Origin of the sequence: Pleionea mediterranea (assembly GCF_003148745.1) — a bacterium.
GTDB lineage: Bacteria > Pseudomonadota > Gammaproteobacteria > Enterobacterales > Kangiellaceae > Pleionea > Pleionea mediterranea.
On record NZ_QGGU01000001.1, the window covers coordinates 408,443 to 503,300 of the forward strand.

Consider the following 94,858-nt stretch of genomic DNA (forward strand, 5'->3'; position numbering starts at 1 on the left):
GAGCAGCGCGCTTCATGGAGTGAAGTAAAACGTAAAGCGAAAGAAGGCGATCAGGTTGTTATCGACTTTAGTGGCACCATTGACGGCGAAGAGTTTTCTGGCGGTAAGGCCGAAAATCATGAGCTGGAAATTGGCTCAGGCGCGATGATCCCTGGCTTTGAAGATCAGTTAGTTGATACAAAAGCCGGTGACGAAAAAGATGTAACCGTTACTTTCCCTGAAGACTACCATGCGAAAGAGTTAGCGGGTAAAGAAGCTGTGTTTAAAACCACGGTTCATAAGGTCAACAAGAAAGAGTTACCAAAAGTTGGTGAGTTGGCAGAAGCACTGGGTGTGGAAGACGGTAATATCAACAAGATGAAAGAAGACGTTAAAGCGAATATGCAACGTGAACTTAAAAATGCATTAACGTCGAAAGTGAAAGAACAAGTGATGAATGCGTTAATTGAAGCCCACGAAGTGGATGTGCCAAAGTCGGCCATCGATGGTGAAATTGATGCTATGCGTAAACAAATGATCTCACAATACGGTGGCAACGAAGACATGGCAGCGAATCTGCCTGCGTCCATGTTCGAAGAGCAAGCCACACGTCGTGTAAAACTGGGGTTAATCATTGGTTCTGTGATCAAATCTAAAGAACTTAAAGCTGACGATGAAGACATTAATAATCAGCTTGAAGAAATGGCTTCTGTATATGAGCAGCCAGAAGAAGTGATTAACTGGTACAAAGAAGACAAATCCCGTCTGTCTCAAATTGAACAGCTGGTTCTTGAGCAAAAAGTGGTCGATAGCGTACTTGCTGATGCTAAAGTCGTCGACAAAGAGACCACATTCAAAGAGATTATGAACCAGCAAGGTCAATAATAACGAACAATGTTAACTATTAACCCTTCACTGTAAGTGGTTAATATTTAACTAAAAAAATACAAGCCCGGAGCCAATGCTGCTATAGTTGAGGTATCCGGGCTTTTTATTTGGGTAATTTTATTAAGACAACTAAATTATTCATTATGGGTTGATTAATTGAACACTGCCCCGATAACAAGTAATTGCTGTCCTGCGCGAAATCAATAGGAGAAAACATGCTGGACCCTAAGAATCTAGAAACTGCGGCTGCATTAGTGCCAATGGTGGTTGAACAAACCGCTAAAGGTGAGCGCTCTTACGATATTTACTCTCGTTTGTTAAAAGAACGAGTTATATTTCTGGTTGGCCCGGTAGAAGATCATATGGCGAACCTTGTGGTTGCACAGATGTTATTTTTGGAGTCAGAAAATCCAGAAAAAGATATTTTTCTATACATTAACTCTCCGGGCGGCTCTGTTACTGCAGGGATGTCAATCTACGACACCATGCAGTTTATCAAACCAGACGTAAGTACTTTATGTATTGGCCAAGCCTGTAGCATGGGTGCTTTCCTTCTGGCTGGTGGAGCCAAAGAGAAGCGATTTGCACTGCCAAATTCACGTATTATGATCCACCAGCCATTGGGTGGATTTCAGGGACAAGCTTCTGATATTGAGATTCATGCCAAAGAAATTTTACAAATGCGTGCTAAATTAAATGAAATTCTGGCGCACCACACAGGTCGTGAGTTGTCGGATATAGAGAAAGACACCGATCGTGATAACTTTATGAGTGCCAGTGTTGCTGAAGAGTACGGCATTATTGATAAAGTCATTACTAGCCGGCAGTAATTGACGGCTTTATATATTTCATTTAGCTATAAGGGATATTGCATAAAGGTATCCGTTGAGTGAAATTATGACAAAACGGCAAAAACAGCTAACATATAGGTATATCGGATTAAAGTAGCCGTGGGCTACGTGTTTTTAACCGAATTTGAGGATAGTTCATGAGTGATAAAAAAGGCACGGGTGGCAAAGACGATAGTGGCAAATTGCTCTATTGTTCTTTCTGCGGAAAAAGTCAGCACGAAGTTCGTAAGCTGATCGCTGGGCCTTCAGTGTTTATTTGTGATGAGTGTGTTGAACTATGCAACGATATTATTCGCGAAGAAGTGGAAGATATTGTTCAAGAGTCTGAAGGCATTAAATTGCCTGCTCCTCAGGAAATCAATGAAACACTTGATGAGTATGTCATTGGCCAGGCTCAAGCGAAGAAAGTTCTGTCAGTTGCGGTTTACAATCATTACAAGCGTTTAAATTCATCCACTAGTGGTAAAGGGGATGACGTTGAACTCGGTAAAAGTAATATCTTATTGGTCGGGCCAACGGGTAGTGGTAAAACTTTGTTGGCAGAGACTTTGGCAAGGCTTCTAAACGTACCTTTTACCATCGCTGATGCAACCACCTTAACGGAAGCCGGCTATGTCGGTGAGGACGTTGAAAACATTATTCAGAAGTTACTACAGCGTTGTGACTATGACGTTGAAAAGGCACAGCAAGGTATTGTTTATATTGATGAGATTGACAAAATCTCACGAAAAGCCGACAACCCTTCGATTACTCGTGATGTATCGGGCGAAGGTGTACAGCAGGCGCTTCTTAAATTGATTGAAGGAACCGTTGCATCTGTGCCTCCTCAAGGCGGCAGAAAGCACCCTCAGCAGGAGTTTTTGCAGGTCGATACCCGAAATATCCTGTTTATCTGTGGCGGTGCTTTTGCTGGCCTCGATAAAGTCATTCGCGATCGTTCGGAGAAAAGCGGTATCGGTTTTGGTGCTGAAGTTAGAGCCAAAGACGACAGTAAAAACGTTGGTGAGGTTTTGAGAGACGTTGAGCCGGATGATTTGGTGAAATACGGTTTGATTCCTGAGTTTGTCGGTCGTCTTCCAATTGTTGCGACGCTCGAAGAGCTGGATGAAGAAGCTCTGGTTCGAATTTTAAAAGAACCTAAGAATGCATTGACCAAGCAGTACAGCAAGTTATTTGAAATGGAAGATGTCGTTCTTGAGTTTCGTGAAGACGCACTTAAAGCGGTTGCACGGAAAGGTATGGAGCGCCGTACAGGAGCTCGTGGCTTACGTTCCATTATGGAAAAAGTATTGCTTGATACCATGTACAAGTTGCCGTCCATGGACAGTGTTTCCAAGGTGGCTATTGATCAGGCAGTGGTTGACGGTGAGTCGGAGCCATTACTCATTTTTGAAAATGAGTCTGGCAACAAAGCGGCATCGTCCGATAAATAATACTTGAGAGCCTGTTTATCTTACGTTTAGTACCTTCGTTGGAGAATGATGTTTTATCCAGCTTCAATAGATTGACTTTTCGAAGGTGCATTAATGAACATGAGGAATAGTGAAGTTATTCTACTCATTTGCTCTTAATATAATCACAACAAAGGCCAGGTTTCTGGCCTTTGTTGTTTCTGAATAGCGCTGCTGGCAGGTTTATTCTGTCATTCAATTGAATCTCAGCAGCTTACCCCCATATAAGTACTAAATTAAGCAAAGAGACAACGGTTGTTATGTCCGATACCCAAGATAAATCTGAACAGACAGTAAATCCGCAAGGCACAATACCTGTGTTACCACTTCGCGACGTTGTGGTTTTCCCACATATGGTGATTCCTTTATTTGTAGGTCGTAGTAAATCCATTCAGGCGCTTGAACAGGCTAATGAAGGTAATAAACAAATTTTGCTTCTGGCTCAAAAAGATGCCACCACGGATTCGCCTGAACAGGAAGATATTTTCACCAGCGGCAGTGTCGCCAAAATACTGCAAATGCTGCGTCTTCCTGATGGCAATGTGAAGGTGTTGGTGGAAGGTTTATATCGCGCTCAAGTAACACAGTTTGAAGAGCTTGACGATGTATTAAGCGCTACTGTCAGTCGACTTGACGACGTTACGCCAGAGGCTGCAGAAGCCGAGGCCTTAATGCGTTCAGCAACCGAGTTATTTGAGAGTTATATTAAGCTGAATAAAAAAATACCGCCTGAAATTTTATCCGCCTTGTCGGGTATTTCTGATATTGCCCGTCTAACCGATACGATTGCTTCACACTTGACGTTAAAAGTGGAAGAAAAGCAAAAAGTCCTGGAAATTGACGATGTTAAGCAGCGGCTAGAACACCTGATGGGCTTGATGGAAGGTGAAATCGATGTTTTGCATGTTGAAAAACGCATTCGGGGCCGTGTTAAAAAACAGATGGAACGCAGTCAGCGTGAGTATTATCTCAATGAACAGATGAAGGCGATCCAGAAAGAGCTGGGAGACGGCGAAGATTCTGGAAAAGAACTTGCTGAGCTCGAAGAGAAAATCCAGCAGGCGGGAATGCCTGAGGAAGCCAAAGAAAAAGCGGAAACCGAGCTGAGAAAATTGAAGATGATGTCGCCCATGTCAGCGGAGGCAACCGTAGTTCGTGGCTATATTGACTGGATGATCAGTATCCCTTGGAGTGAGCGAGGCGACATTAAAAAAGATCTGGCTGGTGCCGAAAAGGTGTTGGACGATGATCATTATGGATTAAAAGAAGTTAAAGAACGCATCCTTGAGTATCTTGCTGTGCAACAGCGTGTCGACAAAATTAAAGGCCCAGTACTATGTCTTGTAGGGCCTCCTGGTGTAGGTAAAACCAGTTTGGGGCGTTCAATCGCTAAAGCTACCGGACGGGAATATGTTCGCGTTTCTTTAGGGGGGGTGCGTGACGAGGCTGAAATAAGAGGCCATCGCAGAACCTATATCGGATCTATGCCCGGTAAAATAATCCAGAAAATGAGTAAGGTCGGGGTTAAAAACCCACTGTTTCTGCTTGATGAAATCGATAAGATGGCCTCTGACATGCGCGGCGATCCTTCTTCAGCATTACTCGAAGTGCTTGATCCTGAGCAGAATAATACGTTCAACGACCATTATCTCGAAGTCGATTATGACTTATCAGAAGTCATGTTTATCTGTACGGCAAACTCCATGAATATTCCGGAGCCACTGCTTGATCGTATGGAAGTGATCCGTATTCCGGGTTATACCGAAGATGAAAAGTTGGCAATTGCAGAAAAGTATTTATTACCAAAGCAAATTGAAAATGCCGGGTTAAAAAAATCTGAGTTGTCGATCCAGAAGAAAGCGATTCGAAAAATGATTCAACACTACACTCGCGAAGCAGGTGTCCGTTCGCTTGAACGAGAAATTGCAAAGGTCTGTCGTAAAGTGGTTAAAAACTTGACCCTGACACCACGGGATAAAAAGTTGATTGTTTCGGAAAAAAATGTCGAAAAGTATCTGGGCGTTGAAAAGTTTGATTATGGTCGTGCATCCGATGAGCATCGGGTTGGCCAGGTGACAGGGTTGGCCTGGACATCCGTAGGCGGAGATTTGCTAACCATTGAAGCCGTGGCAACAACGGGTAAAGGTAAAACATTGTTCACCGGACAGCTTGGCGATGTGATGCAGGAGTCCATCAAAGCTGCCATGACGGTGGTGAGAAGCCGGGCAAGCCGGTTGGGGATCGCTAAAGACTTTTACGAAAAGCTGGATATACATGTTCATGTGCCAGAAGGTGCTACTCCAAAAGATGGTCCTAGTGCCGGTATTGGCATGTGTACGGCTCTGGTTTCAAGCCTGACGGGCATACCCGTATTGTCAGAAGTCGCCATGACAGGCGAAATAACGTTACGGGGTGAGGTGCTGCGCATCGGGGGCTTGAAAGAGAAGCTTCTAGCAGCGCACCGAGGGGGGATCCACAAAGTGCTTATTCCTAAAGATAACACTCGGGATCTGGAAGAAATACCAAAGAATATCATTGGTGATCTGGAGATCATTCCGGTTCAGTGGATCGATGAAGTGCTAGAAGTAGCATTTGCTGAATCACCTGTGGCCATAGACGATGAATCTGTGGCAGCCGAAACGGTTATATCGAAAGATGAGGATTTATCAGCCAATATAAATCCTGCTCACTGATACCCATTAACTGATTGAAAAATAGACGCTCTTGAATCGTTAAATAAGATGCGTCTATTGGTTTTATTTTTTCTTTAAGTCGTCAAAAATACACTTTTTGCTATATTCAAAAAAATGAAGTGGACTATCACATTTAACGAGTAAAAACCGTTATTTGGTTAAACAAACATCTAATATGTCGAAAAAGTAAGCGCTAGGCCGCATAAATACTGGGTTCATACCATAAGTTGCTTGACAGCTAATTTGTCCAGTTGGTATAAAGTTCGCTCGCATACCTGTCTGCAGGGTAAAAAGTGAATAATGCGGCTGCAGGCGTTCAACCACACAACAATTACAAGGGGAAGTTGAGTGAATAAATCAGAATTGATCGATGCAATTGCATCTGGTGCCGATATTTCAAAAGCAGCAGCAGGACGAGCGTTAGATGCAACTCTTGATGCCGTTACAGAATCACTGCGTAAAGGCGATCAGGTAGCATTAGTTGGCTTCGGTACTTTCAGCGTAAAACAGCGTGCTGCACGTACTGGCCTTAATCCTCAAACAAAAGAAAAGATTCAAATTCCAGCGGCAACTGTTCCTGCATTTAAAGCTGGTAAAGCTCTAAAAGACGCGGTAAACTAGCGCGCCTTTGATGGGCGCTTAGCTCAGTTGGGAGAGCATCGCCCTTACAAGGCGAGGGTCACTGGTTCGAGCCCAGTAGCGCCCACCACGTTTTTTCGGTGGGAAATCTTAATTAGTTACTAATTAAGAAACTGAATAAGGAGCGGTAGTTCAGCTGGTTAGAATACCGGCCTGTCACGCCGGGGGTCGCGGGTTCGAGTCCCGTCCGCTCCGCCAGTAAACGAACGCGCCAATTAGGCGCGTTTTTTTTATCAGAATAATTAACTTAAAGAATCACTCAGGTATCTCGTTATGATGGAGAGTATTCGCACGGGCGTTCAGAAGCCCTGGATCAAATTTTTACTTGCGATAGTCGTTATTTCATTTGTCTTCGCAGGCTATTTCACATCTTCAGGATTAGGCAGCGATCCAAACGCTGTGGCCACGGTGAATGATGATGATATCACTGCAAACGATTTAAACGCTGCTGTACAAGCCGAAGCGGCGCGTTATGGTGAGCAGTTCAATGCCATGTTTCCGACCGACGAACGTCGTCGTGAGTTTCGACTGAGCGTATTGGATAAATTGATTAATAGTGAGCTGGTTGCCCAAGAAGTCAAAGAGCTGGGATTGAGAGCATCCGACTCACAGGTGGTTTCTCAGGTACAAGATATTCCAGCGTTTCAAGTGGATGGAAAGTTTTCTACAGCAATGTTGGATCAGTTACTGGTTCGACGCGGCTGGTCACGAGAAGAGTTTCGACAAATGGTTGGCGATGACATTGCGCAATCCCAGTTCATCCAAATTTTTTCCGATACAGAATTAGCAATGCCCTACGAAGTAGAACAACGCATTGCTTTGCAACAACAGGAACGGACTGTAAAAGCCTTTACTATCAAGTCTGAGCAATTCCTGGATACTGTTAGCATCTCTGATGAAGAAATTGAGCAGTATTATCAATCCAATCTTGATTCCTATAAAGTTGCTGAGACACTGACAGTGGATTATATCGAGTTGACCATGGATGATCTCGCTGCTGATATCGACGTTTCAGAAGATGAAATCAAACAGTTTTATGACAGCAACCAAGATTTATACCGTGCAGAAGAAGAACGCCGGGTCGCTCATATACTGGTTAATACAGAAGATAAAAGCGAAGACGAAGCGAAAGCCAAAATTGATGCCATCGCTGCTCGCATCGCCAGTGGTGAAGATTTTGCTGAAGTCGCGAAAGCCGAGTCCGAAGATTTTTCTGCCGAGCAAGGTGGTGATCTGGGGTTTGCCGGACGAGGTGTTATGGACGCCGAGTTTGAAAAAGCCATGTTCGAACTTGAGTCTGTTGGCGATGTATCTGACGTTGTTGAGTCAGAGTTTGGCTTTCATGTCATAAAACTACTCGATATAAAAGACGGTGATGTTCGACCATTAGCAGAAGTAAAAAGTGAAATCGAAACACGCCTTAAAAATGATAAAGCGGAAGAAACGTTTTACATTAAAAAAGATAAAATGGCACAACTGGCCTTTGATCGCTACGACTCACTGACTGCTGCAGCGGCTGAAACAGAGTTAGAAATCAAAACCAGTGAACCTTTCTCACCTCAAGGTGGTCAAGGTATTTTTGCTAATGCAGAACTGATTAAAGAAGCTTACAGTCAAGATGTACTGGTTGATGGAAAGAACTCATCTGCGATAGAAGTTTCAGAAGATCATGCGGTTGTTTTAAGAGCCAACCAACACATTCCTGCAAGAACCAAATCACTGGAAGAAGTTAAATCTCAAGTGACGACTGCGTTAAAGCGTAAGAAGGCGAGAGAAGCGGCAGCTGAAATTGGTCAGTCATTGGTTGCGAAACTGAATGACGGTGAACCTGTTGATGCAAAGTTGGCGGACATGGGCATTGAATGGAAAGAGGCCTCGAATATTCGACGCAATTCTTCAGAGCTGGGTTTTGATATTACCCGTATTGCATTCAAAGCACCTAAGCCAACAAATGGTGTTGCAAAAGCTATGGGCAGTGAGCTAATGAGCGGTGACTTTGCCGTGGTTCAAGTGACCAAGGTAAATACTCCTGATATAAGTAAGCTTTCTGATGCAGAGCAAAAGCAGGCAGTTTCGCGAATTCAACGTAGTATGGGGGACTCAGGCTATTCTGCACTAGTCAAAGCGACTCGAAAAGATGCGGATGTGGTTAAGTTCGAAGAACGCGTTCAGTAATTATTATTTCGTTTTGTCAACAAAGCCGGGTTTTCCCGGCTTTGTTGTTTCTGGGAAGCCGATGTAAATATTATCCGCTCTAAGTTGTTAACAACTTAGCAGACCTCTTGATAAGTACTTTTCAATTTTTTGAGGGCGGGTTAACATGCGGCTTATTTCGCCTAAGGCATAAGAGGTTGATGAAAGTATGGTTATTAAACCAAAAATTCGTGGGTTTATTTGTACTAATGCACACCCCGTCGGTTGTGAAGCATCCGTGCAGGAACAAATTGAATTTGTGAAGAAAAAGGGGCCCATAGACGGCCCTAAAAATGTATTGGTTATTGGATGTTCAACCGGCTACGGATTAGCCTCTAGAATAACCGCTGCATTTGGTTCTGGTGCCAAAACACTAGGTGTCTGTTTTGAAAAAGAACCCAGCGAAAAGAAAACAGCGACCGCTGGCTGGTACAATACAGCTGCCTTCCATAAAGCCGCAAAGGCCAATGACCTATACAGTAAAACCATTAATGGCGACGCTTTTTCTCACGAGTGCAAACAACAAGTAATCGATTTAATTAAATCGGACTTGGGCAGTGTCGATTTAGTGATATACAGTCTGGCTTCACCACGACGTGTCGATCCCGATGATGGCACTGTTTATAATTCATCGCTTAAACCCATTGGAAATACTTACACCACCAAAACCTTTGATACATCGAAAAAACTTGTCCACGATGTCACTCTGGAACCTGCTAACCAGGATGATATAGACAATACAATCAAGGTTATGGGTGGCGAAGATTGGGAGCTTTGGATGAAGGCGCTTAATGAAGCTGGTGTACTTGCTGAGAATTGTCGTACTACCGCTTATACTTATATTGGTAAAGAGTTAACATGGCCCATTTACGGTCATGCAACCATTGGTAAAGCAAAAGAAGATCTCGATCGCGCCGCTTCTGCGTTAAATCATTCCTACAGTGATTTAAATTTAAAAGCCTATGTTTCTTCACTAAAAGCAGTTGTGACTCAGGCCAGTTCGGCGATTCCTGTCATGCCGTTGTATATTTCATTAATGTATCAGGTTATGAAAGATGAAGGCTGCCATGAAGGCGTTATTGAACAAATTTATGGATTGTTTAATGATTTGTTATTGGCGGACAATCCTCCGGTTGATGAAGCGAAACGGTTAAGAATGGACACCGTTGAAACCAACGATGAAATTCAGTCAAAAATCAAACAGAAATGGGAACTGGTTACCACCGAGAACTTTGATGAGCTGGGTGATTATGCCGGTTATCATCTGGATTTCTTAAGGTTGTTTGGCTTTGGAATCGACAATGTTGATTATGATGCCGATGTTGATCCTATGGTGGGCTGGTCTTAATTCATAAAACAGATCAGTTTATTTTTTATTAAGTTGCTGACTTATTTGATATAACTCAGTAATTACTACAAAGCCAATAGGTGAGTTTATAATGCTTGCTTATTGGCTTTTTGATTTATCCACATTAAAATTCGCTGCGTAACTCCATCAAACCTAATTATTATTCAAAAAAATCTAAGTAACCAATACTTTAAAAACCGTCATTTTAAGATATTTAATTATCTGACAGCTGGTTGATGTTAGTCCTGTAATGGCCAGTGACAAGTGACTCTTTGACCTGAAATATTTCGAGTTTTAGGCATTTGATCAAGGCACTTTTGCTCAGCGTAAGGGCAGCGTGAAGCAAAAGGGCAGCCATTACTTTTTTTTGCCAGCTTTTTAAATTCAGGTGAGTTAACTTTGTTTAAATACTCTACCGTATGGCGGTAGGTAGGTGTACTTGATAGCAGTCGTCGTGTGTAGGGATGCATCGATTGATCAAATATTTGATCAACTTCTCCATATTCCATCAATTGCCCTCGATACATAACAAAAACCTGATCGCTGATATGCTCGACTACGCCAAGATCATGGGAGATAAATACATAGGATAACTGTAACTCTTCCTGTAAGTTCATCAACAAGTTTAATATCTGAGCCTGTACTGAAACATCCAGTGCGCTGAGAGGCTCATCTGCGACGATAACTTCGGGTTCCAGAATAAGCGCTCTGGCAATGGCGATCCTTTGTTGTTGCCCACCCGAGAACATATGAGGAAAGCGGCTGGCATGTTCAGAGCGCAGGCCAACTCGCTGCAGAGCATTATGAACCGCTTCCTTTCGTTGACGGCTATTCATTGAGGTATTTATTTTTAATGGTTCTTCTAAAGTTGAGCCTATTCTTGAGTGAGGATTTAACGAGCTATAAGGGTTTTGAAACACCATTCTGACTTTCTTGAATTTCTTTTTTCGCTCCGATGCCGAGAGCTGGTATACATCTTCTCCGTCAATCAGCACTTTACCGCTGGTGGGCTGATCGCTGCCAACCAGTTGACGGGCTAACGATGACTTACCTGATCCGGATTCGCCCACAATCGCTAATGTTTGACCCGGATTGAGTTGAAAGCTGATGTTATTCAGAGCGTAAGTTACATGATTTCGATATCGCCAGCCGCTCTCACGATATGTTTTGGTCAGGTTTTCAACTGCCAGCACAGGTTCAGTCATTTCGCTCACCTTCTACTTGGGTGCTTGACGGAATAGGGAAGTGACATCGAACCAGACCATGTTGTTTAATCATATCAAGACGCGGCGTTTTAACACACTCTTTGGCTGCACGAGGGCATCTGGGCCCAAGCCGGCAGCCGACAGGCAAATGATCAATCGCTGGAATCCGACCTTTCAATGAATACAATCGTTGTCCCATATGATGGCGTTCACCGATATGAGGAATGCTGTCGAGTAGCGCTTTGGTGTAGGGGTGCCTTGGGCTGGACAATATATTATCGGTACTGGCATTTTCCATGATTTGACCAGAGTACATCACACAGACGCGCTGAGTGGATTCGGATAACAGTGCAAAATCATGGGTGATCAGCATTAGCCCCATATCCCGGGTTCGATTTAGCTCTAACAGAAGCTCAATTATTTGCGATTGTATGGTGACATCCAGGGCTGTGGTTGGCTCGTCTGCGATCAATAAGTCAGGCTCTGCTGCGATGGCCATAGCGATCATAACGCGTTGGTTCATTCCGCCAGACAGTTGATGCGGATACTGCTTTAACCTGAGTTCTGGCTCAGTAATACCAACAGCTTCCAGCAGCTCCAGTGCTCGTTGACGTTGCTTTTTACGTCGACGAATGCCATGCAGTTCGATGGTTTCGATCAACTGGGTACCAATATTAAAGCAGGGATTTAAACTGGTTTGCGGTTCCTGAAAAATAATGCTGGCGTTTTGAGCAATGTATTTTCGGCGTTGATCAAGATTCAGTTTCATCAAATCCTGACCGTTTAAGCTCAGGTAGTCCGCGGTTAATTTTGCATTGGGAGAGAGCAGACCCATTATGGCTAAGGCGAGCATACTTTTGCCGGAACCTGATTCGCCCACAACACCTAACACTTCACCTTGATTCATACGCAATGAAATCTTATCTAGTACCCGCACATTACCCTTATGTGTCGGAAATTCCACGCTTAAATTTTCAATATGAAGTAACTTCATCCTCGACTCTCCATGGGATCGAGTGCGTCTCTCAAACCATCACCAACAAGATTAATGCTTAATACTGTGATTAAAATCGCAAGACCGGGGATGGTAACCGTCCAGGGCGCTAACTGTATAAAATCTCTTGATTGGGAAAGAATGGTACCCCATTCAGGATTTGGCGGTTGTGCGCCTAACCCAAGAAAACCGAGAGCTGCGATATCAACGATTGCCGTTGAAAATGCAAGACTCACCTGAACAATTAAGGGTGGCAGTATGTTTGGCAAAATTGAATGGGTAAACAGTCGAGCGCCGTTGGCACCGTCCAGTTTGGCCGCAATCACATAATCTTTGTTCATTTCTTCTTTAATAGTGGCTCGAACAATGCGGACAAAGTGTGGAATAAGGACAATGGCTACTGCGTAGATAGCGTTGGGCAGTCCGGGGCCAATGATTGCAATAATTACAATGGCTAATAACAGTGATGGCACCGCTAAAATAATATCCATAATGCGCATAATGGCAAATTCGATGATGCCTTTGCTCAATCCTGCTATTGCGCCCAGCAAAATACCAAACAGTGCGGCTATCAGCACAACGGCAGCCGATAAACCCAATGACAGGCGTGAGCCGTAAACGATTCGTGAAAATAAATCGCGACCTAAGTCATCGGTACCCAATAAGAACTCATTGATGCCTTTTTCTGTCCAGGCTGGTGGGTAGCGTAAAAACTGAGAGAACTGTTCGGTTGGATCATGCGGTGCCAGTAAAGGGCTGAACAGAGCGAACATAAGAATGACCAATAAAAACATCAATCCCAGCATGGCGCCTTTGTGGCGGCGGTAGCGTTGCCAAAACTGTTGCCAGCGTCCCGGAATAGGTGTGTCTTTGTATATCTTCACTTCGCTCATTTCGGTCTCCTCATACGAGGGTTTATTACCGCATAAAGCAGATCAACGGAGGCGTTAATGAATATGACAAAAAATGCAATGAGCAGAACGCCGCCCTGAATGCTGGGAAAGTCTCTGCGAAATATAGCTTCTACCATCCATTTACCGACCCCTGGCCAGGCAAAAATCGTCTCGGTTAAAATAGCTCCGGTCAGCAAAACACTCGACTGAAGGCCAATAACCGTCACCAGAGGGATCATGGCGTTTCGAAGACCATGCACCCATATTATTTTCCAGCGGCTAACGCCTTTTGATTGAGCCGTCAGAATATAGTCGGCATTCAGCACTTCAATCATTGATGATCGTGTCATTCTGGCAATGGCAGCAAGAGGTACCGTGGCTAAAACAAGTGAAGGTAATATTAAGTGACGTAGGGCATCAAAAAATGCCGCAAATTCATATTTAGAGTATGCCAATAATGAATCGACCAACATTAAACCTGTGACAGGTTCTATATCGAAAACATAACTGATACGGCCGGCAACCGGGGTAAGCCCCAAGTTTAATGAAAATAATAATATCAGTAACATACCCCACCAGAACACAGGCATGGAATAGCCAACCAGAGAGCTGCTAATAACAAGATTATCGACCCAGGTGTTTTTCTTTACTGCAGCCAGCACACCGGCTAAAACACCAAATATTAGAGCGATTAAAGTGGCTATCAGACTCAGTTCAAAGGTTGCTGGGAAAAAAGTAAAAAACTCGCTCAATACCGGTTTATTTGTAATATTCGAGCGACCCAGATCACCATGGAGAATATTGTCGACATATATTAGATATTGTTGGAATAAAGATTGATCCAGCCCCATAGCATGGACCGCTGCCAAATATTCTTCACTACCTGGTGTCAGATTTCCGTAATTGATGATAACCGGATCGCCAGGTATCAATTGCGTTAAAGCAAAAAAGATCAGAGTGATGCCAAGAAAGCTTAATGCGAGGGTTGTGAGCTGGCGGAAAATGATACGGATCATAATGGTTTATCGTCCGCCACTTGTGGTTCCAGCGAAACACCGCTAAAAAATATGCCACCAGATAACGACATTTCCAAGTTTTTTACCCGTTGATTGACGATAAGGTTTTGTCGGGTATGGGCAATGGTTAACCAGGGGGCTTCTTCTTTAAAAATTTCCTGTGCTCTTTTGTAAAGTTTTGCCCGCTGTGATTTTTTTGAAATGGTTTTGGCGTCCTGAATGATGGCATCGAATTCTTCGTGACACCAAAAAGCCGAGTTTTGCCCGGGAATGGTTGCTTCGCAGCTGAGTAATGAACCAAAAAAGTTATCTGGGTCACCATTATCAGCGATCCAGCCTTGTAGTGATGTATCGTGCTCGCCCGATTTGACTCGTTGTAAAAATGTGCCGACTTCGTAAGTAACAATTTGTGCCGTCACACCAATGTCTTTGAGATCTTGCTGGATCAGTTCTGCAGTTTTTATGGTATTGGGGTTATAAGCACGTTGTTCGGGGAATGTGTATATATCGATGCTGAAGCCATCGGGTAAACCTGCTTTGTAAAGCAGGTTTCGGGCAAGTTGCGGATTGTAGTCGTAGCCTTGAATATTGTCATTATAAGACCACATGTCAGGCGGTATTGGATTTTTTGCGATTTCCGCTGAGCCATAATAAACCGCTTCTAAAATAGCTTTTCGATTAACTGCATAATTTAAAGCCTGACGTACCAGTTTATTATCAAGTGGTGGTTTGCGGGTATTAAATGACCAGTAGGCAATGTTAAGACCTCTTTGACTGATAACATCCGTTGCTTGAGTTTGTTCAAGTGCTTTTAAGTGTATTGGGAGAGGGTTGCTCATTACATCGCATTCTTCTGCGGTAACTCTGGCAAACCTCAGAGAAGGATCCGGTGTAATTGCAAAAACCAAATGCTCTATTGTTTCTTTTCCGCGCCAATAATCGGGGTGGGCACGATAACGGATATAAGCGTCAGCCTGATAGCGCACAAACTGAAATGGGCCGGTACCAATTGGATGATGGATAATGTTATTTTTTTGATCCAAATCGGTAAGTGCTTTTGCATATTCAGCCGACATGATGGATGTAAACTCCATTGCCAAGACGGATAAAAATGGACTGTATGGTCGAGTTAATACGAACTGAATGGTGTGATCATCCACTTTACGAATGTCTTTTATCAGAGTGTTTAAGCTTTGGAAGTTAAAATAGGCGAAATCCCGGTTGCCGACACGGTGATAAGGGTGGCTGGTATTTTTTTGGCGGTTAAAACTGAATAAAACATCATCTGCATTAAACGAGCGTGTGGGTGTAAAGAACTCATTACTATGAAAGGACACATTTTTTCTTAAATAAAAAGTGTAAACCGTTGAGTCAGCATTCACTTTCCAACGCTTTGCGAGTGATGGCGTGATCTCCACTGTACCAGGCTTAAAAGCGACCAGGCGATTGTAGATTTGACGGGCAGAGGCGTCGAAGGCCGTACCGATTGTCACTGTATGAGGATCAAAGCTGTCAGGACTTCCTTCAGAACAGTAAACCAGGGTTGAGTTATAGGCATCCAAATCAATCGCAGCTTTTTCACAACCAGTGAGTAACAGAAGGGCTATGGACAGAGTGAGTCCAAACAGAGTTTGACAAGAGTCTCTGAGATTTAATAAAGCGAAAAGAGTAAAGTTTTTTTGCATTACACGTGCTTAGTTTTTAACCGTCGAGCAATTTATATTTTTTTAAGTAGCCACGGAGTTGATGATACGTTAATCCTAGCAGTTCTGCAGTTTTCTTTTGGTTAAACTGCGCCTGCTCAAGCGCCGTATTAATTAAGTTGATTTCAGTTTGTTGCATTTGCTCTTTCAAATCTAACGGAAATTGGACATGAGAAGTGTTTTCAATGTTATCGGTTTGACTGACACTTGATGTACTGGAAGGTATTATTTCATTATTAGCTATAGGCCGAAAAGGCGAATGAAACGGGTCCAGAACTAATGAATCCACGGGCGCATCGTCTGTCTGTAAGTAGATGCTTCGTTCAATAACATTTTTCAGTTCGCGGATATTACCAGGCCATTGATACTCTTCAATCTGTTGTTCAGCTTGCTGACTAAATCCTCTGAATACTGGAATCCCAAGCTCAAGCGTCATTTTCATGGCAAAGTGATGAGCCAGTAACATCAAATCTTCTTTACGATGTCTAAGTGGTGGAAGAGTAATCACATCAAAAGCGAGTCGATCGAGCAAATCATGTCGAAATTTGCCTTGTTCTGCCAGTGTCGGCAAATCTTCGTTGGTTGCAGCCACAAGTCGCACATCAACCTGTATGGTTGAGCTGCCTCCAACACGTTCAAACTCACCATATTCTATAACGCGTAACAACTTTTCCTGCACCAGCGGTGATGATGTGGCTAACTCGTCTAAAAATAATGTGCCCTGATCCGCCAGCTCAAATCGTCCTGCATGGCGTCCTTTGGCGCCTGTAAAAGAGCCTGCTTCGTGACCAAACAGCTCTGACTCCAGCAAGTTTTCATTGATAGCTGCACAATTTAGCTTAACAAAGGGTTTATCCCAACGTGGTGAGAGGTAGTGGAGTCTTGAGGCGATCAACTCTTTGCCGGTACCTCGTTCACCAACCACCAGCAATGGTCTATTCAGAGTTGCCGCTTGCGACACTTTTTCGAGACATTCCAAAAAACTGGATGATTCGCCAATCAGGTTGTCGGTATCTTTTGTATTCATAGATAATTGAACGTCTTGGTTAAATTTACGAAATTTTAGTTAATTTAACGCTATATCTATGCGTAATACCAGCGATAATTAGAAAAAACTTTATTAAACATAGACTTATCTAGAAGTAATTTCTGGCACGCTTATTGTTAGATTATTACTAAGTATTTGAGCTAAACGATTGGTTTAAAGACATAAAGGGAGATTATAATGAACACACTTGGCCTTAAACGACCTGAAAAGCGACGTGTTCGTCGTTCTGCTCGCGGTCGTGTTCAAATCTTTATAGCCGCCTTTGGTTTGATGGTGTTTGGGTTGTCAGCGATTTTAGATGACGAGATAACCCCTGATTATTTAAGCTATTTTTTGAATCCTGTCAAAGTAATGGTTGAACCATTGCCAATTACTCAGCAGGAACAAAACTGGAGAATTCATCGATGAGTATTTTTTCTCGATTTGCCGATATTATTAATTCGAACATCAATGTACTTTTGGATAAAGCTGAAAACCCTGAAAAGTTAATCAGAATGATCATCCAGGAAATGGAGGATACTCTGGTTGAAGTGCGTACAGTTTCTGCAAAAACATTGGCGGATAAAAAAGAGCTGCAAAGAAAACTAAACTGGCTGACTTCGGAAGTTAATGACTGGCAAGAGAAAGCGAAGCTGGCTGTTGAAAAAGGTCGTGAAGATTTGGCTAAAGCTGCACTTGGTGAAAAACACAAGTTGGAAGCAGACAGCCAAGATTTGCAAAACCAGATTGTTCTGCTGGATGAGTCTATAGGCAAGCTGACCAAAGAAGTTTGCCAGCTACAGGATAAGTTGACTGATGCGAGAGCCCGTCAGCAGACCATATCAATGCGATTTTCAACACAATCTTCTAGGGTCAAAATAAATCGTAAACTCTATGACTCTGAATCTGCAAGTGTGGTGCAGAAGTTCGAACAGTTTGAGCGTAAGCTGGATGAACTGGAAGCTGAGGCTGACAGTTATCAGTCTTCAAAAGACCTGAAAGCTCAATTTCAAGATTTGGAAGTTTCTGATCGCGTCAACAGTGAGCTAGAGGCATTAAAGAGCAAAGCTAAGCAATAATACAAGCAGCACTAAAAATTTCTTAAGTTACAGGAGGATAAAATGGACGATGTGTTTTTATTTGTACTGGGAATCATAGTTGCTGTTTGTGTTGTGCCTTACTGGCTTAAATTACACTACGGCGATAAAAACAATGCTAATAAGAAGAATAAGAAAAATAATTCAAATCAGGATATTGAGGAATTAAATGAATTGTCTGATTTGGCAGACTCTCTGAATAAAAGAGTACTTAATTTGGAGTCTATTCTGGATAATGAGTCTCCGGACTGGAGAAAAAAGTATGAGTAATACTTTATTTAAGAAACCTCTATACCGTATTCCTGAAAAAGGCAAAGTTTTTGGCGTTTGTGCTGGCATTGCTGAAGCCGGTGAGTGGGACACCTGGCTTGTTCGGGCTATTGTATTAGTTAGTGCATTTTTGACGGGTTTTACCTTGGTTGGTATGGGATATTTAATCGCTTTTTTCGTATTGGATCCTAAGCCCTCTGCTGCACGCAGAATGAAAGAGTCCGGTTCTCGTTTCTCCGATCGCGTCAAAGAAGCCAAAGAAACCATATCTAATATAAAAAGCAAGCCGAAACAAAACAAAAGTGCAAGTCAGATTAAAGAACAGTTACTGACTGTAAAAAAGCGCGTCGAAGGAATAGAAGCTTTTGTGACTTCCAAACAATATATTTTGGAAAAAGAATTTCAACAAATGAAAAAAGGCCAGTAATCTCATCTAGAAATTCTGGTCTGACCATAGTTCTAACCCCTTTCTATATCCCCCCTCGTTGATTATATGAGGCGCGGTTAACCGCTTAAATTCGTCGATTGATTCGTTATTGTGCTCATTGACTATGAGGTTAATAGTGTTTATATTCGATTCGATTCGCGAAACTCGTCATGCTCGAGCTTCGCTATTTTCTTTTTAGAATAAAGAAAATAGTCTGAATTTTAGTCAGAAACCGCTGGATTTAAGGTCTTGATTAAAAATTAGACAAAATTGGGGCAGTTTGAGGTTTATAGCAAACTGTAATATCCAGCATAACTTTCATAGCAAACTCAGGAAGTCACATGCTAAATAAAAATATTTCTCGTGTTTTCGCTGTCTGCCTGGCAACTCTTTTGGGTTGTTTTTCAGGGACAACTTTCGCCTTAGGCAAATTAGAGCCCTCAATGAAAATTGAGACTCGTATCGACAAAAAAGCTGAGGCGGCTCAAAAGCAAATTGATCGTCTGTCTGAGCAAACGCTCGATATGAACGCTGAGTATAAGTCTACACTGACTCGAATTGAGCAGTTCAAGGCATATAATAAGCGTTTGGAAATGTCTATCAATGAACAACAAAAAGAGATGGCTTCTTTGCAAGAGCAAATGAACACCATCGATGATACAGAGCGCGGCTTGTTACCTCTAATGGAGGAAATGATCGAGACTCTGGCTCAATTTGTTGAGATGGATGTTCCATTCAAAAAAGAAGATCGTTTAAATACTATTGACCGACTGCGCACCACTATGTTGCGTGCTGACGTCACCACTTCAGAAAAATATCGTCAAATTCTTGGTGCTTATGTTTCAGAGATCAATCAGGGTAACTCTGTTGATGTTTACGAAGGCATGGAAATGATTGGTAATGAAGAGAAGCAAGTGGATTATCTTCAGTTTGGTCGAACAGCTTTAATGTTCGCAACTCGTGGAGAAAACACTCAAGCGGCTATCTGGAGTAAAGAAGCGAGCGACTGGAAATGGCTTGAAGGCGATCAAGTTGACGCTGTTAAAAAAGCGATTAAAGATATCAGTCTGAAAACTAAAAAATTAATTGTTGTACCTGTAGCAACTCCGGAGAAAGGATAATGAAAATGAATAAAGTCATCCTAACTTCATTACTGACTGCGGCATTTTCTTTGACTCAAGCTGCAGAAGTACAAAAAGCTGACTCACTGGATCAACTGCTTAACATTGTTAAAAATGCAGAGCGTGTTGAGTCTCGAGAGACTCAACAGAGAATTCAGCGATTCCGCTCAGAAAAAAATCAACAGCAAAAACTGCTAAATGACGCCAAAGCTGAGTTGGTTCGTGAAGAAGAGCGAAGTGACAGGCTGAAAAAACAGTTTGATACCAATGAAGTTCAACTTGGTGAAATGGCTGAACAACTCAGAATTAAGCTGGGAAATTTAGGTGAAGCTGTTGGTGTTGTTCGTCAGGTGTCTGCAGATGCTGCCGCGACTATTTCTAACTCGATTGTGAGTGCTCAATACCCAGGTCGTGCAGAAGTACTAACGGAGCTTGCTGGAAGAAAAGAAATTCCAACTATTCCTGAGTTGCGTCGTTTGTGGTTAGAACTGCAAACAGAAATGACCGAGCAAGGAAAAGTGGTTACTTTTGAAACTCAGCTGTTAGATAAAACAGGTGCACAAGTTGTTAAACCTGTAACTCGAGTTGGTACCTTTAACTTGATTGGTGACACTGAGTATCTTAACTATAATCGTAGAACTAATAATGTTGAAGAAATCGCCAAACAGCCGAAAAAGCCAACGGGCGTTCTAAGCATTATTGATGATTACACCTCTGCTAGTGGTTTTTCATTGTTTCCAATTGACCCATCACAAGGTGCCATTGTAAATACTGAGAAAAACCGTGAAACATGGCCTGAGCGTGTTGAAAATTACGCCGGTATTGTCGGTTTTGCCATCATTGTTGTTTTAGCGATTGGATTAATCATAGCCCTTGAACGCTTAGGTGTATTAAGTGCGACTGGTGCTAAAATGAAAAAGCAGGCGAAGTCTTCTACTCCTGGGAATAATCCATTAGGGCGTGTTATGTCTGTCTATATGGCAAACAAAGACGACTCTTTTGAAAATCTTGAGCTGAAATTGGATGAAGCTGTGCTTAAAGAGTTGCCTAAGCTTGAAGCTCGAATCTCTATTATTAAGATTTTCGCAGCCGTTTCACCGCTTATGGGGCTTCTTGGTACGGTAACCGGTATGATTGAAACCTTCCAGGGCATTACTTTATACGGTGCAGGTGACACCAGTGTTATGGCAGGCGGTATCTCGTCAGCATTGATCACGACTGTATTAGGTATCGTTGCGGCTATTCCTTTGATTCTATTGCACGCAATTGTTTCTGGTAAGTCTAAAAATCTGGTTCATATGCTTGAAGAGCAATCGGCCGGGTTGGTAGCACAACACACAGAAGGCAAGTAATTATGGGGTTGTTAGACCTTTTTAATGACTTTATAGAAGCAGGTGGCCCAATATTATATTGGGTCGCTATTGTCCTCTTCGTTATGTGGACCATGATTTTTGAACGTGTTTGGTACTTTTCTTTTGTGTTTCCAAAAGAAGCCAGGCTTATGGTTGCAGAGTGGGACAATCGAGCGGATACCACCTCATGGCAAGCACGAAAAGTTCGTGAGGCCTGGATTTCTCAAATGTCTGAGAAGCTCAACGCTGGGGTAGGCTTTATTAAAACCCTGGTTGCAATTTGTCCGATGATAGGTTTGTTAGGAACCGTCACCGGTATGATTACTGTGTTTGAGCTGATGGCATTGTTTGGTACGGGCGATCCACGAGATATGGCATCGGGTATCACACAAGCAACTATTCCAACTATGTCAGGCATGGTTGCTGCGTTATCTGGTCTGTTTATATCGACGCGATTAGAGTTTATGGCGAAAGTAAAGGCCGAGCAATTGGCTGATAAAATGCCGCAGCATTAAGGTTATTGTTATATGGCAAAGCAAGTAGCTAAAAGAAAAGAGGAAGATGCAGAAATCGATATGACACCGATGCTCGACATCGTGTTTATCATGCTGATCTTCTTTATCGTGACCGCTTCATTTGTTAAAGAGGCTGGGGTAAAAGTAAATAACCCCGCAGGGTTAACTGCTACCGCCAGGCCAGATGCAAATGTGTTTATCGCGATAACCAAAGAAGGCGAAGTCCACATCGATAATAAAAATATCGATGTGGACAAGCTTAAAGTTGAAATCCAACGGATTAAACAGGAAACTCCAGAAGGTTCAATCGTCATTCAAGCCGACAGAGACTCCAAAGCAGGTGTTGTTATGAAGGTTCTGGATGCGGCGAAAGGCGCTGGTGTTAAAGCTGTTTCTGTTGCTGCAACGAGGAACTGATCATGCAACGAGTACTGATAGGTCTATTACTAGGTGCTGGCATAACGTTTGGGCTATTCATTTTAATGTCCATTCTCGTATCAAGCGGTGATGGTGACTTTAAAAAGAAAGAGTATCCAGTAGTTGATTATGGTTCAACTGAAGTAGAAGAAGACGTTAAGCGTAAAGAACGCCGTGTTCCTAAGAAGCCGCCGCCACCCAAAGAGCCTCCACCACCTGAGACACAAAAAGTATCCAAGGTGACTAACCCAAATGTTCAGCAAATGAATATTCAAATGTCTAAACTGGATGTGAATGTGGGTAACACAGGCATGTTTATAGGGAATATGTCGGCAATGATGAACCAAGATGGCGAAGCTATTCCAATGGTGATTATTGAGCCTAGATACCCTAGGAAGGCTGCAATGGAGGGAATCGAGGGCTTCGTCCGCTTTAAGTTCACTGTTAAGGCAGATGGTTATGCTAAAGATGTAGAAATCGTTGATGCTAATCCACGCCGTGTATTTGATAAAAATGCTCGACGAGCGATCTATAAGTGGCGTTTTAAGCCCCGGGTTGTCGATGGTAAAGCGGTAGAGCAGCCAAATATGTATTACACGCTAGAGTTCAAACTAGCACAATAACGTAAAAGTTTGATTGGGTCAGATTGATGAAAAAGACTTTTAAAAGCACATTAGTAGCAACATTTACAGTGAGTTTGCTCTCGATAGGCGTTCAGGCGGCTGAAGATAAGAAAAAAGATGAGCCGTCGAAGCCTCCGAAAAAAGAGGTTGATATATCAACCAAATATACTCGCTCTTGTAAATCTTTGGCTGCAACTAAAGAGCCAGAGAAGCGCCCTTTTAAAACCATACCTCAAGGTATTCATAAGCGAATGAATAAAGCTATGGAGTTAATGGCAGCCGAGGATATGAGTGGTGCCTTAGAAATTTTACAAGGCTTGTATGAGCGTAATAAAGACCGCCCTTATGTTAAAGCATTAATCGCATTAAATATGGGTAGTGTTTATATTAACTTAAATCAAAACGCACAAGCTATGCGTTACTTCCAGATTGCTTTGGATGCCAAGGCATTGCAAATTCCTCGTGAGCAGTCTGCTCGTTTAAACTTGGCAAGTTTCCATTATTCAGAAGAAAACTTTGATAAGTCTCTAAGGTTGATTCAAGATTGGTTTAAGTATGAGACCAATCCTAAAAGCACTGGCTACACCCTGCTTGCAGGGATTTATATGCAAAAAGGTAAAATGCGTGAGTCGGTTTGTCCTGCTTATTTAGCCATTCAAACATCTGATGATCATAAGCGGAGTGTATTTACTTTGCTTTTAAGTGCGCACAATGAACTTAAAGACCGTCCTGGGACAATTAAAGTTGCTCGTGCTATGGTTGAAATATGGCCTGAACAAGCTAAAAACTGGCGTATGTTAGGTTCTTTATACGCTGGCGCTGATGACTATACTAAGTCTCTGGCTGTGTTTGAACTGATGCATCGGCAAAATATGTTTGATAAGAAGGAAGATTATACTCAGTTATCTTCTTTATACGCCATGCAAGGAGTACCCTTTGAAGCGGCTGAGCGTCTTAAAGAAGGTATTGAAAAAGGTCTTGTAGAGTCAAATGAATTGAATTGGAAGGCTGTTGCTCAAAATTATCATGCAGCATATGAATTACGTAATGCGATAGCTGCGTATGTCGAAACAGCTAAGCATGTAGAGCATGGGGGGTATGAAGCAAAGCAAGGTCAGTTGTATGCCTTTTTGGATGAATGGAAAAAGGCTGCAGATGCCTACTCTAGAGCTTTAAAACGTGGCAATCTAGATGACCCTGGCCAAGTAATTTATGATAAGGGTATTGCTCAGTATTATCTGATGGAGTTTGATGCTGCAATTGCAACATTAGATGATGCAAAGAAATATAAAAGCGTCAGAAATAAAGCTGCACAATGGGCAGGCTATATTGAAAGACGTAAGCAGACTATTGAAGAACTTGCCCTAAATTAGTTTACTTCCTACTTTCGTTTAAACAATCTTGTTAAACGTGCCTGAGCCCAAGTAGTTGTTTCTGCTTGGGCTTTTTTCATTCTATAGTTAACGTTTTCTAAGCGTATAGGATTGCAATCAGAACTTTAGCTTAATAATTTTGATGTCTCTCTTCTTTTAACTTTATAAAGTGAGCAGTTGTGTTTTAGCTATGACTTAATTGAGAGCTGCTTACAAAACAATTGAAGAGTTACAAATCGATTAAGGGCTTTAAATATTAAGAAGTTGGTTAAATTGTATTGACTTGTGATCTACAGGCAGGAGACAACTGTTTAAAGTAAATAACTCTTAATGCTCGTTTAAACATTACCCTAAAAATTTTTAATTTGTAATGATACGTTTAGCAATTGCCATATTTTGAGCTATTTAAAGTTAAGTAGCCGTTTGCCTGCGAGAATTTAATTATAGTTCGAGAATATTTTAGCTTTGTTATTCGTATCTAAGCGCGTCAATCGGTTTTAAGTTAGCCGCTTTAGCAGCAGGAATAATCCCAAATACAACGCCAACACCTGCGGAAAAGCCAAAGGCAATCAAAATGGCCCATAAGGGGACTGCTGCAGGGGGAAAGTTTGGTATAACCATTGAGGCTAGCACACCCAATCCAAAGCCTAATGCTATTCCAATCAAGCCGCCAAGCAGTGACAAGACAACCGCTTCAATTAAAAATTGCATTAAAATATGGTGTCGCTTGGCGCCGATGGCTTTACAAATACCTATTTCACGGGTTCTTTCGGTTACTGATACCAGCATGATATTCATTATGCCAATACCTCCCACCAGTAGAGATATACTGACAATACCGCCCAACACCATGGTGATCCCATCAATAATACTGGTAAATGAACTTTTCAGTTGTTCTGGTGTTTGTATTTTAAAGTCATCAATCTGTTCATGGGATAAGTTGTGATTGCTTCTGAGTAATCGGCGAATTGTTGACACCACTTGATGGGTATCGGCATTCTTTGATAAAGAAAGCTGTATTGTGATTTGTGGTTTTGTCTGACGGCCAATTAAGCTTTGAATGGTTGAAAAGGGCATGATAACTATGTTGTCTTGATCAATTCCAAAGAGCTCACCTTTACTAACGGTTACACCGACAATTTTAAACCACTCACCGGCAATTTGTATGAACTGGCCCAATGGTTGACTAGGAAGATTTAACTTTTCTATCAGGGAGGGGCCAATCACAACCACTCTGCGGCTTTTTTTATCATCATCAAGGGTTATAAAGCGCCCTTGGTCAATATATAGGGAGTTTACCTGGCGGTAAGACGCGGTAGTGCCTAAGACATTGGAAACTTCCATTTGAGAACCAAATTTGATTTCACGTACTCGACCAAAGCCTTGATAAGTCGGTGTCATGGAGTCGATACCGGTTACATTGTCGCTGATGGTTTGGTAATCATCGAGAGTAATACGGGCAATCTTGCCCTTTAACGCTTCTTTAAATGGGGTGTCTGCGCGAATGGTCAGAGTGTTGGTTCCAAGATTTTCAAACTCGGCGTTGATAGAGTAGCTTAATCCTTGCACTACGGATACCACGGCAATAACGCTAGCAACTCCGATTATGATACCAAGGGTGGTTAAAAAAGAGCGAAAGCCGTGAGCTTTTATCGCCAATAATGCTGAACGAAAACTTTCTGCCAGACTAAATAGCACTGGAATCCCTCAATATATTTCCATCTTTCATTTTTATCTGGCGATTAGAATGCGACGCTATGTCATCCTCATGGGTGACCATTATAATGGTTTGCCCATCTTTGTGGAGCTGATCAAACAGCCTCATAATTTCGACCGATGTTTGACTATCAAGGTTGCCTGTTGGTTCATCTGCGAGCAAGATTGAAGGTTTTGTAACCAGTGCGCGTGCAATGGCAACCCTTTGCCTTTGACCACCAGATAATTCATTAGGCAGGTGATCGCTTCGATCCTCTAACTGAACATTGGCCAGAGCTTCTATTGCCAGATTTTTTCGTTCATTGAATGGTATGCCAAGATAAATCAGCGGCTGCATAACATTTTGCAGCGCTGTGGCACGGGGTAGCAGATTAAAGCTTTGAAATATAAAGCCAATTTCTCTGTTGCGTATATCCGCTAATGCAGACTCATCAAGTGTGGCAACATTTTGATCATTCAGGCGGTAGTGGCCATTTGTTGGGCTATCGAGACAACCAAGAATATTCATCATGGTAGACTTTCCTGAGCCGGAAGCGCCAATAAAGGCAATGTATTCATTATGATGTATGGTTAATGAAACATTATGCACGGCTTTTACCAGCTGGCTTCCCATCTGATAATGTTTCGAAATTTGCTCAAGTTCAATTAACGCCATAAATTAGGGTTACTTAACAACAACTGATTCACCATCAGTCAGGTGGCGTAAGGTCCTATCCGGACCAATAATAACTTGAGCGTTTAAGGTTAATCCATCAATTACCTGCTGAAAGCTATCGTCGGATATTCCGGTAACGATAGGTTTTTTAATCGAAAAACCGTTTTCAACCACAAAAACATGTCGTTCCACCAAATTTTCACTGCGCTTTTCTTCAGTGATGATAGCTTGCAACGGAATAGACTGGACGGGATCCGTAGATTGAGTGAATATTTCTGCCCGGCAGCTCATGCCTGGCTTAAGCGAGATGCCTTGTTGTTTATTGATGTCCAGCTTGACAAGAAAGCTTAGACCTTGGCGACCAGAAGCTGTTTTTGCGGAAGAAGCAATGGATTTGACCACTCCTTCAATTGGGTGATCCGGATAAGCTATTGCTACGACTTTTGCTGGTTGCCCAATTCGTATATCTGCAATATCGGCTTCATCCACAAACACTTCCGTTATAGTACTTTCAGGGTTGGCTATGGTCATTAGCGCAGAGCCTGCAATATTAGTGGTACTTGCGATTGCTGTTTCGCCTTCTTTAATATCAAGCGAGGTTACTTTTCCGTCAATAGGTGATACGACACGAGTTTTATTTAAGCGATCGACAGCTTGAGCCAATTGCGCCTTTGCTTGTAATAGAGATTCTTTGGCGGATTCTACATCAATTTTTGCCAGTTCAAGCTGACTGGAAAAGGCATCGAAGGCATCATCGTCCAGAAGCTTTTGCTGATGCAGTTTTTTCTTTCGTTGCCACTGATTTTCAAGATTGGAAAGCTGAACTAGCTGTCGATCAATGGCAATTTGCTTCATTCGAACAGCCGCTTTACTCTGTTCTACATTGGCTTTGAAGGTTTCATCATCCAGAATCAATAACAACTGGCCTTTGCTTACAAAATCCCCTTCTTTAACCAAAACTTGTTTAACTTTTGCAATGACCTCGCTGGACAGTCGCACCTGATCATCGTGTGCAAGGCGACCCGATGCCAGAACAGAGGTTCGTATCACACGTTCGCTAGGTGTGGTGACTTCAACCTCTTTGCTATTGGCATTCCGGTACTTTAAAAGTACCGGAATGCCAATCACTAACGAGAGTAACAGGAGTAATATAACGGCTTTTTTCATCATTAAATCAATGCTGCTGAGATACCAAAGTAAAGAATGATCGGTAAGAAACCGAAGATGGTCGACGCAGTAATCGAGGCATTGGTCCAGGTTCGGTAGCCAATACCGACTAATATAGCAATCCAGATACCCACAAGATCAAACTGCGTCAAAATGCTGTACCAGGGATGTGTATTGTCCACTTGGAATATCAGCAAATTAAGATTGAAACCACTAATGTCGTGTTGAGCTATTTGTCCATTTGAGCTGATTGAAATAGTAATAATAGCAAGCAGAATAGACAGTAACTTTACAACGCCAGCCCAGGCGACCAAGTTAAAGCACTGACCGAAGGTTAGGTCGTCATTACGAATGTTTGAAATGATAATGTAAAGGACGGCCGTTATGGCATAAACAATAGGAATTCCAATTACAGCGCCTCCAATGCCAAAAGCCATATAGCCAGTGGCGCCCATGCTTGACATTGAACTGATCATGGCTTCTTTTTCTGCCGGACTTGCGGCAGTTGCGGCACTTTGCTCAATAAACCAGCTTAAGTCTACCGATTGAAAATAAAGTGTATTGACAAGTGCTGAGCCAATAATAATTAAAATCAGCGGAAACCATCCGGCCCCTTTATCTTTTATGACTTCGAATGCCTTTGCTGGAGCGGTAAACATATTGGTTGTTACCGTTAGTAACCCCGTATCTTGATTAGTGGTTTGCTCGTCCATTTTTATCCCCTTGAGTTATGATTGTTTTTCGCTTAGTAACCCATTGTTTTAATTTATTACAAAAAGAATGCAACAAGTTTTATGTAAGTTATTAGTGATTGATCTGACTGAGTGTGTAGTTCCCGTGAAAGGAAAAGACCAGGAGTCTGAATAATATGATAGAAGTGCAAAATTTAGCCAAGTCATTTCGGTACGATAAGGTGGCTCTGAAAGAGCGTAAGAAGAAGTCTAGGCAGAATATTGATCCTCGTGAAGATAACCGTCATTTTCATGCTGTACGAGATGTTACCTTCAAATGCGAGCCTGGCAAAGTTCTGGGGCTTTTGGGACCTAATGGTGCGGGTAAAACCACCACATTACGGATGTTATCGACGGCATTGTCACCAACGAAAGGCAGTATCTTTATTGATGGCACCAATGTGATCGACAGTCCTCTCACCATGCGCAAGCAAATTGGCTTTTTATCAGGAAAGACCAGTTTATATCGACGACTTACCGTAAAAGAGAATGTGGCCTATTTTGGGAAGTTACACGGTTTAAGTGGGAAGGCGCTTGAGCAGAAGATTGATAAGGTGTTCGACTTGCTTGATATACACTCTTTTGCCAATAAAAAAGCTGAAGACTTATCAACCGGTATGCAACAACGTGCCAATATTGCTCGTACAGTTATTCACGATCCCAAAGTTCTGGTATTGGATGAGCCTACAACAGGACTTGATGTGATCAGCGCTAAAACCATCGTTGATTTTATTGAGTCTTATCGGGGCAGTAATGTGTCAGTAATTTTTTCAACCCATCATTTGCATGAAGTCGAGTCTGTGTGTGACCAGGTTACTTTAATTGATAAAGGAGTAACACAGTTTAACGGTGATGTTGCTGACTTTAGAGCGATTGGAAATGGTAACGATCTCTATTCTTCGTTTTTGGCATTAGTTGATGAGTCTTCAAGCCAGTCTGAGCAGTCAGATATTAAGCAGCAAGCATTTGTAGGAGCTTGATTATGTGGGAAATTTATAAGAAAGAATTTTTGGAGTTGGTTAGAGATAAGCGAACGCTTATATTCACCGTATTATTGCCAACATTGATCATGCCAGCCATTTTTGGCGGTGTAGCCTTTGTTATGGACAAAATGAATAAAAAGGCGCAACAAGAAGAGTTAACCTTTATTGTTCAAAATCAAGAAGCGATGCCTGCCGTTGTTGAAGCGTTAAAAAAGCAAGAAAATTTTAAGCTGGTTTCAGTTGATAATATCAATGAATTATCATCGGAAGAGATAAAGCAGAATATTAAGGATAAGGCGTTTAAATTTGCTCTTGTGTTACCAGTAGAAGGGCAAGCGTTACTCAAGCAGGGGCAGCAAGCTGAAATAGAGCTTCATTTTAATAATGCATCCTTAACCAATAAAATTTATCAACGGGTTAAATCCGCTATTGATGACTTAAATGAGACACAACAAAAAAGCTTGCTGGCGAAGTTTAATCTTGATGAAGAAACGCTAAAGGGGCTGACAAGACCCATTAGTATCAAGCGAGTGAATACGGCGGATAAGCGTGAAGATACCGGAGAGAAAATTGGCTGGTTATTGCCTTATGCTTTAATGATTTTAATTCTGACGGGCGCTATGTACCCTGCATTAGACATGGGCGTCGGTGAAAAAGAACGAGGAACATTGGAGACTTTATTACTAACACCAGTGAGTCGAACGAAAATTGTGTTTGCAAAATTCTTTGTTATTTTTACTACCGGATTCTTGACGGTGTTTTTAACATTGGCCAGCCTCGTTATCTGGAGTCTGGTTGCGTTGAATGTCTTTGCAGTGGAAGCCATTAAAAAGTTAACCGAGGTGATTGCCTTTACTGATGTATTGCTGGTGTTCACCATGCTTGCCCCAGTAGCCGCCATTTTTGCTTCTTTATTATTATGCGCTTCAATTTACGCTAAAAACTTCAAAGAAGCGCAAAATTACATGTCGCCCATTATGATGTTTTCGATTATTCCTATTGTATTTTCCATATTACCGGGTGTGCAGTTAAACTCAACTTGGGCCTGGGTACCTTTAACCAATGTATCCTTGGCGATCAAAGAAATTGTAAAAGGGACCGTTGATTACGGAATGATGGGCATTATTTTCCTATCAACCACAATATTAGCCGGTGTTTTACTGTATTTCTGTAATCTCTGGTTTAATCGCGAGGCAGTCTTGTTTCGCAGCTAGTTAAAATTATCCATTGTAAGCGCAAGCTGGGAAGCCCCAGCTTGCGCTTTACGTCAGTATATCCTCTGTATTTAACACCACGCATAATTCTAAAACGAAATACTCAATAACCTAGTAAACTTCGGCAATTGCGATGTTTAATGGTTTGTTGTACATTACGTAACATGTTACGCATATCGCAGAAATTTATAGTATGTCCGAACTGACCGATTATGGGCTGCTGACGCTGGGCAGTTATTTGCGCAAGATAAGCGATACTCTTTATAAGAGTGTTGATGAGATCTACACAAAGTCGGGTCTTAAGCTATCGTCAAGGGTTGTCCCTTGCTTATTATTAATTAAAGATAATGGTCAGGTGCCTATTACTTTATTGGCCAGCAAACTTGGGCAAACGCATTCTGCCGTTAGCCAAATGAGTCGCAAGTTGTTAAAAGAGCAACTTATCTTTGATACGCCCGATCCCGATGATGAACGGAAACGTCTGCTCAGTTTAACGCCAAAAGGTTATGAGTATCTTGATGGAATGGATAAGTACTTCAGGGCGATTCAGCAGTCACTTGATCAAATGATTGATGGTGAAGGTGAACAGTTGATTAAATTGTTACAGCAATTTGAAAAATCTCATATTGAGCAGGCTTTTCAATCGAGAGCTTTGCAGTCGATTAGTTTGTTACAAAATACAACTGTAAAGGTGGTCGACTATACCCCGGTGTATCGAAACATATTTAAACAATTAAATATTGAGTGGCTGGAAAAATACTTTTATGTCGAACAGATTGATGAAGATGTGTTATCGGATCCTGACCGGTTTATATTGAAGCCGGGCGGCCATATTTTTATTGCGTTAAAAGATAACAAGCCTGTGGGTACTGCTGCACTCATCGCTGCAGATAAGGATAGTTTGGAGCTATCCAAGATGTCTGTGACCGAAAGTGTGCAAGGGAGTGGTATTGGTCGATTATTATTAGAAAAAACCATCGAGTATTATAAAAAAAGTGGAAAAACAAGGTTGTTTCTGGAGTCAAACAGTAAGTTAAAACCCGCATTAAAACTTTATGAGTCGGCAGGTTTTAAACATATTAAAAAACCTGATGGAGACTCTCATTATCAACGTGCTGATGTTTATATGGAATTTTTTGAGCCAGCGCGTAGATAAATATATTTCATATGTTATGCTTTAATTAACTTTAAATGCTTCACAAGGAATATGTGATGTCTCCTTCTGTGTTGATAGTTGACGATTCAAAATCGGTAAGTTCTGTTTTAAAGCAATACCTTATTGAGCTGGGCTTAGATAATATAAGTGTTTGTGATGATCCTCTTTTAGCATTATCTCAAATTAAAAATGACTTAACGGCTTTTGATGCCGTTTTTATCGACCTTCATATGCCCGGTCTGGATGGTCTTGAAATGATGCACCAGCTCGATAATTTAAATTATCGCGGAGGTGTGATAATTATTTCTGGTCTTGATCAAAAGATTATTGATTTGGCTGAAAATATTATCAAAACAACACAGCTGAAATTATTGGGTACTGCTACAAAACCTTTTTCATTGTCCGTTCTGGCTTTTCTGGTAAAACGTATACGATACATTCGTAATAAAGCCTATCCAAAAGCAGACTTTATAAAACGAAGAGAATTAGTCGACTCTTTGAAAAACAAATACATTGTTCCCTATTATCAACCGAAAATTAATTGCCGCTTTGATACCATGTTAGGCGTTGAATGCCTGGCTCGCATTGATGTTACCGGAAGGGGGCGTATTTCTCCGGATAACTTTATTCCTGTGGCTGAAAAGTTTGGTTTGTACGATGAGTTTTTTGAGTTGTTACTTCACCAAGCATTAAAGGATTATGTTAATTTTTCATTGACTCATAATACCAAGTCTCCTTTATCGATAAATATTTTACCGAACCAGTTAAATTCCGATAAATTACTGTATCAAATTGACAATGCAATTGAGAAAAGTTTATTCCCAATAGAGATGTTGATGCTAGAGATTACAGAGCATCAGGCACTGCATACACAGGCACAGTTAAAAAACTTAAACCGTTTAAGAATTAATGGCATTAAACTTTCACTGGATGACTATGGTGCTGGCTTTACCAATTTAGGGCAAATAAAAAACCTGCCGCTTAATGAAGTTAAGCTTGATGCTAAAATGGTCAATGGCATTGCACTTGATCCATTATTGGAAGTTATTTGCCGCTCAACTCAGGAAGTGACCAGTGCGTTAGGTTTACAGTTTATTGCAGAAGGTGTTGAAAGCGAAAAAGATTTGGCTGTGTTAGAAAAGTTAGGTGTTGATGGATTTCAGGGGTATGGCATTTGCCGCCCTAAACCTATCGATGAATTCGAGCGCTGGTTTCAGGTATGGAACAGAGAATCTGAAAGCAGCCGCTATCGTAATTAATTTATTCAGTTGGCTAGAGCGAAAGATAAGCACACTCTAGTATTCTTAAACAGTTTTTATTTTTACAGTTAAAATTAGAGGCTCACTGGGGCTTCGCCAACCGTTAAGCTTACGGTCATCAACTGCTTTTCTCGATAAAACTTAAACTCAACCGTATCACCAGGCTTCGACTCAGAGGTGATGTTATAAACCTGTTTAAAAGATGAAATTAACTCCCCATTTATGTGAGTTACAAAATCGCCGTATTGCAAACCTGCCTGATCGGCAGGGCCTTCCGGGTTGACTTCTGTGATAGCAAAGCCTTGGCCGTGTTGAATATGATCCGGAGCTAACAGTTTATGGCCTCGTTGATTGACCGGGTTTGCTGAAAATCCCAGCCAGCCTCGACTGACTTTTCCATCATCCATTAAATCTTTCACTATGTCCTGAACCACCGGGAAAGGAATCGTGAAGCTGATACCTGTTTGTGCTGCGCCCTGATTTTTTGCCGCTAGCTGCTGAGTGGTTATGCCAATTAATTCGCCGTGTGCATTCACCAGAGCTCCTCCTGAGTTGCCAGGGTGAATTGCGGCATCAATTTGGTATATGGGTAAATCGGATCGTGTTGAGCGGGTTGCACTGATGATGCCCATGGTAACGGTTTGATCAAACTGTCCGTAGGGGTTACCTATAGCAAATACCACATCACCAGCACGAACTTCTCGCTCGGAGTTACTGAGCGCGGTTGGAAGGTTTTCCAAATCAATATGCAGTAAAGATAAATCGGTCATGGGATCGGAGCCTATGACAGTGGCTATTTTTTGTCGGCCATCAGAAAGTTGTACTTTGATGGATTCCGCTTCGTGGATCACATGATAGTTAGTAACCACATACCCCCGGCTATCTATAATTACACCAGAACCAATGTTGACACCAACATTGACCAGATAGCGATCTTCTACACTGGTGGGGTTTGGGTTTTTAGATAAGGTGCCTTTACTGACGGTTTGAATACTAACCACTGCAGGGGCAGAGCGTGATATGGCGTCAGCAAAACTGGCAGGTGTTTCTGTCTTTACTGGCTCTGATTGAACGGTACTTGCCGGTGACTGTAATAACAGGCGTCCGGCTAACCATTGACGTAAATCAACGCTGGCCTGGGAATTCGACCAGAGCAGTAAATAGAGCAGTGCCAAGGATAGCCCGAGCGCTATATATTTAATCCAGAATTTCAAAATAATCAGTCTTATCAATATCGAATAGGCAGCATGTTACCTTACTCTCATTTAATAACAAATAATGTCAGGAGAAATGAGAGCTAAGGCAACAATTAAGCTGATATGTTTGTGTTTTTATTCTTGCGACTTCGATTTAACGAAGAATTAACAAAAATTGCTCGGCATCTCGTACTACTCTCAGAGGTAAGCTGCGATTAGTAGCCGGGATGATTTTTGAAAGATCGTCAAAGTTGCGGACTCGATATCGTCCAATACCGTTGATTTTATCGCCTGGTCGAAGGCCATAATAAGCGGCACGAGAGCGCTTATCGACCGAGACGACTTCCAGCGCGGCTTGTTCACTGGTAACGCCCGACTTTTGCCCGAGTTCAACACCTTGCAGTAAAGGGTGGAATTGTTGACCCTGCCGCTTGGTGATTTTGGGCTCGGCAAGCACCAGCTGAATGGTCGAGCGTTGATTGTCACGTAGCATTTCCAGTGATATTTCACTGCCTGCTGGCAATAATCCTTCCTGATTAAGCAGGTCGGCTGCAGATTTTAGTTTGCGTCCATTGATTGAGAGCAGTATGTCGGTGGTTTGAATGCCGGCTTTAGCGGCTGTAGAGTCAGGGCTGACTTCGGTTACTACAACCCCATTATTGTGCTGAACACCCAATGCGCGCGCCAATGAAGGTGTCAGCTCCTGTACTGAAATGCCCAGCAGCCCACGGCGTACTTCGCCATAATCGAGCAGGTGCTGCATAATGGTTTTTGCCAGATTAATGGGAATGGCAAAACCAATTCCTATATTGCCTTTTGGGCCTAAAATAGCGGTATTGATGCCAATGAGATGGCCATTCAAATCGACCAGAGCTCCGCCGGAATTACCGGGATTTATCGCGGCATCGGTTTGGATAAAGTCTTCATAACGCTCAATACCCAGTCCGGAGCGGCCTTTGGCGCTGACAATACCCGATGTCACGCTATGTCCCAGACTAAAAGGGTTGCCTATTGCCACCACAAAGTCACCAACTCTTAATTTGTCCGAGTCGCCAAGGGGCACTGCGCTGAGCCCGGTAGCGTTAACTTTTAACACGGCAACATCGGTTTCTTCATCGGAGCCCAGCAGTTCGGCGCTAAACTCCCGACCATCTTCCAGTGTGATCTGAATTTCATCGGCACCGCTAATAACATGGTGGTTGGTTAAGATAAGTCCCCGATCGGCATCGATGATAACGCCAGAACCAAGGCTGTTGGCCTGACGTTGCTTGGGGCCAGGTACCAGGAAGCCAAACACGGGATCGCGCATCAGAGGCGTTTCTATGGTTGCTGTGGTGGCTATATTAACCACTGCAGGATTGGTTTGCTCCAGCATAGGCGCCAGGCTTGGCAAGGGAGTTGAACCCACTTGGCGTGGCAATTGTGCATTCAGGCTTGAAGCAAAGCCAAGTAGAACTATAAGTGATAAAAACCAGAGACGGCGAAACATCAGGCTAATTTCTCCCTTAATCAAGTGTGTAACTGTCATGGATGGGTTGATTACTCAGTCAGACCGAATTTTCTATTTAGGGTTCCTTTGTCTGATTTCAAGCCTTTAATAGCGGTAAAAACGTCGTCAGACTATAACGCTCAAGTTTGATGCTAATGCTGATGGTGTGAAATCGGCTTTATGTGTAACAAGCTAACGAGATGATATCAGGAGTAGGTATTTGTAGTAGGTGGTATAGAGGAGTTGATGGCTGTGCTGCTGAAATAAAACATCCCGCTGAGCGGGATGTTTGAAAATGAGTGTTTATTATTTCTAGCGATTGATGCAGTCTTGAGCCGTATTTTAGACAGATAACAACTGATCAGGTTTTCACATTATCCATGTCCAGACTGTTGTGATTAATGACACCCTTGTCTTTAATCGCGTAGTCCAGAGGAGGGGCTTCTTTGTCATTATCATTGGCCGCTTTCTTGGCTTGCTTTTCGCTCTGCTTCGCTTCATCTTTTGACTGATCCAGATGAATAATATTGTCACTGGTTTCTTCAGTGTCACTCTCTTTTGCCGCAGCCTCATCTTGTTCATTGCGATAATCATGGGCTCGATAAAAGCTCTCATTACTGAAGGTGTCTTCACCGTGAAAATCGCTGTCTGCGTGCATATCGTTAGGCTGATAACCCACATTCATCTGGTTTTTTCTGTGTTCCAGAGAGTGTTTAAATGGCTGAGCATCGGCCAGCACATCAGAACTTTGCGCCATATATTGATATAAGTTTTGGTATTCCTGAGTCACCTTGCCAAAAAGATTGGCGGTTTTCTCAAAATGCGTATTGATTTGCTGGCGATACTTTTGCAACTCGCTGTCTTTATCGATGATAAGTTGTTCCAGTTCATCAATTTTACGTTGCGACGCCGAGCGACCCTTTCCCAGAGTAAATGCAACAACAGCGGTAATGGCCAGCACCAGAATGCCTGCAACCCATTCCATATGTATCTCCTAGTGAAATAGTTAGTTAATTCTATGATAGTTAAAATCTTTATAAATTACGACTGCAAACATTAGAAAAGTTCGTTTTCAAAGCCAAAATATCGTAAATCTGTGATCCTGTGAGGGTAAAGAATCCCCAGCAGGTGATCCACTTCATGTTGCACCACCCGAGCATGGAATCCTTCGGCGGTCACCGAAACATCTTTTCCTTTTGGCGTTTGGCCACTATAGCGAATTTTTTTATACCGGGGCACCAAACCTCGCATCCCCGGAATCGATAAACAACCCTCCCAGCCATCCTCCATTTCATTATCCAAAACTTCTATTTTAGGATTCAGCAGGACCGTTGTTGGCACATCCTCGACATCTGGATAGCGCGGATTTTCCGAAACGCTAAAAATTAGCAGTTGTTTCGATTCGCCAATTTGTGGCGCCGCTAAACCAGCTCCGTCGTTAGCAGCCATTGTGTCAAACATGTCTTCGATCAGGTCGTCCAGTTGTTGTGTATTAAACTCGGTAATGGGGGAAGCTTGCTTTAGCAACAGCGGATTACCCATTCTTAATAACGGACGTACAGCCATAATTAACGTTCCTTATATTATCAACCACAGGGTTATTCTAGTATTGTGCTGAAAAAAGCGATTATCAAGCACAGAGTTATTTGTTTGAGCGATATAAAAGTGAGAAAATACACCAAACTTACGAATCTAAAACCAATCTGGAGCAACTAATGTCTCGTCCGTCTAAAACTGACGCAATGTTTATCGATGGGCCAGCTGGAAAACTGGAAACTCTGGTGGATTATCCTGCGAATGACAGTGCAAAAAAGGCCGTTGCAATTTGCTGTCACCCCCATCCACAACACGGCGGAACCATGACCAATAAGGTGGCTTATACCCTAGCCCGTGCGCAAGTTTCCCTAGGGCTAATTGCGGTTCGTTTTAATTTTCGTGGCAAAGGAAAAAGTGACGGCGAATACGGTCAGGGAAAAGGGGAGATGGATGACCTGCGGGCCGTCATTCGTTGGGTTAGACAAGAGTATCCGGATTATAGCTTATGGTTATCGGGTTTTTCTTTTGGCTCCTGGATTTCAGCAATGGTTGCTCATGAGTATGATGTGGACCAGCTGATCAGTATTGCTCCACCCGTTGAACGCGGCGTATTTGAAAATATGGAACATCCTTATTGTGACTGGTTAGCGGTTATGGGCGACGAAGATGAAGTGGTTAGTTTTGCAGCAACCGAAAACTGGATAGAATCGTTGCACCCAAAACCTGACTGGATTGTCATGGAAGGTGCGGGTCATTTTTTTCACAGCCGATTGGTAGAGCTGCGCGAAATACTTGAGAAAAGCCTGACAGTTAAAGCTAACGCATTAGCAGAAGTTTAAACACATCAATGTTTTAAATGCGATAACGATATTGATTATTACTGATTCAATAAAAACCTGAAAATATGAAAACTACTTAAATGATAATTATTTAAATGATAACACCACTTGAAAAATATCAGCAGGATCTTAAGCGAGAAGACTTTCAAAAAGACTCTGCGCAGCAAGATGCGGTAGAACGTCTGGATGATTTATTCCATCGCTTGATAAAACGACATAAGCAATCAACCTCATTGTTGGCACGCATCACTTCAATATTTAGTGATCGAAAACCCGAGCAAGGACTTTACTTTTGGGGTGGTGTTGGTCGTGGTAAAACCTATCTGGTGGATACGTTTTACGATTGTCTTCCTTTTAAACAAAAAAAACGATTGCACTTTCATCGATTTATGCACGATGTGCATCATCAGTTAAAGCAACATAAAGGTGAGTCAAACCCACTGGATAAAATTGCCGATAAAATGGCAAGTGACTTGCTAATTATTTGTTTTGATGAATTCTTTGTCAGTGATATTACCGATGCCATGATATTGGGTGGTTTATTTGAAGCGCTATTTTCAAGAGGGGTAGCCCTGGTTGCAACATCTAACATCCCACCCGAAAAGTTGTACTGGAATGGTTTGCAACGAGATCGTTTTTTACCGGCAATAAAATTGGTTCAACAACACACCGAAGTGGTTAATGTGGATGGTGGAGTCGACTATCGACTCAGAACGCTCGAACAGGCTGAAATTTATCACTACCCACTGGATCAGGCCGCTATTGATAATTTAAATTTTAGCTTTGACCATTTGGCCACTGAAATTCAGCAAGACAAGCGCAGTATTGAAGTTGAAGGGCGTAATATTGCAACTGTTAAACTAGCCGAAGGAGCTGTCTGGTTTGATTTTGAGGCCATTTGTAATACTCCTCGCAGTCATTCAGATTACATTGAACTGTCGCGCTGTTTTCATACCGTTTTGATAAGCGACTTAAAGCAGATGAACAACGATAACAACGATGCCATGCGACGTTTTATTAGTTTGGTGGATGAGTTCTATGAGCGAAATGTTAAGTTGATTATAGCAGCAGAAGTGGATATGCCGGACATCTATACCGGCACATCGTTAGCCTTCGAGTTTAAACGCACGTTAAGTCGTTTGCAGGAAATGCAGTCCCACGATTATTTGGCGAAACCCCACTTGCCTTAAATACGATCATTGATCTAGATAATTAAACTCGCCTGAAATATCGAGTACAATGTTTCAGGCGAAATATTAATTTTAAGATTATTGACGTACCCAGTTTAATTTAAGCACTTGTTCGTTAGATATCAGTAAAAAAGTCAGTTCCAGATTATCTCCCTCAGTTACGCGATCGGAAACAAATGCAAAACCCTGAAAAATTCCTTCAATAGAGCAATCATTAAGAGCCATGTCTACTGGAAAGACATTATATTCGGGCTCTGTAAATGCAATATTGCCTGTAAGCTGGCAATCAAATAGGCTGTCGCTGGAAAATTCTAGAGCGTCATCTATGGGCTCTACAGTGACCGATGCTCCTGTAGCTAACTCGACCCAGGAGCCATTGATATCAGCTTCAGTTATTTCTCGGTTGCTTATTGCCTGGTAACGTAAACTTAATCGTCCATCATTTTGAGCTGAATCAAAACGACCATTAATGCTTTGTTGATGATTAACCATCAGTTCAAAACCAATGATACTTCCGTCACTGTGCCCCGAAAACTGATAGCCATTGGTTTGGTAGACAGTATTAATGGATACCATCTCATTATTCTGGTTAGCCGATGAATATACGACTGAAGAAAATGTTCCGGATATGGCAAAGCCATTGTCGGAATAGATAATTCCTTCATGATTACCGTTTTCTGACTCTGAATAGAATATGGCATGAACGGACTCAAGTTGTCCTGTGCCAGACTCAAGGGTGCCGGTCCAGATACCGCTGGCAGATATAGGTCCTTCAGAAGTTGTTGTCTGATTTTCGGAACAGGCAGTGAGAGTGAGCGTAACGGCCGTTATTACAATAAAATACGCTGAAATTTTAATCATTTTATTTAAATTATTAAGGATTAGGAAAGGTAAAATTAGCAAAGACTGCGCCAATGTACAAATTGACATAGAGATTCGCTAAAACTACCACCTAATTATCCTATTAAACGCTAGAAGTCACTGGCTTTTTTAACGTTAATAGTTCGGGTTGCAACTGAAAAAATTATCGATTAATAATCGCTTCCGTCAGAGCCTTTTGGAATTCACAGAGCGCTTCCAGTTGTATGGTGTCGTCTTCAAGGTCGATTCCTTGCTGTTGAAAATATGACTTGGTTTCATCCATGGTACAGGCTTGCTCAATTAAATCTTCCAACGGAAGGTTATCGTATTTTTCGCCAACTAATACACTGCTCGCCATCGAGTTGGCGACGTTTTGTGCCGCGCTTTCAATATTTACCTGAGTCATTATTCACCTTTGCTGTATTTACTTATCCCTAAATTTAAGCATAGCGATTTAACTATACGGTGCAATTGAAAGTAGAGGATTGAGATTGCCGATTATCAAAATGATGAATATATCCACAAAGTTTTTAAAATTATCGCAACCACTGGGATATACTTTATATCCGATAAATTAATAAAGGACTGGGTGATGACTGATAATGATGTAGAGCAATATTTAATGAGCAAGCCAGAAGCCTATAAAGGCTACCCATTTGGGCCTGAGGTTGCGGTGTTTAAAGTCAAAAATAAAATGTTTGCAACATTGGCAGAAGAAAATAATGAAGGACGAATGAATCTTAAGTGTGAGCCAACGGAAGCTCTTATGCTGCGGGATATTTTTGAATCGGTGATCCCGGGTTACCATATGAACAAGAAGCACTGGAATACCATAAAGCTGGATGGCTCTGTTCCAGATAATGAAATTAAGCGCATGATCGACAACTCATTTGGTCTGGTAGTTAAATCACTTAAAAAGTCAGAGCGAAAACAGTTGCAGCTGCATTACTCGGAGCAGCAATTGTATGGTCCTTCATAAGAAGCAGGAGTCGATATTTAGGTGGAAATATTTTTTTGAGTGGACTAACCATACAAATTGAAAGAATTATTTAGTAAATCAATATTTTTAGTTAAAAATATTGTGTTTCTGGATGGTGCGTTAGTATTTTAAGGAAATCGAATATTTATAATAAACATAAAAAATATTGATAATTGTTATTCTTGTTTATATTGTCTGTGTGACTGAAAACTAAATTTCAGCTAATTGCTGCTAGTGGTAGCTGATGATAAAAGTATTAATTTCTGGATATCTGTCAGTGGAACTGTTCAACTTGAATCTTTTCGCTACTTGTTAAAGACAAACTTCGCGCTGGAAGAAAGAATACCCGAGCAAGTTAAAAGACTGATGGCAGAATATGATTTTGGTTGGCGCGCACTGATAAGTTCGGTTGATTATAAAACCTTTATTAAAAGCACAGGTTATTTAGCACAAGATCTATTCTTTATAGCGTATGAACATAGGTACACCATCAAAAGAAGAATACACTGGCATGCAGGCTTATTTTAAATCAAAGAAACATAATTTTGGTGAAAATACTGGACAGGAAATCGTTATTCCTGATTTTGTAAAAATGTTGAGCAGCTTCGATATCCTGATTCTGGCTTTATTTGGTGGGCTTGACTCTCAAGTGGACTGGCGAAGTGCTAAATCTCTATATCAATCATCGTTAGGTGAAAATGATCATTTGACTGTCTCGGTATTCCCTAAATGTAACCACTTGATGTTTAAAGCTGAAACCGGTGCCTATTTTGAAGATTTAAAACCTTTCAATTGGAAGCGATGCAAAGGATTTTTTGACAACATCTCGAACTGGTTAAAGCAACAAAAATCCAATGCATCAGACACTTAAATTGAATCGAGTTAAACTATAGATTTGTAAACGTTGTAATAAAAAGTAATCTTAGCCTTTACATATAATACTTGAAACCAAGATATTATTTTACAGTGGCCCAGATTAACGGTTTCTTAGAGTTTTCTTTAGATGATGAGTCTGATTGAGGCTTACGTACACATTTTTTCTTTTTTCCATTTTGTAACATCTCGGCACCAATTGAATATTCTTTGTCTGCGTAATAGCAAAACTTAGTGATATCAATCTCTTTCTTCTTCGAAGATGGTTGCTGACTATTACCTGCAAAAGAACTGGATGTGGATAATATTAACAGGCTTAATAGTATTATTTTCATTGTATGGCTCCTTTGATAATTATGTAGAGATTTTACTTGGGTTGATGATTGATTTTTAATCAGTTTGATTTCTGATCATATAGAATAACTCTATAGGAAATCACTTCGATTAAAAATGAACTTACGATAATCAAAGCTGAAGTATCAATAAGTCTTAATTTATTACACAGTATTGGTTAATAATTTAAAGAAATACGAAAATTTATCCTAAGACAAACAAAAGCGCTTAAGGTTTAAATAACCTTAAGCGCTTTTGTTGCAAGGCATCCTACTGAGTTAGCACGTTAATTGTGTCATTTCTGTAGAAGAATCTTAAATAAACTACCGCATAACTATTAAATTCTCAAGACGCTCAAGGTCATTGAGTACGCGCCATTCACCACCCCCTTGAACCACACGCTGCTGCCAATTACTCAGTCGTTCCTGATAGTCTCTGGGATCTATGTTGTCGGTGCGTAATTTGGTGACATTTAGCGCAACAACATTGATGCCTTTAAGATCAATTGGAAAGTCCCTGATGTGACCTTTTTGCAGATCTTCTTCAAGATCCGAAAAAATAAGCACGTATTTTTCACCTGCCCCGGCTTCATTAACAAACTCTGCTGCCTGTAGCACCGCACCTGTAATATCGGTGTTGGCTGAGCCGCGACTTATGTTGGCCACAAAGTCATCTACTTTATGTTTGAACAGACGTTTCTGATCGTTTGCAGTACTAGGACGAGCATCAAAGTTAGCTTTGGCAATAATATCTTTTTCACTAAAACTGCCGCTGTCTATTCGAGCCATGGCTATTGAGTCACCACTATCGAGTGTTGCCAACAGGTAATTCATTATGGCCTGGGCTTTGTTTAGTTCTTCGGTATAAGTGCCAGAGGTATCTATTAAGAAATAAACAGCTCGGTTATTGGGTTTGGATTTTCCACAACCAGTAATTAACAGTTGCAGACCTATGATAACAATAATCATGGATAATGGTTTCAAAATTCTCATGGTGTCTTCTCCTCATCGACGGGGACCCCTAAAGGAATTTGCCGTCGATGTTTTATTAATTAAGCATCAAAAGGTTATTCAGTCATGCGTTAGGCATTGTCACTTGCGGCTTTGCCTGTACTACTTTTAAGGGCTTTAACTTCTTTGTTCCCGCGGCGGTTTTTGCTATATGAGTTAGTCGACTCATCGTTCTGATTATCATCGGGGGATGATTTTCCTGAATATTTTTTAACGATCAGTTCTGCACTTAACGGCAACATAATGATTAAATCATAAAGGCTTACCAACATTTTGCTGAGATGATTAATAATGCCGCCAGTCATCCGAACAATCACTCGTAACGCTCGAACCATACCTATCGCCAGTGATCCTAATACCGTTCGTAATGAGTGAATAAATGACTCCAGTGGAATGGCAATAAATGCCAGCGCAAAAGGTAAAATAAAGCCCATGGTCATCTGGCCGATGGATGGTATCCAGCGGAATTCAGCATTTGCGTTTGTGGCACCAATGCCCGTTAGTGATTGTTGAAGCGCTTCACGATCGAGCGCCAGTAAGTCACGCATATAAGCCAGTGATGCTTCAATTCCTGCAAGAATAAACAGTATGGTAAAGCTGATGATCATCATACGACGTCGCATTTTGTCATCCATACTGCCAATCATTGGAAATAAATGAGTCACCCTTAAAGATTCAAGCAGAAACAGTCCCATCGCTATTTCAACTAAAATAATCACCAGCGCCGCAATATCGGATGTTTTCATATCGCCTATGTAACTGGTGCCGCCAACCATTTCTGACATGGGCATGGCAATCAGTTGAAAGTTAATTAAACCACCGAGTGCGGCGACAATCAGTACCAGACCAGAGATGAAAAATTGTGTTAGAGCGGATGATCCCAGTGAACTGACCGCTTGATCGGTTTCTTCGCGGATCGCTTTATAGTTTGCCATTTGGCTATCGATGGCTTTAGTGCGCTCATCCAGGCCAGTGATTTTTTCATTTACGCTACCAAGTTTGTTACTCAGCTTACGCCAGTCCGGTTGCATGGATGCGAGTAATCCATGACGTTCTGTGGCGGCTTTTTTATAAGCTTTAAGGGTTTGTTGATGGGAGTCCTCCACGGCTTTTTTAATGTTCATTAAAATTTTATTAACGGTGGAGTCTCCATTGTTGGGCAAGTTGGAAATGGTTTCGACCACTTCACCCCACGCAGGTGGCAAAGGCGTAACATCGGAAGAATTTTGATAATCTTTTTCGATCGTCTCGATGGTTTCGGTAATTTCCCGATGTAAACTGGGGTACTGACTTAAATCCCTTTGCACGAGATCATTCACTCGTGAAAACTCTCGTTCTATGGATTTTTCTGCGGCTCTTGCCCCTTCGTTTAGCAGAATTTCACGGTTTCGTTTCATAAGCTTTTGTTCAAGCTTATGCAGCGTCATACCCCAAACTCGCAAGCTGCTGAATACAGCACGTCCGGTTGAACGGAACAGCTGGTGCGCCTGCTGTCGGCCTAAGTAAAGCACAAAAACAATCAGCATAAACCAGATGCTGACGGATGCGGTCAGATTATCTGACCATAAGTAAAGTAGTTCGTTAGACATAATCCACCTCCGGGTCGAATTAAAATTTCGATAAGTCGTTGCTATAAACAATGTTGATGGGGCGAGTATCTTGAAAGTTGGTGAAAAATCGGTGAGAAAAATCCAATGACAAAACAAAAAACGTTAAATAAGGCCCTGATGCTTCAATTCTGTGAACCGGTTCATATTTTGTTGCCTGTCAGTATCTATGAATCAATGAATACAGCATAAAGGGATTAATTGATCTGCCTGGTTATTGGTGAGTTTATTCAATGTCAGTACTAGAAAGGGCTATAGAAAGGGAGCGTTGATATGAGAGCTTGTTAGTCGAAGCTCTAAAACTGGACGTAATTAACACACAGTGGTATCAATGGTGGATAAACTGTATATGCGTTAATAATAAATCAGCAAATAAGTTTGTCGGTTCAAATGAGTATTTAGCCATGGCGACGTTATTTTGGGTGGAAGATCAATCCCATTGGGTCAATAAATTTAAAGAAGTGCTGCAATCATCAGACTTTGGCGATGGTGCATTGCCAAATAAGGTACTCGTCTACAAATTTGCTGAAGCCGCTTGTCAGGCAGTGCATACTTTAAATGAAGCGCCAGATCTGGCTATTCTGGATGCTAATATGGGTGGCAATGATAATGCCGGATTTCAAGTATCACGTACTTTAAAACAAAAGTGGCCGGATCTACCGATTATCTATTTATCCGAACACAGTGGAACGGCAATTGAACAGCAGGCGTTTGAAGAAAATATCACTCAGGACTTTATTGCCAAACATCAGCAGAATGTCGAGGCGGTACTCTGTTGGCGTATTAAAGCGGTATTGCGGCACCGAGTTATACAGGCTGAAAAAAATGAACAGCCAGCAGATGCCATTCATCGTAAACAGCTCACCATCGACTTGACCAATTGGCACGTTTATTGGCACGGCGAACGGTTAATGAATCCGAATAATCAGCTGCGTCCACTTGCACCAACCCCTCGTAAAATGCTGAAGGAACTGGTTGAGGCATCGCCCAGGCCAGTATCCACGCAACAAATGGCGGAGCGCTTGAGTATGGACAGTTTAAGTTACGCCAGTTATCGGCAGCACATAAAAACCTTGCGTCATTCGTTTGATCAGGCAGCCATGAAACAGCAACAGACCAGCTTTTTAACGCACTGCAAACAAGGAAAAGGCGTTGCGACCTTTGGTGATGAAGAAGCTTATTGCTGGATTGACCCATAAGGTTATTTGAGTGATATAGCCAAAAGATTGATATAAATGACATGCGTAACCAGTATTAAAGAAATATTTATAAGAGCAGTTATTGATGAACGAGCAAACTCTGAATAAACAGGCCAAAAAAATTAAGCAGGGGTTAAACTTTCATTTCCCCTGGATTAGTTTGATCGCATCGGTTGCCCTGGTAGTTTATTACTTTATGCTACTGCAGCCGCAGTTGATAGAACCTTATTACTTAATTCCACAGGTCACCACAACCACTTTTCAATGGTCGGTTTTGGCGGTGTTCTTTTATTTATTAGTGACGGATATTTTATATTTCATTCGTCGGCAAAAAAAATTAAAGCAGGCCATTACCAATCTGCAAGATGAAATTGATGATCTTTGGCAAAGTAAAAAGAAAATTCAGCAAAAAGCCCATGTGTTTTCCAGTCATGCGGATAAATTAAAACTCTTCATCAGTGATAAATTGCTTGAGTATATTGAGTACGATGAAAAGTTTTTACACTTTAAAAGTATTGCAGCCGAAGTTAGGCATAATGGTGTCATCAGTTACGATAAAATAAAAACAGCATTAAAACATGCAATGACGCAATTAGAATCCAGTGATGCATCCGGTCATATCAGCGAACAAAATAATTTCCAGAGCAACAGCAAGAATTCTAATTCTGATGACAGCCAGTTGAACGATGAAGCCACTACTGGTGAATTATCCCAAAGCCAGTCTGTGTTGCAAGAACAGCAAGCAATATCAAAAGAAGTGTATCAGCAGGCATTGGAGGCGATGCAGTATCTTTGGGATTTACTGGACTTATCCACTGCAGACAATATTGCGCTGCATATTGCGAATCATATCATTGCTTGTGAAGAACATTACTATCAGCAAGAATTGAGTAAAAATCGCCCGTCTGACACATTATCCTTAGTGCCTTTTAAACCGTCTTATTTGCCGTTGAATGCAGTATTGAATAGTCTGCAGGGTATTCTTGAACGAGACGATTACGATCAACTACATAGCCGTTTACAAGTTGCTGAAGCGTCAGCCTCGATAATAGAGGTTGATGGTTATCGTTTCGGTTTTTCTGACACTCGGGAGTTGCTTGGCAATCAGAATCACAGTGTTTTGTTGTTGGAGAATTTAATCAAGAATAGCCAGTACTTTCATGGTAAACGCAGCAATAAGCAAGCCACGGATAAAATTGCATTACAGTTAACACAACATGAAGGTTTTGTGGATATTAATGTTTACAATCGAGGGCGACATATTGATGACGATGCGAAAGAGCAGATATTCCAACTGGGTTATTCAACACGTCGGGCAAAAGAGCATCACGGTAAAGGATTGGGTCTGTTCTTTGTTAACGAAATAGTTAAAGGTTACGAAGGTCGGATTGACGTGACGAACATTAGTAATATTAAACAGACTTTAACATTACGTATGTTAACTTCGAATGACGTGGTGATCACCAAGGTGATCCATATAGAAGAGCATGATGGTCATTTGGCCATTATTGAAGATAAGCCACTCGATCAGACTCAGGTTTTATTGCCTTCGGAACGAGCGCAGTTAGGTAATAACAATTCTAAAAGCAGCTTAAACGGCAGTTCAAACAACGATAAGAGTGCTGCTGTGCTTGAATGGGAATACGCTGTTCCAGTGGTCAGTATTGAAATGTCTGAAACGCGTCATGAGACTACGCGTACGTTTGAGCTGGATGCATCCGATAAAAAACAGGTGTTTCTTGATCCCTTTAATCCATTTATGCCGGGCTGGCAGTTAACCACCCGTAAAAAACGCGATGAGTTTAAAGTGATTTTAAGCCCGCTTGATCGCACCGGGGTTTTATTTTCGGTTAAACTACCGGATGTAGAATCTCGTTTAAATGACCATAATCCTTTATTGCAACCCGACTTTGACGCTGATGTGGAAAAACTGGCGGAGCAATTTAAGGAGTTTGAAGAGTATTAACCAGCCGATTACAATAAGTCTATTCAATATTGATGTTTAAAAGGACAAGCCGATGACGAATAATAAAACCGAAACAGCAGGCAAACCCTGGGGTGAACAGGAAAAAAATAACTGGCTGGCGCAACAGACGGTAAAACGTTCCTACGCCGATGATGTTTTAACGGTGATTAATGAATTAAAACACAGCTTTGATATTGAGCAGTACGGTTCTTTAAGTTACGACTCTCAACGTTTTCCGCTATTTGGCGTTCGAACACGCAACTGGGATAAACAATTGCCAACTGTTTTAATTACCGGTGGCGTTCACGGTTATGAGACCAGTGGTGTTCATGGTGCATTGGGCTTTATTAAAACCAAAGCCACACATTACAGCCAGTACTTTAATCTGGTGATCACACCCTGCATCAGTCCTTGGGGCTACGAAACCATTAATCGTTGGAACCCTTATGCTGTGGATCCAAATCGTTCTTTTTGTGACGATAGTCCATCGGAGGAAGCTACATTGGTGATGAGCTATGTGCGGTCATTAGAGGTAGATATACTTGCGCATATTGATCTGCACGAAACCACCGATACCGATAACACAACCTTCAGGCCCGCATTAGCGGCACGCGATGGTGTGGTGAATAAAAACTGGAATATCCCGGATGGCTTTTATACGGTCGGCAATACCAGCAATCCACAACCTGCGTTTCAAAAAGCGATTATCGATTCGGTCAAAAAAGTAACCCATATCGCACCGCCAGACAGCGATGGAAAAATAATTGGTGTTAAGCCGGAGCAGGAGGGCGTCATCAATTACGATATGTTTAAATTAAACTTGTGTGGAGGATTTACGCGCTGTGACTATGCGACGACTACCGAAGTTTATCCTGACTCACCCAAGGTAACCAATGAAGAATGCAACCTTGCGCAAATAGCAGCGGTAACAGGGGGACTTGATTATTTAATTTCGCAAGTTAAGAGCTGATTAAAAATACTTGAAACCAAGATAAATAACAAATAAGCGTTTTTCAATAAAAAGCCTTTCGAGTGTCATTCGAAAGGCTTTTTTCTATTTGATGCAAAAGGCTGGTAACAATAACATTGTATAGAGAACATCTTTTAAAGAACAAGCTTAATGAACCAATGTTAAGCGAATCGCTTTAAAGTTAATGACAAGTTAAAAGATCTGTTACCTACCTTTGCATCATAAAAAGATAGAAGTATTTAATTTATATCGTACTTGCTTTTAATATTATTACGGACTTCTTCGGCGCTAAATACCGAGCCTTTATCGGGGCGAACACCTTTACCCATGGCAATTTGTAAAGAGCGCTCTACTTTATCACTGCCTGTTCCTGTATGAACACCTACCGTGTAATGGGTTGATGGGCGTGTGGTTGTTTCACAGCCAAGCAGCCCACAGCGACGGGTAGTTTCTGTTCCGTGAGTTGCGCCTACATGACTGTCGGGTCGCGATTTTTTTTCAACGGTTGTTTCCCGATTCACCACTTCAAACCAGTCATAACCTTTTAATAAGGTTAATTCGGCTGCCCTTAGTAAGGCGAGATCACTGGCTTTGCTATTATCTTCGCCGCGCATTTTAAAATTAATACGATATTGAGTGTCACTTATGGCGGTTTCTTTGTAACCGTAACCATTGCTTTCAGCAGCCCGATAAACCGGCTGTGACGCACAAGCGGTAAGTAACGATAATAAAACAAGTGTGCTGAATAATATTTTCATAGTGTGTACTCCTGTTTATTGGTGTTCGGTTGACCAATTATTGTTAATTGCCTGTGATTCTTCGGCGGCATTTAAAAATCGGCCTTTTATAAGTTCGTCAATGGTTGTTTCCAAAGCCTTGTCGTTACTAGCAGTATTGTACTGGGTGCCCGACAAAGATTTTTCAACCGTAACGGAAGCGACCAGTTGCCATTGTTGATCCTCACGACAGGCGATATTTTCGGTTGCGTTAGCGTTTTGTTGTCGATAAAACTGACGGCAAAACTGGTTGTTTTTACTGATAAAACTGGCTTGTGGTTGTATGATTTGCCCATCATCCAAAGTTACTTCGGTGCCACTTTGTTGATGCGTTAAAATATTATTAACCTCTGCCCATTGTTGTGATGGGTTATCGCTTGATGTAAACATCGGGCTTGTACCAATTATAACCAGTGTCAGAGCAATGGCTGCGGCAACACCATAGTTTTGCTGAAGACCATTTTTAATCTTTTGGCCAGTGCGTTGCCACCATGGAAATTGAATCACATTGTCATTCGGCTTCTCAGGGGATGAATCATTTTCTGTTGTCGTGTTAGGCTCAGTCGTCAGTAGCTGGGTAATGGCCTCAGGTACAGGCTTGTTATCAATTTCCGAAAATGTTTGTTGCACCAGTGTATCTGCCATGGAAAGCTCTGCTATCCGATTTGCCAGTTCTTCATTGTCATTAATGGCCTGGCGCACACGCTCCATGTCAGACTCCGACAACTCGGCATCAAGAAAAGCTGACAGCAATTCGTCATCTAGGTTTATTGGGGATGCCTGTTGATTCATGCCAGCACTCCTTCATTATTGTGTTTTAACCAATCGGCAATGGATTGTCGGGCTCTTGATAAGCGGCTCATGACGGTTCCTTTAGGAATAGCCAATGCATCGGCGGCTTCCTGATAACTCATCCCTTGAAGTGCAATAAGCGCTAAAATAGAGCGTTGATCGTCGGGCAACTGATCCATCTGTTTAATAATTTGTTCAACGGTCAGTTGATTGTGGATGTCTTTTTCACCATCAACACTTTGTATTTGCTGTAATTCGGGTTGTTGTGTGGCTTGTTGACGAACCTTCTGTGAGCGATATTCATCTATCCATAAATTACGACACACCCGAAACAGCCACTTGGTTAAATCAACATCTTCTGGTCGATTGCGCGTTAATACTCGTTCAATGGTGTTTTGAACCAGATCGTCTGCATCAGCCATTGAGCCTGTCAGCGAGTATGCAAATCGTCGAATCATGGGCAATCGTTCAGCGAGGGCTTGTTGCAACTCATTATAAGCCGAAGAACGGTTGGACTTATTACTCGCACTTGAGCTGACTCCAGAGCTTAGCGGAGCAGTGTCTTCGTTAGTTTGTGTCGTGTTTTCAGGTATCTGATTCATCAACATTTCCTCATTGGTTACTATGGTGACGTTTTACCTTTCAACTTTATTCACAAAAAATTGGAATTTTTTTATTCGCTCAATCGTTACCCTATTAAAGACAAGTGTTGAGCAGCATCTATTGTCGATATATGTTAGATATACACCTTAGCACTTATTAATTTATATTGCTGTGGTATGTCTTTAACAGTGTATTAGATTATCACTGGTCACTGTTCAAATGAGTTGATACTGTGATTGAGTTAGGCGCGTCTGAAAATATTCATTTATACAATGAATTTTTCCAGTGCTCACGAAACCCATTATAATGGATTCAACTTTTAAGGTTTTTTATACCGATGAAAACCATAACTTTATGCCGATTGAATGCCTTACTGGTCAAAATATTGATCCTGTTAATGGCCTCATCAATATCGTTCAATGCCAAAGCGTTATACTTTGAAGCTCTCGCCGTACCTAACTTACCGGTTCAAAAACGCTTACCCATAAAACCTGCCATTAAAAAACCGTTGGATAAGGTGTCCAATAAAATTGAACAGGTGATCAATAAACCTCTACCGTCTATTACCGATGCATTGCCAGAAACAACCCAAGTACTGGATAAATCTGGCAACCCAATATTTAAAGAAGTGACGTTAAAGGATGGTAGTCGAGCTGTTGAGCATCAATGGATAGTCATGTTGAACCAAAATGATGTTTTCCAATTACAGCAGTCGATTGAAAAAAACAAGTGGCCAATTGATATTGTCAGTCAACAAAGATTCAATGCGTTAGCTACTACATTGGTCACTTTTAAAGTATCGAGTGCCATGGATGATCGTCAATCTTTGTCGGTAGTTTTTTCAAAGCAGGCAATGCAAACGTTGGATAGAAATCATGTGTATAGACCACAACAGGCGTCGATTAACACTGAGAGTCAGACTTTGGCTAATCGATCAGTTGTTGATAGACAAAATAAAAATACATCAATACAGGGTAATCGAACTGTATGCGATAAACCGGTCAATATAGGCGTGATTGATACGGCAATAAATTTAAATCACGAGTTATTTAAGGATAAAAATATTCAGCAAAAAATATTTTTATCCAAGGATGCTGTTGAGCCTACCAGTCATGGAACCGCCGTAGTGGGGCGTTTTTATGTTCAACCTGAGTCTCCTGAAACTTCTGCTTTAACCGGATCATTCAGGCAGACTGCTCCATTAGCAAGCCACGCTAATGTTAAACTCGCATCGGTTTTTTACAGTCGGGAAAACGCTACTCAGGGAGCAGCGTTGCAACATTTGTTAGAGGGGATTAATTGGCTTATTAACCAACAGGTTCCTGTTATTAATATGAGTCTTACCGGGCCTGATAACCGACTGTTAAAACTGGTCATTGACGCGGCGATTGCGAAAGGCGTTATCATTGTTGCCGCTGCAGGAAACGAAGGACCAGCAGCAGCGACGGTTTATCCGGCAGGGTATAAAAAGGTTATTGCCGTTACCGCTGTCGATAACGAGCAGAACATTTATCGCTGGGCCAATCAGGGCGAATATATTGACTTTGCAGCTCTTGGTGTATCGGTGTTTACTGCGCGCTCAAACGGCGGCTTTGGGATTGAAACTGGAACATCAATGGCGGCACCGGTCGTCACCGCGGCTATTGCTTGTCATGGTTTTAAAGGTGATTTAACCGTGGACGAACTTATTAATCAATTGGCTCAAAGTGTGCTTGATTTAGGGGATAAAGGGCCTGATCCAGTTTTTGGAATTGGCTTGATTGAGTAAGATAGTAGAGATAGAAAGTAGAGATAGATTGGAAGAAAAAGATTTGAAGGAAAAGATTGGTTGAGAAAGATTGGTTGCTTAATTTAAATCAAGATCAGGGCGGGCTATTTTTCAACATATCGATCATCAGCCGTGACGCTTTTACTTTTTCGATTCCATCCGGAAATACGGCATACAATTCCAGCGGTGGCAGATGATAGTCAGGAAATAATTCAACCAATTGACCGCTGTTAAATGCTTTAGCGGCATCGTAATGCGGCAATACCGCGAGTCCCATTCCAGAAAGGGCAAACTGCAACCGTGCCGCTGCATTATTGGTTCGTAAAGTGCCCGTCATTTTAATTGAGTAATCTTTATCGTCACGAGTCAGTGTTAGTTGATTGCCTAATCGGTGATAGACAATCCATTCATGTTTATCGAGTTCATTTAAAGACTGAGGCCAGCCGCGAAGATTCAGATAATCCGGAGAGGCGCATATGTGTCGGCTTACGGTTGCCAATTTAGTTGAGCGTAACTCACTATCCGCCAAAGGGCCTGAGCGAATGGCCAGGTCGATTCCGTCTTGTACCAGGTTAGAAATGGACTCGGATAAATTAAGTTCCAGCTCCACTTGTGGATAGCGCCGCCGGTACGCTGTTGCCAGTGGTACAACCCATTGCAGGCCCAAGTGCACCGGGCAGGAGATGGATAACCGACCCACGGCATCGGCTTTTAAATTCTCAATCATTTGATGCGCCGACTCGGCTTGCTCAGCGATGACTTTGCACTTGTCGTAATAAAGCTTGCCGGCACTGGTCAGGCTTAAAGCACGGGTACTGCGATTAATCAGTTGTACACCAAGGCGCTTTTCAAGTTGTTTAACCTGATAACTGGTTACTGCACGGCTGATCCCGAGGGTTTTGGCTGCTCTGGTGAAGTTTCCGCTGTCGATAACACGGGCAAAAACCAGCATACCACGCAATTCTGAGGCGATAGAGTCTTTCATTGTCAAAATTATACTGACAATAAGTTCAATTTTCACTGTCTAGTTATTGAATTTTTGTGCAGTTACACTGTTTTCATAAAGACAGACGCAAAAAATGCGTTGTTAGAGGCTTACAAGTGAGCTCACTAATCACATGCTTTATCCATTATTGAACAGGCGCACAGGAGACAGAGCAATGAAGGTACTATTCGTATTAACTTCTCACGATAAACTGGGTGACACCGATCATAAAACCGGCTTCTGGCTGGAGGAATTTGCCGCACCCTACTATTTTTTGAAGGACGCCAAAGTTGACATTACATTGGCTTCACCCAAAGGCGGTCAACCTCCTCTTGATCCCAATAGTGATTCAGAAGACGCTCAAACCGATGCAACTCGTCGATTTAAAGAAGATTCAGAGGCACAACAGCATCTTGCGAAAACACTAAAGTTGTCTGACGTTTCTGCTGACGACTACGATGCGGTATTTTATCCTGGAGGTCATGGCCCTTTGTGGGATTTGGCTAACGATCAGGACTCCATCGCACTGATTAAAAGCTTTATTAAACAAGATAAAATTGTCTCTGCCGTTTGCCACGCGCCCGCGGCGCTGGTTAATGTCAACCTGGATAATAATGATCCACTGGTTAAAGGCAAAAAGGTCACGGGATTTACCAACTCAGAAGAAGCCGCTGTAGAGTTAACTGATGTTGTTCCATTTTTACTTGAAGATAAACTCAGTGAGCTGGGCGCCAATTACACAAAAGGCGACGACTGGAGCGACTATGTGGTTGAAGATGGTTTATTGATAACCGGACAAAACCCGGCAAGTTCAGAGGGTGTGGCTAAGCGACTACTTGAGCGATTAAAGTAGTTAATAAACATTCTCCTTAAAGCCCTGGCTATTAGCCGGGGCTTTTTTTATGCGAGATTTATATGGCATGCTATCTTGACCTGTTTTCTCGGATTCCTTAGTTAAGTAACAGCTTCAAATTCTACAAGAGATTGATATCCTATATGTTATCAAGATGGAGAAAAGAATATCATGAGGGAAACTTCAAGGTGGCGAAAAAGGCGAGTAGGTCGTGTCAGAACACAAAAAAACAGGAAGTAAATTAGTGAAATTGTGCAGTTAAAGAAGGACGTCTCTCGCTTGAAAAAAGGAGAGCGGTCTTCTGAAAAATCGAAGCATAAACGTTGTAAACGTGTTGAATGATTAATACGAGAAACGAATTTAGAGGGACGTGGTACGTGTTACAAACTATTTGGCCTATATTTCGCTAACAGTGGAGAAGTCTGGTAGGTCAGTTGTACATGCAGTAAATACCATCACTAGTTCAGTTGTTATTGCCTTGACTCTAAAAAGTTTTTTTGAGTAAGCAGAGTCGAAATATAATACGAGTGGTAAATAATAATTGGTTAACAAGCCAAGATGCGTAACGCCCAACCGTCCATTGTATTCGTGTTTGGTCGCCACAGCCTGAAGCGCTAACGACTATTAATTCTTATTTACCTGATTTTACTGTCGCTGAAAAACTGCCAACGGATGCGTGGTGGTGATCACCAGCTTAACCCTATCTCCGGGCTCGGCTTTGTTTTCGTGACTGGCGCGAATTTTTACCAAGGTGCCGTCATCCAGTTTTACCGCGTAAAACCGTGCGCAGCCTTCGTAACGTACCCAGTCTATTTCGCCATTGCCTGTGTCATCGAGAATTAAAGACACATCGTCTGGTCGTACTAATAAATCAACGCTTCCGGTTGCATTGTTAACAGGAATACCGGGTGCTGTGCCGAGTGCTGTTTTGACACTGTTATCGGATGGGTTTAATTCTCCTGGTAGAAAACTGGCTTCACCTAGGAAGCGCGCAACAAATCGACTGGCCGGTTCGCAAAAGCAGGTTTCCGGTGTATCGAGTTGTTCTAATTTGCCATTTTTTAAAATACCCACACGGTCGCCAACGGATAGGGCTTCTTCCTGATCGTGGGTTACCCAGATGGCCGGTACGCCAGCGGTTTTTAATGCATCGCGTATTTCCCAACGCAAGCTGTCTTTTAATGCAGCATCAAGATTTGAGAGAGGTTCATCCAACAGAATAAAAGCCGGTTTGTGGGCCAGAGTTCTGGCGAGTGCCACTCGCTGTTTTTGACCGCCCGATAATGTAGAGGGTTTAACCTGTCTGAAAGCGTCTAGTCCTAATAGGGTGATCCAGTGATCGGCCGGTTGTTTGTCGGCAAGACGAAAAGCAACGTTCTGCTCAACGGTTAAATGAGGAAACAGGGCAAAGTCCTGAAACACCATTCCGACGTGGCGCTTTTCTGGCGGAATTTGCTTTTCTGGTGTGGCGCGCCATTGACCCAGATTAATATCGCCACTGGAAATAGGAATCAGTCCTGCTAATGCTTGCAGAATGGTGGTTTTGCCACAACCGGTCGGCCCAACCAGCATCAGTATTTCATCTTTTGCCAGCTCTAAATTTAGATTGCTTACCACATCGGTATCACCGTAGTTTACGGATAAGTTATTTACCTTAAGCATTAACGACTTGAACCTTTTGTTATATCAAAATCAGCCCGACGCTCACCGTGTAACATTAACGCCAGTCCCAGTGCGGACATTAACACCAGCAGTAGTCCGGGTATAGCGGCGCGGCCAAAATAACCGGCTTCGTATACGCGCCATAAATAGGTGGCCAGGGTTTCAAATCCGGTTGGACCCAGCATCAAGGTTGCTGGTAATTCTCGCATCGCCTCCAGAAACACCAGCGCTGCGCCAGCAATCATTCCGCGCATGGTCAGGGGCAGGGTGATTCGGACAAAGGCTTCTCTGGGACTTGCACCCAACACCCTTGCGGCTTTGATTAAGCTGGAGTCGAGACTCTCTGTGGTGGAGCGAATGGTGCCTACGGCTAAGGGTAAAAAGCGCATCACATAAGCTAGTACGAGTAAGGCCAGGGTCTGGTAGATAAAGGGAAGTTTGAGTCCCAGATACACCAGTGCCGTACCCATGACAATGCCGGGCACACCAAAGCCAAGATAGGTAATGCGTTCCATGATGCGACCTGTTTTGCCATTAAGCGCTGCGTGCGCAACCGGCACCGCCAGAATGACGGCAACAAACGCCGCTAAAATGGACGCGTAGGTGGAATTCCAGGCGTAGCTGATATCGAAATTACCGCTGCCTTCACGGATCAGCCAGAAGCCAAAAATAAATAAGGGTAAAATGATCGCCAATAAAATAACCGGTACTGTTGCTAAGAACATGGCCGACACTTGCCAGCGATTTGGCCAAAGCGCAAGAGGGCGGCCGGGGCGTTCCTGGGTGCCGCTAAAGCGTGACTCAAGAAATAACACCAGTCCAACAATGACCAGTAATTGTAATGACAACATGGCCGCCTGACTGAGGCCAAAGGCGTTGTATTCCACGTATATCACACGAGTAAATGTATCGAGTCGCATGATGGCTGGTGTGCCAAAATCCGATAGCGCGTACAGAGCAGCCAATAGACTGCCTGCGGCAATACCATTTTTTACGCGAGGTAACACAACGTGCCAGAAACTGGCGAATAAGGACATGCCCAGAGTTCGAGCGGCATTGATCTGGCTGGCGTCCAAACTGCAAAGGGAGGCACGCGTTGTCAGCAATACAAAAGGGTAGGTGTAGAGCGTCATAATAAGAGTAGCGCCCGCCAGGCCGTTAACCGAAGGTGTGGTAAAACCAATCAAATTGCTTATTTCACCGCCCGGACCAAATGCGGCGTAGAGGGTAAAAGCACCAATGTAGCTGGGCATTGCCAAAGGAGCGGCCAGAACGATCAGCCAAACGCGGCGAAACGGCAGTTGAACATAGGCCGTAAGCAGCGCAAGCGGCACCCCAATGAGGGTCGCACCCAGTGCCGTAAGCACCATAAGCGCTAGTGTGTTGCCAAGAACTTTTAAGTTATAACTATCAAAAAAGGTGTCGGCGCCAGACGCAAGCTCCAGCAATACGCCAACTGGCAGCAGTGCCAGAAGCGCTACCAGAAACGCAATGACATGAGATTTTGACCAGCCGGTCATAGTACGCCGACGTCACGCATTAATTTTAATGTGGGTCTTAGATCCGCCAGTTTGACCAAATCAACATCGGGGGGTGACAAGCTGTCAATTTGTGGCAAACCTTTAGGGGGCAATACGCCATTGACCAGTGGAATTTCGTAGGCTTCGCTGGACAGGTAAGATTGCGCTTCCTGCGTTAACAGGTAACGAATGAAATTAATGGCGGTATCGTTATTGTTTAACGCAACAATACCGGATGCATTGACCAGACAGCCGGCATCATTGTGGGTAAATGCCAAGTCGATGTTGGCGTCGGGCTTACCGGATTTAAGCCGTAATGTGTAATAGTGGTTGGCAAAACCCACATCCACTTCACCGCGCTCAACGGCCATAACAACGCCCAGTTCGCCAGCGTAACTTTTGGTTCGCTGGTTCATTTTTTGTAACCAGGCTGCGGTGGCCTTATCTCCTTCGAGCAGTCGCATGGCGGTAACAAAAGACTGAAATGAGGCGTAGGAAGGAGCCCAGCCTATGGTTAAGTCGCTGTCGGCTAAATCCTTAAGATTATTGGGAATTTGTTGCGCCGTCAGTCGTTGGGTATTAAACGGCAAGGTACGGAGTCGTCCGGTAATGGGCGTCCAGTTTTTGTATTGAAACCCCGCTTTTAATTGATGGGTTAACTCATCGGGAAGTTGGTGCGCTAACCCGGCTTCGGAAACAACCCCGATGGCACCTGAGTCGACAGCCCAAAACACATCGGCGCGGCGAATACCGGCTTTGGCTTCTGCAACGATGGCATTGGCTAAAGCCGCCGTGGGACCACGTCGAACGTTTAAATTCAGCTTTGGATTTCGTTTGCGAATGGCGTTAAGGACATCTTCGTACAAGCCGCCTTCACCGCGGCCTAAATAAAGTGTTAAGTCACCTTCAAGCGCGGGCAGCTTTTCCACGGAAACCGCAGGAATGGTTTTAGCCGCTAACGCGCGGGTGACGCCCATGGGTAGAGCACCCATGGCGCCTAATGTTGCCAAATGCTGAATAAACGATCGTCGTTGCACTTAAAACACGTCCTTTCTATTTTTACTCGCTTGTTGCAACATTGACTTGGCTTTGTCCAGTTTCTGCTTCATGACATCAACAACCTGGCGAACATCGTTTACGCTGGATTTACTCTTTAAAGATTTTGGCAATGTCACATTAAAATCTTTTTCAAGATCTTCCACTAACTCGGCATCTTGTTCAATCAGCACACCTTCAACCCCTTCAAACAGATTCAGGTAAGTATCGTGAACAATGGTGGTTGCTTCGTCGGGTAATTGCTCGGCAAATTTTGCGACAACTTTGTCCAGTTTTTGCTTGATGACATCAAGCGTTTCGCCAGGTGTTTTTGGACTGTCCTGAGTTGTTTTAACTTTAGCCAAAAGCCCCTGTTGCTGGTATTGGGCAGCAAGTTTAACCGCACCAAGGCCTTGCCACAATGCTTGCTCCAACATTTTCTGCTGTTTCCGAACTTCGGCAATTGAGGCTTTGTTTTCTATGCCTTGTTTAACGCCAAATAATCCTTGCCAGATCGACGCATAGACCGGGATGTAACTGGTTTCGATGGCGGCGTGAAAATCAACCGCTTCCCAGTGATCAACAATGGCATCAGGGTTCGCCGCCTTCACACCTTTCTTTTCATAGGTATCAACAATGCCACCGACTTTTGTCAGCAACCAGTTGACCTCTTTGCTGTAGTTGTCGAGATTGCTTTGTAATTGATTGACATGTTCACCGACCTCTCCATTGGCTACAACAGGTCGAGAGGCCGTTATTGACGCCACAGTCAGCAATAAAATAAGCGTTAAGTAACGAGACGATAAAAGTTTCATAATATTGTCATTCCAGTGTGATAACTCAAATATGAATGATACTCATTATCACTAACAAGGTAAAGCAAACTGATAGAAGTTATGTTTCAGATGATGAATAAAAAAGGGAGGTGCGACTTTATCCTTGGCTTCATTAAATGAACGGTTGAAGTTTGCAATTCAAGTTCGTAATTCAAGTTCGTAATTCCAGACATCAGACGCTCAGCTTGAGTATTCCGGTGGCGTGGTTATTGGTATCCGGCGTTACTTTTTTGCTGGGTAAAATGAGTCACAGTTCATCATTTTTAACTTAAAACGCTATTTGCGTATCTCAAAGCGCGACAAAAGCGGGTTTTTTACCTATTAGTTAGTCATAGCTTTGACTGTTGATGTAACGTGTTTTGTTTATTGGAGAGCGGAGAATGGTGAGCGACAATGGTATTGGTTGAGCGAAGGATTGCAGAGCGTTATTCCGTAAATTTAACCGCACGGGTTATGCCTGCAGAGTCTGGTTGTGTTTCTGATAAAAGCGCAACACCAATCGTTGATGACGATGACCTTCACTCAGCTGAAGTCGATGGAAATTTGCATAACAACGAAGATGTCAGTTACAACACGAACTCAAAAAATAGTAATCGCCAGTCCAATCAAAATACACCATCAGATAGGTTAGAGCTCGTCAGCAATACTGTCACTGTATCAAATGTGTCCGTGTCAGGGGTTCAGGTGATGATTGATCCATCGCTGTTACCTGTCTTATTACCCAATGCTGATCGAAAAGATAAAATTGATACGGTACCTCTGGATATAGAGATTGATATTCCAGATAACATGAATTCAATAAAGATTAAATTGGGTGTTGTTTATTTGCAGCGGCAGTCGATGACATCCGTGATACTCGGCTGTCGTTTTGAATGGTTTTACGCCGACAGTGCCAGAAAGCTGGCAGAGTATTTAGCATCTCTGAAATGCAGCGATGATAAAGTTGATAAAACAGTGGCGTTAAAAATAGGATCATTAAAAGATGAACGATAATGGTGGAGTATCTTTGAATAAAGCAGTTAACGACTCGTTTGACTTGAAAAAACGCCTTTAAAGACACAGGCATTCAAAAGACAATAAAGACATAATACTGAACAAATATGAGTTAGAAGATTATTAGAGGGTTATAAGAAAAAAGTGGTCTGCATAACGTAAAAAGGCGACTCAAATGAGTCGCCTTTTTGTTTGAGAGAAACTCTCTCAAAAAATATCTCATAGCTTATAAAGCTACGATGCTTTCCGCTTGAGGACCTTTCTGGCCGTTCGTGATGGAAAACTCAACTTTTTGACCTTCGGCCAAAGTTTTGAAGCCGTCACCAACAATTGCACTGAAGTGTGCGAAAACGTCAGGGCCGTTTTCCTGTTGAATGAAGCCAAAACCTTTAGATTCGTTGAACCACTTAACGGTTCCAGTAATTTTATCAGACATAATGATTCTCTCATTGTTAATAGTAAATTTAATCTTGTTGCCAAGATTGATAACGCTTTGCAAGTGGTACTTTTACTTATTAACAACAGGACGATGGATACTTGTCGATCTTCGAAATGGCGGCAATAAATAAGGTTACTTTAAAGCTTTGGAAATTATAACTCCCAGATTAGGTAAGTCAATAAAAATAATACAAAAACTGACAGCTGTCAGGCCTGCTCAATTAGTCGGCTATTGGGATTACCATAAAGCGCTTCATGAGATTAATCTCGCCACGCTTTCAATTGTTGCCGTGCCGAACGACCAAATGGTGTTTCACCGTAGTAATTTGCCAGATAGTTTAACTCAATAGAGGCACTGCGAATTTTATTGTGTTTTGCTAAGGCTTTACTCCATTCAAATAGCAGTTTGGGCAGTTTGTCATTCTCAGAGAAGGTTTTTTTAGCCTGTTGTACAAGCGGTGTACTGGCTTGAAGTCGGTCATTTCTTAACTGACGGTGCAATAGTCCAAAAAAGGCATCTATATTAAGTTGATCAATTCCAATAGTTTTAGAAACGCTGTCTTCGGCTACCGAGAGAATAAACGCATCCGCAGCGGTATTTCGCAAGTCGAATGCAAATACCTGATTGATCACCTTGTTATAACTATTCAGTTTAGGGTTTACTTTTTCCAGGTTGTATAAACTTTGCAGAGCCTGCAAGTGACCAGGGTTATTCTCAAGAGCTTGATTTAAAGCTGATCGAGCCTCGGTAATTTCCAGCTTACGGATGTGCTCCAGTGCTGTTTGATAATGGTTGGTTGATGATGTCGATTCACTTAGGTTGGAGTTAGCTCTGTCTGCTTGGGACGATTCTAAATTTTGTGAATTAAAGGGTAAGTTTTTAAACAGCAAGCCTAAAAGCCCACCGGCGAGTAAGCCACCAAAGTGTGCCATGTAAGCCGTGTTGCTTTCCAAGTCAGTCAGCTGATAAAAAAACTCTTTACCTAACCAGAACAAAAGAACGATGGCAGCGGGCCATTTATATTGATTGAAATAAATACCAAACCAGGCAAAAAATCGTATTCGTTGAGTTCCAAAGTAGGCGGCATAGGCACCCATTAATCCGGAGATTGCACCAGACGCGCCAACCAGAGCGGAATAGGATTTACCATCGATAAAGTTAAAAGCAATCGCACCTACGACGCCGGAAGTTAGGTAAATAACGAGAAGCTTTGCTTTGCCATAAAGCGCTTCAACGCCTAGACCAAACAGCAATAAAAACACCATGTTTCCCAGCAGATGCATGATGCCGCCGTGTAAAAAGATATGGGTAATTAGCCCAGGCTCCATCAGGTTATCGGGTCTGGCACCAAAGTTAAAATACGTGACTTGTTGCTTTTTTAATGCCAGCTCATTATGCATGGCACGCCATTGCTGGGTTTCGATGGTTGCAGGGGATTGCTGAATTTGTGACTCGATGTAATGGCGAAAATTTTGATCAAACACCATGTAGTAAAGTCGTGCTGGGCCTTGAGTGTCAAAGTCGGAAAGGGATTGATAATCAGACAGTGCCGTGTCGGTTTTTAAATAGTTGTTAAAGTAGTCTATTTCGGAATTAAATAAGCCAGAGCTTTGATAAAACTCAATCGCCGCCTGCTCTTCTTCAACATCATCATGCTGAAATACAAAGTAACTGATGGTGGTGAAAATCATCAGGCACAGGGTTAAATAGGGCAATCGTGCCGGATTAAAAGGAACTTGAGTCGGAAAGATAATCAGCATAAATAACGACAGCGTCGGATCGGTTTATTGTCTGCTGTGTATTGTAGAGATTTACAAAGGGATCACAATCATCAATTGTGATCCCTTTGGGTTTATTAGACAGCTTTTTAGCTGTTTAAACTGCCACTAACGATAGGTTGAAACGCCGTTAGACTGTCGATAATGGTTGAGTTGCCAAGGCCATGAGCCGGGAACAGGCTATCAAACTGACCGACTTCGTCGTGCAGAGCCATGTAGTTTAATATAACGGTTTCTACTAGCAGGTTAACGTTATTGGCTGCAGGGGTGGCGTTGGTTTCCACCGATGCGTCTGAACGCATGTAACCCAGCTGTTGGTGTTGAGCTTGTATTTCTGGTGTGGCACCAATTAACTGTGGTCGGCTACCCGGATTAAAAACCAGGAAGAATGAAGCCGCGGTGGATGAGTTGTCACCGGTCCATTGGCCTTTGCCACGGCCATCTTCAGAATCGTCAATCATGCCATTACTCGCCACAGAGCCGTCGGAGAAAACATACATCATCAATGGTTTTCCTACTCGTGCGGCGTATTCCAGACAGGCGCCCATACAGCGGCCAGCGCGAAGATCTCTGACTTCACCGGTTCGGCGATCGCCCGTGTGGTAATCGTAACCGCCCATGGTAATGGTGCCAGCACCCGCGTAACCATTGATTACCATTTTCATAACCGATGCGGTTTTTTGGAATTCGCGATCACCGTCGAGTTCTTGCTGACTGAAAATACCGGTTGGACCAACAATATCGGTATCGAGGGTTGGATCCAGTGTGGCAGGATTACCAAAGCGATCCGCCAGATCGGCACTTTTAACGTAGCTGCAGGTTACCGAGTCATCAATAGTTTGTTCACGAGACACTTGAGAGTCGACCTGATTCATCTTCATGGTAGAAACCCGTTGGATTGACTCCATGACTTTGACCGCATCTTCTTTGCTCAGAACATTAAGCAGATCACCCACATCCACCAGGCCGGTAACGTCGGTAGGGCGGTCAACTTTAGTGGGCAGAGCCGCAGGTGTGATCAGATTCATTGGCGCCATTGAGTTGCCACCGGACTGAGAACTGCGAGAGCCAATAAGATCCAGTAAGCTACCACCAGCGCCAGCTTTGTAAATACCATACATGGGATTGTGCGGATTATTGCCGGTATCATTTTCGGAACGGGCTGGAATAACTGCGCCATTAATATTGGCCCGGTTACCCACGGATACTTTTTCCAGGATTCCGCGTAAGAAGGCGCTGTCGCTGTGAAATGATAACCCCAGCTCACTGTTGATAAACTCACGGGTTTGCGAATCAGGGTTCACCAAATTAGGCACCATATCACCAGGTAATCCAAGCTTGCTATAACCTTCTGTCGAGAGAAAGTCTTGTTGACCTCCGGGACCGCCAACCAGCACATTTGAACCTGAAATATTGACGCCACCCGCTAAATCAAAACAGATAAAGGGTATTTTTCCGTTGCCTTGAGAACGCAGCCCACACAGGTTGTCCCGTAAGTCGGCAACATCTGGCGATAAGTCGGCGTACAGTGGGTTAGACAGAACACTCAGAACCGAAGTGCCAAGCAAACTGCCGGTGCCTGCCAGCATGCCCTGAGCAATTAAGTCACGCCGTTTGACCGGACGTTTATGGGCCGCATGCAGCAGTGGTGCATCTGGGTGAAGTGTTTTTTGTTTACGAGTCATAGCGATTTCCTCACCTCTTAATTATTGAACCAGCGTAATGGCGCTGCCAGCTGCAGCGGCACAGGTGGCTTTTGCAACTTTTACGGTTCGTCCAGCTTCGCAGGAGCCTGCGCAACTTGTCAGTCGATCAATCAGAGCATTCAACTCTGTTTTAACATCGGCGGTTACTGGCTGAGTTGCCAGGCCTGTTCCCATCACCCGACTTAATAAAGGGTCAATTAAAGCATCACGTCCAGCCGAATCGTAAGCGCTGCCAACGGTGCCGTTAAAGTCAAACGATGGGAATGTTGAACTTCGTAAGCTGGTGTCATCCATCAGTGCCGAGCAATATTCAATCGCCATCTGGGTGATACCCATCTGATGCGAGGATAAGAAGCTTTCGATATCTTCTTTGGTCGGCAACTGCTGTTTAACCGTCAGATACACATTACGAACATTGGCGTTATTCATGCTGACCCCAGTTATTTGAGACAGGGTGGCGTAAATTTCTTCAAAAGTTCTAACGCCAATATCTGGGCTGACAGGATTGGCGTCAGGTGGTGTTGGCAGTGGTAATGGTTCTGCCTCAATTCGAACATTGGTTTGATCCGCCAGTTGCTCAAATGTTAGGAAAAATTCATCGCTGGATGAGCCTTTTTCCAGAGCAATAACGGTACCTAACGTTGACACAGGTTGACCTGAGTCGGCGTTGTAGTTAGCCGAATCGAGTGCCATGTCGATGTTACGGTAGGCTTGTCCGACAGTGGCTTCTTTACCGTTAATACCAATGCTCATGCCAATTAAAGGAATGTTGTTTGGTGTGTAACTGTCATCGAGACTGATGAAGAAAGGCGCATTAAACAGATAACTGTAGCTGTCCCATTGTGCCACCTCAAATACGATGTAAGCGTCATTTACGCCAGGATCAGTGTCATTTGGATCGATAACTTCTGACACGTTAAACAACAGATAAAAACGTTCGCCAACACCGGCTTCAAAATTTTGCGTGATTTGTTCCTGATTTAATGCCCGGTTATGAATGCTTAAAAACTTGATCACTCCTGACCATTTATCGTTGTTGTCTGTTTCGGCACCCAGTACTAATACATAGGTATCGTTCCAGTCGTTTAAGGTTCCGGGCTCTACACCATCAACGTCTCCGGTGTATTCGCCATTGACGTAAATTCGTCGACCATTGACCGGATCGTAAGTAACCACGATATGTTGCAAGGTTGCCTGTAAACGTTCGTCGGCATCGGCTGTAGATAGCGCTGGTTGACCATTTGCATCACTGTTGGTGCTGCGATTAAGAAAATTGTAGTTATACAGCGTCTGCCCAAGGGTAAAGTTACGGGTGTTGCTGCCGCCAGAGTAGGTGACAATTCTGGCGGGACCTTCCTGAGTAACATTGGCCGGAGCAATCCAGCCTTCGATAGTGTACTCATTGGTGGCCTTGATTAGATCGTGCAATTTGCTGCTGTTGGCGGTACTGCCACGTGCGCTGCCGCCGTTAAGGTTAATACCCCAGCCGCCGACCCAGTTAAATTCACCATTGAGTGTCAGTTCAAGTGCAGGCTCAACACCACTGGTATCAAAGGCGGTGCTGCCAGATCCAGCTTTGAACTGCCAGGTAGCAATAGCATCGGCTTCATAACGGCCACCTGAGCTGGCTGGAATGCCATCGAGTAACGTCAGTGCTTTACTGTGAACTGCTTCAGCGTCAAGTTCTTCAACTTGAATGCTGTCACTGAAAGATTGAATAGCGGCTTCCATTTCGTTGCTGTCGCTGGTGCAATCGTCCCAACAATTGTGGAATTCGCTTCTTAAACGAACCACAAAACGTGAGTCGGCAGGTGTGTCCAGATTAATTTTACTTTTTGCCGCACTGTAAGCGGTATTGATATCGCTGCTGGCAAAGAACGGCGAAATAGGGGTAGACGCTGAATCAGCATGGCAGCCAGCGCAGTATTGTTCGAGCAATGGGTAAACCGTTGACTGAAATAAAGCGGGATCATCAGGAAATGTTTTGGTCGCACCGGGATCCGATAAGGTCGGTGGATCGGTCAATACAATTTCGGTAGTGGCACTGGCGGTATCGCCAGCCCAGTTGCTGATGTAGGAGGTCATGGTATCGGCACAAGCCTGATTACTGGATAACCAGCAATTGTGACCGCCACCGACTTTAGCCACCAGTCGTGAATCCACGGGGGAGTTCAAATCGGCGACAGTATTCGCCTCCGCGTACGCCAGATTAACATCGTCCTGACGGGCAAAGGTTGGCGACTGGCCGCCTTCATTATGACAATTACCACATTTATCCAGAACATTGTTCCAGAAGTGGGTTTGAAATCGTTGCACATCATCGGTTGCTGGTGGGGGACCAGAATAATTATTGCCACCCCCGTTATCAGGCAGTTCATTGACGGGGCTATTATTCGGGCCGCCATCGGTACAGCCTTGCAAAAAGGCCAGAGAAATTATAATTGCCGAGCTCAGTTTCAGAGTGTTGGCAAGAGATGATTTGTTTTTTGAGGTCATAAGGTTCTCCAATCGTCTTTTTGCCAACTTAGTTGCCCATGCAGTAAAGTGCGGTTTCGCCAAAAGTTTGTTTCAGGTTATAGCCACTGGCAATAAAATTACTCACCATGGAGTCGACTTGTCCACGATCGGCAGCATCCCCTGGTTTTCTTAAACAGACGGCTTTGAATACTTTTTTCACCTGGCACTGGGCAAATCTTTCTGAGTAGGCCATTTCCTGACCCATTGTTTTGGCACCACTGCCAGAGCCGGGCAAACTTTCGTCCCAACCCAGTATGGCATTTTGGCCTTCTCGCCAGTAGTTATCCCATTGATCATCGGGCGTGACATATCCGTATTTAAAGTTGTTTGCATTAATGTGGTATTTCGCCTGCACCCGAGTGCCGGTTTCCGGATCGATGTCGCCAGCTTGGTTATACACCAGCTGACCATTTTCAGCTTCGGGATCCGTTTCAAAATTGTAATCCCACTCGTAATAGGCGAATGCCTGAGCCATTGGATCCATGCCTGCATGACAGCCAACACAATTGTTTAGAAAAATACGGCTGTCACCACCCGGGCTGCGCGTTACATCCTGACGAATTCTATCCGGTGTGCGAGTAGCGTCTTTAAAAGCTTCCAGGTCATCGCACATATGATTAAGTAGAGTAAAGCGGAACATAGCGCGATTGGTTCCGGCTGAAAAGAAGGCTTTAGCCGCGGCTCTAGTAGTCATTACACCAGCAGTGGCGTCAGAGGGTAAGCCAGTAATTGCAGATTGAGCTCTGCGTACCAGTTGATCTTTCAGGCTAACGTTATTGTCTTCGAGGTATTCGTAATGATCATTATTATTCATTTGGTAAGCGGGCGCGCCAACCGAGCTATCGGCAGTATAAATAACATCGTCAAATAATATGGTTCTGAAATCCGATTCATCACGAATAATTCCAATAACCGTTGCCGTGTAATCATTTAATGGCGCAAAGACCGTTTGTGCTTCGTTGGTCCAGGGCGTAATAAAGTTTTTAAGGGTGACGTTGTAGAAAGCGTCGTTTTCCATGGCAAGATTAGCCGCCGCCATGGGGGTGCCCGAATTTATGGCACTCTCCATACTATTTAATACCGACTCACTTGGGTGAGTGCCGGCCAGTCGATCATGAATGCGTTTCGCCTGCTCGCGAGCACCGGACCAGGCAGAGGTTGAAGCCAGGCTAAATACAATACCGAGCGCTAGCCATGTTTTCGATGCAGAAACAGACTTTAATGTATTTAAGGGTTTATTTGATGCAATCAGGTTATCGGCAGGTTTTAACTGGCGTGCTGGTTGACGAAAGGAATACATAACCGGCCTCTTAAGTGAAATGTGACTAAAATGTTAAATGATGTTAATGATTGTAGTAGCTCCAGTCATGTTATTTCGTGATATTGACCACAGAATTATAAAGAATTGAGTTCATAATGACGTTATTGTTGCCATACTGTCTTAGACAAGCCATGTACTGGCATTTGAATTCGAAAAATTAATTAAAGTGCTTGGTGTTTATAAAAATGAGTGTTTTTAACGACAGTTGGCGTTTAAATGTTATTAAATGAGTTTAAAATGCGCAAAAAGCTTTTATTTTCGCTGCTAAGCAACCTGCGTTGGTTAGGGGCAGCATTTATATGTTCGGCAGGATTGCTGGTCGGTTGCAACAGTGATGATCCTATTGCTGACAGTTCGCAGAGTCCCGATCCCACCGTTTCTGATTTTGCTATCGCCTATATAAAGCGCCCGGTACCAGTAGATGAAGACGGTAATCCCGTCCCTGAAGACATTAATGAACCCGAAGCGTTTAATCCCGGTGCCGTTTTATGGTTAAAAGATCGGGCTTTACCCAGTGCCGCAGAGCAAGATATTTCTAGTCGTGCATTTGCTGACCCGGATGATCCAGATACCACTCCATTATACGATGTGCGAGATTTGTCTATCTCACCCGATGGCACTCGGCTGGTGTTTGCCATGCGTGCGCCCGAGATCCCAAACGCCGATGAGGATGAGCAGCCTACCTGGAATATCTGGCAATACATTTTGGAAATCGATACGCTGCAACGTCTCATTACCTCGGATATCGTTGCCGAAGATGGTCATGATCTGATGCCTTCTTATTTGGCGGATGGCCGTATTGTTTTTACCTCAACTCGTCAGCGCCGTGCAAAAGCCATTTTGCTGGATGAAGGTAAGCCGCAGTTCAGTGGTCAGGAAGAAAGTCTGAATACCCATGCTTTTGTATTGCACGTTATGCAGGATGACGGCACTGATTTAAAACAGATTACCTTTAACCAGAGTCACGACTTTCACCCAACCATGATAGAAGATGGCCGAATTGCTTTTTTACGTTGGGACAACATGGGGGGCTCTAATGCTCATTCATTGTATGCGGTAAACCCCGATGGTCAGAATTTACAGCGACTGTATGGTTATCACAGTCAGAATACCGGTAACAATGGTGTTCGAGCCTTGTTTACAAAACCTTTGGCAATGCCGGATGGCCAGTTATTAGTATTAAGCAAGCCGATGCAGAGTTTAAATTATGGTGGCGATCCTGTGGTGATCGATCACGAAAACTTTATTGAAGAGGATTTGATGCTCGACGGCACGACCGGCGTCGGACAACAATCGATCGCAGCGGATGTTGTGAATACTGATAATACGCCATCGCCAGGTGGCTTATTTCACAGTGGCTCACCCTTATGGGACAGTACCGATAATCGGGTGATCATCAGTTGGTCGCCTTGTATGGTGCGAGAAGTGGACCCAAATACACAGGAAGAGTTGATCTTAAGTTGTACCGACGAGAATTTACAGCGATTTGAAAATGGCGAATTGCTACCCGCCACACCCAGTTACGGTATCTGGCTCTGGAACCGCAGTGAAAATACGTTAAACCCTGTAGTGGTCGCAGAAGAAGGGCTTTGGATGACGGAGCCGGTTGTGTTTCAGCAGCGGTTAAGCAATCTAAATTTTATTCCTGATGGCGTGCCCGGACTGGATCTGGATCAATCACTGGTTACCGATAACGTTGGTGTGCTGCATATCCGCAGTGTGTACGACGTTGACGGTGTGGATACAACATCGTCCGGAATTACTGCCATAGCCGATCCTGCCCATCCGTCTTATGCGGCCCGACCAGCCCGTTTTTTGAAACTGGTTAAAGGCGTTGCCATTCCTGACGATGATGTTTATGACTTTGATAACTCCGCTTTCGGTCGTGGTCGTGGCCAGTTAATGCGAGAAGTTTTGGGGTACGTGCCGATTGAGCCTGATGGCTCGGTAAAGGTAAAAGTGCCAGCAAATGTACCCTTTACCATTAGCATTCTGGATGAAAACGGCGAGCGAATTTCGCCTCGTCATCAAAACTGGATGCAATTACGACTCGGCGAAGAAAGAGAATGTACGGGCTGTCACACCCGCAACAGCGAACTGCCTCACGGCCGTGCTGATGCTGAGCCGCCATCGGTATACCCAGGTTCGCTGGGTAATACAACGTTTCCTAACACCGATCCTAACTTGTTTGCTGAAGACGGTGAGACCATGGCCGAGGCTTATACGCGTATTAATGGTGTGCCAGAGCCGAATCTGGACATTCAATTTTCAGATGTGTGGACCGATCCTGCGGTCACGACCCCTTTACCGGATATTGAATATCTCTACCAAGACTTAAGTACGCCAGCACCTATTTCTAATGCATGCGCCAGTCAATGGCATGCGGGCTGTCGAATTACGGTTCATTATGAAGCGCATATTCAACCCATTTTTGAATTAACGCGGCAGGTGTTTGATAACGATGGCACCACCGTATTGGAAGATAATACTTGTACCAATTGCCACAGTCTGGTTAATCCTGCGGATAATATGGCGCAAGTCCCCGCAGGGCAACTGGAGTTAACCAGCTTGCCATCAGCCGATGAACCCAATCATATGCGCGGTTATCGAGAGCTGTTTTTTGGTGACAATGAAGTTGAGGTGATTGATGGTACGGTGGTTGATCGACAAGCCCCGGTTGTGGTTGAAGGCGATTTTTTATATCAGACGGTCGATGGTACAGGGCAGATTGTATTTTTTCTTGATGATGACGGCATGTTCATTTATGAGCCAGATCCCAATACCGGATTACCCACCGAGTTGTCCGATACTGATGGTAGTGTGATCCAGCAAACGGATGCCAATGGTAACCCACTGGCACAAGACGATGGCAACGGTAACCAGATTCCACTGACCATTGCGATTCCGGTTCCAGAGCCGAATCAGGTTACGCAAACGGTTCCCGTAAATGGTGCACCCATTTTACGTTCAGCAGGCGTTGTACAGAGTCAGCGGTTCTTCGATTTGTTCCGAACCGGATCTCATCAGGGGCGTTTGACCGATGCGGAATTACGATTAATCACAGAATGGCTTGATATTGGTGGGCAATATTTTAATAATCCATTTTTAGCGCCAGAAAATTAATAACAAAAAGGTTTGTTTGATGCGGTTGTTGCGCAATGTTGATTTTAATTTTAATGGATTAGCGTGGTCATTCTGGCTTAAAGCCTGTTTGCGAATGGTTATTCGATTGCAGAGCGTTACTGTTGAAGTACGTAAGTTTGGCCGACAGAGCTATTTGATGTTAAGTCTTGTACCTATCGCTTTTATTGCGAACAATAGTATGGCGCAGGATGAAAACAGTCCTGCAGAAAATCTACAACCACCGGCCGAGCTAAACTCTGAGCAACCAGTTATTCCTGCAGAGGCTCAACGGGTAGTTGTGTCTGAGCCATTTATCAATTTACAAACAGGGCCGGGAAGAGGTTTTCCGGTTTTCTATATTGTTGAGCAAAAACAGTCTTTGTGGATATTGAAGCGAAAGTATAACTGGTTCAATGTAACCAATGAATCCGGTAAAACCGGCTGGGTTCCGCTGGAAGAAATTATTAAAACAAAAAATCCAGATGGCAGCGATGTTCAATTTACTTCCTACACAGAGCGTGACTATGTTAAGCGTGACTGGGAGTTAGGGTTTCGGGCTGGTGATTTTGGTGGGGCAAATGTTCTTGCGCTATCGGGAGCCTGGCAGTTTACTGAAAACCTTGCGGCAGAGCTTGTTGTAGGGCAAGGTTTGGGGGATTTTTCTGAAGTTCGTCAAACCACAATTAATGTTACCAATACACCTTTTCCAGAATGGCAGTTTTCACCTTACTTTGGTATCGGTGGCGGGCTTGTGAAAGTCATCCCCAGTGCCGCACTGGTGCAAGAGGTAGATCGGCAAGATGAAGTCTTATTTGCAACGACCGGATTAAAGACATACATTACCGATCGTTTTTTATTTCGAGTTGAATATCGCAACTATGTGATTTTAACAACCCAAGCAACCAACGAAGATATTGAAGAATGGACAGTCGGATTCAGCGTATTTTTCTAACCCTGTGTTTAACCTCGGTTTTCATTATGTCGCCTGATGCATTTGCTCAAGCGAAAACTGCATTTGATTCTCCTGCGGAGTCTGGGGAGAGTCGTGAGCCTTCAAATAAGCCACAGGATATCTATAACCCTGAGCTGGAGCGGCAAAAAATTGATGAAGCATTAATTGATGATGAAGACTTCGAGTTGGGTTTGTTTTTTGGCACATTAAGTATTGAAGATTTTGGTGCCTCCGAACTCTATGGCTTACGCTTTAATTATTTTATCAATGAAGATTTTTTTGTTCAGGCAAATGCAGGCAGTGCTAAAGCCGGGTTGTCGAGTGCAGAGCAACTTTTTCCAGGTAACGCTGTAATCTCTAACGATAAAGATTATCAATATTATGACGTTAATTTGGGGTGGAATGTTTTACCTGGCGAAGCTTTTTTAGGCGACGATATCGCGGTTAATACTTCATTTTATTTTGTACTGGGTGCAGGAACCACGTCATTTTTGGATAACAAAGAATTTACTTTGGTTTATGGTGCGGGTTATCGCGCTTTAATCAATGACTGGTTGGCTTTTTCAGTGGATACTCGTAATCATCGATTTAATACCGAGTATCCTGCAGGCGAAGTTAAAGCCACTCATAATCTTGAATTTAGTATGTCGTTATCGGTGTTCTTTTAAAAAGAGTTCGTTATTAAATTTAATCTGTAAAAGGTAATGTTTATGAAACTAATGCGTTCGGTATTATTTGTGCTGGCTTTCTCGGTGTGTGGCATTAACGCAAAAGAAATGAATCAACCGGCGCCAGATTTTACTCTAAAGAGCATGTCTGGTGAAAATGTAAAGTTAAGCGAGCTGCAGGGTAATGTGGTCATGATTAACTTTTGGGCAACCTGGTGTGGCCCGTGTCGACAAGAAATGCCTTTACTGGATGAGTTTTATAAAAAATATAAAAAGCTCGGTTTTGTTTTGTTGGGCGTGAATGTTGAAGAAGATTCGTCAAAAGCCGCAGGCTATCTAAAAGAAGTCCCTGTTACTTTTCCAATTCTTTATGATAACACCAATAAAGTCAGTGAGCTGTATGATGTGGATGCTATGCCAACCACTGTATTAGTAGACAGAGGTGGCAATCTTCGATTTGTTCATCGAGGTTACAAGCCGGGTGACGAGCAGCAATATAAAAAACTAATGAAAAAATTAATGCGTGAGTAATTCTGTGCAGCATACTTTTTTTGTACTAAAGCGAACGGTACTTGTTGGGCTTGTGTTTTTATTATCCAGTTGTGCTCTAGAGCCCTGGGTTAAGCCTTATGAGCGGGATAATCTTGCTGATCCTATTATGAAATTGAGCCGAGATGCCATATCACAAAATTACATGCATCATGTTTATCAAGCCAGAGAAGCTGGCCGGGGTGCAGAAGGTGGTTCTGGTGGCGGCTGTGGGTGTAATTAAATGAAGATTATCTTTTGCAAAGCAGTAGTTCTACTATTGATAACTTACTCTTTGACTGGACAGTCCGCTGTATTGCCTGAAGATCGATCCGATGCCATGTACCATAAGTACGAAGGCGGCGGTATGGTTATTGATGGCCCCTCTGTTTTAGTGCGTAAATCGTTTCTGGAAAAGTTTTCTGCGTCAGCGAACTATTATGTTGATAATGTAAGTGCCGCATCAATTGATGTGCTTGCCAACGCGAGCCCTTATATTGAAAAGCGCCAAGAGTATTCATTAGGGCTTGATTATTTAATTAATAAAACCACCGTCAGTACCAGTTATACCAACAGTAAAGAAAATGATTACCTGGCCAACACCGCTTACTTTGGTATTTCACAAGACTTTTTTGGCGATCTGTCGACGCTTTCCATTGGTTATTCTCGTGGTTGGGATTCGGTAATGAAAACCGGTGATCCGGATTTTGAAGAGTTTGCCGATCGACAAAACTATAAACTTGACTGGACGCAGGTAATAACCAAAAACTGGATTGCCAGCCTTGGTCTTGAAACGGTGACCGATCAGGGGTACTTAAATAATCCTTACCGGGTTGTCCGTTATCTCGATCCAACCGAGGGAAGAGGCTTTCGCTATCAGACCGAAGTGTACCCAGAAACTCGCACTAGCACGGCGGTTTCCTTAAGAAGCATGTACTATTTACCCTACCGGGCCTCGATTAAGTTTGAAGCGCGCACCTATTCGGATACCTGGGATATTTCGGCGAGTAATTATGAGTTTGCCTATATACACCCATACGGTGATCACTGGATTATAGAAGGGAAATACCGGCTTTATGATCAAACTCAGGCAGAGTTTTATCGTGATTTAATCGATCCGTTAAATAATGAACAGAATACGGAGTTTGTTGCCCGTGATAAAGAGATGAGCGCTTTTTCAGATTATTCTGTTGGTTTGGGTGTCAGTTATGAGCGTGAGTTTAAGACAACGGGCTTTTTTAAAAAATTCAGTGTTAATTTATTTGTCGACTACTTTCAATTCGATTTTGAAAACTTCCGTAATGTATTAGTGCACGATACCAATCCCGGAGAATACGCTGTTGGCTCTGAGCCCTTATACGCATACGATGCAACGGTAACCCGTTTTTATTTTTCTATTTGGTATTAAATCAAATACACCAATCACTACTTTCTCTATGTGGGAACTGTTTTACAGTTCCTCTCTTTGTCGGTACAAATAAAAAATCTTTGCTAAACTAATGGATAAGTCGTTTATTCAATATTTTGTTGACAATAGAATATGAATACTTTGTGGTAATTATTTTAAAAGGAGGCTCTGAATTGACCATTCAAAACCATCGATTGCATGCGTTTGTTTCTGGCAAAGTGCAAGGGGTTTTTTATCGTGCCAGCACCGAAGAACAAGCCAAGCGGATCGGACTGAATGGCTGGGTACGAAATCTAACCGACGGTCGTGTCGAACTTGTCGCAGTGGGTGATGAAGATAAGCTCAAGCAATTACTCGACTGGTGTTATAAAGGACCTGAAAATGCCAGTGTTAAAGATATTCATGCGGTCTGGGATAACACATCGGAAATTTATGATGATTTTAAACAGCGAGAAACCTGCTGAAAAACTCATCAGCAGGTGTGATAAATAGACCATCAATAACTTTAATCGTTAAACACGCTCTAAATACTTTAAGTGAATTGTTAATATTGACGAGTAATATCAACGTAGAGTGTGAGTCTCTGCCCTGGCTGTAAATATTTCTTTGGATTAATACGGTTCCAGCGCACAACATCGGCCACTTTTACTCGAAACTTTCCTGCAATGCGGGCAATTGAATCACCGCTTCGAACACGATAACGAATTTTACGTGTTTTATTTTTTATGCCACCGGTGCTTGCCGCTTGAGCGGTTTCAGTCCATACCACCAACTTTTGACCGATTCGTAATGGATCGGTGGGCGCCATATTATTCCAGCCAGCGAGTTGACGCATTCCAACTTTGTATTCGCGCGATAACGACCAGAAGGAGTCGCCTTTTTTGACATAAACGTTAACTTTTTGACCGCTGCGCTTTCGATTTTGCTTTGCTGTTAAACGGTTTTTGCTGCTTTTAACGTAGCTGCCAGATTTATATGATGCAGTGGGGATCAGCAATGCTTGACCAGCCCGGATCATATTGCCTCGAATACCGTTGGTTGAGCGTAGCAGCTCAACCGTCGTATTAAACTTTTTCGACAGACTTAATAAACTATCGCCGGATTTTATGACATAGCGTTTAAAGGCAATGCGCTGCTCTTTTGGTGTTTTGCTTAATGCTTCGCTGAACAAAGTGGCGTTTTCCAACGGTACTAATATATCGCTGTGCTTTTTGGGTTCGGTTGCCCAGTGATTAAAGCCCGGGTTTAACGTATAAAAGTCATCCATTTCAATCTGTGCCAATTCGGCAGCAACCACCAGATCAATTTGTGAGTCAACGGTGACTTTGGCGAAATAGGGAGCGTTCTGAATAGGTGTCCAGCTTAACTGAAAGTGCTCAGCCCGTTTTAATAAATCAGCCAGTGCAAGCAATTTAGGTACATAAGCTTCGGTTTCCCGTGGTAAGTCGAGCGACCAGAAATCCGTTGGCTTATTGCGTTTTTTATTTTTTCGTATGGCTCGAGAGACATTACCTTCGCCAGAATTATAGGCAGCTATGGCGTGTAACCAGTCGCCATCGAACCGTCTGTGTAAATACTCAAGATAATCCAGTGCAGCTATGGTGGAATGGTAGACATCACGTCGGCCATCGTACCACCAGTTTTGTTTCAGCCCGAATCGTTTGCCGGTACCGGGAATAAATTGCCACATGCCCGAAGCGCGGCCATGGGAATAAGCGAATGGATCAAAAGCACTTTCAACGATGGGCAGCAGTGCCAGCTCCATGGGCATTTTGCGCTGCTTTAACTGCGAATAGATATGAAATAGGTAAGGACTCGCTCGCTCGGACATTCGCTGAATATAAGAGGGGTGTTTTGCGTACCAGTTTCGCTGTGATTGCAGACGTCGTCGTTCAGGAATAGCCAGGGTAAATTCATCTCGAATCATCCACCAGAGGTTGTCCACTTCGGCAACCTCATCAAGCATTGATTCATTGCTGATCACTTCTGCTTCAAGTTCTGCTGCAAGTTGCTCCGATGCTTCGATGTCGTTGGCTTCCACCTCAGTCACTTGCTGATTGGCCAGTTCACCTTTGTGGGTAGACTCTGTAGCAGTGGGTGCTAATAGTGTATTACAGCCACTCAGGGCAAGGATAAATGTAATTGCTGAAAAATATTTGATCATAGATTGTCGGATGCAGGTCTTTTGATTTGCTGGATAATAAAATTATCGAGCAGGGTTTTGTTATCTAGACTTATCGAAAATCACTACTTGAGTTATTTCGCTGGATAAGTCTGCCAACGATATCGGGTGCTCATGATATTTTTATGAGAGATATCTGTCAATTTTAGGCGAGTTTTAAAAATTGTCTTTCCACTGACGGATGACCGCGAAAACATCCTCAGGAGTAGACAACGGCTGACCACTAAAAGTTTCAGCAGCCGAGGCAACTTCTTTTCGATTTGCTCTAAGGAATGGGTTGGTGGCCAGTTCTTCTTCAATGGTACTGGGAACGGTGGCCTGATTGTCTGCTCTTTTTTGTTTTACCAGTTCCTGGCGACGTTTTAAGTCGGCGTTATGCTTATCAACTTCACGAGCAAAGGCTAAATTGGCCTCGGTGTATTCGTGAGCGCAATAAACGGTTGTGTTAGCTGGCAGTGAGGCTAGCTTCTGCAGAGAGTGCCACATTTGCTCTGGAGTGCCCTCAAACAGTCTGCCACAGCCGCCCGCAAACAGGGTATCGCCACAAAATACACTTTTTTTGTCAATACGGTTTTCGCCAATGCGATCCTTAAGAATATAAGCAATATGATCCAGCGTATGCCCCGGTACTTCTATAATGTCGAAAGAGGCATCAATTTCGCTTAAAGTAATCGAGTCGCCCTGTTTCAGGGTTTGATCGATCCCTTTTATTTTTGCGTTATCAGGGCCGTAGACCTTACATTGATGCTGCTGTTTAAGCTTTTCAACACCACCGGTGTGATCGTAATGGTGGTGAGTGATGAGAATTGAGGCAAGGGACAGGTTATTCTGTGCTAAATAGTGCTCCACAGGCTCTGATTCGCCCGGATCAACCAAAGTGCAACAAGACGCTCGATCATTTCGTAAAGCCCATATATAGTTATCAGAGAAGGCAGCAATTCTGTCGACCTGCATCTTAGTTCCTTATTGTTACTAAAGAGTGTTTCGCGAAAAGGTGAACCAATAATGTATCAGGAACCCGATAGGCATAACAACCTGACCACACCACCTGAACAGTGGTCGTCATTGATCGGTGGTGAAAAGGCTTGCACCCAGTTACGGCGGGTGCTGGCTCAACAATTGCCAGAGTGTTTTGGCTATTACGGGTTAGCATTGGGGCCTTTAGCCAGGACGCTTTCACTCGATGCCAGCCCGGTTCGCTATTGGTATTCACTAGGCAGCTCTTTGCCTTCTGAACCTGACGCAACGAATCAACAGCGCGGTACTATTAAAGGTGGGCTAGATTCTGAAAAGCGTTTTGATCCGCCTAAGGATTTTGACGTGCTGGCCGATTATGATGCTCTACCGATTGCTTCCGACAGTGTGGATGTTATTTTACTGCCGCATCTTCTGGAGTTTATTAAGGAGCCGCATTCGTTATTGCGAGAGATTGAGCGAGTGATTATTCCTGATGGCCACTTGATATTATCGGGCATTAACCCTGTCAGTTGGTATGGTTGTCGTTATCTTGGGGCTAAAATGTCGCGCAAAAAGCGACAGGAAAGGCGGTTGGTGGGGCTAGCCCGATTGAAAGACTGGCTGCTTTTGCTGGGCTTTCAAATAGACATTTACGGTGGCTTACAGCCTGGCGTTGAGCCCGAAGAGCAAAAAATATGGCAGTCCATGACTTCTCACTTTAACAGTCATTACTTTATAATTGCCAAAAAGTGCGTGTCGACAATGACACCCATAAGACCCAGTTGGCACTCCAATCAAAAGCTTGTGCCGGCTCGTTTTGCCGAACCGGGCGTGCAGCGACTGGTTGAACGAGAGTTGAAAAAAGCACAACATTAAATCTACAAATAATTCGCAGTTAAACTAATTCGGAAGACACGTGACTAAAATAGAAATTTTTACCGATGGTGCCTGTAAAGGAAATCCCGGACCAGGCGGTTGGGGGGCTTATTTGCGCAGTGGCAGTTATGAAAAAGAGCTGTTTGGCGGTGAAAACCCCACCACTAATAACCGGATGGAACTTACTGCAGCCATAGAGGCGTTAAAAGCGCTTAAGCGTCCCAGTCATGTTGACCTGACTACGGATTCGCAATATGTGCGTAAAGGCATTACCGAGTGGCTTGAGGGCTGGAAACGCAAAGGGTGGATTAATTCTGCCAAGAAGCCGGTGAAAAATGCGGACCTCTGGAAGCTGCTTGATGAACTGGCGCAAAAACATACCATTGAATGGCACTGGGTTAAAGGACACAGTGGACACCCTGAAAATGAACTGGCTGATCAATTGGCCAATCGCGGTGTTGAACAGGTTGTTTGATTTTTGAACTGTGGCTAGAGCTCAGCGCCTGGGTCATCAAATCCAGTGCGCATATAAACCATGCAAACCTTAAATTAACGAAAGTCGGATATTTATGAGACAAATTGTTCTGGATACAGAAACCACCGGTCTTGAGCCATCACAAGGGCACAAAATCATTGAAATTGGCTGTGTTGAACTGGTGGATAGAAAACTAACCGGTCGACATTATCACCAGTATATTCAGCCGGATCGTGTGATTGATCAAGGGGCAATTGATGTTCACGGGATCACTAATGAGTTTTTACAGGACAAACCCCGGTTTAACGCCATTGTTGATGAGTTTTTAAGTTTTGTTGATGGTGCAGAGCTGGTTATTCACAACGCACCTTTTGATATTGGCTTTCTGGATTGGGAGCTCAAATGTTTGGGGCAGCAAAAAGGCGCAATGAGTGATTATTGTACCGTGCTGGATACCCTGGCATTGGCCCGAAAAATGTTTCCGGGTCAAAAAAATAATCTTGATGCACTTTGTCGTCGTTATGGCATAGACAATTCACACCGAACCTTACATGGCGCATTGCTGGATTCTGAGATTTTGGCCGATGTGTATTTGTTGATGACCGGTGGGCAAACCTCATTAACGCTGTCATCCCATCAGGATTTTTTAAATCAGAGTAAAGAGTCGGCTGGCATTCGGCGTATAAGAAAAAGCTCACCATTAAAAGTTATTAAAGCCAGTGATGATGAGCAAAAGCAACATGAAGAACAACTCGAAGCCATTCGAAAAGCAGCTGGCGGAGAAGCCATATGGGATAAGCTTTCGTAAGGACATTCTGTTTAGTCAGTTTTATTTTTACTGGATGCGAAAAAAAAGCCCTTGTTGAACAAGGGCTTTTTTTATGACTTTAGATTGTGCGAGTCAGAATATCAGGTTTAATGACCACCTGATTTTTTCGCTTTTAACTCACATTTGTCGTTTTCCCAAGTGCCTTGCATTGAGTCACAAAGCGACTTTAAGTCGTGGTGTTTGATCAAGTTAGATTCATACATGGATTTGGTTGAGGATTCCAAATTGGTGTAAACCATAATCAATCCAACAATACTCATGGTAACCATATATGGGAATGCCATAACGACCATGCGGCCGTAAGACAAGCGAATAAGTGGCGCCAGAGCTGAGGTTAATAAGAACAGGAACGCCGCCTGACCGTTAGGAGTTGCAACACTTGGAATATTGGTACCAGTGTTAATGGCAACGGCCAGCATATCAAAGGTTTCGCGGTCAATGGTGCCATTAAGCGCTGCTTTTGCCACTTCATTAATATAAACCGTCGCAACAAACACATTGTCACTGACCATGGACAATACGCCGTTAGCCACATAGAACATGGCAATTTGATCGGTACCTTCCATTTCAAGCACGGCATTGATAATTGGCGTAAATAGCTGGTTGTCGGCAATTACCGCAACTATCGCAAAAAATACCGTTAATAATGCAGTAAAAGGCAGGGCTTCTTCAAAAGCTTTACCGATACTGTGCTCATCAATGATACCGGTGAATGCTGTTGCCAGTACTATAACGGATAAACCAATCAAACCAGGCTGTGTTAAATGCAGTGCTAAAGCAATCACCAACCATACGGCGGTAACACCTTGCATAAATAAAGCGACTTTATCTTTGGTGGTTCGTTGTTCTTCTTCGGCTTTCGCAAAGTCTTCCATAATGGCTCGAACATTTTCGGGCAGTTGTTCGCCATAACCAAACCACTTCAATTTTTCCAACAGAATGGCGGTAGCAAGACCTGTGAACAACACCGGAATGGTAATAGGCGCCATGCGTAAGAAAAACTCGCCAAACTCCCAGTTAGCACGGCCAGCAATCAACAGGTTTTGTGGTTCGCCAACCAGTGTACAAACACCACCCAGTGCTGTACCCACTGCCGCATGCATTAGCAGGCTACGTAAAAATGAGCGGAAACGATCCAGGTCATCACGATGGTACTCGTGGACTTCATGGTCTTCACTGTGATCGTGTTCATGTTCGAACTTTTTACCGGAAGCGACTTTGTGGTAGATGCCATAAAAGCCAACACCCACGGCAATAACCACAGCCGTTACCGTAAGCGCATCGAGAAAGGCGGATAAAACGGCAGCAACAAAACTGAACAACAAAGATAATAAGACTTTAGAGCGTACTTCTAACAGAATCTTTGTGAATAAGAACAGCAGCAGGCTTTTCATAAAGAAGATACCGGCTACCATAAAAATAAGCAGTAACAATACTTCAAGGTTTGACTGAATTTCGTATATTACTGTATCGGCGCTAGTAAGACCTATGAATAATGCCTCAAGTGCCAATAGACCACCGGGTTGCAGTGGGTAGCATTTTAATGCCATGGCAAGAGTAAATATAAACTCAAGAATCAGTGCCCAACCAGCAATGGTTGCGCCAGCTTCACCTGCTCCAAAATAGATGATGGGGTTGAGTATAAGAAAGGCAACAATGGTGATCTTGTACCAATCAGGTGCGTTACCCAAAAAGTTATCAAGAAAAGCGACACGAATCGATTTTGACATTACAGGATCCTGTTATTTGTTTATTTTTCGTTTAAATTCATGCAAGTAGCAGATGTAAAGGGAATTCTAGACTGAAATGTTTGTTTTGCCCAGATCTGCGACCGTAATTAAAGGTTATTTAGTTTATCAATTTTCTTTGAAGAACGCTTGTATAGTCGTCTTGTTGCTTTCAAAATGTGCTCGAAAGGGTTATCCTTCCAGAATGAGGTTAGAACTCAGACCAGTTGGCTGAGCTTTAAAAGGATCGACACTGCTTACCGTCAGTCGTCAGGGCTTCAAACGAAAGTAAAAAATATGACCGATAATCAAAATAAAGTTACCTACCATATGACAACGCCTATCAAGGCGAAAAGTCCGGCTGCGTTTGCCGAGCAGTACATTGTGGAGTCTATCTGGCGTGGCAAGTTTGCTGCGGGCAGTATTCTTCCTGCCGAGCGTGAGCTTTCCGATCTCATTGGGGTTACCCGAACAACACTTCGTGAAGTGTTGCAGCGTCTCGCACGCGATGGCTGGTTAACCATTCAACATGGTAAGCCGACTAAGGTGAATGATATCTGGCAAACGGCCGGATTAAATATACTCGATACCATTGTTCGACTTGATGACGAAGGCTCGTTAACCATTGCAGATCAGTTATTAAATGCCCGCACTAATATGAGCGCCATTTATTTACGTCTTGCGGTTAAAAGTAATCCTGAAAAAGTGATAGAACTACTGAAAGAGCTTGAGCAGGTGAAAGACACCGCAAAAGGCTACATCGATTTTGACTGGGTATTTCACCACAATGCAACCATTGCGGCAGGCAATCCGGTTTATACTTTGATGCTGAACGGATTTAAGACGATTTACTATAGAATTGGCGAGTATTACTTTTCGAATGAAGTGGCCCGTAAGCTGGCTAAAGCGTTTTACAGTGAATTAACAGGCATCATTCAATCTGGCGATATTGAAAAGCTAATTGAACGCTTGTGGCAATACGGTCATGAGTCGGGCACCATCTGGCAGCAGATGCGTGAAAAGCTTCAAACGCTCAGTGAGTTGGATAAAGATGCTTAATAGCGAGTCCAAAATATGACCATGGGGTCTTTTACTTTATAAAATCTTAAAGGTTTGATACTCGTTTCATCAAACCTTTGTTTTTTCCACTTCTTTTTTCGGCGGAACGCTTTCGAGAATATAGGGCTTTCCGGACTCATCGAGAGTTTCCAGGTTAACATCAAACCCCCAAAGTCGATGCAGATGTTTTAGCACTTCGGATTTAGAGTCTGCTAGAGTATCCCTGTTGTGCGGCGTATGACGTAACGTAATGCTTCGATTGCCTCTGACGTCAACATTATAAATCTGAATATTGGGCTCGTTCATACTCAAATTATATTGATTTGAAAGCATTTCTCGAATTGCCCGATAACCCGTTTCGTTGTGGATAGACTCAACCGATAGATGAGCTTCTTTATCATCGTCCAAAATCGAAAATAATTTAAACTCCCGTATCAAACGAGGTGATAAAAATTGCGCGACAAAACTTTCGTCTTTAAAGTTTTTCATGGCAAAGTTCATGGTTTCAAGCCAGTTTGACCCTGCAATATCAGGAAACCATTGTTTGTCTTCATCGGTGGGCGACTGACAGATACGTTTGATATCTTGCATCATGGCATAGCCTAATGCGTAAGGATTAATGCCTGAGAAACCTGGGTGATCAAACTCTGGCTGATACACGACATTGGTATGACTTTGCAAAAACTCCATCATAAAGCCGTCGGTGACCAGTCCTTGATCATAAATATCGTTTATTAATGTGTAATGCCAAAAACAGGCCCAACCTTCATTCATTACCTGAGTTTGTCGTTGTGGATAAAAGTACTGACCAATTTTTCGCACAATGCGGATAATTTCACGCTGCCAGGGTTCTAATAAAGGCGCGTGCTTTTCAATAAAATACAAAATATTTTCTTGCGGCTCGGGTGGAAAGCGACGAGTTTCTTCTTCTCCCGATGGTTTTTTCTTTGGAATAGTGCGCCATAAGTCATTCACTTGCGATTGCAAAAAAGCTTCGCGTTCTTTTTGTCTGCGCTTTTCTTCACGCATGGATATTGGGTAGGGGCGTTTGTAGCGGTCAACCCCATAATTCATTAATGCGTGACAGGAGTCCAATAGCGACTCCACTTCATCAATCCCGTAGCGCTGCTCACATCTGGAAATGTAGTTTTTTGCAAATAGCAGATAATCAATAATGGCTTCGGCATCGGTCCAGGTTTTAAATAAGTAGTTGCCTTTAAAAAATGAATTATGACCAAAGCAGGCATGCGCCATGACTAATGCTTGCATCATCATGGAATTTTCTTCCATTAAATAGGCAATACAGGGATTCGAATTGATCACAATTTCATAAGCAAGGCCCATTCGACCACGTCGGTATTGCTGCTCATTCGATATGAAATGTTTACCGAATGACCAGTGATTGTAACCGATGGGCATACCGACACTCGCATAGGCATCCAGCATTTGCTCTGCAGTAATAAGCTCAACCTGATTGGGATAAGTGTCGAGCTCAAACTTTTCCGCGGTTTTCTCGATAACATCGTAATACTGTTCTATTAAATCGAATGTCCATTCGGATGAGGTTGAAATTGGCTTTTGTCGCTGACTCATGCGGCTTGTTTCCTGAAAAACTCTCGAAACACAGGGTAGATGTCACTTTGTTCGGTAATTTGTTGTATGGCAAAATTATCAAATTCGCTTAATATCCGCTCGTACTGGTGCCATAAGCTTTGGTGTTCTCGCTGAGTAATTTCCACATAAGCAAAGTAACGCACTAACGGTAAAATGCTTTCTCGTAACAGTTTGCCGCAAAGTGGCGAGTCGTCGTTCCAGTTATCGCCATCAGACGCCTGAGCGCAATAAATATTCCACTGATCAACGGGGTATCTTTCTTTGATGATTTTATCCATTAGTTTGAGAGCACTTGAAACGATAGTTCCACCGGTTTCTTGCGAATAGAAGAATTCCTGCTCATCAACTTCTTTTGCCTGGGTGTGGTGTCGAATAAAAACAACATCAACATCTTTGTAGCTGCGTGTTAAAAACAGGTATAACAAAATATAGAAACGTTTTGCCATGTCTTTGGTGGCCTGATCCATGGAGCCAGAAACATCCATCAGACAAAACATGACCGCTTGAGAGGTGGGATCCGGTTTTTTTGCGTAGTTATTGAAACGCAGGTCAAAGGTGTCGATAAAAGGAATTTTTCTTAATTTTTCTTCAAGGACAATAATTTTTTCTTCAACCGCTTTCTTTTCGTTTTCTGTAACCGATGAAGATTGATTCATTGTTTCAAGTGTTTGTTTAAGATCTGCCAGCTCTCGTTTTGGTGTGGCTGACATGGCTATACGGCGAGCCATTGCTGAACGTAATGAACGAACAATACTAATATTGGTGGGAACGCCATCGGTGGTATAACCTGCCCGAACGGTTCTGGTTTTGGTCATTTTTTTTAACTGATTTTTTTTCAGGTTAGGCAGTTCAAGATCATCAAATAAAATATCAAGGTATTCATCTTTTGATATTTCAAAGATGAAATCGTCTTCTCCTTCGCCTTTATCGCTGGCACGCCTGCCGCCCTGGCCTTCGCCGCCAGGAGGAGGGCGTTTTATTTGATCGCCAGGAACAAATTCTTTATTGCCCGGATAGATACGCTCTTTTCGACCGCCAGCTCCCTGACGAAAAGTTGGCTCTTTTATATCTTTTGAAGGGATAGATACCTTCTCGCCTTTATCGAGATCGGTAACGCTGCGCTTACCAATCTGCTCGGCAATAGCGCGCTTTATTTGTTTTTTATAACGCCGTATAAAGCGCTGCCGATTTACCGTGCTCTTATTCTTCGCATTGGGTCGACGATCAATCAGTTGTGCCATAGATTCCTCCCGTTACCGCTTAATTACATTATGAGGATTTTCTTACGCGTAGGTACCACTCGCACAACAGACGGACTTGTTTCTCGGTATATCCTTTTTCAACCATACGGGAGACAAAGTTTTTGTGTTTCTTTTTGTCTTCTTCCGACGCTTTCGCACTGAAAGAAATAACCGGTAGTAAATCTTCAGTATTGGAAAACATTTTCTTTTCGATGACTGAACGAAGTTTTTCGTAACTGGTCCAGGTTGGGTTATTACCCTTATTGTTGGCTCTTGCGCGAAGCACAAAGTTAACCACTTCATTACGGAAGTCTTTAGGGTTGGAAATGCCCGCTGGTTTTTCAATTTTTTCCAGCTCTTCATTCAGTGAAGCTCGATCAAAGTTTTCGCCAGTTTCTGGATCGCGATATTCTTGATCCTGTATCCAAAAATCAGCGTAGGTAACGTAGCGATCAAAAATGTTTTGTCCGTACTCTGAGTAAGATTCTAAATAAGCGGTTTGAATTTCTTTGCCGATAAAGTCGATATAATTAGGCACCAGAAATCCTTTAATGTGTTCAAGGTATTTGTCGTAAACTTCTTGAGGATACTGCTCCCGAGCAATTTGTTGCTCGATTACATATAATAAGTGAACTGGGTTGGCTGCCACTTCCGTTTGATCAAAGTTAAACACGCGAGACAGTATTTTAAATGCAAAACGGGTGGATAATCCGTTCATGCCTTCGTCAACACCCGAGTAATCTCGGTACTCCTGATAGGATTTAGCTTTCGGATCGGTGTCTTTAAGAGTTTCACCATCATACACGCGCATTTTAGAATAAATACTGGAGTTTTCTGGCTCTTTTAGTCTGGACAACACACTGAATTGTGCCAACATTTTTAATGTACTCGGCGCACAGGGTGCTTCGGAAAGAGAGCTGCTTAACAATAACTTGTCATAAATTTTAATTTCTTCTGAAACACGTAAACAGTAGGGTACTTTGACAATATATACCCGATCCAGAAATGCCTCGTTATTTTTATTATTTTTAAAACTTTGCCATTCCGACTCGTTGGAGTGGGCCAAAATGGTGCCTTCGTACGGCAGAGCTGACAATCCTTCTGTACTATTATAATTACCTTCCTGGGTGGCGGTTAAAAGTGGGTGCAGCACTTTTATTGGCGCCTTAAACATTTCGACAAATTCCATAATGCCCTGGTTGGCACGACATAAAGAACCAGAATAACTGTAAGCATCAGGATCATTTTGTGCAAAACCTTCCAGTTTTCGTATATCGACCTTACCGACAAGTGCCGAAATATCCTGATTGTTTTCGTCACCGGGTTCGGTTTTCGCAATGGCGATTTGATTAAGAATTGAAGGTTGCAGTTTTACCACTCGAAATTTGGAAATATCGCCGCCGTATTCATGCAACCGTTTAACTGCCCAGGGCGACATGATTTTATTCAGATAACGCCTTGCAATGCCGTATTCATTTTGTAGAATTTCCCAGTCTTCTTCAGGATCGAACAGTCCCATTGGTGACTCAAAGACTGGCGAATCTTTTAGCGCGTAAATAGGGCACTGCTCCATCAGTCGTTTTAATTTTTCTGCTAAGGATGATTTACCGCCGCCAACTGGGCCCAGTAAATATAAAATTTGTTTTTGCTCTTCTAGTCCTTGAGCGGCGTGTTTGAAGTAGGAAACAATTTGCTCGATGGCGTCTTCCATGCCATAAAACTCTTCAAAAGCGGGGTAGCGGGCAATAACCTTGTTGGAGAAAATACGTGACAGTCTTGGATCTTGTGCTGTATCGATTAATTCGGGTTCGCCAATGGCTTGTAACATTCGCTCGGCGGATGAGCCATAGGTCAGTGGGTCGCTTTTACATAAGTTGAGATATTCTTGTAACGAAAGTTCTTCTTGTTGATGATCGTCGTAACGTTGCTGATATTTATCAAAAATGCTCATCTCACACCTCTATTTATGTTTGTCTGGTTGTTAATTCACCAAACGTCTAGCGTTTCATTTTCAATCTCCTTTGTCCTTACCGACAAACCGGTAATTATTGTTATTAAGCCGTTATTTTTTTAATTTTTTAAGCAATTGCTATGGCTGTTTGCCCAGTTGGATCTAAAATCAATCTTGTTATAGTTAAGCTTAGTTAATAAATGATTTTTTGGTATATAAATCCTTTGAATAAGTTAAAAATTGTCTATTGGTGTTCAAAATTAACTCGATAGAGGATTGATAAATAATAAATGTTGCAGTGCAAAATAAATAATTGCGGCTTTTAGATAATTAACGTCATATTTTTCAAAGAGTTAGCTTAGGTATGTAATAAACTGGTCTGCCCACTTGCGTTGCTTTTCAACTGTGGTTAGCATTGATAGCGGACAATAATTTGAATTTAATATTAATAAAACAAAAACGGTGCATTCGCTGGCTTGGAACATCTGTTACAGAACTCTAATTTCTAAAGTGCAACAGGTGTTTTTATAATCAGGTAGTAAGCCAAAAGTGATAGACCTAACTGGGAGAGTTAAATGAAAAAATTCACGCTTGGAGTGTTAACTCTGGGAAGTTTGGTTCTGGCAGGGTGTAGCAGTGACGAAACGGTTGATCCCGAAGAGTCAATAACTGTTCGTGCGGTCGCAACCTATGTTCCTGCTGAAAGCAACATTCCGGTACCTAATGACTTATTATTCAGTGGCACAGCAGATTTAACACTGAATATTCCAGTTGCTGATCCTCAAGATTTCTCTGACCCCCAAAATGCGATTTCATCGCTGGATGGTTGGTCAACCGTTGCACCATTTTCGTTCAGCTTTCAACATGAAGATGACACTGTAACGCTAGACGCTTCCAGCGTTGCCGCTGGCAGTACTGTTCGCGTTTTTGAAGTATTGGCTGATACCGACTTTAATAATCCTTTATTTGGTGATGCGCCAACCTTTGCGCCATACGATTTAGTGGGTGAAGTACCAGCGACTGAATACGCAGTGTCGGTACAAGGAATGGATGTTGTTGTCATTCCAACCAAACCGCTTAACCCTCGTAGCACATATGTGGTTTTAGCGACAAACGGCATTATGGACAGTAATGGCGTGAATGTTACTAAAGATGCCCAGTATGACTTTGTTAGTTCAGGTGTTGAGTTAACCGGTTCTTTGGCAGCATTGGAACCTGTACGACAGTTGGTTAACACTTATGAAAATCTGGCTGCAGCCGGTGGTGTTAATAAAGATAATATTGTTATCAGCTTTGCTTTCACCACACAATCGGTTGGTCCGGTTGTTCAAGCTGCAAAAGGTCTCTATGTGGACTTTCCTTTCTCTCAAGGGCAATTCCCAGCCACTGATTTCACACCATTAAACATTCCTTCAAATATGGTGAATCCAGCATTGTCGGGTGAAGCATTAATCAGTGTTGGTGAGATTTCACTTAACTATATGTTATCTGCTCCGACTATGGAAAATCCTACGGCGCCACTTAATAGTTTTTGGCGCGGTGCTGAAATGGTACCAGGACCTAATGGTGGTATGGTGCCTAACCCAATGGCTGGTGGTTTTACAACCTATGTCAATAAGTTACCTCAGGTAAACGGCATTGAGACGGTTCCATTGTTGGTTTCCTTACCGTCGAATGTTCAGTGCCCAAAACCTTATCCGGTAATGATTTTCCAGCATGGTATTACTTCGAATAGAACCGCTATGTTAGGCATCGCTGATGCTATGGCAAGTGTTTGTACCGCTATTGTTTCGATGGATTTACCATTGCATGGTGTTAATGCTGATAACGGCGGTATTTTCTTCACTGGGTATGACTCAGGCGATGTGAGAGAGCGTACATTCGGTGTTGATTATGTTGATAATGGCACTTCAGCGCCAGGTCCTGATTCCATGGTTGATAGCTCTGGTGCCCACTTCATCAACTTACCAAATCTGCTGGTGTCTCGAGATAATATTCGTCAGGCTATTTTCGACCTGTTAACACTTGAGAAAGCGATCCCGGCGATGGATGTAGATGGCGATACAATTCCAGATTTCGATTCTCAGTCAGTCTCTTTTATGGGTCACTCTTTAGGTGGGATAGTAGGCTCCAGTTTTGTTGCCTATTCTGATCTGGTGCAAACGTCTGTTTTGGCTAATCCAGGTGGCGGCATTGCCGGATTACTGGATGCTTCGGATACTTTCGGACCAGTTGTTCGAGGTGGCGTAGCGGCAGGTGCTGGTATTCCAACCACTGATCCTGCTTTCCCAGCTCTGTATCAGCAGTTCTTATTTGCGGCGCAAACAGTCATCGACAGTGGTGATCCTATTAATACCACCATGGCTGCTCTTGGTAACGATATTCCGACGTTGATGTTGCGCAATGAAGGCGACAGTGTTGTGCCAAACAACTCACCTACGGCGCCGTTATCGGGTACTGACCCTTTGGCTGCTTATCTGCAACTAGCACCTGTGACGGCAGAAAACCCTGGTGATTTATCGGTGGGTGAGCGTCAAATCTCTCGCATTAACGATGGATTGCATTCGACGGTATTAACACCGGCTGGTCCGGAGGGTGCGACACAGTACCTGAATGTGACTACCGAGATGCAAACCCATATTGTTAGCTTTATTACTTCTGATGGTGCTGCTGTTCAGGTAGCCGATCCGACATTACTTGACTGATCTCCGGTTTAGTTAGGTACAATAGCCCTCGCCATATCGGCGGGGGCTTTTTTTTGAGCGCTTAAATGATGGGTTGCAGTAAACCCGGTTGTGTTGTTTTTGGAGAATAGAATTGGAATTTTTACTTGATTTGGGATTATTTTTGGCGAAAACCGTCACCATTGTCGTCGCTATTGTTGTGGTAATTGGTGTGATCGTTAGCGCTGGATTAAAAAATAAGCATCAGCAACAGTCGGGACAAATACAGGTATCGAGTTTAAGTGATGAGCTGGACGATCTCGAAGACGATGTTCGTCAAGAAACCATGAGTAAAGATGAATATAAGCAGTATCACAAAGCAAAAAAAGAGCAGGACAAAAAACAGCAGAAAGCGCGAAAGAAACAGTTGAAAAAATCAGATGATGAGAGTTCATCTACAGAAAAGTCACGTTTGTTTGTGATTGATTTTGATGGCGATATTCAGGCGTCTTCGGTTGAAAACTTGCGCGAAGAAGTGACGGCCGTATTGAGTGTGGCTAATGAAAAAGATGAGGTGTTGATTCGACTGGAAAGCGCGGGAGGTATGGTTCATTCTTATGGGCTGGCAGCATCGCAGCTTGAGCGTGTGCGTCGCAATGGCCTTAAGCTGCATGTTGCAGTGGATAAAGTAGCCGCCAGCGGCGGTTATATGATGGCCTGTATTGGCGAGCATATTATGGCCGCACCCTTTGCCATTATTGGTTCCATTGGAGTATTGGGACAGTTGCCTAACTTCAGTCGTTTACTGAAACACAACAAAATTGATTATGAGCAACATACCGCCGGTGAATTTAAACGAACCTTAACTATGTTTGGTGAAAATAACGACAAGGCTCGTGAAAAATTTCGCGAAGAGCTGGAACAAACCCATGTGTTGTTTAAAGAGTTTATTCAGCAAAACCGTGCCGATCTTGATATTGATAAAGTGGCTACAGGTGAACATTGGTACGGTACTCAGGCCAAAGCACTTAATTTGGTGGATGAAATTAAAACCAGTGATGACTTTGTGGTTGAGCGTGCTAAACAGGGGGATGTGTTTAAAGTGAAGTATGAAATTAAAAAGCCACTTTCCGAACGTTTACCATTGGCGATCTTTGGCAGTTTACAAAACTCTTTACTGAGCTTTTTACAAAAAGCCGATACTCATAAAATGTTTAAGTAACCCAGTACTATTGACGGCGCTTATTAGCGCCGTTTTTGTTTTAAAGTAAACTAATCTTTCATTATTTGCAGGTAACTTTTGATGGACAAAGATTCGGAATCAACCAGCGCGGTAAAAACAGATAAACAACCTCGGCCATATGGCAGTTGGCCATCGCCCATTTCTGCACAGCAGTTAGCTGCAAAAGGTACCCGGCTGGGTCATGCGCAAAGCTTTGATGGTAAACTTTATTGGTTAGAATCACGACCGGCAGAAAAAGGCCGCGGCGTCATCGTTTGTTGGGATGGCAAGAAAGTGACTGACGTATCGCCTAAGTCGGTTAGCGTAGGTTCCAAAGCTCATGAATATGGCGGCGGCGACTTTCTGGTTTGCGAACTTGGATTGTTATTTTGTAATGCCGATGATCAAGGTGTTTATCTGCTGGATCATCAAGATGAATTAAGTTTGATGACAGAGTTACCGGAAGTGGCAAAGTCACTGCGCTATACGGACTTTAGTATCTGTCCAGACAATCGCTGGATTTATGCCGTACAAGAAAACCATACCCAGGATAAATCAACCGGTAAACCGGTGGTACTGAACGAGTTGGTTGTCATCGATAGCCATTCTAGAGCCGTAAAAGTCGTTGAAACGGGGGCGGATTTTTACAGCTATCCTCGTGTATCGCCAGACGGTAATCGGCTTTGTTGGACCTGTTGGTCTCATCCTCAAATGCCCTGGGATGGCACCGAGCTATGGGTGGCTGATATCGACAAAGATGGAACATTAACGGCTAAACACAAAGTATGTGGTGGGACGGAAGAGTCGATTTATCAACCGGAGTGGAGTCCCGATGGTGTGCTGCACTTTGTCTCGGATCGTTCGGGCTGGTGGAATCTATATTCATTTCGTGATGGCGTAATGAATGCTTTAATGCCAACGGATAATGACTGTGGATTACCGCAGTGGAATTTTGGCAGCCGCAATTATTGTTTTGCAGACAGCCAAAATATTTATTTATCGGTGTTTGAGCAGGGCGAACAACGGCTGGTTCATATTGATGTGAATAGTGGTCATGTTGAGCCACTTGAGCTGCCATTTACCGAATATAGCGGGCAACTGCATTATTCCAATAAGCGTTTATTTGTGGTTGCAGGTGGCCCTGTCATTGCTCAGGGGCTGTTTGCGATTGAGCTTGATACAATAAAGTATGTTTCTATAAAACAGGAACCAGCCATACCCATTGACAGCGATCAGGTTTCCATCGCAAAACCAATTCAATTTACTTCAGCAGCCGGTTACCAGTCTTACGGTTATTTTTATGAGCCATCAAACCCTGATTATTGCGGGCTTAAAAATGAAAAGCCTCCGCTGATTGTTTTATCCCATGGCGGGCCTACCGCCGCTGCCAGCAGTGCATTCAATTTGGCCATTCAGTTCTGGACATCGCGCGGTTTTGCAGTAGTGGATGTGAATTACGGTGGCAGTACCGGATATGGGCGTGCTTATAGAGAATTGCTCAAGGGGCACTGGGGTATAAATGATGTGAATGATTGTTTATACGCGGCCCGGTTTCTGGTTGATGATGGTCTGGTGGATGGCGAGCGTTTGTTGATCCGTGGCGGATCCGCTGGCGGATTCACCACCCTGTGTGCGCTAACCTTTCACGATGATTTTGCGGCGGGCATGTCACGTTACGGCGTTGCCGATCTGGAGGCTTTAGCGTCCGACAGTCATAAATTTGAAGTGCGATATCTGGACAGTCTGGTGGGTGATTACCCGGCGCAAAAAGCCATTTATCAGGAACGCTCACCGATTAATAATACCGATAAGCTTTCCTGTCCCATTTTAATTTTGCAAGGCAGTGAGGATAAAGTCGTGCCTCCGGCACAGTCGCAACAGTTGGCAAAAGCATTAGATGAAAAAGATATTCCTTACGAATACATTGAGTTTGAAGGAGAAGCTCATGGCTTTCGTCAACAGGATAATATCATTCGCGCGTTTGAGTCGGAATTAAGTTTTTATTTGAAAATTCTAAAGATTACTGTGAATTAAGCCTTGCTTCGAATATTTAATGGTCTCCCATTAGAACGAAAGATAAACACGCTCTAGATTTATCAACCAATAAAAAAGGCCTTAAGCATTATGCTTAAGGCCTTTATATTAAGAAGGGAAAGTTAGTTTTTTTAAGTGGCTTGATTGTCGTTAACTTTTTGCTCCAGTTGTTCCTTGTCAAAGTCCTGACCCTCAAAATCTAATCCAGCCTTGGGATCGTTGAACATATCTTCATCAAAGTCCTGCTCCGATTTGCTGACAATGCAAGCAATGGTGGCATCACCGGTGATGTTCACAGCGGTACGCATCATATCCAAAAATCTATCAATGCCGAGTAACATACCAATTGCTTCCGAAGGCAGATTAACCTGATTTAAAACCATGGTCAGCATCACCAGACCAACACTAGGAACGCCTGCGGTGCCAATGGATGCCAGTGTAGCCATTAAAATAACTGTCAGGTACTGCGCCAACGATAAATCAACGCCGTAAAGCTGTGCAATGAATACGGTGCCATCCATATTAATGGTAGCGCCTAGGGGCAGTGAAAACGACGAGGTTGTTTTGCCAACCCCAAGGCGTTTACGGGCAACTTCCATGGTAACCGGTAAGGTGGCGGCACTGGATGATGTGGTGAAAGCGAACAGCAATGCAGGACGCATTTTCTTAATTAGCATCAGTGGATTTAAGCCAGTAAATAACGTCAGTAATGTCGGGTAGGTCAATGATGCGTGAATGACTAACGTGATGGCAACCAGTAC

At 43.0% G+C, this 94,858-nt stretch carries 84 protein-coding genes and 2 tRNA genes (1 of these 86 only partly in view); 47 read left to right on the plus strand and 39 right to left on the minus strand.

All coding sequences use genetic code 11. The annotated features are described in order from the left end of the window. From tig to fabV, 9 genes are all read left to right on the plus strand, one after another. On the plus strand, nucleotides 1-864 hold the 3' portion of the coding sequence (tig, locus tag C8D97_RS01655; protein ID WP_109761594.1) for a trigger factor. 435 nt of this gene lie to the left of the window's left edge; only the last 864 of its 1,299 coding nucleotides appear in the window; its start codon lies beyond the left edge, outside the window; the stop codon is at nucleotides 862-864. Between the two features lie 218 nt (nucleotides 865-1,082). Further along, nucleotides 1,083-1,697 carry an ATP-dependent Clp endopeptidase proteolytic subunit ClpP gene (clpP, locus tag C8D97_RS01660; protein ID WP_109761595.1) on the plus strand — a complete coding sequence of 205 codons (615 nt, stop codon included), beginning with the start codon at nucleotides 1,083-1,085 and terminating at the stop codon, nucleotides 1,695-1,697. A gap of 158 nt (nucleotides 1,698-1,855) precedes the next feature. After that, entirely contained in the window at nucleotides 1,856-3,151 is a 1,296-nt protein-coding gene (gene clpX, locus C8D97_RS01665) for an ATP-dependent Clp protease ATP-binding subunit ClpX (protein WP_109761596.1), read from the plus strand. Between the two features lie 278 nt (nucleotides 3,152-3,429). Continuing rightward, a complete protein-coding gene (lon, locus tag C8D97_RS01670) occupies nucleotides 3,430-5,862 on the plus strand; it encodes an endopeptidase La (RefSeq protein WP_109761597.1) in 2,433 nt (810 codons plus the stop codon). A gap of 348 nt (nucleotides 5,863-6,210) precedes the next feature. Beyond that, on the plus strand, nucleotides 6,211-6,483 hold the full coding sequence (locus C8D97_RS01675) for an HU family DNA-binding protein (protein ID WP_109761598.1): 273 nt from the start codon (nucleotides 6,211-6,213) through the stop codon (nucleotides 6,481-6,483). Nucleotides 6,484-6,495: 12 nt separating this feature from the next. Beyond that, nucleotides 6,496-6,571 (plus strand) — tRNA-Val (locus C8D97_RS01680). A gap of 51 nt (nucleotides 6,572-6,622) precedes the next feature. Continuing rightward, nucleotides 6,623-6,699, plus strand: a tRNA-Asp gene (locus C8D97_RS01685). A gap of 75 nt (nucleotides 6,700-6,774) precedes the next feature. Beyond that, nucleotides 6,775-8,676: a SurA N-terminal domain-containing protein gene (locus C8D97_RS01690; RefSeq protein WP_109761599.1), complete on the plus strand. Its 1,902-nt coding sequence runs from the start codon at nucleotides 6,775-6,777 to the stop codon at nucleotides 8,674-8,676. Nucleotides 8,677-8,863: 187 nt separating this feature from the next. Further along, nucleotides 8,864-10,042 (plus strand): enoyl-ACP reductase FabV, encoded by a 1,179-nt coding sequence (fabV, locus tag C8D97_RS01695; protein ID WP_109761600.1) that lies wholly within the window; start codon nucleotides 8,864-8,866, stop codon nucleotides 10,040-10,042. Between the two features lie 239 nt (nucleotides 10,043-10,281). Here fabV and C8D97_RS01700 read toward each other — a convergent pair whose 3' ends face one another. The 6 genes from C8D97_RS01700 to pspF are packed head-to-tail and all read right to left on the minus strand — an operon-like array spanning nucleotide 10,282 to nucleotide 16,880. After that, nucleotides 10,282-11,247, minus strand: coding sequence for an ABC transporter ATP-binding protein (locus C8D97_RS01700; RefSeq protein ID WP_109761601.1), 966 nt, complete (start codon nucleotides 11,245-11,247; stop codon nucleotides 10,282-10,284). Continuing rightward, complete coding sequence (locus C8D97_RS01705; RefSeq protein WP_109761602.1) at nucleotides 11,240-12,241, minus strand: ABC transporter ATP-binding protein; 1,002 nt, start codon at nucleotides 12,239-12,241, stop codon at nucleotides 11,240-11,242. Before C8D97_RS01705 ends, C8D97_RS01700 begins: the two co-directional genes overlap by 8 nt. Further along, nucleotides 12,238-13,134, minus strand: a complete 897-nt coding sequence (locus tag C8D97_RS01710) for an ABC transporter permease subunit (protein ID WP_109761603.1) — start codon at nucleotides 13,132-13,134, stop codon at nucleotides 12,238-12,240. Before C8D97_RS01710 ends, C8D97_RS01705 begins: the two co-directional genes overlap by 4 nt. Beyond that, nucleotides 13,131-14,150, minus strand: coding sequence for an ABC transporter permease (locus C8D97_RS01715; RefSeq protein ID WP_109761604.1), 1,020 nt, complete (start codon nucleotides 14,148-14,150; stop codon nucleotides 13,131-13,133). Before C8D97_RS01715 ends, C8D97_RS01710 begins: the two co-directional genes overlap by 4 nt. Continuing rightward, on the minus strand, nucleotides 14,147-15,835 hold the full coding sequence (locus C8D97_RS01720) for an ABC transporter substrate-binding protein (RefSeq protein ID WP_109761605.1): 1,689 nt from the start codon (nucleotides 15,833-15,835) through the stop codon (nucleotides 14,147-14,149). The genes C8D97_RS01715 and C8D97_RS01720 overlap by 4 nt, the downstream gene beginning before the upstream one ends. Before the next feature lie 16 nt (nucleotides 15,836-15,851). Then, nucleotides 15,852-16,880, minus strand: a complete 1,029-nt coding sequence (pspF, locus tag C8D97_RS01725) for a phage shock protein operon transcriptional activator (RefSeq protein WP_109761606.1) — start codon at nucleotides 16,878-16,880, stop codon at nucleotides 15,852-15,854. 198 nt (nucleotides 16,881-17,078) lie between these two features. On the opposite strand from pspF, the gene C8D97_RS01730 reads away from it, so the two are divergent. The 10 genes from C8D97_RS01730 to C8D97_RS01775 all read left to right on the plus strand — a co-directional run bounded on the left by C8D97_RS01730 (nucleotide 17,079) and on the right by C8D97_RS01775 (nucleotide 24,075). Beyond that, nucleotides 17,079-17,309 carry a hypothetical protein gene (locus C8D97_RS01730; RefSeq protein ID WP_109761607.1) on the plus strand — a complete coding sequence of 77 codons (231 nt, stop codon included), beginning with the start codon at nucleotides 17,079-17,081 and terminating at the stop codon, nucleotides 17,307-17,309. Continuing rightward, nucleotides 17,306-17,959: a phage shock protein PspA gene (gene pspA, locus C8D97_RS01735; protein WP_109761608.1), complete on the plus strand. Its 654-nt coding sequence runs from the start codon at nucleotides 17,306-17,308 to the stop codon at nucleotides 17,957-17,959. The genes C8D97_RS01730 and pspA overlap by 4 nt, the downstream gene beginning before the upstream one ends. A 42-nt stretch (nucleotides 17,960-18,001) precedes the next feature. Further along, nucleotides 18,002-18,247 carry an envelope stress response membrane protein PspB gene (gene pspB, locus C8D97_RS01740; protein WP_109761609.1) on the plus strand — a complete coding sequence of 82 codons (246 nt, stop codon included), beginning with the start codon at nucleotides 18,002-18,004 and terminating at the stop codon, nucleotides 18,245-18,247. Continuing rightward, the gene (locus C8D97_RS01745; RefSeq protein ID WP_170115103.1) at nucleotides 18,240-18,674 is read left to right on the plus strand and encodes a PspC domain-containing protein; all 435 of its coding nucleotides are present in this window, start codon (nucleotides 18,240-18,242) and stop codon (nucleotides 18,672-18,674) included. Before pspB ends, C8D97_RS01745 begins: the two co-directional genes overlap by 8 nt. 341 nt (nucleotides 18,675-19,015) lie before the next feature. Further along, on the plus strand, nucleotides 19,016-19,795 hold the full coding sequence (locus C8D97_RS01750; RefSeq protein ID WP_109761611.1) for a DUF3450 domain-containing protein: 780 nt from the start codon (nucleotides 19,016-19,018) through the stop codon (nucleotides 19,793-19,795). 5 nt (nucleotides 19,796-19,800) lie between these two features. Continuing rightward, on the plus strand, nucleotides 19,801-21,147 hold the full coding sequence (locus C8D97_RS01755) for a MotA/TolQ/ExbB proton channel family protein (protein ID WP_109761683.1): 1,347 nt from the start codon (nucleotides 19,801-19,803) through the stop codon (nucleotides 21,145-21,147). A gap of 2 nt (nucleotides 21,148-21,149) precedes the next feature. Continuing rightward, on the plus strand, nucleotides 21,150-21,662 hold the full coding sequence (locus tag C8D97_RS01760) for a MotA/TolQ/ExbB proton channel family protein (protein ID WP_109761612.1): 513 nt from the start codon (nucleotides 21,150-21,152) through the stop codon (nucleotides 21,660-21,662). Between the two features lie 12 nt (nucleotides 21,663-21,674). Continuing rightward, complete coding sequence (locus tag C8D97_RS01765; protein WP_109761613.1) at nucleotides 21,675-22,079, plus strand: ExbD/TolR family protein; 405 nt, start codon at nucleotides 21,675-21,677, stop codon at nucleotides 22,077-22,079. A 2-nt stretch (nucleotides 22,080-22,081) separates the two neighbouring features. After that, a complete protein-coding gene (locus C8D97_RS01770; RefSeq protein WP_109761614.1) occupies nucleotides 22,082-22,702 on the plus strand; it encodes an energy transducer TonB in 621 nt (206 codons plus the stop codon). 26 nt (nucleotides 22,703-22,728) lie between these two features. Continuing rightward, entirely contained in the window at nucleotides 22,729-24,075 is a 1,347-nt protein-coding gene (locus C8D97_RS01775) for a tetratricopeptide repeat protein (protein ID WP_109761615.1), read from the plus strand. Between the two features lie 468 nt (nucleotides 24,076-24,543). Here C8D97_RS01775 and C8D97_RS01780 read toward each other — a convergent pair whose 3' ends face one another. The 4 genes from C8D97_RS01780 to C8D97_RS01795 are packed head-to-tail and all read right to left on the minus strand — an operon-like array spanning nucleotide 24,544 to nucleotide 28,326. Continuing rightward, nucleotides 24,544-25,773 (minus strand): ABC transporter permease, encoded by a 1,230-nt coding sequence (locus C8D97_RS01780; RefSeq protein ID WP_210204808.1) that lies wholly within the window; start codon nucleotides 25,771-25,773, stop codon nucleotides 24,544-24,546. Further along, complete coding sequence (locus C8D97_RS01785) at nucleotides 25,763-26,446, minus strand: ABC transporter ATP-binding protein (protein WP_109761617.1); 684 nt, start codon at nucleotides 26,444-26,446, stop codon at nucleotides 25,763-25,765. The genes C8D97_RS01780 and C8D97_RS01785 overlap by 11 nt, the downstream gene beginning before the upstream one ends. A 9-nt stretch (nucleotides 26,447-26,455) precedes the next feature. Further along, entirely contained in the window at nucleotides 26,456-27,616 is a 1,161-nt protein-coding gene (locus tag C8D97_RS01790) for an efflux RND transporter periplasmic adaptor subunit (RefSeq protein WP_109761618.1), read from the minus strand. Continuing rightward, nucleotides 27,616-28,326: a YIP1 family protein gene (locus tag C8D97_RS01795; protein ID WP_109761619.1), complete on the minus strand. Its 711-nt coding sequence runs from the start codon at nucleotides 28,324-28,326 to the stop codon at nucleotides 27,616-27,618. Before C8D97_RS01795 ends, C8D97_RS01790 begins: the two co-directional genes overlap by 1 nt. A gap of 155 nt (nucleotides 28,327-28,481) precedes the next feature. Here C8D97_RS01795 and C8D97_RS01800 point away from each other — a divergent pair, with 155 nt between their 5' ends. The 4 genes from C8D97_RS01800 to C8D97_RS01815 all read left to right on the plus strand — a co-directional run bounded on the left by C8D97_RS01800 (nucleotide 28,482) and on the right by C8D97_RS01815 (nucleotide 32,956). Then, complete coding sequence (locus tag C8D97_RS01800; protein WP_109761620.1) at nucleotides 28,482-29,324, plus strand: ABC transporter ATP-binding protein; 843 nt, start codon at nucleotides 28,482-28,484, stop codon at nucleotides 29,322-29,324. A gap of 2 nt (nucleotides 29,325-29,326) precedes the next feature. Continuing rightward, on the plus strand, nucleotides 29,327-30,541 hold the full coding sequence (locus C8D97_RS01805) for an ABC transporter permease (protein ID WP_109761621.1): 1,215 nt from the start codon (nucleotides 29,327-29,329) through the stop codon (nucleotides 30,539-30,541). A gap of 193 nt (nucleotides 30,542-30,734) precedes the next feature. Continuing rightward, nucleotides 30,735-31,697, plus strand: coding sequence for a bifunctional helix-turn-helix transcriptional regulator/GNAT family N-acetyltransferase (locus C8D97_RS01810; RefSeq protein ID WP_109761622.1), 963 nt, complete (start codon nucleotides 30,735-30,737; stop codon nucleotides 31,695-31,697). Between the two features lie 56 nt (nucleotides 31,698-31,753). Then, nucleotides 31,754-32,956 carry an EAL domain-containing protein gene (locus tag C8D97_RS01815; protein WP_170115104.1) on the plus strand — a complete coding sequence of 401 codons (1,203 nt, stop codon included), beginning with the start codon at nucleotides 31,754-31,756 and terminating at the stop codon, nucleotides 32,954-32,956. 74 nt (nucleotides 32,957-33,030) lie between these two features. Here C8D97_RS01815 and C8D97_RS01820 read toward each other — a convergent pair whose 3' ends face one another. The 4 genes from C8D97_RS01820 to def all read right to left on the minus strand — a co-directional run bounded on the left by C8D97_RS01820 (nucleotide 33,031) and on the right by def (nucleotide 37,207). Beyond that, nucleotides 33,031-34,170 carry a S1C family serine protease gene (locus C8D97_RS01820; protein WP_146196059.1) on the minus strand — a complete coding sequence of 380 codons (1,140 nt, stop codon included), beginning with the start codon at nucleotides 34,168-34,170 and terminating at the stop codon, nucleotides 33,031-33,033. 136 nt (nucleotides 34,171-34,306) lie between these two features. Further along, nucleotides 34,307-35,641 carry a Do family serine endopeptidase gene (locus C8D97_RS01825; protein ID WP_109761625.1) on the minus strand — a complete coding sequence of 445 codons (1,335 nt, stop codon included), beginning with the start codon at nucleotides 35,639-35,641 and terminating at the stop codon, nucleotides 34,307-34,309. 361 nt (nucleotides 35,642-36,002) lie between these two features. Beyond that, entirely contained in the window at nucleotides 36,003-36,626 is a 624-nt protein-coding gene (locus C8D97_RS01830; protein ID WP_109761626.1) for a Z-ring associated ZapG family protein, read from the minus strand. A 71-nt stretch (nucleotides 36,627-36,697) separates the two neighbouring features. Continuing rightward, nucleotides 36,698-37,207, minus strand: a complete 510-nt coding sequence (gene def / locus C8D97_RS01835; protein ID WP_109761627.1) for a peptide deformylase — start codon at nucleotides 37,205-37,207, stop codon at nucleotides 36,698-36,700. A 149-nt stretch (nucleotides 37,208-37,356) separates the two neighbouring features. Here def and C8D97_RS01840 point away from each other — a divergent pair, with 149 nt between their 5' ends. Then, nucleotides 37,357-38,016, plus strand: coding sequence for an alpha/beta hydrolase (locus tag C8D97_RS01840; protein WP_109761628.1), 660 nt, complete (start codon nucleotides 37,357-37,359; stop codon nucleotides 38,014-38,016). Between the two features lie 95 nt (nucleotides 38,017-38,111). Beyond that, nucleotides 38,112-39,206, plus strand: a complete 1,095-nt coding sequence (gene zapE / locus C8D97_RS01845) for a cell division protein ZapE (RefSeq protein ID WP_210204809.1) — start codon at nucleotides 38,112-38,114, stop codon at nucleotides 39,204-39,206. Nucleotides 39,207-39,284: 78 nt separating this feature from the next. On the opposite strand, the gene C8D97_RS01850 is transcribed toward zapE, so the two are convergent. Both C8D97_RS01850 and C8D97_RS01855 read right to left on the minus strand, forming a co-directional pair. Continuing rightward, complete coding sequence (locus tag C8D97_RS01850) at nucleotides 39,285-40,067, minus strand: hypothetical protein (protein WP_146196060.1); 783 nt, start codon at nucleotides 40,065-40,067, stop codon at nucleotides 39,285-39,287. 163 nt (nucleotides 40,068-40,230) lie between these two features. Then, on the minus strand, nucleotides 40,231-40,473 hold the full coding sequence (locus C8D97_RS01855) for a hypothetical protein (RefSeq protein ID WP_109761630.1): 243 nt from the start codon (nucleotides 40,471-40,473) through the stop codon (nucleotides 40,231-40,233). A gap of 186 nt (nucleotides 40,474-40,659) precedes the next feature. Between C8D97_RS01855 and C8D97_RS01860 the strand changes: the two genes are divergently transcribed. Together C8D97_RS01860 and C8D97_RS01870 are read left to right on the plus strand one after the other, a co-directional pair. Then, complete coding sequence (locus C8D97_RS01860; RefSeq protein WP_109761631.1) at nucleotides 40,660-41,046, plus strand: MmcQ/YjbR family DNA-binding protein; 387 nt, start codon at nucleotides 40,660-40,662, stop codon at nucleotides 41,044-41,046. Between the two features lie 472 nt (nucleotides 41,047-41,518). Continuing rightward, nucleotides 41,519-41,917, plus strand: a complete 399-nt coding sequence (locus C8D97_RS01870) for a hypothetical protein (RefSeq protein WP_146196061.1) — start codon at nucleotides 41,519-41,521, stop codon at nucleotides 41,915-41,917. A gap of 85 nt (nucleotides 41,918-42,002) precedes the next feature. Here C8D97_RS01870 and C8D97_RS01875 read toward each other — a convergent pair whose 3' ends face one another. From C8D97_RS01875 to C8D97_RS01885, 3 genes are all read right to left on the minus strand, one after another. Then, the gene (locus tag C8D97_RS01875; protein ID WP_109761634.1) at nucleotides 42,003-42,254 is read right to left on the minus strand and encodes a DUF1496 domain-containing protein; all 252 of its coding nucleotides are present in this window, start codon (nucleotides 42,252-42,254) and stop codon (nucleotides 42,003-42,005) included. A 321-nt stretch (nucleotides 42,255-42,575) separates the two neighbouring features. After that, nucleotides 42,576-43,244: a vWA domain-containing protein gene (locus C8D97_RS01880; RefSeq protein ID WP_109761635.1), complete on the minus strand. Its 669-nt coding sequence runs from the start codon at nucleotides 43,242-43,244 to the stop codon at nucleotides 42,576-42,578. An 89-nt stretch (nucleotides 43,245-43,333) separates the two neighbouring features. After that, entirely contained in the window at nucleotides 43,334-44,851 is a 1,518-nt protein-coding gene (locus C8D97_RS01885; RefSeq protein ID WP_210204810.1) for a hypothetical protein, read from the minus strand. A 422-nt stretch (nucleotides 44,852-45,273) separates the two neighbouring features. Here C8D97_RS01885 and C8D97_RS01890 point away from each other — a divergent pair, with 422 nt between their 5' ends. The 3 genes from C8D97_RS01890 (at nucleotide 45,274) to C8D97_RS01900 (ending at nucleotide 49,004) form a co-directional block, all read left to right on the plus strand. Beyond that, a complete protein-coding gene (locus tag C8D97_RS01890) occupies nucleotides 45,274-46,068 on the plus strand; it encodes a response regulator transcription factor (protein ID WP_109761685.1) in 795 nt (264 codons plus the stop codon). An 85-nt stretch (nucleotides 46,069-46,153) separates the two neighbouring features. After that, complete coding sequence (locus C8D97_RS01895; RefSeq protein WP_109761636.1) at nucleotides 46,154-48,034, plus strand: ATP-binding protein; 1,881 nt, start codon at nucleotides 46,154-46,156, stop codon at nucleotides 48,032-48,034. Nucleotides 48,035-48,086: 52 nt separating this feature from the next. Continuing rightward, a complete protein-coding gene (locus C8D97_RS01900) occupies nucleotides 48,087-49,004 on the plus strand; it encodes a M14 family metallopeptidase (RefSeq protein WP_109761637.1) in 918 nt (305 codons plus the stop codon). A gap of 239 nt (nucleotides 49,005-49,243) precedes the next feature. On the opposite strand, the gene C8D97_RS01905 is transcribed toward C8D97_RS01900, so the two are convergent. The 3 genes from C8D97_RS01905 to C8D97_RS01915 are packed head-to-tail and all read right to left on the minus strand — an operon-like array spanning nucleotide 49,244 to nucleotide 51,174. Continuing rightward, nucleotides 49,244-49,762 (minus strand): CC0125/CC1285 family lipoprotein, encoded by a 519-nt coding sequence (locus C8D97_RS01905; RefSeq protein WP_109761638.1) that lies wholly within the window; start codon nucleotides 49,760-49,762, stop codon nucleotides 49,244-49,246. A gap of 15 nt (nucleotides 49,763-49,777) precedes the next feature. Next, nucleotides 49,778-50,572: an anti-sigma factor family protein gene (locus tag C8D97_RS01910; RefSeq protein WP_109761639.1), complete on the minus strand. Its 795-nt coding sequence runs from the start codon at nucleotides 50,570-50,572 to the stop codon at nucleotides 49,778-49,780. Next, nucleotides 50,569-51,174 carry an RNA polymerase sigma factor gene (locus C8D97_RS01915; RefSeq protein WP_109761640.1) on the minus strand — a complete coding sequence of 202 codons (606 nt, stop codon included), beginning with the start codon at nucleotides 51,172-51,174 and terminating at the stop codon, nucleotides 50,569-50,571. The genes C8D97_RS01910 and C8D97_RS01915 overlap by 4 nt, the downstream gene beginning before the upstream one ends. A gap of 338 nt (nucleotides 51,175-51,512) precedes the next feature. On the opposite strand from C8D97_RS01915, the gene C8D97_RS01920 reads away from it, so the two are divergent. Then, on the plus strand, nucleotides 51,513-52,943 hold the full coding sequence (locus C8D97_RS01920; RefSeq protein ID WP_109761641.1) for a S8 family serine peptidase: 1,431 nt from the start codon (nucleotides 51,513-51,515) through the stop codon (nucleotides 52,941-52,943). Nucleotides 52,944-53,037: 94 nt separating this feature from the next. On the opposite strand, the gene C8D97_RS01925 is transcribed toward C8D97_RS01920, so the two are convergent. Continuing rightward, nucleotides 53,038-53,928: a LysR family transcriptional regulator gene (locus C8D97_RS01925; RefSeq protein ID WP_146196062.1), complete on the minus strand. Its 891-nt coding sequence runs from the start codon at nucleotides 53,926-53,928 to the stop codon at nucleotides 53,038-53,040. Between the two features lie 175 nt (nucleotides 53,929-54,103). Between C8D97_RS01925 and C8D97_RS01930 the strand changes: the two genes are divergently transcribed. Next, nucleotides 54,104-54,781, plus strand: a complete 678-nt coding sequence (locus C8D97_RS01930; RefSeq protein WP_109761643.1) for a type 1 glutamine amidotransferase domain-containing protein — start codon at nucleotides 54,104-54,106, stop codon at nucleotides 54,779-54,781. A 645-nt stretch (nucleotides 54,782-55,426) separates the two neighbouring features. On the opposite strand, the gene C8D97_RS01935 is transcribed toward C8D97_RS01930, so the two are convergent. Genes C8D97_RS01935 through C8D97_RS01950 form a run of 4 tightly spaced genes read right to left on the minus strand, consistent with a single transcriptional unit; the run spans nucleotide 55,427 to nucleotide 59,813 of the window. After that, nucleotides 55,427-56,443, minus strand: coding sequence for an ABC transporter ATP-binding protein (locus C8D97_RS01935; protein WP_109761644.1), 1,017 nt, complete (start codon nucleotides 56,441-56,443; stop codon nucleotides 55,427-55,429). Beyond that, a complete protein-coding gene (locus tag C8D97_RS01940; RefSeq protein ID WP_109761645.1) occupies nucleotides 56,443-57,963 on the minus strand; it encodes an ABC transporter permease in 1,521 nt (506 codons plus the stop codon). The genes C8D97_RS01935 and C8D97_RS01940 overlap by 1 nt, the downstream gene beginning before the upstream one ends. Further along, nucleotides 57,960-59,000: an extracellular solute-binding protein gene (locus tag C8D97_RS01945; protein WP_109761646.1), complete on the minus strand. Its 1,041-nt coding sequence runs from the start codon at nucleotides 58,998-59,000 to the stop codon at nucleotides 57,960-57,962. Before C8D97_RS01945 ends, C8D97_RS01940 begins: the two co-directional genes overlap by 4 nt. Further along, a complete protein-coding gene (locus tag C8D97_RS01950; RefSeq protein WP_109761647.1) occupies nucleotides 59,001-59,813 on the minus strand; it encodes a hypothetical protein in 813 nt (270 codons plus the stop codon). A 414-nt stretch (nucleotides 59,814-60,227) separates the two neighbouring features. Between C8D97_RS01950 and C8D97_RS01955 the strand changes: the two genes are divergently transcribed. Continuing rightward, entirely contained in the window at nucleotides 60,228-60,827 is a 600-nt protein-coding gene (locus C8D97_RS01955; RefSeq protein WP_109761648.1) for a hypothetical protein, read from the plus strand. Between the two features lie 226 nt (nucleotides 60,828-61,053). Here the strand turns inward: C8D97_RS01955 and C8D97_RS01960 are convergent, their stop codons facing one another. The 5 genes from C8D97_RS01960 to C8D97_RS01980 form a co-directional block, all read right to left on the minus strand. Then, on the minus strand, nucleotides 61,054-61,263 hold the full coding sequence (locus C8D97_RS01960; RefSeq protein WP_109761649.1) for a cold-shock protein: 210 nt from the start codon (nucleotides 61,261-61,263) through the stop codon (nucleotides 61,054-61,056). Between the two features lie 263 nt (nucleotides 61,264-61,526). Continuing rightward, nucleotides 61,527-63,026, minus strand: a complete 1,500-nt coding sequence (locus C8D97_RS01965) for a rhomboid family intramembrane serine protease (RefSeq protein ID WP_109761650.1) — start codon at nucleotides 63,024-63,026, stop codon at nucleotides 61,527-61,529. A 107-nt stretch (nucleotides 63,027-63,133) separates the two neighbouring features. Next, nucleotides 63,134-64,729, minus strand: coding sequence for a general secretion pathway protein GspF (locus C8D97_RS01970; protein ID WP_109761651.1), 1,596 nt, complete (start codon nucleotides 64,727-64,729; stop codon nucleotides 63,134-63,136). A gap of 21 nt (nucleotides 64,730-64,750) precedes the next feature. Beyond that, the gene (locus C8D97_RS01975; protein ID WP_109761652.1) at nucleotides 64,751-67,246 is read right to left on the minus strand and encodes a LamG domain-containing protein; all 2,496 of its coding nucleotides are present in this window, start codon (nucleotides 67,244-67,246) and stop codon (nucleotides 64,751-64,753) included. A 28-nt stretch (nucleotides 67,247-67,274) separates the two neighbouring features. Further along, on the minus strand, nucleotides 67,275-68,567 hold the full coding sequence (locus C8D97_RS01980; protein WP_245411371.1) for a hypothetical protein: 1,293 nt from the start codon (nucleotides 68,565-68,567) through the stop codon (nucleotides 67,275-67,277). A 258-nt stretch (nucleotides 68,568-68,825) separates the two neighbouring features. On the opposite strand from C8D97_RS01980, the gene C8D97_RS01985 reads away from it, so the two are divergent. From C8D97_RS01985 to C8D97_RS02015, 7 genes are all read left to right on the plus strand, one after another. Then, on the plus strand, nucleotides 68,826-71,711 hold the full coding sequence (locus tag C8D97_RS01985) for an HzsA-related protein (protein WP_210204811.1): 2,886 nt from the start codon (nucleotides 68,826-68,828) through the stop codon (nucleotides 71,709-71,711). Nucleotides 71,712-71,730: 19 nt separating this feature from the next. Beyond that, nucleotides 71,731-72,663 (plus strand): hypothetical protein, encoded by a 933-nt coding sequence (locus C8D97_RS01990; protein ID WP_109761653.1) that lies wholly within the window; start codon nucleotides 71,731-71,733, stop codon nucleotides 72,661-72,663. After that, nucleotides 72,633-73,331 (plus strand): outer membrane beta-barrel domain-containing protein, encoded by a 699-nt coding sequence (locus C8D97_RS01995; protein ID WP_109761654.1) that lies wholly within the window; start codon nucleotides 72,633-72,635, stop codon nucleotides 73,329-73,331. Before C8D97_RS01990 ends, C8D97_RS01995 begins: the two co-directional genes overlap by 31 nt. Before the next feature lie 42 nt (nucleotides 73,332-73,373). Beyond that, the gene (locus C8D97_RS02000; protein ID WP_245411372.1) at nucleotides 73,374-73,862 is read left to right on the plus strand and encodes a TlpA family protein disulfide reductase; all 489 of its coding nucleotides are present in this window, start codon (nucleotides 73,374-73,376) and stop codon (nucleotides 73,860-73,862) included. Between the two features lie 4 nt (nucleotides 73,863-73,866). Next, nucleotides 73,867-74,103 (plus strand): DUF4266 domain-containing protein, encoded by a 237-nt coding sequence (locus C8D97_RS02005; protein WP_109761688.1) that lies wholly within the window; start codon nucleotides 73,867-73,869, stop codon nucleotides 74,101-74,103. Beyond that, the gene (locus C8D97_RS02010) at nucleotides 74,104-75,267 is read left to right on the plus strand and encodes a DUF3570 domain-containing protein (RefSeq protein WP_109761656.1); all 1,164 of its coding nucleotides are present in this window, start codon (nucleotides 74,104-74,106) and stop codon (nucleotides 75,265-75,267) included. A gap of 173 nt (nucleotides 75,268-75,440) precedes the next feature. Beyond that, on the plus strand, nucleotides 75,441-75,731 hold the full coding sequence (locus C8D97_RS02015; protein WP_109761657.1) for an acylphosphatase: 291 nt from the start codon (nucleotides 75,441-75,443) through the stop codon (nucleotides 75,729-75,731). A gap of 80 nt (nucleotides 75,732-75,811) precedes the next feature. Here the strand turns inward: C8D97_RS02015 and C8D97_RS02020 are convergent, their stop codons facing one another. Then, nucleotides 75,812-77,431, minus strand: coding sequence for a LysM peptidoglycan-binding domain-containing protein (locus tag C8D97_RS02020; protein ID WP_109761658.1), 1,620 nt, complete (start codon nucleotides 77,429-77,431; stop codon nucleotides 75,812-75,814). A 174-nt stretch (nucleotides 77,432-77,605) separates the two neighbouring features. Further along, the gene (gloB, locus tag C8D97_RS02025; RefSeq protein ID WP_109761659.1) at nucleotides 77,606-78,403 is read right to left on the minus strand and encodes a hydroxyacylglutathione hydrolase; all 798 of its coding nucleotides are present in this window, start codon (nucleotides 78,401-78,403) and stop codon (nucleotides 77,606-77,608) included. 51 nt (nucleotides 78,404-78,454) lie between these two features. Between gloB and C8D97_RS02030 the strand changes: the two genes are divergently transcribed. The 3 genes from C8D97_RS02030 to dnaQ all read left to right on the plus strand — a co-directional run bounded on the left by C8D97_RS02030 (nucleotide 78,455) and on the right by dnaQ (nucleotide 80,565). Next, complete coding sequence (locus tag C8D97_RS02030) at nucleotides 78,455-79,282, plus strand: class I SAM-dependent methyltransferase (RefSeq protein WP_109761660.1); 828 nt, start codon at nucleotides 78,455-78,457, stop codon at nucleotides 79,280-79,282. 40 nt (nucleotides 79,283-79,322) lie between these two features. After that, nucleotides 79,323-79,757 carry a ribonuclease HI gene (gene rnhA / locus C8D97_RS02035; protein ID WP_109761661.1) on the plus strand — a complete coding sequence of 145 codons (435 nt, stop codon included), beginning with the start codon at nucleotides 79,323-79,325 and terminating at the stop codon, nucleotides 79,755-79,757. A gap of 94 nt (nucleotides 79,758-79,851) precedes the next feature. Then, the gene (gene dnaQ / locus C8D97_RS02040) at nucleotides 79,852-80,565 is read left to right on the plus strand and encodes a DNA polymerase III subunit epsilon (protein ID WP_109761662.1); all 714 of its coding nucleotides are present in this window, start codon (nucleotides 79,852-79,854) and stop codon (nucleotides 80,563-80,565) included. A gap of 107 nt (nucleotides 80,566-80,672) precedes the next feature. On the opposite strand, the gene nhaB is transcribed toward dnaQ, so the two are convergent. After that, complete coding sequence (gene nhaB / locus C8D97_RS02045; protein ID WP_109761663.1) at nucleotides 80,673-82,316, minus strand: sodium/proton antiporter NhaB; 1,644 nt, start codon at nucleotides 82,314-82,316, stop codon at nucleotides 80,673-80,675. A 294-nt stretch (nucleotides 82,317-82,610) separates the two neighbouring features. Here nhaB and fadR point away from each other — a divergent pair, with 294 nt between their 5' ends. After that, nucleotides 82,611-83,372: a fatty acid metabolism transcriptional regulator FadR gene (gene fadR / locus C8D97_RS02050; protein WP_245411373.1), complete on the plus strand. Its 762-nt coding sequence runs from the start codon at nucleotides 82,611-82,613 to the stop codon at nucleotides 83,370-83,372. A 69-nt stretch (nucleotides 83,373-83,441) separates the two neighbouring features. Here the strand turns inward: fadR and C8D97_RS02055 are convergent, their stop codons facing one another. Genes C8D97_RS02055 through C8D97_RS02065 form a run of 3 tightly spaced genes read right to left on the minus strand, consistent with a single transcriptional unit; the run spans nucleotide 83,442 to nucleotide 88,178 of the window. After that, nucleotides 83,442-84,965 carry a SpoVR family protein gene (locus C8D97_RS02055; RefSeq protein WP_109761664.1) on the minus strand — a complete coding sequence of 508 codons (1,524 nt, stop codon included), beginning with the start codon at nucleotides 84,963-84,965 and terminating at the stop codon, nucleotides 83,442-83,444. Next, nucleotides 84,962-86,227, minus strand: a complete 1,266-nt coding sequence (locus C8D97_RS02060; RefSeq protein ID WP_109761665.1) for a YeaH/YhbH family protein — start codon at nucleotides 86,225-86,227, stop codon at nucleotides 84,962-84,964. The genes C8D97_RS02055 and C8D97_RS02060 overlap by 4 nt, the downstream gene beginning before the upstream one ends. Nucleotides 86,228-86,255: 28 nt before the next feature. Further along, on the minus strand, nucleotides 86,256-88,178 hold the full coding sequence (locus C8D97_RS02065) for a PrkA family serine protein kinase (protein ID WP_109761666.1): 1,923 nt from the start codon (nucleotides 88,176-88,178) through the stop codon (nucleotides 86,256-86,258). A 575-nt stretch (nucleotides 88,179-88,753) separates the two neighbouring features. Between C8D97_RS02065 and C8D97_RS02070 the strand changes: the two genes are divergently transcribed. The 3 genes from C8D97_RS02070 (at nucleotide 88,754) to C8D97_RS02080 (ending at nucleotide 94,097) form a co-directional block, all read left to right on the plus strand. After that, the gene (locus C8D97_RS02070; RefSeq protein WP_109761667.1) at nucleotides 88,754-90,883 is read left to right on the plus strand and encodes a hypothetical protein; all 2,130 of its coding nucleotides are present in this window, start codon (nucleotides 88,754-88,756) and stop codon (nucleotides 90,881-90,883) included. Nucleotides 90,884-90,995: 112 nt separating this feature from the next. Continuing rightward, the gene (gene sohB / locus C8D97_RS02075) at nucleotides 90,996-92,063 is read left to right on the plus strand and encodes a protease SohB (protein ID WP_109761668.1); all 1,068 of its coding nucleotides are present in this window, start codon (nucleotides 90,996-90,998) and stop codon (nucleotides 92,061-92,063) included. An 81-nt stretch (nucleotides 92,064-92,144) separates the two neighbouring features. Then, nucleotides 92,145-94,097: a S9 family peptidase gene (locus tag C8D97_RS02080; protein WP_109761669.1), complete on the plus strand. Its 1,953-nt coding sequence runs from the start codon at nucleotides 92,145-92,147 to the stop codon at nucleotides 94,095-94,097. A gap of 131 nt (nucleotides 94,098-94,228) precedes the next feature. Here C8D97_RS02080 and C8D97_RS02085 read toward each other — a convergent pair. Continuing rightward, nucleotides 94,229-94,858: dicarboxylate/amino acid:cation symporter (locus C8D97_RS02085; protein WP_146196063.1), on the minus strand; the 630-nt coding region annotated here is incomplete at its 5' end.

What these genes read in the sequence shown, in the direction of transcription:
- C8D97_RS01985 (WP_210204811.1), top strand. Translation starts at nt 68,826, where the DNA reads ATGCGCAAAAAGCTTTTATTTTCGCTGCTAAGCAACCTGCGTTGGTTA.
- C8D97_RS01970 (WP_109761651.1), bottom strand. Translation starts at nt 64,729, where the DNA reads ATGACTCGTAAACAAAAAACACTTCACCCAGATGCACCACTGCTGCAT.
- clpP (WP_109761595.1), top strand. Translation starts at nt 1,083, where the DNA reads ATGCTGGACCCTAAGAATCTAGAAACTGCGGCTGCATTAGTGCCAATG.
- C8D97_RS01825 (WP_109761625.1), bottom strand. Translation starts at nt 35,641, where the DNA reads ATGTTTCGCCGTCTCTGGTTTTTATCACTTATAGTTCTACTTGGCTTT.
- C8D97_RS01915 (WP_109761640.1), bottom strand. Translation starts at nt 51,174, where the DNA reads ATGAATCAGATACCTGAAAACACGACACAAACTAACGAAGACACTGCT.
- fabV (WP_109761600.1), top strand. Translation starts at nt 8,864, where the DNA reads ATGGTTATTAAACCAAAAATTCGTGGGTTTATTTGTACTAATGCACAC.
- C8D97_RS01790 (WP_109761618.1), bottom strand. Translation starts at nt 27,616, where the DNA reads ATGATGAAAAAAGCCGTTATATTACTCCTGTTACTCTCGTTAGTGATT.
- C8D97_RS02070 (WP_109761667.1), top strand. Translation starts at nt 88,754, where the DNA reads ATGAAAAAATTCACGCTTGGAGTGTTAACTCTGGGAAGTTTGGTTCTG.
- C8D97_RS01855 (WP_109761630.1), bottom strand. Translation starts at nt 40,473, where the DNA reads ATGACTCAGGTAAATATTGAAAGCGCGGCACAAAACGTCGCCAACTCG.
- clpX (WP_109761596.1), top strand. Translation starts at nt 1,856, where the DNA reads ATGAGTGATAAAAAAGGCACGGGTGGCAAAGACGATAGTGGCAAATTG.
- C8D97_RS01745 (WP_170115103.1), top strand. Translation starts at nt 18,240, where the DNA reads ATGAGTAATACTTTATTTAAGAAACCTCTATACCGTATTCCTGAAAAA.
- C8D97_RS01795 (WP_109761619.1), bottom strand. Translation starts at nt 28,326, where the DNA reads ATGGACGAGCAAACCACTAATCAAGATACGGGGTTACTAACGGTAACA.
- C8D97_RS01875 (WP_109761634.1), bottom strand. Translation starts at nt 42,254, where the DNA reads ATGAAAATAATACTATTAAGCCTGTTAATATTATCCACATCCAGTTCT.
- C8D97_RS01830 (WP_109761626.1), bottom strand. Translation starts at nt 36,626, where the DNA reads ATGGAATGGGTTGCAGGCATTCTGGTGCTGGCCATTACCGCTGTTGTT.
- C8D97_RS01990 (WP_109761653.1), top strand. Translation starts at nt 71,731, where the DNA reads ATGCGGTTGTTGCGCAATGTTGATTTTAATTTTAATGGATTAGCGTGG.
- fadR (WP_245411373.1), top strand. Translation starts at nt 82,611, where the DNA reads ATGACCGATAATCAAAATAAAGTTACCTACCATATGACAACGCCTATC.
- C8D97_RS01930 (WP_109761643.1), top strand. Translation starts at nt 54,104, where the DNA reads ATGAAGGTACTATTCGTATTAACTTCTCACGATAAACTGGGTGACACC.
- C8D97_RS01965 (WP_109761650.1), bottom strand. Translation starts at nt 63,026, where the DNA reads ATGCTGATTATCTTTCCGACTCAAGTTCCTTTTAATCCGGCACGATTG.
- C8D97_RS01750 (WP_109761611.1), top strand. Translation starts at nt 19,016, where the DNA reads ATGCTAAATAAAAATATTTCTCGTGTTTTCGCTGTCTGCCTGGCAACT.
- C8D97_RS01710 (WP_109761603.1), bottom strand. Translation starts at nt 13,134, where the DNA reads ATGAGCGAAGTGAAGATATACAAAGACACACCTATTCCGGGACGCTGG.
- C8D97_RS01995 (WP_109761654.1), top strand. Translation starts at nt 72,633, where the DNA reads ATGGACAGTCGGATTCAGCGTATTTTTCTAACCCTGTGTTTAACCTCG.
- C8D97_RS01935 (WP_109761644.1), bottom strand. Translation starts at nt 56,443, where the DNA reads ATGCTTAAGGTAAATAACTTATCCGTAAACTACGGTGATACCGATGTG.
- C8D97_RS01980 (WP_245411371.1), bottom strand. Translation starts at nt 68,567, where the DNA reads ATGTATTCCTTTCGTCAACCAGCACGCCAGTTAAAACCTGCCGATAAC.
- C8D97_RS01760 (WP_109761612.1), top strand. Translation starts at nt 21,150, where the DNA reads ATGGGGTTGTTAGACCTTTTTAATGACTTTATAGAAGCAGGTGGCCCA.
- C8D97_RS01765 (WP_109761613.1), top strand. Translation starts at nt 21,675, where the DNA reads ATGGCAAAGCAAGTAGCTAAAAGAAAAGAGGAAGATGCAGAAATCGAT.
- C8D97_RS01730 (WP_109761607.1), top strand. Translation starts at nt 17,079, where the DNA reads ATGAACACACTTGGCCTTAAACGACCTGAAAAGCGACGTGTTCGTCGT.
- C8D97_RS01940 (WP_109761645.1), bottom strand. Translation starts at nt 57,963, where the DNA reads ATGACCGGCTGGTCAAAATCTCATGTCATTGCGTTTCTGGTAGCGCTT.
- C8D97_RS01900 (WP_109761637.1), top strand. Translation starts at nt 48,087, where the DNA reads ATGACGAATAATAAAACCGAAACAGCAGGCAAACCCTGGGGTGAACAG.
- zapE (WP_210204809.1), top strand. Translation starts at nt 38,112, where the DNA reads ATGATAACACCACTTGAAAAATATCAGCAGGATCTTAAGCGAGAAGAC.
- C8D97_RS01905 (WP_109761638.1), bottom strand. Translation starts at nt 49,762, where the DNA reads ATGAAAATATTATTCAGCACACTTGTTTTATTATCGTTACTTACCGCT.
- C8D97_RS01840 (WP_109761628.1), top strand. Translation starts at nt 37,357, where the DNA reads ATGTCTCGTCCGTCTAAAACTGACGCAATGTTTATCGATGGGCCAGCT.
- C8D97_RS01805 (WP_109761621.1), top strand. Translation starts at nt 29,327, where the DNA reads ATGTGGGAAATTTATAAGAAAGAATTTTTGGAGTTGGTTAGAGATAAG.
- pspF (WP_109761606.1), bottom strand. Translation starts at nt 16,880, where the DNA reads ATGAATACAAAAGATACCGACAACCTGATTGGCGAATCATCCAGTTTT.
- C8D97_RS01720 (WP_109761605.1), bottom strand. Translation starts at nt 15,835, where the DNA reads ATGCAAAAAAACTTTACTCTTTTCGCTTTATTAAATCTCAGAGACTCT.
- C8D97_RS01950 (WP_109761647.1), bottom strand. Translation starts at nt 59,813, where the DNA reads ATGAAACTTTTATCGTCTCGTTACTTAACGCTTATTTTATTGCTGACT.
- def (WP_109761627.1), bottom strand. Translation starts at nt 37,207, where the DNA reads ATGGCTGTACGTCCGTTATTAAGAATGGGTAATCCGCTGTTGCTAAAG.
- C8D97_RS01705 (WP_109761602.1), bottom strand. Translation starts at nt 12,241, where the DNA reads ATGAAGTTACTTCATATTGAAAATTTAAGCGTGGAATTTCCGACACAT.
- C8D97_RS01715 (WP_109761604.1), bottom strand. Translation starts at nt 14,150, where the DNA reads ATGATCCGTATCATTTTCCGCCAGCTCACAACCCTCGCATTAAGCTTT.
- pspA (WP_109761608.1), top strand. Translation starts at nt 17,306, where the DNA reads ATGAGTATTTTTTCTCGATTTGCCGATATTATTAATTCGAACATCAAT.
- C8D97_RS01800 (WP_109761620.1), top strand. Translation starts at nt 28,482, where the DNA reads ATGATAGAAGTGCAAAATTTAGCCAAGTCATTTCGGTACGATAAGGTG.
- C8D97_RS01920 (WP_109761641.1), top strand. Translation starts at nt 51,513, where the DNA reads ATGAAAACCATAACTTTATGCCGATTGAATGCCTTACTGGTCAAAATA.
- C8D97_RS01690 (WP_109761599.1), top strand. Translation starts at nt 6,775, where the DNA reads ATGATGGAGAGTATTCGCACGGGCGTTCAGAAGCCCTGGATCAAATTT.
- C8D97_RS01910 (WP_109761639.1), bottom strand. Translation starts at nt 50,572, where the DNA reads ATGAATCAACAGGCATCCCCAATAAACCTAGATGACGAATTGCTGTCA.
- pspB (WP_109761609.1), top strand. Translation starts at nt 18,002, where the DNA reads ATGGACGATGTGTTTTTATTTGTACTGGGAATCATAGTTGCTGTTTGT.
- lon (WP_109761597.1), top strand. Translation starts at nt 3,430, where the DNA reads ATGTCCGATACCCAAGATAAATCTGAACAGACAGTAAATCCGCAAGGC.
- C8D97_RS01895 (WP_109761636.1), top strand. Translation starts at nt 46,154, where the DNA reads ATGAACGAGCAAACTCTGAATAAACAGGCCAAAAAAATTAAGCAGGGG.
- C8D97_RS01880 (WP_109761635.1), bottom strand. Translation starts at nt 43,244, where the DNA reads ATGAGAATTTTGAAACCATTATCCATGATTATTGTTATCATAGGTCTG.
- C8D97_RS01700 (WP_109761601.1), bottom strand. Translation starts at nt 11,247, where the DNA reads ATGACTGAACCTGTGCTGGCAGTTGAAAACCTGACCAAAACATATCGT.
- C8D97_RS01755 (WP_109761683.1), top strand. Translation starts at nt 19,801, where the DNA reads ATGAATAAAGTCATCCTAACTTCATTACTGACTGCGGCATTTTCTTTG.
- C8D97_RS01815 (WP_170115104.1), top strand. Translation starts at nt 31,754, where the DNA reads ATGTCTCCTTCTGTGTTGATAGTTGACGATTCAAAATCGGTAAGTTCT.
- C8D97_RS01770 (WP_109761614.1), top strand. Translation starts at nt 22,082, where the DNA reads ATGCAACGAGTACTGATAGGTCTATTACTAGGTGCTGGCATAACGTTT.
- C8D97_RS02020 (WP_109761658.1), bottom strand. Translation starts at nt 77,431, where the DNA reads ATGATCAAATATTTTTCAGCAATTACATTTATCCTTGCCCTGAGTGGC.
- C8D97_RS02000 (WP_245411372.1), top strand. Translation starts at nt 73,374, where the DNA reads ATGAAACTAATGCGTTCGGTATTATTTGTGCTGGCTTTCTCGGTGTGT.
- C8D97_RS01885 (WP_210204810.1), bottom strand. Translation starts at nt 44,851, where the DNA reads ATGTCTAACGAACTACTTTACTTATGGTCAGATAATCTGACCGCATCC.
- C8D97_RS01960 (WP_109761649.1), bottom strand. Translation starts at nt 61,263, where the DNA reads ATGTCTGATAAAATTACTGGAACCGTTAAGTGGTTCAACGAATCTAAA.
- C8D97_RS02055 (WP_109761664.1), bottom strand. Translation starts at nt 84,965, where the DNA reads ATGAGTCAGCGACAAAAGCCAATTTCAACCTCATCCGAATGGACATTC.
- C8D97_RS02030 (WP_109761660.1), top strand. Translation starts at nt 78,455, where the DNA reads ATGTATCAGGAACCCGATAGGCATAACAACCTGACCACACCACCTGAA.
- C8D97_RS01925 (WP_146196062.1), bottom strand. Translation starts at nt 53,928, where the DNA reads ATGAAAGACTCTATCGCCTCAGAATTGCGTGGTATGCTGGTTTTTGCC.
- C8D97_RS01890 (WP_109761685.1), top strand. Translation starts at nt 45,274, where the DNA reads ATGGCGACGTTATTTTGGGTGGAAGATCAATCCCATTGGGTCAATAAA.
- C8D97_RS01975 (WP_109761652.1), bottom strand. Translation starts at nt 67,246, where the DNA reads ATGACCTCAAAAAACAAATCATCTCTTGCCAACACTCTGAAACTGAGC.
- C8D97_RS01775 (WP_109761615.1), top strand. Translation starts at nt 22,729, where the DNA reads ATGAAAAAGACTTTTAAAAGCACATTAGTAGCAACATTTACAGTGAGT.
- C8D97_RS02060 (WP_109761665.1), bottom strand. Translation starts at nt 86,227, where the DNA reads ATGGCACAACTGATTGATCGTCGACCCAATGCGAAGAATAAGAGCACG.
- nhaB (WP_109761663.1), bottom strand. Translation starts at nt 82,316, where the DNA reads ATGTCAAAATCGATTCGTGTCGCTTTTCTTGATAACTTTTTGGGTAAC.
- C8D97_RS01850 (WP_146196060.1), bottom strand. Translation starts at nt 40,067, where the DNA reads ATGATTAAAATTTCAGCGTATTTTATTGTAATAACGGCCGTTACGCTC.
- dnaQ (WP_109761662.1), top strand. Translation starts at nt 79,852, where the DNA reads ATGAGACAAATTGTTCTGGATACAGAAACCACCGGTCTTGAGCCATCA.
- C8D97_RS01955 (WP_109761648.1), top strand. Translation starts at nt 60,228, where the DNA reads ATGGTATTGGTTGAGCGAAGGATTGCAGAGCGTTATTCCGTAAATTTA.
- C8D97_RS02065 (WP_109761666.1), bottom strand. Translation starts at nt 88,178, where the DNA reads ATGAGCATTTTTGATAAATATCAGCAACGTTACGACGATCATCAACAA.
- C8D97_RS02080 (WP_109761669.1), top strand. Translation starts at nt 92,145, where the DNA reads ATGGACAAAGATTCGGAATCAACCAGCGCGGTAAAAACAGATAAACAA.
- C8D97_RS01785 (WP_109761617.1), bottom strand. Translation starts at nt 26,446, where the DNA reads ATGGCGTTAATTGAACTTGAGCAAATTTCGAAACATTATCAGATGGGA.
- gloB (WP_109761659.1), bottom strand. Translation starts at nt 78,403, where the DNA reads ATGCAGGTCGACAGAATTGCTGCCTTCTCTGATAACTATATATGGGCT.
- C8D97_RS02010 (WP_109761656.1), top strand. Translation starts at nt 74,104, where the DNA reads ATGAAGATTATCTTTTGCAAAGCAGTAGTTCTACTATTGATAACTTAC.
- C8D97_RS01860 (WP_109761631.1), top strand. Translation starts at nt 40,660, where the DNA reads ATGACTGATAATGATGTAGAGCAATATTTAATGAGCAAGCCAGAAGCC.
- C8D97_RS01870 (WP_146196061.1), top strand. Translation starts at nt 41,519, where the DNA reads ATGAACATAGGTACACCATCAAAAGAAGAATACACTGGCATGCAGGCT.
- C8D97_RS01810 (WP_109761622.1), top strand. Translation starts at nt 30,735, where the DNA reads ATGTCCGAACTGACCGATTATGGGCTGCTGACGCTGGGCAGTTATTTG.